The sequence below is a fragment of the Achromobacter sp. RT286_PF genome (assembly GCF_059760425.1).
On sequence record NZ_JCBAMR010000011.1, the window covers coordinates 1 to 114,045 of the forward strand.

96 protein-coding genes and 4 tRNA genes (1 of these 100 only partly in view) are annotated in these 114,045 nt (G+C 65.5%); 54 read left to right on the forward strand and 46 right to left on the reverse strand.

Annotated features, from left to right (window positions below; all coding sequences use genetic code 11):
* Both AC6LJY_RS11315 and AC6LJY_RS11320 read left to right on the forward strand, forming a co-directional pair.
* Window positions 1-253, forward strand: a 253-nt coding sequence (locus AC6LJY_RS11315; protein WP_498135961.1) for a hypothetical protein, incomplete at its 5' end; no start/stop codon positions are given.
* Between the two features lie 27 nt (window positions 254-280).
* Window positions 281-826, forward strand: coding sequence for a MarR family winged helix-turn-helix transcriptional regulator (locus AC6LJY_RS11320; RefSeq protein ID WP_498135962.1), 546 nt, complete (start codon window positions 281-283; stop codon window positions 824-826).
* A 70-nt stretch (window positions 827-896) separates the two neighbouring features.
* Here the strand turns inward: AC6LJY_RS11320 and AC6LJY_RS11325 are convergent, their stop codons facing one another.
* From AC6LJY_RS11325 to AC6LJY_RS11355, 7 genes are all read right to left on the reverse strand, one after another.
* Window positions 897-2,585 (reverse strand): ABC transporter ATP-binding protein, encoded by a 1,689-nt coding sequence (locus AC6LJY_RS11325; protein WP_498135963.1) that lies wholly within the window; start codon window positions 2,583-2,585, stop codon window positions 897-899.
* The gene (locus AC6LJY_RS11330) at window positions 2,582-4,090 is read right to left on the reverse strand and encodes an ABC transporter permease (protein ID WP_498135964.1); all 1,509 of its coding nucleotides are present in this window, start codon (window positions 4,088-4,090) and stop codon (window positions 2,582-2,584) included. Before AC6LJY_RS11330 ends, AC6LJY_RS11325 begins: the two co-directional genes overlap by 4 nt.
* 5 nt (window positions 4,091-4,095) lie before the next feature.
* Window positions 4,096-5,073 carry an ABC transporter permease gene (locus tag AC6LJY_RS11335; protein ID WP_104144273.1) on the reverse strand — a complete coding sequence of 326 codons (978 nt, stop codon included), beginning with the start codon at window positions 5,071-5,073 and terminating at the stop codon, window positions 4,096-4,098.
* On the reverse strand, window positions 5,070-7,304 hold the full coding sequence (locus tag AC6LJY_RS11340) for an ABC transporter substrate-binding protein (RefSeq protein WP_498135965.1): 2,235 nt from the start codon (window positions 7,302-7,304) through the stop codon (window positions 5,070-5,072). The genes AC6LJY_RS11335 and AC6LJY_RS11340 overlap by 4 nt, the downstream gene beginning before the upstream one ends.
* 104 nt (window positions 7,305-7,408) lie before the next feature.
* Window positions 7,409-8,059 (reverse strand): thermonuclease family protein, encoded by a 651-nt coding sequence (locus tag AC6LJY_RS11345; protein WP_498135966.1) that lies wholly within the window; start codon window positions 8,057-8,059, stop codon window positions 7,409-7,411.
* Between the two features lie 170 nt (window positions 8,060-8,229).
* Window positions 8,230-9,318: a magnesium and cobalt transport protein CorA gene (locus tag AC6LJY_RS11350; RefSeq protein WP_120156364.1), complete on the reverse strand. Its 1,089-nt coding sequence runs from the start codon at window positions 9,316-9,318 to the stop codon at window positions 8,230-8,232.
* Between the two features lie 64 nt (window positions 9,319-9,382).
* The gene (locus tag AC6LJY_RS11355; RefSeq protein WP_498135967.1) at window positions 9,383-11,506 is read right to left on the reverse strand and encodes an ATP-dependent helicase; all 2,124 of its coding nucleotides are present in this window, start codon (window positions 11,504-11,506) and stop codon (window positions 9,383-9,385) included.
* A 91-nt stretch (window positions 11,507-11,597) separates the two neighbouring features.
* Between AC6LJY_RS11355 and AC6LJY_RS11360 the strand changes: the two genes are divergently transcribed.
* The gene (locus AC6LJY_RS11360; protein ID WP_498135968.1) at window positions 11,598-12,494 is read left to right on the forward strand and encodes a DUF72 domain-containing protein; all 897 of its coding nucleotides are present in this window, start codon (window positions 11,598-11,600) and stop codon (window positions 12,492-12,494) included.
* Window positions 12,495-12,504: 10 nt separating this feature from the next.
* On the opposite strand, the gene pdxR is transcribed toward AC6LJY_RS11360, so the two are convergent.
* Window positions 12,505-13,998, reverse strand: a complete 1,494-nt coding sequence (pdxR, locus tag AC6LJY_RS11365; protein WP_370512735.1) for a MocR-like pyridoxine biosynthesis transcription factor PdxR — start codon at window positions 13,996-13,998, stop codon at window positions 12,505-12,507.
* 96 nt (window positions 13,999-14,094) lie between these two features.
* Between pdxR and AC6LJY_RS11370 the strand changes: the two genes are divergently transcribed.
* The 3 genes from AC6LJY_RS11370 (at window position 14,095) to AC6LJY_RS11380 (ending at window position 18,027) form a co-directional block, all read left to right on the forward strand.
* The gene (locus AC6LJY_RS11370; protein WP_046804103.1) at window positions 14,095-15,357 is read left to right on the forward strand and encodes a 4-aminobutyrate--2-oxoglutarate transaminase; all 1,263 of its coding nucleotides are present in this window, start codon (window positions 14,095-14,097) and stop codon (window positions 15,355-15,357) included.
* 145 nt (window positions 15,358-15,502) lie between these two features.
* Window positions 15,503-16,972 (forward strand): NAD-dependent succinate-semialdehyde dehydrogenase, encoded by a 1,470-nt coding sequence (locus AC6LJY_RS11375; protein ID WP_498135969.1) that lies wholly within the window; start codon window positions 15,503-15,505, stop codon window positions 16,970-16,972.
* Window positions 16,973-17,169: 197 nt separating this feature from the next.
* The gene (locus AC6LJY_RS11380) at window positions 17,170-18,027 is read left to right on the forward strand and encodes an inositol monophosphatase family protein (RefSeq protein ID WP_498135970.1); all 858 of its coding nucleotides are present in this window, start codon (window positions 17,170-17,172) and stop codon (window positions 18,025-18,027) included.
* Window positions 18,028-18,169: 142 nt separating this feature from the next.
* On the opposite strand, the gene AC6LJY_RS11385 is transcribed toward AC6LJY_RS11380, so the two are convergent.
* The 7 genes from AC6LJY_RS11385 to AC6LJY_RS11415 all read right to left on the reverse strand — a co-directional run bounded on the left by AC6LJY_RS11385 (window position 18,170) and on the right by AC6LJY_RS11415 (window position 27,773).
* Window positions 18,170-18,988: an NAD-dependent protein deacetylase gene (locus AC6LJY_RS11385; protein WP_120156368.1), complete on the reverse strand. Its 819-nt coding sequence runs from the start codon at window positions 18,986-18,988 to the stop codon at window positions 18,170-18,172.
* A 19-nt stretch (window positions 18,989-19,007) separates the two neighbouring features.
* A complete protein-coding gene (gene epsC / locus AC6LJY_RS11390) occupies window positions 19,008-19,955 on the reverse strand; it encodes a serine O-acetyltransferase EpsC (protein ID WP_046804107.1) in 948 nt (315 codons plus the stop codon).
* A 148-nt stretch (window positions 19,956-20,103) separates the two neighbouring features.
* Window positions 20,104-21,177 (reverse strand): UDP-glucose 4-epimerase GalE, encoded by a 1,074-nt coding sequence (gene galE, locus AC6LJY_RS11395; protein WP_498135971.1) that lies wholly within the window; start codon window positions 21,175-21,177, stop codon window positions 20,104-20,106.
* Between the two features lie 11 nt (window positions 21,178-21,188).
* Window positions 21,189-22,856, reverse strand: a complete 1,668-nt coding sequence (pgi, locus tag AC6LJY_RS11400; RefSeq protein WP_046804108.1) for a glucose-6-phosphate isomerase — start codon at window positions 22,854-22,856, stop codon at window positions 21,189-21,191.
* Between the two features lie 13 nt (window positions 22,857-22,869).
* Window positions 22,870-24,273, reverse strand: coding sequence for a phosphomannomutase/phosphoglucomutase (locus tag AC6LJY_RS11405; protein ID WP_046804109.1), 1,404 nt, complete (start codon window positions 24,271-24,273; stop codon window positions 22,870-22,872).
* 20 nt (window positions 24,274-24,293) lie between these two features.
* Window positions 24,294-26,555, reverse strand: coding sequence for a GNVR domain-containing protein (locus tag AC6LJY_RS11410; RefSeq protein WP_120156369.1), 2,262 nt, complete (start codon window positions 26,553-26,555; stop codon window positions 24,294-24,296).
* A gap of 81 nt (window positions 26,556-26,636) precedes the next feature.
* Window positions 26,637-27,773 carry a polysaccharide biosynthesis/export family protein gene (locus AC6LJY_RS11415; protein WP_046804111.1) on the reverse strand — a complete coding sequence of 379 codons (1,137 nt, stop codon included), beginning with the start codon at window positions 27,771-27,773 and terminating at the stop codon, window positions 26,637-26,639.
* A 244-nt stretch (window positions 27,774-28,017) separates the two neighbouring features.
* Between AC6LJY_RS11415 and AC6LJY_RS11420 the strand changes: the two genes are divergently transcribed.
* The 13 genes from AC6LJY_RS11420 (at window position 28,018) to AC6LJY_RS11480 (ending at window position 41,337) form a co-directional block, all read left to right on the forward strand.
* Window positions 28,018-29,427, forward strand: a complete 1,410-nt coding sequence (locus AC6LJY_RS11420; RefSeq protein ID WP_314361658.1) for an undecaprenyl-phosphate glucose phosphotransferase — start codon at window positions 28,018-28,020, stop codon at window positions 29,425-29,427.
* A gap of 70 nt (window positions 29,428-29,497) precedes the next feature.
* Window positions 29,498-29,950, forward strand: coding sequence for a GDP-mannose mannosyl hydrolase (locus tag AC6LJY_RS11425; RefSeq protein ID WP_046804195.1), 453 nt, complete (start codon window positions 29,498-29,500; stop codon window positions 29,948-29,950).
* 5 nt (window positions 29,951-29,955) lie between these two features.
* Complete coding sequence (locus AC6LJY_RS11430) at window positions 29,956-31,386, forward strand: mannose-1-phosphate guanylyltransferase/mannose-6-phosphate isomerase (RefSeq protein ID WP_046804113.1); 1,431 nt, start codon at window positions 29,956-29,958, stop codon at window positions 31,384-31,386.
* Window positions 31,373-31,783 (forward strand): VanZ family protein, encoded by a 411-nt coding sequence (locus AC6LJY_RS11435; RefSeq protein ID WP_314361655.1) that lies wholly within the window; start codon window positions 31,373-31,375, stop codon window positions 31,781-31,783. The genes AC6LJY_RS11430 and AC6LJY_RS11435 overlap by 14 nt, the downstream gene beginning before the upstream one ends.
* 10 nt (window positions 31,784-31,793) lie before the next feature.
* Window positions 31,794-32,903 (forward strand): GDP-mannose 4,6-dehydratase, encoded by a 1,110-nt coding sequence (gene gmd, locus AC6LJY_RS11440; RefSeq protein ID WP_046804114.1) that lies wholly within the window; start codon window positions 31,794-31,796, stop codon window positions 32,901-32,903.
* A 6-nt stretch (window positions 32,904-32,909) separates the two neighbouring features.
* Complete coding sequence (locus AC6LJY_RS11445) at window positions 32,910-33,872, forward strand: NAD-dependent epimerase/dehydratase family protein (RefSeq protein ID WP_314361652.1); 963 nt, start codon at window positions 32,910-32,912, stop codon at window positions 33,870-33,872.
* A gap of 33 nt (window positions 33,873-33,905) precedes the next feature.
* The gene (locus AC6LJY_RS11450) at window positions 33,906-35,222 is read left to right on the forward strand and encodes an oligosaccharide flippase family protein (RefSeq protein WP_120156372.1); all 1,317 of its coding nucleotides are present in this window, start codon (window positions 33,906-33,908) and stop codon (window positions 35,220-35,222) included.
* A 22-nt stretch (window positions 35,223-35,244) separates the two neighbouring features.
* Entirely contained in the window at window positions 35,245-36,147 is a 903-nt protein-coding gene (locus AC6LJY_RS11455; RefSeq protein WP_046804117.1) for a glycosyltransferase family 2 protein, read from the forward strand.
* A 12-nt stretch (window positions 36,148-36,159) separates the two neighbouring features.
* Window positions 36,160-37,464, forward strand: a complete 1,305-nt coding sequence (locus AC6LJY_RS11460) for an O-antigen ligase family protein (protein ID WP_314361648.1) — start codon at window positions 36,160-36,162, stop codon at window positions 37,462-37,464.
* Window positions 37,457-38,584, forward strand: a complete 1,128-nt coding sequence (locus AC6LJY_RS11465) for a glycosyltransferase (protein WP_498135972.1) — start codon at window positions 37,457-37,459, stop codon at window positions 38,582-38,584. The genes AC6LJY_RS11460 and AC6LJY_RS11465 overlap by 8 nt, the downstream gene beginning before the upstream one ends.
* A gap of 13 nt (window positions 38,585-38,597) precedes the next feature.
* A complete protein-coding gene (locus AC6LJY_RS11470; RefSeq protein ID WP_104144263.1) occupies window positions 38,598-39,485 on the forward strand; it encodes a glycosyltransferase family 2 protein in 888 nt (295 codons plus the stop codon).
* Window positions 39,482-40,042: a putative colanic acid biosynthesis acetyltransferase gene (locus AC6LJY_RS11475; RefSeq protein WP_046804121.1), complete on the forward strand. Its 561-nt coding sequence runs from the start codon at window positions 39,482-39,484 to the stop codon at window positions 40,040-40,042. Before AC6LJY_RS11470 ends, AC6LJY_RS11475 begins: the two co-directional genes overlap by 4 nt.
* On the forward strand, window positions 40,039-41,337 hold the full coding sequence (locus AC6LJY_RS11480; protein WP_498136010.1) for a glycosyltransferase WbuB: 1,299 nt from the start codon (window positions 40,039-40,041) through the stop codon (window positions 41,335-41,337). The genes AC6LJY_RS11475 and AC6LJY_RS11480 overlap by 4 nt, the downstream gene beginning before the upstream one ends.
* A gap of 208 nt (window positions 41,338-41,545) precedes the next feature.
* Here AC6LJY_RS11480 and AC6LJY_RS11485 read toward each other — a convergent pair whose 3' ends face one another.
* From AC6LJY_RS11485 to AC6LJY_RS11495, 3 genes are all read right to left on the reverse strand, one after another.
* Window positions 41,546-42,211 carry a response regulator transcription factor gene (locus AC6LJY_RS11485; RefSeq protein WP_046804123.1) on the reverse strand — a complete coding sequence of 222 codons (666 nt, stop codon included), beginning with the start codon at window positions 42,209-42,211 and terminating at the stop codon, window positions 41,546-41,548.
* A gap of 356 nt (window positions 42,212-42,567) precedes the next feature.
* Entirely contained in the window at window positions 42,568-43,317 is a 750-nt protein-coding gene (locus AC6LJY_RS11490) for a response regulator transcription factor (RefSeq protein ID WP_104144260.1), read from the reverse strand.
* A gap of 562 nt (window positions 43,318-43,879) precedes the next feature.
* Window positions 43,880-45,484 (reverse strand): glucosamine inositolphosphorylceramide transferase family protein, encoded by a 1,605-nt coding sequence (locus tag AC6LJY_RS11495; protein ID WP_046804125.1) that lies wholly within the window; start codon window positions 45,482-45,484, stop codon window positions 43,880-43,882.
* Between the two features lie 389 nt (window positions 45,485-45,873).
* Here AC6LJY_RS11495 and AC6LJY_RS11500 point away from each other — a divergent pair, with 389 nt between their 5' ends.
* From AC6LJY_RS11500 to AC6LJY_RS11545, 10 genes are all read left to right on the forward strand, one after another.
* A complete protein-coding gene (locus AC6LJY_RS11500) occupies window positions 45,874-46,545 on the forward strand; it encodes a TetR/AcrR family transcriptional regulator (protein WP_046804126.1) in 672 nt (223 codons plus the stop codon).
* A 76-nt stretch (window positions 46,546-46,621) separates the two neighbouring features.
* Window positions 46,622-48,970 (forward strand): acyl-CoA dehydrogenase, encoded by a 2,349-nt coding sequence (locus tag AC6LJY_RS11505; RefSeq protein ID WP_314361637.1) that lies wholly within the window; start codon window positions 46,622-46,624, stop codon window positions 48,968-48,970.
* Between the two features lie 12 nt (window positions 48,971-48,982).
* Window positions 48,983-50,278 carry an acetyl-CoA C-acetyltransferase gene (locus AC6LJY_RS11510; protein WP_104144258.1) on the forward strand — a complete coding sequence of 432 codons (1,296 nt, stop codon included), beginning with the start codon at window positions 48,983-48,985 and terminating at the stop codon, window positions 50,276-50,278.
* Window positions 50,275-52,266 carry a 3-hydroxyacyl-CoA dehydrogenase NAD-binding domain-containing protein gene (locus AC6LJY_RS11515; protein WP_314361633.1) on the forward strand — a complete coding sequence of 664 codons (1,992 nt, stop codon included), beginning with the start codon at window positions 50,275-50,277 and terminating at the stop codon, window positions 52,264-52,266. The genes AC6LJY_RS11510 and AC6LJY_RS11515 overlap by 4 nt, the downstream gene beginning before the upstream one ends.
* A 65-nt stretch (window positions 52,267-52,331) precedes the next feature.
* Entirely contained in the window at window positions 52,332-53,654 is a 1,323-nt protein-coding gene (locus AC6LJY_RS11520) for an OmpP1/FadL family transporter (protein WP_104144256.1), read from the forward strand.
* 56 nt (window positions 53,655-53,710) lie between these two features.
* On the forward strand, window positions 53,711-56,101 hold the full coding sequence (locus AC6LJY_RS11525) for a 3-hydroxyacyl-CoA dehydrogenase/enoyl-CoA hydratase family protein (RefSeq protein ID WP_046804131.1): 2,391 nt from the start codon (window positions 53,711-53,713) through the stop codon (window positions 56,099-56,101).
* 10 nt (window positions 56,102-56,111) lie between these two features.
* On the forward strand, window positions 56,112-57,311 hold the full coding sequence (locus tag AC6LJY_RS11530; RefSeq protein WP_498135973.1) for an acetyl-CoA C-acyltransferase: 1,200 nt from the start codon (window positions 56,112-56,114) through the stop codon (window positions 57,309-57,311).
* A 31-nt stretch (window positions 57,312-57,342) separates the two neighbouring features.
* Entirely contained in the window at window positions 57,343-57,888 is a 546-nt protein-coding gene (locus AC6LJY_RS11535; RefSeq protein ID WP_046804197.1) for a PaaI family thioesterase, read from the forward strand.
* Window positions 57,852-58,466, forward strand: coding sequence for a chalcone isomerase family protein (locus AC6LJY_RS11540; RefSeq protein WP_052945977.1), 615 nt, complete (start codon window positions 57,852-57,854; stop codon window positions 58,464-58,466). Before AC6LJY_RS11535 ends, AC6LJY_RS11540 begins: the two co-directional genes overlap by 37 nt.
* Before the next feature lie 16 nt (window positions 58,467-58,482).
* Window positions 58,483-60,180, forward strand: a complete 1,698-nt coding sequence (locus AC6LJY_RS11545; RefSeq protein ID WP_498135974.1) for an AMP-binding protein — start codon at window positions 58,483-58,485, stop codon at window positions 60,178-60,180.
* A gap of 125 nt (window positions 60,181-60,305) precedes the next feature.
* On the opposite strand, the gene AC6LJY_RS11550 is transcribed toward AC6LJY_RS11545, so the two are convergent.
* Together AC6LJY_RS11550 and AC6LJY_RS11555 are read right to left on the reverse strand one after the other, a co-directional pair.
* Window positions 60,306-61,874 carry a sulfatase-like hydrolase/transferase gene (locus AC6LJY_RS11550; protein ID WP_104144251.1) on the reverse strand — a complete coding sequence of 523 codons (1,569 nt, stop codon included), beginning with the start codon at window positions 61,872-61,874 and terminating at the stop codon, window positions 60,306-60,308.
* 9 nt (window positions 61,875-61,883) lie between these two features.
* Window positions 61,884-62,846, reverse strand: coding sequence for a Bug family tripartite tricarboxylate transporter substrate binding protein (locus AC6LJY_RS11555; RefSeq protein WP_498136011.1), 963 nt, complete (start codon window positions 62,844-62,846; stop codon window positions 61,884-61,886).
* Between the two features lie 192 nt (window positions 62,847-63,038).
* On the opposite strand from AC6LJY_RS11555, the gene AC6LJY_RS11560 reads away from it, so the two are divergent.
* The 6 genes from AC6LJY_RS11560 to AC6LJY_RS11585 all read left to right on the forward strand — a co-directional run bounded on the left by AC6LJY_RS11560 (window position 63,039) and on the right by AC6LJY_RS11585 (window position 70,431).
* The gene (locus tag AC6LJY_RS11560; RefSeq protein ID WP_485133197.1) at window positions 63,039-63,563 is read left to right on the forward strand and encodes a MarR family winged helix-turn-helix transcriptional regulator; all 525 of its coding nucleotides are present in this window, start codon (window positions 63,039-63,041) and stop codon (window positions 63,561-63,563) included.
* Between the two features lie 257 nt (window positions 63,564-63,820).
* Window positions 63,821-65,947 carry a TonB-dependent siderophore receptor gene (locus AC6LJY_RS11565; protein WP_498135975.1) on the forward strand — a complete coding sequence of 709 codons (2,127 nt, stop codon included), beginning with the start codon at window positions 63,821-63,823 and terminating at the stop codon, window positions 65,945-65,947.
* A 236-nt stretch (window positions 65,948-66,183) separates the two neighbouring features.
* The gene (locus AC6LJY_RS11570) at window positions 66,184-67,173 is read left to right on the forward strand and encodes a 2-keto-3-deoxygluconate permease (protein WP_104144249.1); all 990 of its coding nucleotides are present in this window, start codon (window positions 66,184-66,186) and stop codon (window positions 67,171-67,173) included.
* Window positions 67,170-68,387, forward strand: coding sequence for a D-threonate kinase (dtnK, locus tag AC6LJY_RS11575; protein ID WP_498135976.1), 1,218 nt, complete (start codon window positions 67,170-67,172; stop codon window positions 68,385-68,387). Before AC6LJY_RS11570 ends, dtnK begins: the two co-directional genes overlap by 4 nt.
* Window positions 68,384-69,436, forward strand: coding sequence for a 4-hydroxythreonine-4-phosphate dehydrogenase PdxA (gene pdxA / locus AC6LJY_RS11580; protein ID WP_046804139.1), 1,053 nt, complete (start codon window positions 68,384-68,386; stop codon window positions 69,434-69,436). The genes dtnK and pdxA overlap by 4 nt, the downstream gene beginning before the upstream one ends.
* Window positions 69,437-69,441: 5 nt before the next feature.
* A complete protein-coding gene (locus tag AC6LJY_RS11585) occupies window positions 69,442-70,431 on the forward strand; it encodes a GntR family transcriptional regulator (RefSeq protein ID WP_498135977.1) in 990 nt (329 codons plus the stop codon).
* Between the two features lie 259 nt (window positions 70,432-70,690).
* On the opposite strand, the gene AC6LJY_RS11590 is transcribed toward AC6LJY_RS11585, so the two are convergent.
* Genes AC6LJY_RS11590 through AC6LJY_RS11610 form a run of 5 tightly spaced genes read right to left on the reverse strand, consistent with a single transcriptional unit; the run spans window position 70,691 to window position 75,874 of the window.
* A complete protein-coding gene (locus AC6LJY_RS11590; RefSeq protein WP_498135978.1) occupies window positions 70,691-72,382 on the reverse strand; it encodes a class I adenylate-forming enzyme family protein in 1,692 nt (563 codons plus the stop codon).
* Between the two features lie 10 nt (window positions 72,383-72,392).
* On the reverse strand, window positions 72,393-73,127 hold the full coding sequence (locus AC6LJY_RS11595) for a CoA-transferase subunit beta (protein WP_314361607.1): 735 nt from the start codon (window positions 73,125-73,127) through the stop codon (window positions 72,393-72,395).
* Entirely contained in the window at window positions 73,120-73,953 is an 834-nt protein-coding gene (locus tag AC6LJY_RS11600; protein ID WP_046804146.1) for a CoA transferase subunit A, read from the reverse strand. Before AC6LJY_RS11600 ends, AC6LJY_RS11595 begins: the two co-directional genes overlap by 8 nt.
* 32 nt (window positions 73,954-73,985) lie before the next feature.
* Window positions 73,986-74,708, reverse strand: a complete 723-nt coding sequence (locus AC6LJY_RS11605) for an enoyl-CoA hydratase/isomerase family protein (RefSeq protein ID WP_498135979.1) — start codon at window positions 74,706-74,708, stop codon at window positions 73,986-73,988.
* Window positions 74,705-75,874 carry a CaiB/BaiF CoA transferase family protein gene (locus AC6LJY_RS11610; RefSeq protein WP_485857081.1) on the reverse strand — a complete coding sequence of 390 codons (1,170 nt, stop codon included), beginning with the start codon at window positions 75,872-75,874 and terminating at the stop codon, window positions 74,705-74,707. The genes AC6LJY_RS11605 and AC6LJY_RS11610 overlap by 4 nt, the downstream gene beginning before the upstream one ends.
* Before the next feature lie 312 nt (window positions 75,875-76,186).
* On the opposite strand from AC6LJY_RS11610, the gene AC6LJY_RS11615 reads away from it, so the two are divergent.
* Both AC6LJY_RS11615 and AC6LJY_RS11620 read left to right on the forward strand, forming a co-directional pair.
* Complete coding sequence (locus AC6LJY_RS11615; protein ID WP_046804149.1) at window positions 76,187-77,152, forward strand: tripartite tricarboxylate transporter substrate binding protein; 966 nt, start codon at window positions 76,187-76,189, stop codon at window positions 77,150-77,152.
* Window positions 77,149-78,864 carry an FAD/NAD(P)-binding protein gene (locus tag AC6LJY_RS11620; protein WP_498135980.1) on the forward strand — a complete coding sequence of 572 codons (1,716 nt, stop codon included), beginning with the start codon at window positions 77,149-77,151 and terminating at the stop codon, window positions 78,862-78,864. Before AC6LJY_RS11615 ends, AC6LJY_RS11620 begins: the two co-directional genes overlap by 4 nt.
* Here the strand turns inward: AC6LJY_RS11620 and AC6LJY_RS11625 are convergent.
* Both AC6LJY_RS11625 and AC6LJY_RS11630 read right to left on the reverse strand, forming a co-directional pair.
* Entirely contained in the window at window positions 78,764-79,528 is a 765-nt protein-coding gene (locus AC6LJY_RS11625) for an IclR family transcriptional regulator (protein ID WP_498135981.1), read from the reverse strand. The two genes, AC6LJY_RS11620 and AC6LJY_RS11625, sit on opposite strands and share 101 nt — an antisense overlap.
* Window positions 79,529-79,607: 79 nt before the next feature.
* Window positions 79,608-80,234, reverse strand: coding sequence for a cysteine dioxygenase (locus AC6LJY_RS11630; RefSeq protein WP_314361592.1), 627 nt, complete (start codon window positions 80,232-80,234; stop codon window positions 79,608-79,610).
* 225 nt (window positions 80,235-80,459) lie between these two features.
* On the opposite strand from AC6LJY_RS11630, the gene AC6LJY_RS11635 reads away from it, so the two are divergent.
* The 3 genes from AC6LJY_RS11635 to AC6LJY_RS11645 all read left to right on the forward strand — a co-directional run bounded on the left by AC6LJY_RS11635 (window position 80,460) and on the right by AC6LJY_RS11645 (window position 82,454).
* Complete coding sequence (locus AC6LJY_RS11635; RefSeq protein WP_498135982.1) at window positions 80,460-81,386, forward strand: SIR2 family NAD-dependent protein deacylase; 927 nt, start codon at window positions 80,460-80,462, stop codon at window positions 81,384-81,386.
* Window positions 81,387-81,506: 120 nt separating this feature from the next.
* Window positions 81,507-82,106: a helix-turn-helix domain-containing protein gene (locus tag AC6LJY_RS11640; protein ID WP_219990596.1), complete on the forward strand. Its 600-nt coding sequence runs from the start codon at window positions 81,507-81,509 to the stop codon at window positions 82,104-82,106.
* A 96-nt stretch (window positions 82,107-82,202) separates the two neighbouring features.
* On the forward strand, window positions 82,203-82,454 hold the full coding sequence (locus AC6LJY_RS11645; RefSeq protein ID WP_185975366.1) for a hypothetical protein: 252 nt from the start codon (window positions 82,203-82,205) through the stop codon (window positions 82,452-82,454).
* A gap of 93 nt (window positions 82,455-82,547) precedes the next feature.
* Here the strand turns inward: AC6LJY_RS11645 and AC6LJY_RS11650 are convergent, their stop codons facing one another.
* Window positions 82,548-83,432: a LysR family transcriptional regulator gene (locus tag AC6LJY_RS11650; RefSeq protein ID WP_046804154.1), complete on the reverse strand. Its 885-nt coding sequence runs from the start codon at window positions 83,430-83,432 to the stop codon at window positions 82,548-82,550.
* A 145-nt stretch (window positions 83,433-83,577) separates the two neighbouring features.
* Between AC6LJY_RS11650 and AC6LJY_RS11655 the strand changes: the two genes are divergently transcribed.
* Window positions 83,578-84,174, forward strand: a complete 597-nt coding sequence (locus AC6LJY_RS11655) for a short chain dehydrogenase (protein WP_104144236.1) — start codon at window positions 83,578-83,580, stop codon at window positions 84,172-84,174.
* 211 nt (window positions 84,175-84,385) lie between these two features.
* On the opposite strand, the gene AC6LJY_RS11660 is transcribed toward AC6LJY_RS11655, so the two are convergent.
* Window positions 84,386-84,462: transfer RNA gene (locus AC6LJY_RS11660), tRNA-Arg, on the reverse strand.
* Between the two features lie 319 nt (window positions 84,463-84,781).
* On the opposite strand from AC6LJY_RS11660, the gene AC6LJY_RS11665 reads away from it, so the two are divergent.
* On the forward strand, window positions 84,782-85,003 hold the full coding sequence (locus tag AC6LJY_RS11665) for a DUF3079 domain-containing protein (protein WP_498136012.1): 222 nt from the start codon (window positions 84,782-84,784) through the stop codon (window positions 85,001-85,003).
* 51 nt (window positions 85,004-85,054) lie between these two features.
* On the opposite strand, the gene AC6LJY_RS11670 is transcribed toward AC6LJY_RS11665, so the two are convergent.
* Window positions 85,055-85,131: transfer RNA gene (locus tag AC6LJY_RS11670), tRNA-Arg, on the reverse strand.
* Between the two features lie 181 nt (window positions 85,132-85,312).
* A tRNA-Arg gene (locus AC6LJY_RS11675) sits at window positions 85,313-85,389 on the reverse strand.
* A 185-nt stretch (window positions 85,390-85,574) separates the two neighbouring features.
* Between AC6LJY_RS11675 and mnmH the strand changes: the two genes are divergently transcribed.
* On the forward strand, window positions 85,575-86,633 hold the full coding sequence (gene mnmH / locus AC6LJY_RS11680; RefSeq protein WP_314361582.1) for a tRNA 2-selenouridine(34) synthase MnmH: 1,059 nt from the start codon (window positions 85,575-85,577) through the stop codon (window positions 86,631-86,633).
* A 140-nt stretch (window positions 86,634-86,773) separates the two neighbouring features.
* On the opposite strand, the gene AC6LJY_RS11685 is transcribed toward mnmH, so the two are convergent.
* From AC6LJY_RS11685 to cysS, 6 genes are all read right to left on the reverse strand, one after another.
* Window positions 86,774-86,866: transfer RNA gene (locus AC6LJY_RS11685), tRNA-Ser, on the reverse strand.
* A gap of 89 nt (window positions 86,867-86,955) precedes the next feature.
* The gene (locus tag AC6LJY_RS11690) at window positions 86,956-88,221 is read right to left on the reverse strand and encodes an aspartate kinase (RefSeq protein ID WP_104144234.1); all 1,266 of its coding nucleotides are present in this window, start codon (window positions 88,219-88,221) and stop codon (window positions 86,956-86,958) included.
* Between the two features lie 145 nt (window positions 88,222-88,366).
* Window positions 88,367-89,569, reverse strand: coding sequence for a tRNA lysidine(34) synthetase TilS (gene tilS / locus AC6LJY_RS11695; protein WP_498135983.1), 1,203 nt, complete (start codon window positions 89,567-89,569; stop codon window positions 88,367-88,369).
* A gap of 61 nt (window positions 89,570-89,630) precedes the next feature.
* A complete protein-coding gene (locus AC6LJY_RS11700) occupies window positions 89,631-90,596 on the reverse strand; it encodes an acetyl-CoA carboxylase carboxyltransferase subunit alpha (protein ID WP_046804158.1) in 966 nt (321 codons plus the stop codon).
* Window positions 90,597-90,632: 36 nt separating this feature from the next.
* Window positions 90,633-91,277, reverse strand: coding sequence for a DNA-3-methyladenine glycosylase family protein (locus AC6LJY_RS11705; RefSeq protein ID WP_046804159.1), 645 nt, complete (start codon window positions 91,275-91,277; stop codon window positions 90,633-90,635).
* A 20-nt stretch (window positions 91,278-91,297) separates the two neighbouring features.
* Entirely contained in the window at window positions 91,298-92,752 is a 1,455-nt protein-coding gene (cysS, locus tag AC6LJY_RS11710; RefSeq protein WP_498135984.1) for a cysteine--tRNA ligase, read from the reverse strand.
* A 305-nt stretch (window positions 92,753-93,057) separates the two neighbouring features.
* Here cysS and AC6LJY_RS11715 point away from each other — a divergent pair, with 305 nt between their 5' ends.
* The 3 genes from AC6LJY_RS11715 to AC6LJY_RS11725 all read left to right on the forward strand — a co-directional run bounded on the left by AC6LJY_RS11715 (window position 93,058) and on the right by AC6LJY_RS11725 (window position 95,151).
* Window positions 93,058-93,741 carry a tetratricopeptide repeat protein gene (locus AC6LJY_RS11715; RefSeq protein ID WP_498135985.1) on the forward strand — a complete coding sequence of 228 codons (684 nt, stop codon included), beginning with the start codon at window positions 93,058-93,060 and terminating at the stop codon, window positions 93,739-93,741.
* 134 nt (window positions 93,742-93,875) lie between these two features.
* Complete coding sequence (locus tag AC6LJY_RS11720) at window positions 93,876-94,385, forward strand: peptidylprolyl isomerase (protein WP_006225507.1); 510 nt, start codon at window positions 93,876-93,878, stop codon at window positions 94,383-94,385.
* Window positions 94,378-95,151, forward strand: a complete 774-nt coding sequence (locus AC6LJY_RS11725) for a UDP-2,3-diacylglucosamine diphosphatase (RefSeq protein ID WP_498135986.1) — start codon at window positions 94,378-94,380, stop codon at window positions 95,149-95,151. The genes AC6LJY_RS11720 and AC6LJY_RS11725 overlap by 8 nt, the downstream gene beginning before the upstream one ends.
* Window positions 95,152-95,258: 107 nt before the next feature.
* On the opposite strand, the gene AC6LJY_RS11730 is transcribed toward AC6LJY_RS11725, so the two are convergent.
* The 3 genes from AC6LJY_RS11730 to AC6LJY_RS11740 all read right to left on the reverse strand — a co-directional run bounded on the left by AC6LJY_RS11730 (window position 95,259) and on the right by AC6LJY_RS11740 (window position 98,704).
* Window positions 95,259-96,122: an undecaprenyl-diphosphate phosphatase gene (locus AC6LJY_RS11730; protein WP_046804164.1), complete on the reverse strand. Its 864-nt coding sequence runs from the start codon at window positions 96,120-96,122 to the stop codon at window positions 95,259-95,261.
* An 18-nt stretch (window positions 96,123-96,140) separates the two neighbouring features.
* Window positions 96,141-97,727, reverse strand: coding sequence for a TerC family protein (locus tag AC6LJY_RS11735; RefSeq protein ID WP_046804165.1), 1,587 nt, complete (start codon window positions 97,725-97,727; stop codon window positions 96,141-96,143).
* Window positions 97,728-97,918: 191 nt separating this feature from the next.
* A complete protein-coding gene (locus AC6LJY_RS11740; RefSeq protein WP_498135987.1) occupies window positions 97,919-98,704 on the reverse strand; it encodes an inositol monophosphatase family protein in 786 nt (261 codons plus the stop codon).
* Window positions 98,705-98,836: 132 nt separating this feature from the next.
* On the opposite strand from AC6LJY_RS11740, the gene AC6LJY_RS11745 reads away from it, so the two are divergent.
* Window positions 98,837-99,628, forward strand: coding sequence for an RNA methyltransferase (locus AC6LJY_RS11745; protein WP_120156397.1), 792 nt, complete (start codon window positions 98,837-98,839; stop codon window positions 99,626-99,628).
* A 73-nt stretch (window positions 99,629-99,701) separates the two neighbouring features.
* On the opposite strand, the gene AC6LJY_RS11750 is transcribed toward AC6LJY_RS11745, so the two are convergent.
* On the reverse strand, window positions 99,702-100,691 hold the full coding sequence (locus AC6LJY_RS11750) for a Bug family tripartite tricarboxylate transporter substrate binding protein (protein WP_120156398.1): 990 nt from the start codon (window positions 100,689-100,691) through the stop codon (window positions 99,702-99,704).
* Between the two features lie 160 nt (window positions 100,692-100,851).
* Between AC6LJY_RS11750 and AC6LJY_RS11755 the strand changes: the two genes are divergently transcribed.
* Window positions 100,852-101,613 (forward strand): IclR family transcriptional regulator, encoded by a 762-nt coding sequence (locus tag AC6LJY_RS11755; protein ID WP_046804169.1) that lies wholly within the window; start codon window positions 100,852-100,854, stop codon window positions 101,611-101,613.
* Between the two features lie 114 nt (window positions 101,614-101,727).
* Here AC6LJY_RS11755 and AC6LJY_RS11760 read toward each other — a convergent pair whose 3' ends face one another.
* From AC6LJY_RS11760 to AC6LJY_RS11780, 5 genes are all read right to left on the reverse strand, one after another.
* Entirely contained in the window at window positions 101,728-102,573 is an 846-nt protein-coding gene (locus AC6LJY_RS11760) for a mechanosensitive ion channel family protein (protein ID WP_046804170.1), read from the reverse strand.
* Between the two features lie 108 nt (window positions 102,574-102,681).
* Window positions 102,682-103,794, reverse strand: a complete 1,113-nt coding sequence (locus tag AC6LJY_RS11765; protein ID WP_498135988.1) for a DUF1513 domain-containing protein — start codon at window positions 103,792-103,794, stop codon at window positions 102,682-102,684.
* Window positions 103,784-104,728 (reverse strand): imelysin family protein, encoded by a 945-nt coding sequence (locus AC6LJY_RS11770; RefSeq protein WP_498136013.1) that lies wholly within the window; start codon window positions 104,726-104,728, stop codon window positions 103,784-103,786. Before AC6LJY_RS11770 ends, AC6LJY_RS11765 begins: the two co-directional genes overlap by 11 nt.
* A 335-nt stretch (window positions 104,729-105,063) precedes the next feature.
* A complete protein-coding gene (locus AC6LJY_RS11775) occupies window positions 105,064-106,581 on the reverse strand; it encodes a di-heme oxidoreductase family protein (protein WP_498135989.1) in 1,518 nt (505 codons plus the stop codon).
* A complete protein-coding gene (locus AC6LJY_RS11780) occupies window positions 106,578-107,876 on the reverse strand; it encodes an imelysin family protein (protein ID WP_498135990.1) in 1,299 nt (432 codons plus the stop codon). Before AC6LJY_RS11780 ends, AC6LJY_RS11775 begins: the two co-directional genes overlap by 4 nt.
* A 210-nt stretch (window positions 107,877-108,086) precedes the next feature.
* Here AC6LJY_RS11780 and AC6LJY_RS11785 point away from each other — a divergent pair, with 210 nt between their 5' ends.
* The 6 genes from AC6LJY_RS11785 to AC6LJY_RS11810 form a co-directional block, all read left to right on the forward strand.
* Window positions 108,087-109,013 (forward strand): LysR family transcriptional regulator, encoded by a 927-nt coding sequence (locus AC6LJY_RS11785; protein ID WP_046804208.1) that lies wholly within the window; start codon window positions 108,087-108,089, stop codon window positions 109,011-109,013.
* A 105-nt stretch (window positions 109,014-109,118) separates the two neighbouring features.
* Window positions 109,119-109,919, forward strand: coding sequence for a class II aldolase/adducin family protein (locus tag AC6LJY_RS11790; RefSeq protein ID WP_046804173.1), 801 nt, complete (start codon window positions 109,119-109,121; stop codon window positions 109,917-109,919).
* 130 nt (window positions 109,920-110,049) lie between these two features.
* Window positions 110,050-111,009 (forward strand): Bug family tripartite tricarboxylate transporter substrate binding protein, encoded by a 960-nt coding sequence (locus AC6LJY_RS11795; RefSeq protein ID WP_120156403.1) that lies wholly within the window; start codon window positions 110,050-110,052, stop codon window positions 111,007-111,009.
* Window positions 111,010-111,136: 127 nt separating this feature from the next.
* Window positions 111,137-112,126: an NAD(P)-dependent oxidoreductase gene (locus AC6LJY_RS11800; protein WP_498135991.1), complete on the forward strand. Its 990-nt coding sequence runs from the start codon at window positions 111,137-111,139 to the stop codon at window positions 112,124-112,126.
* A gap of 240 nt (window positions 112,127-112,366) precedes the next feature.
* Window positions 112,367-113,374 (forward strand): ABC transporter substrate-binding protein, encoded by a 1,008-nt coding sequence (locus AC6LJY_RS11805; RefSeq protein ID WP_046804176.1) that lies wholly within the window; start codon window positions 112,367-112,369, stop codon window positions 113,372-113,374.
* An 84-nt stretch (window positions 113,375-113,458) separates the two neighbouring features.
* Window positions 113,459-114,045, forward strand: partial view of an ABC transporter permease gene (locus tag AC6LJY_RS11810; protein ID WP_046804177.1) — the 5' portion only. It continues 208 nt past the right edge of the window; 587 of the gene's 795 nt are visible here — the first part of the coding sequence; its start codon is at window positions 113,459-113,461; the stop codon falls past the right edge of the window.

Consider the following 114,045-nt stretch of genomic DNA (forward strand, 5'->3'; position numbering starts at 1 on the left):
GGCGGGTGGCGTGTCGGTCGGTGCGACGACAGGTACGGGCGCCAGTGCCGGCGTCAGTGCGGGTGGCGCGGCCGGCGCGGCAGCCGGCGGTGCGGCGGGTGCCGGCACGGCAAGTAACGGGGGTCTGCTGGGCGGTTTGCTGGGTGGGGTTACCAGCAGCTTGACCGGCGGTTCAACGGCGGGCGGCACCTCGGGTGGCGCTGCCAACGGCGGGTTGCTGGGCGGTTTGCTCGGCGGCTTGGCCAAGAAGTAAACAACTGATCCGCCTAGGAGCGAAATCATGCTGCAACAAGAAACGATCGCCCACCATGAGCATGTGACTGTTATGCCAGAATCCCGCACGAATGAATTGCGCCCAGGCATGCTCGACGATATCGCCCTGATGTTGGGTCGACAGTTCTCGGTGTACAACGCCGCGTGCCAGTCGGCCCTGGCAGACAAGCTGGGCATCCCCCTGGCGGATCTGAAAGCGCTGGAATTAGTGATGGAATTCGACGCCTTGCCCACCGGGCAACTGGCACAGCTGATGGGAATCAGTTCGGGCGGCGCCACCGCCTTGATCAACCGGCTGGAGGCGGCAGGTTATGTGCAACGTGGCCGCCACCCGCTGGACCGCCGGATGATCGTGATCCGGCCGGTCGAGGAACAGTGCCAGCATCTGGCGCAGGAACGCCAGTGGGTCACTGACGCGGTGATGTTGATGGCGCGACGCTACGACACCACCGAACTGGAAACCGTGCATGCCTTCCTGGCGCAATGCGTGCGCGCCTTGCGGCACGACACGCTGGTCTGGCTGGAAACGCCGACGTCCCATCACGAGCTGTGACGCGGCTGGCGTCCTGCCCGGACGCCAGCCTGCCACGCGCCCTGCATCCTTGCGGATCAGGGCGCGTTTTTTATGAGCCGAACTGCAAGCGCGGCACCGCCGCAAGCAGGCGCTGAGTCAGTGGCTGGCGCGGCGCATGCAGCACGGTATCGGCATCGCCCAGCTCGACGATGCGGCCACCGTCCATAACCGCGATGCGGTCCGCCAGATATTCCACCACGCCGAAGTTATGCGTGATGAACAGGTAGGCGATGCCCAGCTCGTCCTGGAGTTCACGCAGCAGGTCCAGGATCTGCGCCTGCACGGACACGTCCAGCGCGGACGTAGGTTCGTCGCAGATCAGGACCTTGGGCTCGACGGCAAGCGCCCGCGCGATGGCGATGCGTTGGCGCTGCCCGCCCGAAAATTCGTGCGGGTAGCGTGTCAGCGTGTTGGCCGGCAAGCCGACGCGTTCAATCAACTGCGCGGCATGCGCGGCGCGTGCTTGCGGGCTCATTGAGCGCCGTAACGATGCCAGGCCTTCATCCAGGATATCGCCCACGCGCATGCGCGGATCCAGCGACGCATAAGGGTCCTGGAACACGATCTGGATGTCTTGCCGCAGGTTGCGCAGCGTGCGGCGGTCGGCGCTCAGCAAGTCCTTGCCTTGCAGCATGGCGCGGCCCGAAATGCGCGCGCCGTCGATCAGGCGCAATAGCGCCTTGCCGGTGGTTGTCTTGCCGCAACCGGACTCGCCCAGCAAGGCCAGCGTCTCGCCCGCGCGCAGCGTAAAGGTGACGCCGTCCACCGCCTTGACCCAGGACACGACACGCCGCAACGGCCCCTTGCGCACGGGGTAGTGCACCTTCAGGTCTTGTACGTCCAGCACCATGTCGCCCGCGTTACCGGGCGCGCGTGGGCGGGCGCGCACGGCCTTGCCCGCGCTGGCCTCGCGGCCTTGCTGGGACAGCGGCGCGCCGCGCTTGTCGAACGTGGGAATGGCTTCGAACAACTGCCGTGCGTACGGATGCTTGGGTGCGCGGAAGAATTCTTCGGCGCTGGCGCTTTCCACGATTTCACCGCCACGCATCAGGGCGACGTGATGCGCCACGTTCTTGACCACGGCCAGGTCGTGCGTGATCAACATCACGGCCATGCCCATTTCGCGCTGGATATCGGCAAGCAAGTCCAGCACCTGCGCCTGCACGGTGACGTCCAGCGCGGTAGTGGGTTCGTCGGCGATCAACAACAGCGGCTCGGCCGCCAAGGCGATGGCAATCATGACGCGCTGTTTTTGCCCGCCCGAAAATTGAAACGGGTAGTCGTCCACGCGGCGCTCGGGCTCGGGGATGCCCACGCGGCGCAGCCAGTCGATGGCGCGCGCGCGCGCCGCCGCGCCGCGCAGGGGCGTATGCGCCGTCAGCGTTTCGATGATCTGGTCGCCCACGCGCATGACCGGGTTCAGGCTGGTGGACGGCTCCTGGAAAATGATGCCGATGCGGCCGCCGCGCACGCCGCGCATTGCGCTTTCGGGCAGGCGGTTCAGGTCCTGGCCATCCAGGTCGATCTGCCCGCCCACGATGCGGCCCGCGTCGGGCAGCAAGCGTAACAGCGCCAGCGCCGTCATGCTCTTGCCGCAGCCCGATTCGCCCACCAGCGCGAAGGTCTGGCGTTGGGCAATAGCCAGCTCAAGGCGCTTGACCGCATGCGTCATGCCGGATTCCCCGGCAATGTCCACATCCAGGCCGCGCACGTCCAGCAAGATGGAATCCTGGCTCATGGGGCTTCTCCGGACTTCGATGGGCGCGGCTCGGCGGCCAGCGTCTGGCGGCGGCCAAACCAGCCGCCCAGACGCGCCATGCGGCTGGGTTTGTAGCGGCGCGTGCGCGGGTCGAACGCATCCCGCACAGCATCGGCAAACAGGTTGGCCGCCAGCACCAGCGCCAGCATGAACAGGAATGCGGTCATCAGGCTCCACCAGATCATGGGATCGCGGGACATTTCCAGCCGCGCCCCGTCAATCATCGAACCAAAGGAATTCATGCTGGGGTCCACGCCGATGCCCAGGTAGGACAGCACGGCCTCGTACAGAACCAGCCCCGAAAATTCCAGCACCACCGTAATCAGCACCAGGTGCGCCACGTTGGGCAGCAGGTGGCGCGTCATGATGCGCCAGTGCGACACGCCAAAGGCACGCGCCGCCTGCACGTATTCCAGTTCGCGCAGCTTGAGGGTTTCGGCGCGCAGCAGGCGGCACAGGCCCGCCCAGCCGGTCAGCCCAAGAATCATGCACAGCAGGAACAGGCGCAGGTCGGCGCGGGCGACGGAGGTGTCGAAAAGGTCGGCATGGTTGTCGATATACACCTGCATCATCAGCGCGCAGGCGGCCACCAGCAGCACGCCGGGAATCGACGTGATGGTGGTGTACAGGTACTGGATGGCGTCGTCGACCTTGCCCTTGAAATACCCGGCCGCGATGCCGAAGATGATGGCGGGCGGCAGCATGGCGATGGTGGTCAGGCTGCCGATGACTAGCGCCGTGCGAATGCTTTTAAGCGCCTGCCACAACACGTCGTTGCCGATGCGGTCGGTGCCCAGCGCGTGGTAGCCGCTGGACAGGCCGGCCAGCGCCCCGGCCGTCAGGCACAGCAGCGTGAAGGTGATGGCCATGGCGCGCCAGGGCACGTCTGAATCGCCGCCCAGCAGGATATGCGCCGCCTGCCTGGCCGACTGCGCGCGCCGCGCCAGCAAGGCAAACAACACGGCGGCGGACAATAGCGCAACAGCCAAGCCGCCGGCCAGGCCCCAGCCCAGGCGCTTCAACACGTCAGGCACGTGCTGGGTATCCGGATCGCTCACATGCGTGGCGGCGCCGCGCAACCGCGGGAAATCGCGCACCGGCTTGTCGTTGACCAGCATCGTTTCTTTCAAGAACAGCTTCACGGCCAACGGCTGCGAGTAATTTCTTTCGGGCTGCGTCAGCACCGTGCCGGCCAACAAGCCGTCCAGCGCCGACTTGACCACGGGCGCGTAGATGGGCGCGGCGTCGGCGGCGGCACCCGGCGCGGGCGGCAGTTGTGGCCGATAGTGCACGGAATCGAGCAAGCCCACCACGGTGAAGGCGGCAAGAATGACGGCCGAGCACATCGCCGGCGTGTCACGCGCAATGCGCCCCCAGGTGGCGCGCAGGTTGGGGCTGCGGCGCACGTGCCAGACATAGGCCAGCGCACCCAGCACCATGAGCCACAGCGCGATGTCGGTCCAAAGGAAGACGATCTTGGGCATGGCGGCTACTCGAATCGAACGCGGGGGTCAGCCAGCGTGTAGGAAATGTCGGCCAGGATCAGCCCCACGATATAGAGCGCGGCGCCCAGGAACACCATGGCGCGCACCACGGAAAAGTCCTGCGCGTTGATGGCGTCGATGGTGTAGCTGCCCAGGCCCGGGATGCCGAAGAAAGACTCGGCGATCAGGCTGCCCATGAACAGCAGCGGCAAGGCGGCCACCGTGCTGGTCAGGATGGGCAGCATCGCGTTGCGCAGCACGTGGCGAAACAGCACGACGCGTTCGGCCAGGCCCTTGGCGCGCGCGGTGCGCACGTAGTCTTTGCCGATCTCTTCCAGGAACAGCGTGCGGTAGAAGCGCGCCTCGGGGCCCAGCCGCGACACGATGGCGATCAGCACCGGCAGCGCCAGGAACTTGACCACGTCCAGCCCGCCCGAAAACCCCGAGAACGGCACCAGCCGCATCAGCTTGGCGAACACCCATTGCCCCGCGATGATGTAGAACAGGCTGGAAATGGACAGCAGCAGCACGCACACCACGACGCCCCAGAAGTCCAGCCGCGTGGCGCGAAAATACACCAGCGTCAACGAAAACACGATGCTGACGAACAACCCCAGGATGAAGGTAGGCACGGCAAGCGCCAGGCTGGGGCCCATGCGCGTCTGGATCTCGCGGCCGATGTCGCGCCCGCTGTCCGATGCGCCGAATTCCATGGCCAGCAGCGGCACCGAGCGCTGGTAGAAGATGGTGTCGGTCAGTTGCGCCGTGCCTTGCGCGCGCTCGTTGAAGAACAGCGGCTTGTCGTAGCCGCGTTCGACCTTCCATTTTTCCACCGCGTCCTGACTGGCGCGCTGCCCGCCGATAGCCAGGCGCGCCATATCGTCGGGCGTGTTCACGGCAAAGAACAGGATGAAGGTGAACAGGTTGACGCCGATCAGGATCAGCACGCCATACAGCAGCCGGCGAATCACATAGCCGATCATGATTGATGCTCCTTGCGCACCGCCGGGCCGAAGGCGGTCTGGCGTTCGCGGCGCTTGAGCGCCACGTACGAAGGCCAGATCGCCAGCGCCAACAGCAGCACGAACAGGCCGATCGGCCACCATCTTGGGACGTTCCATTCATCGATCTTCTGCTGGCGCAGCGCGGGATCGATCTTCATGTATTGCAGCGTGTTGCGCACCATCTGCGTGGGCTTGGCGTTGCCGACCCACTGCTGATAGGCGCCGCCCGACATCGGAAAATAGCCGAACATCCACGGCGCATCCCGCTGCACCACCGCCACCATCTTGGCGATCAGCTGTTCTTTCTGGGGGCCGTCGTCCAGGAACTTCATCTGTTCGAACAGCTTGTCGAATTCCGGGCTTTGGTAGTTGGCTGCGTTCTCGCCGCCCCCCCGCGCCTTGGCGTTGGGGCCGTACAGCAGGAACAGGAAGTTTTCGGCGTCGGGGTAATCCGCGTTCCAGCCCCACAGGAAGATCTGCGCGGCGCCGCGCGTCATCTTGTCCTGGAAGCGGTTGTAGTCAGTGGAACGCACGTCCAGCTGTACGCCAATCTTGGCCATCTGCCGGCGCATCCAGTCAAAGCGCGGGTTCGACCCGCCGCCCTGCATGGCGTCGTAATACAGCACCAGCGGCGCGCCGGTCTTGGCGTTGCGGCCGTCGGGGTAACCGGCCTCGGCCAAGAGCCGCTTGGCCACGTCGACCGACTTGCGCACGGGTTTGCCGTCAACCAGGTCGTAGACCACCGGGTTCACGCCCTCAGGCGGATCGCGGTAGCCCAGCACCCCGGGCGGCACCGGGCCCTGGGCCACGGACGCCTGATCGTTTTCGAACACGGTAACGAATTCTTCCCAGTCGAACACGATGCTGATGGCTTGGCGCAGCTTGCGGTTCTTTTCCGCCTGCTCGGGCGTGTCGCCCTTGCCCACCACCGGGTCCAGCCAGTTAAAGCCCATGTACCAGTTGGCGGTTTCCACCGTGGTGGGCAGGCGAATGCCGTGTTCGCGGTACTGCTTGGCCTTGTCCTGGCTGTCGCCCGCCGCCACCAGCATGGCCACGCCGTATTCGCCGCGTTCGATTTGCGGCACGTCGTAATAGCCCTGCATGAATTTGCCGATCAGCGGGATGGCTTCTTTTTCCAGGCTGAACACGGCGCGGTCGATAAAGGGCGTGGGCTTGCCGCAGTCGGCCAGCATGCCGGCTTCCTTGTCGCCGGGTGCGCCCTCGCAGGGGTAGGCTTCGCCGTGGAAGTTGGGGTTACGCACCAGCACGTGGCGACGGTTCTGCAACGATTCCGCCATCATGTACGGGCCGGTGCCGACCGGCCAGGTGTTCAACGACAGGTCATGCGCGGCCATGCCCGGCTGGCTGTAGAAGCGGTCGGCCTCCCAGGGGATGGGCGCCGTGAACGTCATGGCCAGCCAGTATTTGAACTGCGGGTACTTGCCTTTGACGCGAATGCGCAGCGTGTGCGGGTCCAGCGCCTGGATGCCGGTAAAGCCGTCGGCATCGCGCAGGTCCAGCCACGAGGCGGCGCCGCCGCCGGACAGATCGCGGCGCAAGTCCCGGTCGCGTTTGCGCAGCCGGTCGCCGTATTCCTGCATGCCTACCACGTGGTCCGCCATCACCGAATAGATGGGCGACACCACGCGCGGGCTGGCCAGACGGCGAAACGCGTAGACGTAGTCGTCCGCCGTGAGTTCGCGCGTGCCGGTGCGAGGAAAGTCGGGGATGTAGTACTTGTCTTTGAGGTCGTCTTCGGAAATCGGGAAGTAGTCGTAGCTGCCGTCGGTCTTGCGGGCGAACGCGGGGTGCGGCTGGTAGCGCACGCCCGGGCGTATCTTGATGTCGTAGATGCTTTCGGCGATTTGTTCGCCCGGCGCATCGGCGGGCAAGGGCTTGCCCTGGGCGTCCAGATACTGAGGCGGATCAATGGATTGCGCGGCGCGGGGCACCAGCTCGTACGGCCGCTTCAGGTAGTGATACCCGTACAACGGCTCGTAGATGTTGTAGGTATAAGGGGTTTCGTCGCCGGAATAAGAGCTTGCCGGGTCCAGGTATTTGGGCGAACGCTGGACAAACGCGGAATAAAGCGTGTTCTGGCTTTCGGCGCCGGACGGATACGGGCTGTTGATGGGGCTTTCTTGAGAGCAGCCCGCCAGCGCCAGCAACATCAGCATGGCTGTCGCCCTGAGCCGCTTCATTGCAAGCATGGAAACCTTCCCTTCAAAACGTTGCGACAGAGGATAGCAAAGGCGGGACGCAGCCAGTACCCAGGCATGCCCTAGCGGGTGCAAGGGGCGGCGACCGCCCCTCATCACCCGCACTGGCGCTGGCGCCAGCAGTCATAGCGCCATTTCCAGGGCTGCATGGCGCCCTCTTTGGCCCATAGGCCGCGCTTGGCGTCCTGGGCTTGGCGTTGCAAGCTCGTCATGGCCTTGTCGCGCAGGTAATCGCCGCGCCTGGCGGTGTAGGCCCAGGCGTAGCCGGACTGCACCTGCAAACGGTTGACCGAGCGGCCGTCATCCAGAATCAGCGCGCAGACGTCGCGGCCGTACTGATCTTGTTCGTAGCATTGGGCGGTCAGGGTCTTGCCGGCGACCAGATCCGCCAGATTCTTGCGGGACGCTTCGGCAAAGGGTTGGCCGGGCTGGTCGGCGCCGTGGCCTTCTTCAGGCGCATCGATGCTGTCCATGCGGATGCGGCGCTGGCCATCGCGAGCGCGCAGCGTGACGGTGTCGCCGTCGGCCACGTTGACGATCGCGCCGGTCAGCGTGTAGCTGCCGGGCGGAATGCCGTCGGCCGCAGGCGGGCGCCCTTCGGCCGAGGGCGGACGCGACGGGCGGGGCGAATCGCCCTGCCCCGACGGCTGTAGCCAATTGACGATGGCGCCCGCCGCCGCAAGAATCAAGGCAACGATCAGGGCGGTCAGCTTGCCGCCGCCGCGAAATGGGGGTTTGCCACGCACCGGCCGGCCTCCAGGTAAGAAACGCGGCAAGTGTGCCACAGGCGGCCCGGTTTTTCGTTAATCGACCGTGCGGAAAATATCCCGGTCGCTTGCCTTGCTGGACGTCGCGCCGCCCCTGCCGCGCCGGCTGGCTTGCCGGCCTGCGTTGCCCGCTGTTCCCCGCCTGCCTTTCATAGCCAGCCGGACTTGCGGAACCGCCAGTACAACACCGAACAGATCGACGCGATGACGCCCAGCGTGATGGGATAGCCCAGGGGCGACTTCAGTTCCGGCATGAATTCGAAGTTCATGCCATAGATGCCGGCAATCGCGGTGGGCACGGCCAGGATGGCGGCCCAGGACGCCAGCTTGCGCGTCGTGTCGTTCTGCGCCGCCTGGCCGATCATGAGGCTGGCTTCGAAGGCGAACGCCAGCGATTCGCGCAACGCGTTGAACAGCTCGTCCACGCGCAGCACGCGGTCGGCGACCTCGCCGAAGTACGGGCGAGCATGCTCGTCCACGGCCGACATCTCGACGCGCGCCAGCCGACGGCATATTTCCGCCATCGGCGACACCACGGTATGAATGCGCAGCAAGTCGCGGCGCTGGCGGTACAGCCTGCGGATATCGGAATCCTTGGCGCCACGGATCAGCAATTTCTGTTCGGCGCCTTCGACCACGCTTTCGATCTTGCCCGCCGCCGCCACGTAGCGGTCGACCAGCCAGTCCAGCACTTCGGAGGCCACGTAGTCGCTGCCGCGCTTGAGCAGGTCGGGCGACGCTTCCAGGCGTTCGCGCAGCGGGCTGTGCGCCGCCGTGGCGCCGCGCCGCACGGTGACCAGAAAGCCGTCGCCGATCAAGAGCTGGGTTTCGCCGAAGACAGGCCGTTCGGCCTCGACCTCGACGGTGATGGTCACGATAAGAACCATGTTGCCGTAATCGATGATCTTGGGCCGCCGATGCGGTTCAAGCATCTCTTCCTGGTTCTTGCCACAAGCGCCCAGTTCACCGGTGACACGGGCCAGCAATTCGGGCGTGGGGTTGCGCAGGCCGATCCACAGCATGCCGGGCGGTTGGCCGGGGCTTAATCCGCCTGATTGGCCGCCTGATTTGCCGTCTGATGGGCCGCCTAGTTGGTCGCTGTTCTGGCTGCTATACCGGCCGATGTGCTGGCCGACTTCATCGATGGGCACTTCGCGGTCGCGGCGGCCGTTCACATAGGCGATGGACGCCACCACCTCGCCCTTGTGGACGTCGGCGAAATTCTCTTCAGCAGACATGGATACCCTTTGGCAATGCGAGCCCTGCGGCACAACTTATGGCATCGGCCGATGATAGCGCAGGCTATGAGAACAGGTTGCGCACCCGCCGGGTCACGTCGATGGCCGGGGCCTGCGCCTCTTTGGGCGGCGCGCCGGCAGGCAGGTCGCCCAGCGCGGGCGGCCGAGGCAGGTGTTCAAACAGCGGCAGCATCGCGTTGGTGATGTAGCGCGTGCGCGAACCGTATACGTGGCGGTCGCCCATGCCCGTCTGCTGATGCACGTAAAAGCGCTGCGGCACGATCAGTTGCAGCCGTTCCTTGGCGCGTGTCATGGCCACATACAACAAGCGCCGCTCTTCTTCGATCTCTTCGGCGGTGCCGGTGCTCATGTCGGACGGGATGCAGCCATCGACCACGTTCAGCACATAGACAGCCTTCCATTCCTGGCCCTTGGCCGAGTGGATGGTGGACAGGATCATGTAGTCCTCGTCGCGCGACGGCGCGCCGGATTCGTCGCTGGTGGCGTCGGGCGGGTCCAGGGTCAGCTCGGTCAAAAAGCGTTCGCGCGACGGGTAGCCCGCCGCCAGCCGCACCAGCTGGTCCAGGTCGGTCTTGCGCACCCGCGCGTCGTCGTACAGGCGTTCAAGCTGGCCGGCGTACCAGCGCAGCGCCAGGTCCACGTCGGCCGGCCAGCGCAGGCCCGGGTCGCACAGCGCCGCATAGGTGTCGGCGAACGCGCCCCATTCCTGTTGGGCCGCCGCGCCGGGCATGAACTCGCGCAGCGCGCGCAGCGGTTCGGCGCTGGCCGCCATGGCGTCCATCAGCTTGCCGGCGGTGGCCGGACCGATGCCGGGCATCAACTGCGCGACGCGAAAACCCGCCATGCGTCCGCGCGGGTTCTCTGCCCAGCGCAACAGCGACAGCAGATCCTTGACGTGCGCGGCTTCCAGAAAGCGCAGGCCGCCAAACTTGACGAAAGGAATGTTGCGCCGGGTCAGTTCCAGTTCCAACGCGGCGCTATGGCTGGCCGTGCGGAATAGAGCCGCTTGCGACTTGAGCGTGGCGCCGCCCTCGCGCTGCGCCAGCACCTGGTCGGCGACCCAGCGCGCCTGTCCGGCCTCGTCGCTGACGGTGACCAGTTCGGGCAGTTGCGACGAGACGCGATCGGTCCAGAGGTCTTTGGCGAAGCGTTCGGTGGCCAGGCCGATCACCGCGTTCGATGCGTTCAGGATGGGCTGGGTCGACCGGTAGTTGCGGTCCAGCGTGATGACGCGGGCGGGTTTGGGAAACTGCGACGGAAAATCCAGGATGTTGCGCACGGTGGCGGCGCGGAACGAATAGATGGATTGCGCGTCGTCGCCCACCACTGTCAGCCCGCGCCCGTCGGGCTTCATGGCCAGCAGAATGGCGGATTGCAGGCGGTTCGTGTCCTGGTATTCATCCACCAGCACGTGGTCAAAGCGCGCGCCGACATCGGCGGCGATGCCCGGGTCCGTCATCATCTCGGACCAATACAGCAGCAGGTCGTCGTAGTCGAGCACCTGCTGGTCCTGCTTGGCGGCCACATAGCCGCGAAACAACGTCTTCAATTCCTCTTCCCACTGCGCGCACCAGGGGAATGACGTTTTCAGCACGTCGGCCACCGGCGTCTGGCTATTGACCACGCGCGAATAAATCGCCAGGCAGGTGCCCTTCAAGGGAAAACGCGATTTGGTGGATGACAAGCCTTGTTCATGCCGGACCATGCCCATCAGGTCTTCGGCGTCGCCGCGATCGTGGATGGTGAAGGCTTCAGACAGGCCGATGCGCAGTGCGCAGTCGCGCAGCAGCCGCGCGCCGATGGCATGGAAGGTGCCTGCCCAAGGCAACGACGGCGCCTGCTGCGAGCCGCGCAGGTTCATCACGCGTTGCAGCACCGAGCCCACGCGCCGGTCCATTTCCTGTGCCGCGCGGCGCGAGAACGTCAGCAGCAGCATGCGCTGGGGGTCGGCGCCGTTCAGGATCAGGTGGGCCACGCGGTGCGCCAGCGTGTTGGTCTTGCCCGATCCCGCCCCCGCAATCACGAGCAGGGGGCCGTCATCGGAGGCCCCGGCCCCGGCCGAACTTGAGCCCGGCCGCACGCCGAATTCGGCGGCTTCGCGCTGGGCAGGGTTCAGATCGGCAAGGGGATCGGGGCGGGTGTTGGCAGTGGGATCGTGATCGGGCATGGCGGCAAGTAGGCCAAATGACTGCCTATTTATCCAGCTATCATAGCAGCGTCGTCGCCCTGCCCCGCGCCCCATCCGCCACCCTTTTGCCATGCGTATCCTGACCGGCACCGCCTCCTGGACCGACCCCACCCTGCTCGCCTGCGGGCGGTTTTACCCGCCCGACGTGCGCGGCGCCGAAGCGCGGCTGCGCTTTTACGCGTCGCGCTTTTCGATGGCGGAAATCGATTCCAGCTACTACGCGCTGCCCTCGTCCAACAACGCCTATCTGTGGGCGCAGCGCACGCCGGACGACTTCGTCTTCAACATCAAGGCGTTCCGCTTGTTCACCGGCCACCAGACGCCGCTGGCCGCCCTGCCCGGGGACATCGCACGCGAACTGGAAGATTGGCCGGACCCGATCATCTACCACCGCCAGATGCCCGAAGACCTGCGCGATGAAATGTGGCGCCGCTATCAGCTCGCGCTGGAACCACTGCGGATGCCGGGCAAGCTGGGCGCGGTGCATTTTCAATTTCCCCCATGGATCCGGCGCGACGCGCGGGGACGCGCGCATGTGGCCGACTGCGCCGCGCGCATGCAAGAGCATTTGATTTCGGTGGAATTTCGCCATCGCAGCTGGTTCGACAGCCCGGGCGCCATCGCCGACACGCTGGCTTTCGAACGCGATCTGGGCGTGGTGCACACGGTGGTGGACGCACCGCAGGGCTTTGAAAATACCGTGCCCGCCATCTGGGAAAGCACGCATCCCGATCTGACGCTGCTGCGGCTGCACGGCCGCAATGCCGATGCATGGAACGCCTCGGGCAGCGCGTCGTCGGGCCGCTTTCAGTATGAATACACCGAGCAGGAGCTTGCCGAACTGGTTGAACGCTTCACGCGGCTGGCCACGCAAAGCAGCCAGGCGCATGCCGTTTTCAACACCAACTTCGAAGACCAGGGCATGCGCAACGCGGCGGCATTCGGCGCGGCGCTGCCGCTTTTTTAGGCGGACCGGGTCAAGCCGCCGCGGGCTTGCGGGCGACGTCGGCCAGGCTTTCCAGCAGCACCTCGAACTTGCGCGCAATATCGTTTTCCGGCACGCAGGCATAGCCCAGCAGCAGGCCGGGCCGCCGCCCTTCGGCATTGACGTAATAGCGCGACAGCGCGCGGGTCAGCACGCCCTTGCTGCGCGCCACATCCACCACGCGCAGGTCGTCCATGTCCAGCGGCAAGGTCAGCACCAGATGCAACCCCGCCATGCTGGCGTCACGGTGCAGCCAGTCCGGGCCCAGCCGGCGTTCAATCAGGTTGACCAGCATCGCGCGCCGTCGCCCGTACAGCATGCGCATGCGACGGATGTGCGCGGCGTAATGGCCTTCGGAAATGAACGTGGCCAGCGCCGCGTGCGTCATCAGATGGCCTTCGCGGTAGAGCTCGGCGTGCGCCGCCTGGAACGCGGCGGTCAGCGGCTTGGGCAAGACCAGATAGCCCACGCGCAGGCCAGGGTACAGCGTCTTGCTGAACGTGCCCATATAGATGACGGGCGCATCGGGCTCCAAGCCCAGCAACGAGGCGATGGGGCGGCCCGAGAAGCGGAATTCGCTGTCGTAATCGTCTTCGATGATCCAGCTGCCGCTTTGCCGCGCCACGGCCAGCAATTGCCGGCGGCGCGCCAGCGACATCACCGGCCCCAAGGGATATTGGTGCGATGGCGTGACGAAGATGAAGCGCGGCGGCGTGCCGCCGGGTTCGGGCAGGCGCATGCCCTCTTCGTCCACCGGCAGGTGCACGGTGTGCAGGCCGTTGGCTTGCAAGATGGTGCGCGCGCCCCAGTAGCCGGGGTCTTCGACCCAGGCGGTTTCGCCGGCTTCGCCCAGGATGCGCGTCGTCAGGTCGATGGCCTGGTGCGAGCCTTCGGTGATGATGATCTGGTCGGGGTCGCAGTCAATGGACCGCGTCAGCGCCAGATGCTGGGCCAGCGCTTCGCGCAGCGCCGGCAGGCCGCCGCCGTAGGCATAGGTCAACAGATCGGGCGACGGGTTGCGCCACAAATTGCTGACGATGCGGCCAAATTTCTTGTGGGGGAATTCGGTCAGGTCGGGCACGCCGGGCATGAACGCGCCCCACTGGTAGGGCGAGGCCGACACGCCTTCGACAATGGCCGCGCCGCGTGGTGACAGCGCGGGCCCCGGTTGCGCTTGCGCGGGCTGGCGCAGGCGCCGGCCGCTGGCCAGGTAAGAGTCGGGCACCGACGCGTTGACGAACGTGCCGTTGCCCTGCCGGCTGCGCGTATAGCCTTCGGCTAGCAACTGGCTGTAGACGTGGACCACGGTGTTGCGGGCAATGCCCAGCTCTGTTGCCAGGTCGCGCGACGCAGGCAAACGCGAGTCGGCGGCGATGGCGCCATCCAGGATCGCTTCGCGTATGCCGCGATACAAGCGCTTGTTCATGGGCTCGCTAGATCCGTCCGCCAGACGCAGCAGCAGCAAGTCACCTACAATGGACCGCAATTGGTTCTACCTGTTTTATCAAAGTGGTTCCCACAAATGGGGCCATCGTAGCATTAAATAAGGCTTTTCCCGCCCACCCTGTTCATCGAGGCTGAGATGAAGAATCAAGACCTGAATACCCGCCGTTCTTTGGCCACGCCGCGCGGCGTTGGCGTCATGTGCGACTTCTACGCAGTGCGCGCCGAGAACGCCACGCTGTGGGACGCCAACGGCAAGGAATACATCGATTTCGCGGGCGGCATCGCGGTGCTCAACACCGGCCACCTGCACCCCAAGGTCAAGGCCGCCGTGGCCGCCCAGCTGGACAACTTCACGCACACGGCCTACCAGATCGTTCCGTACGAAAGCTACATCTCGCTGGCCGAACGCATCAACCGCCTGGCCCCCATCGACGGCCTGAAGAAAACCGCCTTCTTCACCACCGGCGTCGAAGCCGTTGAAAACGCCATCAAGATCGCGCGTTCGGCCACGGGCCGTTCGGGCGTCATCGCGTTCTCGGGTTCGTTCCATGGCCGCACCATGCTGGGCATGGCGCTGACCGGCAAGGTTGCGCCGTACAAGCTGTCGTTCGGCCCGATGCCCGGCGACATCTATCACGTGCCGTTCCCCAACGCCACGCAGTCGATCTCCGTTGCCGATTCGCTCAAGGCGCTGGACCTGCTGTTCAAGTGCGATATCGACCCCAAGCGCGTCGCCGCGATCATCATTGAACCGGTGCAAGGCGAAGGCGGCTTCAACATCACCCCGCCCGAACTGATGAGCGCGCTGCGCAAGCTCTGCGACGAGCACGGCATCCTGCTGATCGCCGACGAAGTGCAAACGGGCTTTGGCCGCACCGGCAAGCTCTACGCCATGGAACACCACTCGGTGCAAGCCGACCTGATCACCATGGCCAAGAGCCTGGGCGGCGGCTTCCCGATCTCGGGCGTGGTCGGCCGTGCCGACGTCATGGACGGCCCGGCAGCGGGCGGCCTGGGCGGCACCTACGCCGGCAACCCGCTGGCGGTGGCTGCGGCCCACGCCGTGCTGGACGTGATTGCCGAAGAAAAGCTGTGCGATCGCGCCAATGTACTGGGCGAAAAGCTGCGCGCCCACCTGGAAGGCCTGCGCGCCAAGGTGCCGGCTATTGCCGACGTGCGTGGCCTGGGTTCGATGGTGGCGCTGGAACTGAACGACGCCAACGGCAAGCCGGACGCTGAAGCCGTCAAGCGCGTGCAGGCCCGCGCGCTGGAACAAGGGCTTATCCTGTTGAGCTGCGGCGTTTACGGCAACGTGCTGCGTTTCCTGTACCCGCTGACCATCCCTGACGCGCAGTTCGACCGCGCGCTGGCGATTTTGTCCGACGCACTGGCAGCGTGACGTTCACGGCCTGAACCCTGTTCTTGGGCCACAGGCACGGTGATTGCGGGCGTTGCGGATCTTTCCGCCGCGCCCGCTGCGCTTTACTGTTGCGCTTTTTTCGCTGCCTTGGCCCCGTTGAATCCCAATCAAGGAGACTTCAATAATGACCGCATTGACCCATCCCCTGTCGCGCCCCGATCTGCTGCGCGACGCCTGCTACATCGACGGCAAGTGGGTTGGCGCCGGCAACGGCGCATCGATCCCGGTTGACAACCCGTCCACCGGCAAGACCATCGTGTCCGTGCCCAAGCTGGGCCGCAAGGAAACCGAACAGGCCATCGCCAGCGCGCAGGCCGCCCTGCCCGCCTGGAGCGCCAAGACCGGCAAGGAACGCGCCGCGATCCTGCTGAAGTGGTCGCAGCTGATGATGCAGAACCAGCAGGACCTGGCTGCCATCATGACGTCCGAGCAAGGCAAGCCGGTGACCGAGGCCGCGGGCGAAATCGCCTACGCCGCATCGTTCCTGGAATGGTTTGCCGAAGAAGCCAAGCGCATCGACGGCGACGTGCTGCAAAGCCCGAAGGCGGGCCAACGCCTGTTGGCGCTGAAGCAGCCCATTGGCGTCACCGCCGCCATTACGCCGTGGAACTTCCCGGCCGCCATGATCACGCGCAAGGTCGGTCCGGCACTGGCCGCCGGCTGCACGATGGTGGTCAAGCCCGCCCAGCAGACGCCGCTGACGGCGCTGGCGCTGGCCGTGCTGGCCGAAGAAGCGGGCGTTCCGGCAGGCGTGTTCCACGTCATCACCGGCAGCTCGCGCGATATCGGCGCAGCGCTGTGCGAAAGCGATGTGGTGCGCAAGCTGAGCTTCACCGGTTCCACCGAAGTGGGCCGCACGCTGATGGAGCAATGCGCGCCCACCATCAAGAAGCTGTCGCTGGAACTGGGCGGCAACGCGCCGTTCATCGTGTTCGACGACGCCGACCTGGACCGCGCGGTTGACGGCATCCTGGCCTCGAAGTACCGCAATGCCGGCCAGACCTGCGTGTGCGCCAACCGCATCTACGTGCAAGCCGGCGTGTACGAGGAAATCGCCACGCGCCTGGTCGCCAAGGTCAACGCCATGAAGGTCGGCGACGGCTTTGAAGACGGCGTGACGCAAGGCCCGCTGATCGACACGAACGCCATCGAAAAGGTGCAAGAGCACATCGCCGACGCCACCTCGCACGGCGCCAAGGTCATTGCCGGCGGCAAGCCGCATGCGCTGGGCGGCACGTTCTTCGAACCGACCGTGGTGCGCGACGTGACGCAAGCGATGCGCTTTGCCACCGAAGAAACCTTCGGCCCGGTGGCCCCGCTGTTCCGCTTCGACACCGAAGAAGAAGTCATCGGCATGGCCAACGACACCATCTTCGGCTTGGCCGCGTACTTCTTCACGCGCGACTACGCCCGCATCTGGCGCGTGTCCGAAGCGCTGGAATACGGCATCGTCGGCATCAACACCGGCCTGATCTCCAACGAAGTCGGCCCGTTCGGCGGCGTCAAGCAGTCGGGTCTGGGACGCGAAGGTTCCAAGTACGGCATCGAGGAATACCTCGAAATCAAGTACCTGTGCGTGGACCTGGGCGCCTGAGGCCCCGGCCGGTGCGCGGCACTCGCCGCGCACCGGGGATGAGCGGCTATCCCCGCCGCTTATCCCCAACAACTGTGGACAACCCGGCAGATAAGTCCTGCACAGCCCGGAAAAGTCCTTTCAATCCAGTCACTTGCGAAACGCGATCAAATGCCGCCCAGGCATGATAGATTTGCGCGTTCCCTGAATGGATCCGTATGAGCAGAACCTTTACCCTTGAGGACACCCGCAAGCTTGCCGCCGTGCTAGCCGAAACGGCCCTGGTGGAAGTCATGCCGCGCTTTCGCAACCTGCCCGAAGGCGCCGTGCGGGGCAAGAGTTCACCGCGCGACTTGGTCACGGATGCGGACGAGGCCGCCGAACGCATGATCGGCGCGCGCCTGTCCAAGCTGTACCCGGGCGCCGTGCTCATCGGCGAAGAGGCGTCCGCGCGCAACCCTTCGCTGCTGAACATGCTGGTCGACGCCGACCTGGCCTTTTTGATCGACCCCATCGACGGCACCCGCAACTACGTGGCGGGCCTGCCCCTGTTCGGCATGATGATCGCCGCCTGCCATCGCGGCGACGTGATCGCGGGCGTGATCTACGACCCGGTCAACCGCGACAGCGCGCTGGCCGTGCGGGGTGAAGGGGCGTGGATGGAATACGAAAATGGGCGCCGGGCGCCGTTGACCGTCGCCGGCCCCGCGCCGCTGGAAGACATGGACGGCCTGATCTCGACGGACGCCCTGCCCGAGCCGCTGCGCACCACCGTGAACAGCCACCTGTCGCGCCTGGGCAGTACCGCGTCGCTGCGCTGCGCGGCCCACGAATACCGCATGTTGGCGGCCGGCCATTGCCACGTTGCGCTGTACAACCAACTGACGGCCTGGGACCACGCCGCGGGCTGGCTGCTGCACCGCGAGGCGGGCGGCTACGCCGCGCGCTTTGACGGATCGCCCTACAAGCCCACGCACCGCACCGGCGGCCTGCTGTATGCCCCGGATGCCGGCAGCTGGCACGCCGCCCGCCGCGCGTTGCTGGGCGAAGCGGTGGACATCGCGGACGGGGGATGATCGAAAGACCAGGGGTATTCCCTAGGAATTATCCACAGTTCCTGTGGACAACCCTATGGAAAGGTCTGTAACGGCGTCAAAAAACGCTTACAGGACAAGCACTTGCTTAAACCGGTCAAAAACCGGCCGCCGAAAACCCGTGTTACAAGGCTTCCAGCGCGACCGCGCAAGGTTGTTCCACCTTCAGGGTCAAGAGGCTGTCGGCACGCGTGCGGCCCAGGTTGATGGCGGCGATCGGCATGCCGTTGCGTGACGCGGCAGTCACGAAGCGGTAGCCCGAATACACCATCAAGGACGAGCCCACGACCAGCACCGCATCGGCGCTCATCAGGCCGGCATTGGCGCGGTCGACCCGGTCGCGCGGCACCGTTTCGCCAAAGAACACCACGTCGGGCTTGACGATGCCACCGCAGCGCGGGCACGGCGGCACGGTGAATTGCGAGAAGTCTTCGCCTTCCAGGTCCGCGTCGCCGTCCGGCGCGTCGGTGGCATCCAGCGACGTCCAGGCGGGGTTGCCGTTTTGCAGGCGGTCTTGCCAGTCGGCACGCCCACCGCGCCAGTCGCAATTCATGCAGCGCACTTCGTCCAAACGGCCGTGCAGGTCCACCACGTCCCGGCTGCCGGCCGCTTCGTGCAGGCCGTCCACATTCTGCGTGACCAGCACCGTGATCAAGCCGCGCGCTTGCAGCCGCGCCAGGGCACGATGCGACTCGTTCGGCTGAACATGGCCAAAGCGACGCCAGCCCACCATGCTGCGCGCCCAGTAGCGGGCGCGCGCCAGGTCGTCGCCCATGAACGTTTGCAGCGTCATGGGCGGCTTGCGCTTCCATTCGCCTTCGGTATCGCGGTAGTCGGGAATGCCGGAATCGGTGCTGACGCCCGCCCCCGTCAGCACGAACAGCCGCGGGTGGCGGTCGACAAAGCCGCGCAACGCGGCCAGATCCGAGACTTGGGTGTCCATCCTGATTCCTAAGCTGCGTTCAGCCGCCCAGCCCACAATCGGGCATGTCGCTGACCAGGCTGGCCTGCGTGACGTTGCTGCCCGGCGGCACGCTGCGCGTCAGCCAGACGTTGCCGCCGATGGTCGAGCCCTTGCCGATGGTGACGCGGCCCAGAATGGTTGCGCCCGCGTAGATGACGACGTCGTCCTCGATCAACGGGTGGCGCGGCAGGCCCTTTTTAAGCTCGCCGTTTTCGCCGGGCGGAAAGCGCTTGGCGCCCAGCGTCACCATCTGATAGAGCCGCACGCGGTCGCCGATGATGGCCGTTTCGCCGATGACCACCCCCGTGCCGTGATCGATGAAAAAGCTGCGGCCGATGGTGGCGCCCGGGTGGATGTCGATGCCGGTATCCGCGTGCGCGATTTCCGCCACGATGCGGGCCAGCATCGGCACGTTCAGCCGGTACAGCACGTTGGCCAGGCGGTGATGGATCATTGCCGCCACGCCGGGATAGCACAGCAGCACTTCGTCCACGCTGTGCGCGGCCGGGTCGCCCTGGTAGGCGGCAGTCACGTCCAGGTCCAGCGCGGCGCGCACGCGCGGGAGCTCGGCGCCGAACTGGCGCACGATTTCGATGGCACGCCGCTGCGTCTCGGCCGGGTCGACGTGTTCGTGCCGGCCGACGTATTGCAGTTCAAGACAGACCTGATGCAGCAGCGCGTCCAGCGCGGCGCCAATGGTGTGGCCCACGTAGAAGTCTTCGACTTCTTCACGCAGATCGATCGGGCCAAGCCGCATGGGGAACAAGGCGCCGCAGAGGTCCTTGATGATCTGGCGCAGGCTTTCCTGCGACGGGAATTCGCGCAGGCCGGAATCTTCGCGCAGGCGGCCGCGCGGGCCGCGCCAGGCGACGCGCGCTTCGCGCAAGCCGGACACGATGCTGTCCAGATTCCAGTGGGCGGGGGGAATGTAGGTGGGCCCGTTCATCGTGACTGCCCCTGGGCGGGGCGGGTGGACCCGGGCTGAGAATGGATGTCAAACATGGGAATGCCTCATTGACGGTGCTACGCAATAGTCCCGTCAACTGTAACCGCTGGCGCCCCTTTTTCAACAGGCCTCCGATATGGCATAGGGGTTATGCCACGGCGGCCTGCACGCCCTGGCTGGCGTCGTCCGCCTCGTAGCCTTGTGGATTGCCCTGCTGCCAGCGCCAGCCGTCGGCGCACATCGCCGCCACGTCGTACGTGCTGCGCCAGCCCAGCAGCGACTCGGCCAGCGACGGGTCCGCCCAGGTGCGCGCCACGTCGCCCGGCCGGCGCGGCATGATCTGCACGGGTATGCGCAGACCGCTGGCGGCTTCAAAGGCGCGCACCAGTTCCAGCACGCTGGTGCCGTGCCCGGTTCCCAGGTTCACGGCGACAAAGCCGCTCTGGCCGGCACCGTACGTCAGGGCCTGCACGTGCCCTTGCGCCAGGTCCATGACGTGCAGGTAGTCGCGCACGCCGGTGCCATCGACGGTGTCGTAGTCGTTGCCGAAGACGCGCAGGAACGGCTGGCGGCCTACCGCTACCTGGGTCAGATACGGGAACAGGTTGTTGGGCAGGTCACGCGGGCTTTCGCCGATCTGCCCGCTGGAATGCGCGCCGATCGGGTTGAAGTAGCGCAGCGTGACCGCGCTGAACGACGGGTCGGCCGTGCAGACATCGCGCAGCATCTCCTCGACCATCAGCTTGGTGCGCCCATACGGATTGGCCGGGGCCAACGGATGCGCTTCGGTAAACGGCAGGAATTGCGGTTCACCGTAGACGGTGGCCGACGAGCTGAACACCAGGCGGGACACGCCCGCCTCGCGCATGGCCCGCAGCAACACCATCGAACCCGTGACGTTGTTGTCGTAGTACTTGAGCGGGTCGGCCACCGATTCGCCCACGGCCTTGCAACCGGCCAGGTGCAACACCGCCTGCACCGGTTGCCCGCGCGCGGCGGCGTCCGACAGCACGCGCTCGATCAGGCCGGGGGTGCGGATATCGCCTTCTATCAGCGCTATCGGCTGGCCGCAAAGCCGTTCGACGCGGCGCACGGCCTCGCGGCTGCCGTTGCTGAAGTTATCCAGCACCAGCGGCCGCTGGCCCGCCGCCAGCATCGCAATCAGCGTGTGCGTGCCGATGTAGCCGGCCCCGCCCGTCACCAGTACGTGCATGCCTGACATGGCGGCGCTCGTCACAGATGCGCCGCCACGCCCGGCACCCACGCATGGCGCGGACGCGGCGCCTGCGTGTGGCTGCGATAGCGATCGATCCAGTACGAGGTGGACGCGTCATGGCCCCAGTCGACCACCCCGGCCGACACCGGCACGGCCAGTTCGCGGTCGATGCCCGTGGCCAGGCGCTTGCCCAACTCCACGCCGAACTGGTCGAACGGGTTGATGCCCCACACCACGCTTTGCACGAACACCTTGTGTTCGTACAAGGCCAGCAAGGCGCCCAGGCCACGCGGGTCCAGCTGGCGCAGCACGATCAGCGTGGACGGCCGTCCGCCAGGGTGCACCATGTGCTGGGCAAGGCTCAACGCCTTTTCCTGATCGTCGATGTGCGCGACGTCCTGCAACGCCTGCTCCAGGTTCTTGCCGCGCAGCAACGCCTGGCGCTGCGCCAGGCAGTTGGCCAGCAGATGGCGATGGGCGTCGGGGCTGTCGGCGTGGCCTTGCAGGCTGGCGATGAAGTCCACCGGCGCACCGTCTTCGCTTTGATGCAACCACTGGAAGAACGTGTGCTGGCCGTCGGTGCCCGGCATGCCCCAGATGATCGGAGCCGTGGGCACGCCCACCGCCGTGCCATCACCCGCGACACGCTTGCCCAGCGATTCCATTTCCAGCTGCTGCAAATAGGTCACCAGGTGCAGCAGACGCGCGCTGTACGCGGCAATGTTCAGCGAGTTGTAGCCCAGCACGCTGCAATTGACCAAGCCGGCCAAGGCCAGTTGGATCGGTGCGTTCGCGGCGAACGGGGCGTTCTGGAAATGCTGGTCCATCGCCTCGGCGCCCGCGCGCATGCCGATCAGCACGTCGGCGCCCACGGTCAGCGCAATCGACAGGCCGGCCACCGACCACACGGAATAACGGCCGCCTACCCAGTCGCACATCTTGAACGTGTGGCTGGCGGGCACGCCGAGCGCGCGCGCGGCCGACACGTTGGCGGTAACGGCCGCCAGGTGCTCGGACACGTCCGCCACCCCACCCTGCTTGAGCCACGCAATCGCGGCGCGGGCGTTGTGCATGGTTTCGGACGTGGTGAACGACTTGGACGAAATCACCACCAGGCAACGGCGCGGGTCCAGGCCCGCCACCGCGTCATGGAAGGCGTGGCCGTCGATGTTGGACACGAAGCGGATCTGGCGGCGCTGCGAGGGTCCGCCAAACGCCTGGACCGCCAGGCGCGGGCCCCAGTCGCTGCCGCCGATGCCAATATGGAGCACGGTTGAAAAATCTGCCGTCTGGTCCACCCGGCGCACGAAGTCGCTCATGCGCGAATATTCGCAGACGGAATCGGCGTCCAGCCCGTCCGGTTGCTCGGGCGTGCGCCCGGCGCGAACGGCCGTGTGCCAGGCGGGTCGGCCTTCGGTCCAGTTGACGGGTTCACCCGTGAACAGCGCATGGCGGGCGTCCGCCAGCCCGCGCGCTTGCAGCAGGTTCAGTGCGGCCGCTTCCAGCGCGGGCGATTGCCGTTGCATGGTCAGGTCCACGCACAAACCGGCAGCTTCAATGACTTTAAGCGTGTTGGCGTCAAGTTCGGCGGCCTCGGCAGCCTGCGCGAACGCCTGCCACTCAGGGCTCTGCGCCAGGCCGGAATCCGCCCTTAACGCCTCAATCGCAAAATTGGCCTTTCCCATCGCGTGATGCTCCTTAGAACGGTAAACGAACGAGAGGTGCAATGCGCCGGAACGCGTTGCGGAAATCCTCCTCGATCCGGGCCAGTGCGGCCACGGTGTCTCCTTCAAAACGCAAAACCACCGTCGGCGTGGTGTTCGATGGACGCGCCAGGCCGAAGCCATCGACGTAGTCCACCCGAACGCCGTCCAGATCGTTGATGGAGACCGCGCTGGGGAATTCCCCTTGCTCGCGCAGCAACTTCACCAGTTCGAACTGTTCGCCTTCGGCGGTGTCCAGCTTGATTTCGGGGGTCGCGCAGGACTGCGGCAAGCCTTCAAGAAGGGCAGACGGGTCCGGCGCAGCGGACAGGATTTCCAGCAGCCGGGCGGCGGCGTAGATCCCATCGTCAAAGCCGTACCAGCGCTCCTTGAAAAACATGTGACCGCTCATCTCTCCAGCAAGTAGCGCTCCCGACTCGCGCATCTTGGCTTTGATGAGGGAATGCCCGGTCTTGCACATGGTGGGTTTGCCCCCGGCCTCGAAGATGGCGCGGGCCACGTGGCGGCTGCATTTCACGTCGTAGAGGACCTCCGCGCCGGGGTTGCGGGACAGCACGTCGCGGGCGAACAAAATCAACTGCCGGTCCGGCCAGATGATCTGTCCCGATTTTGTCACCACGCCCAGCCGGTCGCCGTCGCCGTCGAACGCCAGCCCAACCTCGCAATCGGAATAGCGCAGGCAATAAATCAGGTCTTGCAGGTTTTGCGGGTCGGCCGGGTCCGGGTGGTGGCCGGGAAACGAGCCGTCTACCTCACAAAACAGTTCGGTGACCTCGCAACCCAGCGCGCGAAACAGCGCCGGCGCCACCGCGCCCGCCACGCCGCTGCCGCAGTCGATGGCGATTTTCATCGGACGCGCCATGCGGATGTCGCCCACCAGGCGCGCCGCGTAGCAGGGCTGGATCTGCATCTGCGTGCGTCCGCCGGACACGCTGGCCGATTCGATCGGCAGGCGCATCGCATCGCGCAAGGCGGTGATGCCGTCGCCGTACAGCGACGCGCCGTCCAGCACGATCTTGAAGCCGTTGTGGGCCGGCGGGTTGTGGCTGCCCGTGACGGCGATGCCCGCGCCCGTGTCCATCAGGCGCGTGGCGAAATACACCATCGGCGTGGTGGCCATGCCGATGTCAATGACGTGCATGCCGGCCGAACGCAGCCCGGCCTGCAACGCGGCCGCCAGTTCGACGCTGCTCAAGCGGCCATCGCGCCCCACCACCATCGACCGCGCCCCCAGCTCGCGCGCCTTGGTGCCGGCCGCCATGCCCAGGCTGTGCGCAAAGCGCGCGTCAATTTCGTCCGGCACCGTGCCGCGTATGTCGTAAGCCTTGAAAACCGCATCCAGAATTTGCGGGGTATCCCAGCCAAAAGTTCCGTGCATGCCAGTTTCTCCGGGTGGCGTTACTTGGGACCGTTCTGTTTGAAATCGCCGTAATACGCCGCACGGGAGTATCGATAATTCCCATACTTGGACCGGAAGCCAAAGCGCTCCGGCATCAGTTTCAAGCCGTTGAACAGCACGCCGTCCACCGGCGCGCCGGCCTGGATCAGGCGCTTGGCCGTTTCACGGATTTCGCCCACGGTGTTCATGCCCGAGCGCACCACCACCATCACCGCGGCGGCATGCGTGCCGACCACCGCCGCATCGGGCGAGGACAACACTGGCGCCGTGTCCAGGATCACCATGTCGTACTGCGAGGACAGCTCGCGCAAGGTGGCGCCGAACACGGGCGAGGCCAGCAGCTCGGACGGATCGAAAGTGACCGCGCCGGTGGCAATGAAGTCCACGCCTTCGGACACGCTGTGCTTTCTGACGCGCGCCAGCGGAATCGTGCCGGACAGCACTTCGAACAAGCCGTCTTCCTTGGGCACGCCGAAATAGCGGTTCAGCTGGCCCTTGCGGAAGTCGGCGTCGATCAGCAGCACGCGCTTGCCCACGCCGCCCTGGATGAAGGCAAAGTTGGCCGACAGGAACGACTTGCCCACGCCCGCCACCGGGCCGGTGAACATGACCATGTTGTTGGCGGACTGGCGCAGCGACGCTTGCAGCACGTTGCGAAACGATCGCAGGCTTTCGATAGGTGGCGCGTTGCCCTGGCTTTGCGCCAGCAGCGCGGGCACCGTCGCGTTCTTGCGGCGGCTGCGGCGCCACAGCTTGTCCTGCATGTCGCTGTACGGAATGGCGGCCAGCACCGGCAGGCCCGTGTAGCGTTCAACGTCGTCGGGTTCCGACAGGCCGCCGAACAGCGCGTTGCGCACAAAGGCGCACAGCATGCCGAAGATCAAACCGATGACCGTGGCCACGCCGATGATGATCGCGGCCTTGGGGCGCACGGGGCGGTCCGGTTGCACAGCGGCATCCAGGATGCGCACGTTGCCGACCTTGCCGGCGCGGATCAACCGCAGTTGCTGCGCGTTGTTCAGCAGACCCGTGTACAGCTCGGTATTGACGCGCACATCACGCACCAGGCGCACCACGTCCTGCTCCAGGTCGGGCAGCGCCTTGATGTTGTTGCCGATGCGGCTGACATCACCCGACAGCGACGCGATCTGGCGATCGATGGCGACGATGCTGGGGTGCGTGGGGGCAAAGCGCGTGATCAGTTCCTGACGCTTGGAGCGCAGCTCCATCACCTTGGTCTGCGCGTCCACCGACTGCGCCAGGATCAGCTTGGCTTCTTCGGACAGGTCGATGGTGCCGCGCTTGTTGCGCAAGGCGTTGTACTTGGTTTCGGCCGCGTCCAGCTCGCCCTTCAGGATGGGCAGCTGCTGTTCCAGAAAGCCCAGCGATTTCTCGGCCTGCGCCGCTTTGCGGTTGACGTTCTGCTGCACGTATTCCTGGCCGATCTGGTTCAGCACGGCCGTGGTCAGTGCCGGGTCGTTGCCTTCCAGCGTGACGCCGATCACGCCCGATGCGCGGCCTCGTTCAAAGATGCCCAGATGCGATTGCACGTTTTCGATCGCCGCCAGGCGCGAGCTGCGCGAGATCGTGAACTCGGTGCCGGGCCGGCCCGTCAACGCGTCGATATGCACGTCCATCGCGCCCCCGCCGGGCAACAGGAAGTGTTCCGGCTTGCCCACCGCGCCGCTGAACGTGGCGCCCGTGAACTTGTCCGTCAACGTGTAGCGGCCCTCGCCTTGCGTGGTCACGCGAAACGGCTTGCCCAGCCATTCGTTGGGCACATCCAGCTGCGAGATCGCAATCTGTTCGCCGCCCCACGCATAGCCGCCGCGCGGCAGGCTGGACGGATATGGCAACGCTTCATAGCGCTGCGCAAGCCATTCGCCCACCACGGGGAAATAACGCGGCTTGGCATGGATGTACAACAGGAACTTGTCGACGGCCGGCCCCACCACCATGCGCGAACGCAGCACTTCCATTTCGCCCGAGGTCTCTGCCTTGGTGTCGAACATGGCGGACACGTCGCCCAGCAGGCTGCGCGCCTGGCCATTAGGCATTTCCTCTTCGACTTGCACGATGATGTCGGCCGAGTACACGGATGGGGTCACCATCACGTAGGCCAGCGCGCCCAGGAAGGCGAGCAACGTGATCCCAAGGATCATCCAACGATTCGAAATAATGGCGTCCACGTGCGAGGACAACGGGGTTTCCTGCTGGCGAGCCGGGACGTTCGGCTCGAATGCTTCGATGGGCAACGACATGCAGCTCTCCAGACGTGGGCGCCGCGGCGGATGCGGCGCCCCCAAAGGCGTTGTTTTGGGCCCGAAGGCCCGAAAGGCGGACTAGTTGATCGACTTGACGGTCTGTACCGTTTGCGCGCTCGGGAACAGATTGCTGATGAAGCGGTTCCACCGCACCAGCGCGGCCGTATCCACGAACACGACGTCTTTGGGTTCCAACTCAAACTTCGCACCAACAGCCAGGGCCTGCGGCGACTTGGCGTTCAGGTGGAACACCTGCGGCGTCGCTTGCTCGGTACTGCGCACCACAAACACTTGCGACGCGTCGGCCGTCAACTGGTTCGGGCCACCCGCCATGCCCAGCGCCTCGGTCAACGACATGCGTCCATCGCGCATCACGACCGTGGTGGGCAGGAACACTTCACCCATCACGAAAATCTTGCTGTCGTCGCGCGGCGTAACGCGCACGATGTCGCCCGACTTCAGCATGACCTGATTCAAGTCCTGGCCACGTTCGATCAGCGCGGGCAGGTTCACACGGGTACGGCGGCCATCGCGAATGACATAGACGGCGCTGCGGTCAGCGGTGGGCAGCAAGCCACCCGCGCGGTTGACCGCTTCGAGCAGAGTCATCGGAATGTCGTTGATGGCAACCGTGCCCGGCAACTTGACTTCGCCTTCGACGTAGACACGCTTGCTTCGATAGCCCAGCACGCGTACCGTGATCTGCGGATCCTGGATGTACTTGCCGGAACTATTGACTATGAGATTGCGCGCCTGAAGTTCCGTCAACCCCGCCACTTTCAGCAGTCCCGTATACGGAAATTGGATATATCCAGTGGATGAGACGGTATACCCCGGTATGCCCGAGGCGGTATCCCCCATGACTAGTTCGGTCACCCCAGTCCCGATGGCATAGGTTTGCGTCGGAAGGACGAGTTCGGGGTGGTCCCACACCACGATGGAAAGGATGTCGCCCGGCCCGATGCGGTAGGGCTCGACGCTGCCGACCAGCTTTTCGACGCCGTCGTTATCGATCAACGCCTGGCGGTTGCGCAGGTCGTCGACAACCAGGCTGGGGGTGATTTCCTTGATCGGCGCCACGGAGTTCGGGTCCATGGGATCAACAAGGTGGCCGGAATTAAAGGTCATACCGGGAGACAGGGCGCAAGCGCCCAGCGAGGACACGAGCGCGATAGCGGCGATGGCTCGGCTCAACGTTCCGAAAAATGTCGTCATGGCAAATCCACTGTGAATGACTTCGTTGCTTGGAATGGAGCCCGATGCGTAACGGGTTGCGACATTCCACTCTCTTTTCGAAGCCCCGCACATTCGACGGATGTCCTAAGCCTTCTCCTACATCGTTTGGAGGTTTCGGGTACGCCACGCACTCAATAAGATTTCGTCGGTAGCCACATGTTTTGCGGCAGTGCATCGTTTTTTTCTTCGCCGCAAGAAGACTCCCCACGAACAGGAGTGCGCGATGGACCCGTCCCACTCGGACACATCGGCAAGATTCAGCGGAGCAAGCTATCTGTACCGCCTGCTCGATGCCGCGATCGTAATCACCTGCGGCCTGACTGCCACCGGTTTGAAGTTCTCGGAAGATGCAATGGCGGACCCTCCGCAAATTCATCTATTCCTGATCTATCTGTGCGGCTTGGGCGTGATCGCCCTGTTCCCCGCATTCCGCCTGTATGTGTCATGGCGCGGGCGGCTATTGACCGATCTGGTCGTGCGCAGCCTGGCTGCGTGGGCCACGGTGTTTGCCCTGGGCATCCTTGTCAGTTTTCTCATGCATCAGACCGCCGCGATATCGCGCATGTGGGCGGCTACCTGGTTCGGCATGGCGGCGCTGACGCTGGCCGGCGTACGTATCGCGGTCTACGCCGCGCTGGGCGCCGCGCGCGATCGCGGGCTGAACAAGAAGAACGTGTTGCTGGTGGGCTTCGGCGCGCTGGGCCATGACCTGTGGCGCCGCGTTGAACGCTACCGGGGCGCGGGCTATGAAGTCGCGGGCATCTACGCCGAGCCGCACGAAAGCCTGCCGCCGCAAGTGCGCCGCTTGCACGATCTGGACAACCTGCATTCCTTCGTGCACGAAAACAATGTGCGCGAGATCTGGATCGTTCTTCCGATGGAGGCGGGCCAGGAATTGCGCGAAGTGCTGTATCACCTGCGCAACGACTTGGTGGATATCCGCTGGATTCCGGATGTGATGTCGATCCAGTTGCTGGGTCATCGCATCGGCGAATTCCTGGGCCTGCCCGCCATCCAGCTGAACAGCCTGCCCGCCGCCGGCGTGCGCGGTTGGGCGAAAGAAGTATTCGACCGCAGCTTTGCGTTCTGCGCGCTGATCGGCCTGTCGCCGCTGATGCTGTCGATTGCGCTGGCCATCAAGCTGACCTCGCGCGGGCCTGTGTTCTTTACGCAACCTCGCCTGGGGGTGGACGGCAAGGTGTTCCACGTCTACAAGTTCCGCACGATGACGGTGCACCAGGAACACGGCACCGTCACGCAGGCCACGCGCAACGATTCCCGCATTACGCGCATCGGCGGCTTCCTGCGGCGTACCAGCCTGGACGAGCTGCCGCAGTTCCTGAATGTGCTGATGGGCGATATGTCGGTGGTCGGCCCGCGTCCGCACGCGCTGGAGCACAACGAAATGTACAAGGACCTGGTGCAGCGCTACATGATGCGCCACCGCGTCAAGCCCGGCATCACGGGGTGGGCGCAGGTCAATGGCTTTCGTGGGCAGACGGACACGCTGCGCAAGATGAGCGACCGCGTCGAGCACGACATCTATTACATCCAGCACTGGACGTTCCGGATGGACCTGCTGATCATCGCCCGCACGGCCGTGTCGGGATGGACGGGCCGAAATGTCTACTAGTCCATTGGGATGGCCCGGCGCGCCCGTGCCCGTGCCGACGGCCGTGACGGCACATGCGGCATCCAGCGGCGTGCTGCCGCGCGCCGACTTCCGCCAGGCGGTGGAGATGCTGCCGCTGGTGTCCATCGACCTGTTGTTGCGCGACGGCGCAGGACGCTACTTGACGGGGCTGCGCACCAACCCGCCGGCGCGTGGCGCCTGGTTCGTGCCGGGCGGACGCATCCGCAAGAACGAACCGCTGCGCGCCGCGCTGGACCGTATCGCGCGTGAAGAACTGGGGCTGGCCATTGCCCCCGAATCGTGGACGCCGCGCGGCGTGTACGAGCACTTCTATGGCACCAATTTCGCGGGTGAAGCGGGACGCTCCACCCACTATGTCGTCCTCGCGTATGAGGCCGAGCTTTCGTTGGATACCGCAACCCTTCCGCGCGGCCAGCACCATGGCTACCGCTGGCTGCAAGCGGAAGAGATCGCCGCCGATCCCGGCGTGCATCCGTACACCCAGGCCTACTTCAAGGAGTGAGCGCCATGACGAATCCCCCTCCCGCCTACCGGGCTGTCATCCTTTGCGGCGGTTCCGGCTCGCGCCTGTGGCCGCTGTCGCGCGAACTGCTGCCCAAGCAGTTCATCCGTTTGACCGATTCGCGCAGCCTGTTGCAGAACACGCTGCTGCGGCTTGGGTCCGCCGGCGCGCAGGCCAAGCCGATGCTGGTCTGCAACGACGCGCACCAGTACATTGCCGCCGAGCAAGCGCAGGAGCTGGGCATCAAGGACGCGGAAGTGATCCTGGAGCCCTTTGCACGCAACACCGCGCCGGCCATTGCCGCCGCCACGCTGCGCGCCATGCGCGACGGCGAAGACCCGATCATGCTGATCATGCCGTCCGACCATGTGCTGGAAGATGGCGACGTGCTCCGGCAAGCCTTTGCGCAGGCCTACGAGGCGGCACGCCAGGGCGCGCTGGTCACGTTCGGCATCACGCCCACCGCGCCGCTTAGCGGCTATGGCTACATCCAGTCGGACGAACCCGGCGTGATGGCGCCGGCGCGCCGCGTGCGCCGCTTTGTGGAAAAGCCGTCGCCTGAAGTCGCGCAGCGGCTGATCGATGACGGCGGGTATTACTGGAACAGCGGCATGTTCGCGTTCCAGGCGTCGGTGTTCCTGTCCGAGATGGCGCGGCTGGCGCCCAAGATGCTGGAACAGGTGCAGGCGGCGGTGGCCACGGGGCATGGCGAAGCGGGCTTGTTTCATCTGGATGGGCCGTCGTTCGAGGCCTGCCCCAGCGATTCGATGGACTACGCCATCATGGAACGCACCGACAGCGCGGTGGTGATTCCGCTGGCGGCGTCCTGGAGCGACGTGGGCGCGTGGGACGCAGTCTGGGGCATCGCCCAGAAGACGGTCGAAGGCAATTCCACCACGGGCGACGTCATGGTGGAGGATTCGCGCAATTGCCTGATCCACTCGACCAGCCGGTTGGTGGCGTCCGTGGGGCTGGATGACATTGTGGTGATCGAAACCGCCGACGCGGTGCTGGTCGCGCACAAGTCGCGCTCGCAAGACGTCAAGCGCCTGGTCGAGATCTTCAAGACGCAGCACCGGTCGGAGCTGAACCATCACCGCGAGGTGCAGCGCCCGTGGGGGTCGTATGACTCGGTGGGCCACGGGCCGCGTTACCAGGTCAAGCGGATCACCGTGAAACCGGGCGCCAGGCTGTCGTCGCAGATGCATCACCACCGGGCGGAACACTGGATCGTGGTGTCGGGCACGGCGCGGATCTACAACGGCGACAAGCAGTACCTGCTGACGGAAAACCAGTCGACGTACATCCCGCTGGGCGAAACCCACAGCCTGGAAAACCCGGGAAAGATCCCCCTGGAAATCATCGAAGTGCAGTCAGGCGCGTATCTGGGCGAGGACGACATCGTGCGTTTCCAGGACATGTATGGCCGAGTCTGAACGGGGATCATCCGTCCCCTTCTGGCGACCCGGCGTAGCCCGGCTTTGCCTGCCGGTCGCGGGGCTGTTCTTCCTGGTGCTGATCACCGTGGGGAACCTGCCCGGGCTGGCGGCGGAAATGTCGGATGCGTTTGGGGACAAGCGGCTGCATCTTCTGGCTTACGCCGTATTGACGGGATTGATCTACCTGTCGGTCAACCGGCGCCCTGCCCTGGTGGCCATGCTTGCCGTCACCGCGCTGGGTGCGCTGGATGAATCAATCCAATCCTTTTTTCCCTATCGACAGGCTGAACTCTTAGACCTTTTGGCCGATATCTTGGCGGCGGGTGCAACAGTAATCTCATTGCACATTGGTTCCGCAGCCTTCGGCTCCTTTCGTGCAGTCACTAAGTCTTAAGGATACAACCATGCCAAAACGGGCACTCATTACCGGCGTTACCGGACAAGACGGGGCCTATCTGGCCGAGTTTCTGTTGGCCAAGGGCTATGAAGTCCATGGCATCAAGCGGCGCGCTTCGCTGTTCAACACCGCCCGCATCGACCATCTGTACCAAGATCCGCATGACAAGCCGCGCAACTTCGTGCTGCATCACGGCGACATGACCGACTCTTGCAGCCTGATCCGCATCGTGCAATCGGTGCAGCCGGACGAAATCTATAACCTGGCCGCACAAAGCCATGTGGGCGTCTCGTTCGAAGAGCCGGAGTACACCGCCAACGCCGACGGCCTGGGTACCCTGCGCCTTTTGGAAGCCATCCGCATCCTGAAGCTGGAGAACAAGGCGCGCTTCTACCAGGCGTCCACCTCCGAGCTGTATGGCCTGGTGCAGGAAACGCCGCAGAAGGAAACCACCCCCTTCTACCCGCGCAGCCCGTACGCCGCCGCCAAGCTCTACGCCTATTGGATCAGCGTGAACTACCGCGAAGCCTATGGGATGTACGCCTGCAACGGCATCCTGTTCAACCACGAATCGCCCAAGCGCGGCGAAACGTTCGTAACGCGCAAGATCACGCGCGGCCTGGCTCGCATCGTGCTGGGTTTGCAGGAATGCCTGTACCTGGGCAACCTGTCCGCGCTGCGCGACTGGGGCCATGCGCGTGACTACGTCGAAATGCAATGGCTGATGCTGCAACAGGACACGCCCGAGGACTACGTCATCGCCACCGGCTTGCAATACAGCGTGCGCGAATTCATCAATACGGCGGCGCGCGAGCTGGGCATCCTCTTGGCATGGGAAGGCGAAGGCCTGGAAGAAACGGCCACCGTGCTGTTCTCGCCGGTGCATGACGTCAAGCCCGGCCAGGTCATCGTGCGGGTCGACCCGCGCTACTTCCGCCCGACCGAAGTGGAAACCCTGCTGGGCGACCCCACCAAGGCGCGCGAAAAGCTGGGCTGGTCGCCGCGCACCACGTTCGCGGAGCTTGTCAAGGAAATGGTGGAAGCCGACCTGAAGGACGCGCGCCGCGATGCGCTGGTCGAGCAGAACGGCTACGAAATCTACGCCTACAAGGAGTAGCGCGCCATGACGAACCTGGACCAACGCGTGTTCGTGGCGGGCCATCGCGGCATGGTGGGCGCGGCGATCACCCGCGAACTGCAACGCCGCGGCTACCCCAACGTGCTGACCCGCAGCCGGGCCGAGCTGGACCTGGAAAACCAGAACCAGGTGCACCGCTTTTTCTCGACCACGCCGGTCGATGTGGTGTACCTGGCCGCCGCCAAGGTCGGCGGCATCCTGGCCAACCAGAATCATCCGGTCGACTTTCTGTACAAGAACCTGATGATCCAGTGCAACGTCATCCGCGCCGCGTATGCGGCCGGCGTGCGCAAGTTGCTGTTCCTGGGTTCGTCCTGCATCTACCCGCGCGAGGCGCCCCAGCCGATCCGCGAAGACGCCTTGCTGACTGGCCCGCTGGAAGCCACCAACGAGCCCTACGCCATCGCCAAGATCGCGGGGCTTAAGTTGTGCGAAGCCTACCAACGGGAATATGGCGCGCGCTTTATCTGCGCCATGCCAACCAACCTGTATGGCCCGCACGACAACTACGACCTGCACAGCAGCCATGTGCTGCCCGCGCTGATCCGCAAGTTCCATGAAGGCCGCGAAGCCGGTCAGGACAGCGTGACGATCTGGGGCACGGGCACGCCGCTGCGCGAGTTCCTGTACGTGGACGATCTGGCCAAAGCCAGCGTGATGCTGATGGAACACCCCGACGCCGAGGGCATCTACAACATCGGCGCGGGCAAGGACATCAGCATCGCGGACCTGGCAGCACTGGTGGCGCGTGTGGTCGGCTATCAAGGCCGCATCGTCTACGACACCAGCAAGCCCGACGGCACGCCACGCAAGCTGATGGATTCGTCGCGCGTGACGGCGCTGGGCTGGCAACCCGCCGTGTCGTTGACCGAAGGCATCGCGCTGGCCTACCAGCACTTCCTGCGTGAACGCGCGGATCAATCCCAATCGGCGCTGCCCGTGGCCTGACGGCCACGCCAGCACTCACCACAGGCATCCCCGATGTTTGGATTCGTCAGGAAACACATCGCCGGCAACGCCTCCTTCTGGGGGCTGGTGGAATACGGTATCGGCCCGGTCGCGGCGCTGATCGCCCTGCCCATCCTGTTTCGGCAGTTGGGCACGGTGGGCTTCGGCCAGTACTCGATGATCATCGCGCTGGCCGGCTTCGGCAACGCCGCCAACCTGGGCGCGGCCGTGACCGCCACCAAGCTGGTGTCCGAGCGGATGCACGAGCCCGGCGGCGCGTATCGCGCGGCGGGGGTCAGCATGTCGCTGATCGGCTGCGCGCTGGGCGTGGTGACGCTGGCGGCCGTGTTGCTCTGGGCCGTGGTGGGGCTGGCCTGGCCCGCCGCCACGTTCGGCGGCGTGGCGGTCACGCTGCTGGCCTTGCCGGCGCTGGCCATCTACCTGACGCAGCAATACGACCAATTGTTTTCGGGCTGCCTGAAAGGCCGAGAGGACTTTCGCGCCACCGCGCTGTGCGAGGTTTTCAGCCGCAGCGGCACCATGGCGCTGGCCTGCGCCACCGCCTGGATGACCGCGTCGCCCACCTACACCGGCCTGGCGCAGGCGCTGGGGCTGCTGGTAGCGGGCAGCGTGAAGATGCGCGTGTTCTCGCGCACCTACGGCCATGTGCTGGTGCGGCCGGTGCGCGATCGGGGCGCCATGATGGACGCCTTCAAGTTTTCACGCTGGTCATGGCTGAACAGCCTTAGCGCGCTGGCCTTCGGCTCGGTCGACCGCGTGCTGGTGGGCAGCATGATGGGCCCGGCCGCGCTGGCCATCTACACGGTGGGCGTGCAGGTGGGGCAGATCATCCACACCGCGTCGGTGGCCATCTTCCAGAAGGCCATGCCGCGCGTGACGCGCCTGTCGGTGTCGCCGCCTTACGCGGGCGCCGTCGAACGCGAAATCCGCCGCATGATGGGATGGAACCTGGTGCTATCCGCCACCGCCACGCTGGCCGTGCTGGCCGTGAGCCATCCCTTGTTGAACCTGCTGCTAGGCGACAACGTGGCGGCCGGTCATCTGGGGACTTTCCAATTGTTGATCGTGGCCTCCGGGCTGCTGTCGTTGAACGCCGCGGCCCACTTTTCTTTGCTGGGGCTGGGCAATTCCCGCGCCGTCGCCATCCTGAACGGGTTGGGCGGACTGGCGATGCTGTGTGTCATGGCGGGCCTGGTGCACGCGGCGGGCGAACACGCCGCGGCGTGGGGCCGCATGGCGTATGCGGCGATCACGCTGGCCGGCGTGGCCCTCGCCATCCGTCAATCCCGCCCCGAATTTCCGGGCGCGTTGCCAGCGGCCACCCGATAACACCTACATGCTGAGGTCTTACATGCGCAAGCGTCATAACGAGTATTCACGTCAGCTCATCGACTTCGTCCGCGAGCTGCGCCCGCCCGCGCCGATCGCCGGCGGCCTGTTGCCCAAGGTGACCATCGTGACCCCCTCGTACAACCAGGCCAAGTTCCTGGAGCGCACCATCCTGTCGGTGCTGAACCAGGGCTATCCGCGTCTGGAATACATCATCATCGACGGCGGCTCGACCGATGGCAGCGTGGACATCATCCGCAAGTACGAGCGGTACCTGACGTACTGGGAAAGCACCCCGGACCGCGGCCAGTCCCATGCCATCAACAAGGGCTTTGAACGCGCCACGGGCGACTATGTCGGCTGGCAGAATTCCGATGACCTGTATTTCCCCGGCGCCTTGCGCAAGCTGGGCGCAGCGGCCGCGCGGGGCCGCGCGCCGATCGTCAGCGGCAACCTGTTCGTGGCCGACGCCAACAACCACATCTTCCGCAAGATCCACTACACGCCCGTCAATCGCGGCACGCTGACGGTGGTCAAGGCGTCCATACCCAACCAGTCGGCCATCTTCCGCCGCGACCTGCTGCGCAAGTACGGGCTGTTGCAGGAAAGCATGCGCTACTGCATGGACCTGGAGCTGTGGAGCCGGCTGCTGCGCGAAGGCAAGAACCTGATCGTGCCCGATGCGCTGGGCGTCTACACCGCGCATGACGAAACCAAGACCGCGCTGATGCAGGACGTGCTGCTGGAAGAACGCGAACAGATCGTCACGCGCATCCGGCGCACCGAACCGGGCCTTGGCAAGCTGTTCGAACTGTCGTGCCGCGCCTCCAAGGTGGCCGCGCACGCGCGCCAGGGCGACTTGTCGTACCTGTTCGAAAAGCTGACCACCAAGATTTTCGGACGCGACGACTGGGCCGCGCACTAGGACGACGCCGACATGAGCCCGCACCGCCGCTTATCCACTTTGCACCTGCTGGGCCTGTTCGCCTTCACCGCGCTGGCCCTGAACGACGACCGCTTCATCCTGGGCGTGGGCAGCTTCAAGCTGTCGCCCTTCGATGTGCTGTTCGTGGCCATGCTGGCCGTCAAGGCGCTGCGGCTGGCCGAGCCCAGCGCGTACGCCCTGCCGCGCGGCCTGCTTGGCGCGCTGCTGGGCTTGCAGGCCATGTCGGTGATCTATCTGCTGCTGGTGTCGATGCACCACCCCGGCATTGAAACCGGCGACGTGGCGCGCGACCTGCGCATCGTCTTCTACTTCTTGTGCACGCCGTTCCTTTGCTACAAGGACATCGACAGCCCGGCCGCCTACGCGGTGTTGCAGAAGTACATCGTGGCGGCCTGCCTGGCGGTGGCCACGCTGATGCTGCTAGAACAATTGCAGGGGTTCAGCGTGTCGAACCCGCTGCGCAACGTGCGGCTGGGCGTGTGGGCCATTCCGTTTGGCGTGGTGTCGCTGCTGACGTTCCGGCGCACCTTGAACGTGTCCGGACCCAAGGCCTACGCGTTGACGCTGTACATGCTGCTGGCGCTGGTGTTTTCGCTGAACCGCAGCCAGTACCTGCAACTGGCGATATCGGTGGTGATTGCCGTGCTGCTGGGCACCGGCCCCGAGCTGCGCCGGCGCGCGGTGCTGATCTTTGCCCCCGCCGCCGTCGCGGGCGTGCTGGTGTTTGCCAGCATCGGCTACCTGGACGTGCTGACCAACCGCATCTTCAGCGTGGAAAAGCTGGACGAAGATTCCAGCTACGGCGCGCGCATCCAGGAAATGCAGGGGCAGATGGACTACTTTGCCGAAAGCCCCGTGTTTGGCAAGGGCGCGGGCTTTCGCAGTTGGGTCATGGGCGAAAACGGCTTTGAACTGAGCACGTTCGCGCATAACTCCTGGGCCTTTTACCTGATGAAGTTCGGCGTGGTCGGCACCATCATGATCATGCTTCCGCCCTTGCTGATATTGCTGCTGACGCTGTTGCGGCGATACGCGCACCCCGGCCTGGAAATGCACCGGCGCTACCTGCTGGCCACGGCGCCCATCTACATCTTCATCGATTCACTGTCCGGTGGGCTGGCCTACGCGCCCAAGACCGCGTTCACCGGCTTCCTGTTGTGCTATTGCCTGTCGTTGATGCGCAATGCGCAGATCATGCCCGTGCCCCGCGCGGACGCGCCCCGTGCGCCGCTATCCCCCAGCCACCGTCCGGATGCCGTGCGCCGGACGCCACCTCGAGTGATTCCTCATGCCTGATGTCTTGTTTGTCGCGCCAGACTTGCACGGCGGCGTCGGTAGATGCGTTGCCTTCATCGTGGATGCCCTGCCGGAACAGGGCGTTGATTCGGGCCTGTTCCTGCTGCGTTCGCGCAACCGCGAATACCCCGTCGCCAACCCGAAGGTGACGCGCGCCCTGCCCATCATTGAATCGCCCACCAAGCTGCGGCTGATGCTGCCCGTGGCCTTTATGCGCCTGTTGGCGCAGATCCGCCGCGACAAGCCGGCCATCGTGTGTTCGCACGGGCTGCTGTGCAACATGCTGGTGGTGCTGGCCCGCAAGATACTGGGCGGCACGTTTCGCACCGTGGCATTCGAGCACAGCAGCCCGGCCATCCACTACGGCGCCTCGCGCATGCGGCGGCTGAAATGCTGGCTGGTCAGCCAGACGTATCGGCGCCACGACGCGGTGGTGGGCGTGTCGCGCGGCGTCAAGGAAGATTTGGTCAGCATGTTTCCGCCGCTGCGCGGCAAGGTCCACACCATCTACAACGGCGTGCCGCTGGACAACGTGCGCCGCCAAGGCGCGCAGCGCACGCAAGGCGATGCTGCCACGCCCTATCACGTGGTGGCGGTGGGCCGGCTGGAAGCCGTGAAGGACTACGCCACGCTGGTGGACGCGGCCGCCTTGCTGGACGACCCGGGCATCGCCTTCACCATCCTGGGCGAAGGGTCCGAACACGACGCGCTGCAAAAGCGGATCGACGAGCGCCCGTCCCGCAGCCCGGTCACGCTGGCCGGCCACATCGACAATCCGTTTCCCGTCATTGCCAGCGCCGGCGCCTTTGTGCTGACGTCCATCCGCGAGAGCTTCGGCAACGTGCTGGTGGAAGCCTTGTGCCTGGGCGTGCCGGTGATTTCCACCGACTGTCCGCACGGCCCCGCCGAGATTCTGGACGCCGGGCGCTACGGGCTGCTGGTGCCGGTGGGCGACGCGGCAGCCTTGGCCGACGCCGTGCGCCGGCTGGCCTACGACGCCAAGATGCGCGAGCAACTGGCCGCGCGAGGCCCCGAACGCGCCGACGCCTTTTCCCTAGAGCGGCACTGCCGCAACGTCATCGCGCTATTCCAGCCGCTGATGCAACGCGGCACGCCCTGAACAGGACAGCATCATGCAGAAAATACCGGTATCCGTGGTTGTCATGACGAAGAACGAAGAGCGCAACATCGCCAAGTGCCTGAAGGCGCTGGTGGAGTTTGATGAAGTGTTCGTGGTGGACTCAAACAGCACCGACGCCACCTGCGCGATGGCCACCGCCCTGGGCGCCCGCGTGTCCAATTTCCAGTGGAACGGCAAGTACCCGAAGAAAAAGCAGTGGTGCCTGGAGCAACTGCCCTTCTCGCATCCGGTGGTGTTGTACGTGGACGCGGACGAAGAAATGACGCCGCAGCTTGCCGCCGAAATTCGCGAGGTGCTGCCGCGCTTCGCGGCGGGCGCGGGCGGCGCGTTCGTGCCTTTTGATTACGTGTTCTGCGGCAAGAAGCTGGTGCACGGCCACCGCGTCTACAAGCTGGCGCTGCTGGCGCGCGACCAATCGCGCTTTCTGGACTACGACGACCTGGACGTGGCGCATATGTGGGAAGTGGAAGGCCACTACCAGCCGCAGGTCAAGGGCGAGACCTTTGCGCTGCGCCAGCGCATGGTGCATAACGACCACGATTCCCTGTTCCACTATTTCGACAAGCACAACCGCTATTCGGATTGGGAAGCCAACCTGCGCACCAAGGGGCTGATGAACGATCCGCGCGAGGCCAACGTGGGCGCGCGCGCGTTGCTCAAGCGCATTTTCCAGGCCATGCCGTTCAAGGCGCCCATCTCGTTCCTGCATTCGTACGTGTTCCGCCTGGGTTTTCTGGACGGCAAGGCGGGCTATGACTACGCGGTGGCGCGTGCCATGTACTACTGGCAGATCCGCATCAAGACCGAAGAGTTGCAAAAGGCCCGTCTGGCGCGCGCCAACGGAACCCAGGCGGACGCCGTGCCGGGGGCCGCCAAATGAGCGCGCTTCAGCAATTGGACCGTTTTGCGCTGGCCCCCGGCCAGCGCGGCCGCTCGGCGCTGACGGTGCAACTGTGGTGGACGGTGCAGGCCACGCTGTTTCGATGGTCGCCCCAGGTGGCGTATGGCTTTCGGCGCTGGCTGCTGCGCTGCTTTGGCGCGCAGGTGGGCAAGAAGGTTTTGATTCGGCCGTCCGCCACGGTGACCTACCCGTGGAAGGTGCAGATTGGCGATTACGCCTGGATCGGCGATGACGCGGTGCTGTACAGCCTGGGCCCTATCCACATCGGCGCCCACGCCGTGGTGTCGCAGCGCAGCTACCTGTGCGCCGCGGACCACGACGCCGGCCAGCCCGACTTTCCCTTGCGCGAACGCGCGGTGCGCGTGGAAGACGGCGCCTGGGTCGCCACCGATGTCTTCGTGGGGCCGGGCGTGACCATCGGCCGTGAAGCGGTGGTGGGCGCGCGCAGCTCCGTGTTTCGCAATATGCCGGCGGCGATGGTGTGCCATGGCAACCCCTGCCGCCCGGTGCGCCCACGCATGGCGACGGCGCCATGAAGATCCTGATCTACGGGATCAACTACGCGCCCGAACTGACCGGCATCGGCAAGTACAGCGCCGAGCTGGCCGAGTGGCTGGCCGCGCACGGGCACCAGGTCAGCGTGGTGACCGCCCCGCCCTACTATCCGCAATGGCAGGTGCACGACGGCTACCGCGCCGGCCGCTATCGCAAAGAAGAGCGGCGCGGCGTGACCGTGCGGCGCGCGCCGCTGTGGGTGCCCGCGCGCCCCGGTGGCCTGAAGCGGTTGATCCATCTGGCCAGCTTCGCGGTGTCCAGCCTGCCCTCGCTGCTACGCGCGGCAGCCGGCCGGCCGGACCTGATCCTGGTGGTGGAACCGGCGCTGTTCTGCGCGCCCGCGGCATGGATCACGGCGCGGCTGTGCGGCGCGCGCGCGTGGCTGCATATTCAGGACTACGAGGTCGACGCGGCCTTTGAACTGGGCCTGCTCAAGGGAGCGGGCCTGCGCGCGTTGGTCAAGCGGGGCGAGCGCTGGCTGATGCGGCGCTTTGACCGCGTATCGACCATTTCGAATCGCATGCTGGACCTGGCCATCGCCAAGGGTGTCGAGCCCGACCGCGCCGTGCTGCTGCCCAACTGGATCGACGTCAACGCCATCACGCCGCGCACGGAGGGTGGCGATTACCGTGCCCAGCTGGGCATACCCGCCAATGCGATCGTGGCGCTGTATTCGGGCAACATGGGCGGCAAGCAAGGCTTGCAGACGCTGGCCGACGTGGCGCGGCGCCTGGGCCGCGAAAGCCGCCTGTGGTTCATCTTTTGCGGTCAGGGACCGGAGCGCGCGCCATTGGAAGCAGCGTGCCAGGGTTTGCCCCGCGTACGCTTCCTGGACTTGCAGCCGGCCGATCGGCTGGGCGCGTTGCTGAACACGGCCGACATCCATCTGCTGCCGCAACGCGCGGGCGCGGCCGACCTGGTGATGCCGTCCAAGCTGACCGGCATGCTGGCCAGCGGCCGCCCGGTGGTGTGCGGCGCGGCGCCGGGCACCGAGCTTGCCGGCGTGGTGGCGCGCTGCGGGCTGCTGACGCCGCCCGAAGACGCCGAGGCCATGGCCGAGGCGGTGCGCAAGCTGAGCTACAACGCGCAGATCCGCGAAACGCTGGGCGCCGCCGCGCGCCAGTATGCGTTGAACCACCTGCACGTGGATGCCGTGCTGGCGGCGGCGGAACGCGAATTCGCCAAGGTGGTGGGCAAGCGCGCAACGCCGGGGGCAGCAGCAGCGGCAACGGCAACGGCAGCGGTGGATGCCGTCCCGCGCGAGGGCGAACGGTAGCGGCTGGCTGGGCGGGAGATTCAAGCGTTGAAGGAACGGTAGAGATCGATGGATCTCTACCGTTTTTTATTTGGTTTTGGTCTTGGCCTTTTGCCTTTGCCTTCGGGCTCCTGGCTTGCTTTGCGCTTGCCGGCCGCAGTCAAAAGCAATCGGCCGGGCGCAACCCCGGCCGACAGGCGTGGTGAGTAAGAGACCGCCCCCCTTCCCCTTAGCCCAGCACATCCTTCTTCGGGGTGGGCGGCGGGCCGCCGCTACGCACCAGGCCCATCTGCACCGCGATGTAGGCGGCCTCGGCCTGGTTGCGCGCGTTCAACTTCCAGTACAACGTGCGCGCGTGGCTCTTGACCGTCGCCACGGATATGCCGACATGCTGGCCGATCTCGCGCATGGTCTTGCCTTGCACCAACAGCTGAAGAATCTCTTCCTGGCGTTGTGTCAGTTCACGCAGTTCCTGCATGGGCGCCTGGGCGACGCCTTGGGGCCGCCCGGCCGGTTGCGGATAGCATTCGCCGCCCGCCACGACCAGGCTCACGGCAGCGGCCAGCGCGTCGGGGCTGGAAGCCTTGGGCAGATAGCCCGCCACGCCTGCCCGCGCACACGCCCCCATCACGGCGGGGTCCAGCACGGAATACAGCACCAGCACCAGCCTGGGCATGAAGAAGGCCATGGCCTGCGAGATAAGCCCCATGTCCTGTTCGGCAATGCCGCTGCAACCGATCACCAGCAACTCGACCGGGCGGTTGATCGAACTGGACATGTTAAGTAAATGAGCTGGCGATATAGCCAGGATGTCGTCGGCGTTCCGTACACGCTCCAGCACATGCTGGATCGCGACGCGAAGCAGAGCGTAGTCTTCGATCAGTACGGTTGTCATCCCGGGGAGAACCTTGTGACACATGGCCCATGCACGGTTCCCATGACGTCGGCGCATCACACTGCGATGGCAGGTTCTGTGCGGCGCCAACCCCAAGGGAATCTTGTCCGCGCTATTGGATCGCGATGGCGAGGCGTGGTGGTTCGCGCTCTCGACCCATGCTTGCGGACACAACCCATGCTATCAGCGGCACCGTTCGCTGAATCTCGTTCAGGAGGATGAATGGTGGAGGAAAGCCGCATCCGAAAGGGCCGCGGCAACTGCGATGTATGACTTAGGCGGGATGGTGGGGCGACCCCGGCAGCAACAGAACAGACCTGTTCCTGGCTGCCGGGCAGGCGGCGCGCCCGTTCTTGCTAGCCGAGCTTGCGCCCATAGATCTGCCCGGCGTCCGATTCCCTGCCATTGGGTTCATGCCATTCCAAGGTTGCGCCGCGTTGCAGCGCTGCGTAGACAGCTTCGCCCTTGTTCTTGACATGCAGACGCTGATAAAGCGTGCAAGCATGCGTCTTTGCGGTAGCGACCGAGATATTCAGCATGCGGCTGACCGTCTTGATCGGATACCCCCGAGCCAGCAACACCAGCACTTCGTACTGACGCGGCGTGATCTGAAGCAGCTGCGCACCGGCGCTGACCGGCATGGAGCCCTTGCTGGAAGCGTCGTCGCCATCACGGGCCGGCAACGCGCAGACCGTCGCGGCAGGCGCTTGCAATGCCTGCTCGCTGGGGAAGCACTGACCGCCGGCCATGACCAGGCGAATCGCGGCTTCCAGGATTTCGACCGAAGCCGTCTTCATCAAGCAGCCATACACGCTGGCGCCAGGCAAACCTTGCACCGGCATCGGCAACGGCATCACATCGGTCAGCAGCAGAATCCGCTTGGGCGTCAGAACGCGCTGAATTTCGTGCAGCGCGCTCCAGGCTTCATCGGTATCCACCGGCAACCCATAGATCAAGAGATCGGCGCCAGCGTGCGCGCCATCGGCCTTGGACAAGTCCGCCAAGCCCATACCCTCGATTTCCCACACATCGTCCAACTTGCTAAGTATCTGCCACAACCCCAACCGCAGTAGCGGATGGGCTTCAATCAGGACCATCTTGGCCATGGTGTCCTCCCGGTTTTTCGACGGGCCTAGAAGGGATCTTCGCTGTGCTGAAGACTATTTTTTTTCCAGCCCCGCGGGGGTGGTCCGCAATATCCCGGAATATCTAATGAAGCTGGACCGGGGCATTTGGGCTGGGCAACTTTGGTAGCCAACATAACGGATGGCATGAACCCATCTTATGGTTCGAAACCTTCAAAATCAAGACGTTTCAGGGCGATATAATCCGATAAAAACAGAAATCATTCGTTAGCCTTAATCACTCTCGTAAATACGGATGAGAGCGCCCTCTCCGCCTTTTTGCCGCTAGGGTTTTCACTGACTCCCCTGGGGCAATGACGGCTTTCCCCCTATGGGGACCCGCCTCAAGAGGCTTGATTCGTAACGCTGTCGGCCAAATTGGGGCCGTAAAAAGGCCGCGACCGGGCGCAAGCCCGTCGCGGCCGATATGCCGAAATTTGGACCGAATAACTTTCGATATGTTTCCGCAGACACACCCCTGCCCGCTGCGGATCGCCGAATCGCAATATAGGTAACATTTTTATTTTGGAACGCTACGCTCCATTTACTCCATATAGGCGAAGTCAAATACGGTATGACCCCCCTGATGGTGCCAATGGTGCATTGAAGCATGACGCTTGCGCAAAAAGCTGGCGTAGTGGATTTCGCCATCCGTTTCCACATACGTGGACGGCGTCAGCTCTTCGATGCGGTTCAGGGACACGCCCTTGCCGTAGTGGCAAAAGCCCTGGTACTGGGCGCAGCGGATCACCTCTCCGCTAGGCGACACAACGATTCCGGCGTTGCGGGCGCGCATGGGGTTGCGCACGATGGGGTTGCAGGCGTGCGGCGTCCACTCGGTCGAGCGCGGCGAATCCGAGAAAAACGCAAACAGCTCGTCGCAATGGCTTTGCCCGTCCGTTCGGTCGATATTTGTTAATAGCCACCAATATTCTCCGTGTTTAAAAATAATGGTATCCACGGCGGATATATTGGTCATCAACGTGACATCAAGCTCCCATTTCAACGGAAATTCAGTGCATTTCCATAACTCAATACTGCGATTTCCGCACGTTTCCGGAACCATATACGTCACACCTTCGTGTTCAAAAATATACGGAAACGACAGGTGATAAGGCAGATTCAAGGCAGTGCCCAACAGCCGGAAAGCCCCGTCGGAGTAGGTCGCGACCGAAATCGTACCCTTCCGGGAAGTGAAGTCGTAATCTTCAAAAAATATATATGGTTTTTTATCGTGCGTATAAACAAACGGATCTGCGAAGAACCTACCTTTGGGAGGTTGCAGCACCATGGCTTCCGATACCACCGCCTGTTGCCGGGATGACGGAAACATACCAATCCGCCAGCGCACATTGCGCTTCATGATGCGCCGCACAATCAAATCAGACATTAACCACGCCTGGCGCGCAATATACGCCGCGCTATCCCACTCCGCCGGGTCGGCCCGGCGCGGGCCGCTCATGATCTGCATGTCCGGCGCCGGCTCGCTCTGGCGGGCGCGCGCCAGGGCCTGCAAGGCGTCGTAGAGCATGAAATTTCCCAGGCTGAACGCGCGCGCCTGGTTCTTCAACCAGAACACTTCAGTATTGAAACTGCGCTGGTCCAGCAGCTCGTCCTGTTCGGACTTGGCCCCCATGCGCCAGAGTTTTACGGTTGTGTGATCCTCGCGATGAAACACCTCCCAGAATCCGGCGTAGCGGCTGGTCGACACGGCGATATCGGAGTAGCTCAATTGCCATACCCCCATCCTCGCCCAGTCGGCCATTTGCGCGCGGGTGGCGCACGACGCGCCCAGCGTGATGACCAGATCCAGGCCCAGTGCAGTGACCGCGTCCTGCGCGCCGGGCGTGGTCACGCCCGCTTCCAGGGGCAGCACCGGCACTGAGGGCGACGGCATGCTTTTGCGCAGGTCCGCGCAAGACAGCATCTGGCGTTGCTTGGCCGGCAGCATCCGGGCCTCGAAGCGCGACAACGTGCCGAACAGCGCCTTGACCGCCAGGCGCGGCGCCTTCTCGGCCCCCTCGCCGCTCATCACCAATAAGGCCGAGATGTCGAAATCCTGACTATGGACCAGCCAATCCACCATCTCATGCATCCAGCCGGGTTGCTCATACCCGTCAACCAACAGTCCCACTCGGTAGGTTTTCATATGTCCCGCTCCTGTGTCAGGGCGTCTAGGGCGAGCGCACCGGCCTGGTGCGCGGGCTAGCCCCTTGCATCGCCGGTACAACGCAATTGAGTCCTCGCGCTGATACTGCGGCGTTTTTCCCCCGCCTTCCAGACCACATTCATCCTAGGCCGGCCGTCCGAGGACGAACGGCTCAAGCTCGTGCCGGCGGCCGATCCGGGCTCATGCAAGCGCGCCTGCCGGCTCATCCTTCTGGTCTAGCTGACCCGGTATGAAAAGCCCCTTGCCTAGTGCGCAAAGGATGCTGCGTCCGTACGTTAGGGGTAAACCCTATTGGGGATAGCCGAGGCTCGCTTCTCGTTCTTCCCTGCCGCATAATGATTTTTAAACGAACGTTTGAATTCAACCTTATGCAAGAAATCAGAACTCCCACTACCCGCGAATCCATCCTGGACACCGCCGAAGCGCTCTTTGCGCAGCAAGGCCACGAGGGCACCTCGATGCGCCAGATCACCGGCGCGGCCGGCGTGAATCTGGCTTCGGTGAACTATCACTTCGGCTCTAAAGAGTCACTCGTGCAAGCGGTGCTGAAACGGCGGCTGGAAGTGCTGAACCGCGAGCGCCTGCGCCTGTTGGACGAACTTGAGGCGCAATCCGAAGGCAAGCCGCTCAAGCCGTCGCAGATCGTCGACGCCTTTTTCGGCACGCTGCTGCGCCTGGCCGCCGACCCTGCCCAGGCCGGCAGCACCTTTCTGCCGCTGCTTGAACGCACCATGACCGAGCCGTCCGATTTCATCCGCGCGCTGTTCGCAGAGGAATACGCCGACGTGCTGGAGCGCTATCGCAATGCCCTGTTCGCCGCGCTGCCCGATGTGCCCAAGGCTGAAATCGTGTGGCGCTTCCAGTTCATGCTGGGCGCCACGTCGTACGCCATCATCGGCACCGACCTGCTGCGTTCCGTCACGGGCTGGCAGCTGGACGAAGCCGAACAACCCGACAACCCCGAACTGCTGCTGCCCCGCCTGATGAGCTTCCTGCTGGGCGGCCTGCGCGCCCCGCTGCCACCGGTGGCCGGCGCCTAGCCGACATCGGCATCAGTATCGGCATCCCCAGAACCAGAACCAGACCGACCAGAACACCCTTTACGGAGACAAAGACATGTCCGCAGTCATCCTCACGCTAGTCGTCATCGCGGTGCTTGCCGCCATCGTGCTGGGCGTGCGGCCACTGCGGCGGGCGCTGTTGTCGGCGCCCATCTTCAACCTGTATCGCAAGGTGCTGCCGCAGATGTCCGACACCGAGCGCGACGCGCTGGAAGCCGGCACCGTATGGTGGGAAGGCGAACTGTTTCGGGGCCGCCCGGACTGGAGCCGACTGCTGGCCTACCCGCGCCCGCGTCTGACCGACGCCGAACAGCAGTTCCTGGACAACCAGGCCGAGCAGGCCTGCCGCATGGTCAATGACTGGAGCGTCACGCAGGAACGCTACGACCTGCCGGCGGACGTGTGGACTTATCTGAAGACCCAGGGTTTCCTGGGCATGATCATCCCGAAGGAATACGGCGGGTTGGGCTTCTCGGCCTATGCGCATTCCGAAATCGTGACCAAGCTGTCCACACGCTCGTCCGCGCTGGCCGTGTCGGTGATGGTGCCGAACTCGCTGGGCCCGGCCGAACTGCTGCTGCACTACGGCACCGACGAACAGAAGAACCACTACCTGCCGCGCCTGGCGCGTGGCGACGAGGTGCCGGCCTTTGCGTTGACCAGCCCGTGGGCCGGTTCCGACGCCGCGGCCATTCCCGACAGCGGCATCGTCTGCAAGGGCGAATGGCAAGGCCGCGAAGTGATCGGCATGCGCGTCACCTGGGACAAGCGCTACATCACGCTGGCCCCGGTCTGCACGCTGCTGGGGCTGGCGTTCCGTCTGTACGACCCCGATGGCCTGCTGGGCGGCAAGAAAGACCTGGGCATCACCTGCGCGCTGGTGCCGCACGACCACCCCGGCGTGGACACCGGCCGCCGCCACTTCCCGCTGAACGCCATGTTCATGAACGGCCCGACGCGCGGTACCGACGTCTTCATGCCGCTGGACTTCATCATCGGCGGCCCGGCCATGGCGGGCCAAGGCTGGCGCATGCTGATGGAATGCCTGGCCGCCGGCCGGTCCATATCGCTGCCCTCGTCCAACACCGGCATGTCCAAGCTGACGGCGCGCGCCGTGGGCGGCTATGCCCGCGTGCGCAGCCAGTTCCGCATGCCCGTGGGCAAGTTCGAAGGCGTGGAAGAAGCGCTGGCCCGCATCGGCGGCCACACCTACATGATGGATGCCGCGCGCAGCATGACGGCGGGCGCCGTCGACCTGGGCGAGAAGCCGTCCGTCGTGTCCGCCATCGTCAAATACCATGTGACCGAACGCGCCCGCCAGGTCGTCAACGACGGCATGGACGTGATCGGCGGCAAGGGCATCTGCCTGGGTCCCAACAACTTCCTGGGCCGCGCGTATCAGCAGATTCCCATCGGCATCACCGTCGAAGGCGCCAACATCCTGACGCGCAGCCTGATCATTTTTGGACAAGGCGCGATTCGCTGCCATCCCTACGTGCTGGCGGAAATGCAGGCGGCGCAATCGCCCAACGCCAAACAAGGGCTGGACGATTTTGATCGCGCGTTCTGGGGTCACGTGGGCTTTGTGGCCAAGAACACGTTGCGCACCCTGGGCACAGCGCTGACCGGCGCGCGCTTTGTTGCCGTGAACGCCGACGTGGCGCCCGACATGAAGGGCTACTACCAACTGCTTAGCCGGTATTCCGCCGCCTTCGCGCTGCTGGCCGACTCGATGATGCTGGTGCTGGGCGGCAGCCTGAAACGCCGCGAACGCCTGTCGGCGCGCTTGGGCGACGTGCTGTCGCAGATGTACCTGATCAGCGCCACGCTCAAGCGCTTTGAAGACGAAGGCCGCCAGGCCGCCGATGCGCCGCTGGCGCACTGGTCCATCCAGGACGCGCTGTTCAAGTTGCAGGAAGCCTTTGACGGCGTGCTGGCAAACACGCCCAACCGTTTCGTGGCCTGGACCTTGGCGCGTCTGATCTTCCCGTGGGGCCGCACGCAGACGCCACCGTCCGACGCGCTGGGCCAGGACGTGGCGCGGCTGTTGATCAACCCCAGCGCCACGCGCGACCGCCTGACCTCGGGCTGCCACCTGCCCGCCACCGCTGATGAGCCCGTGGGCGCCATCGAACTGGCGCTGGCGGCCACGCTTGCCGCCGAGCCCATCGAAGCCAAGATCCGCGAACTTGAAAAGCGCGGCGCCCTGCAAGGCAACCCGCAAGCCAACGTGCGCGATATCGCCGACGCCGCCTACGCGGCCGGTGGCATCACCGCCGAAGAGTACGCCGTGGTCAAGCACCGCAACAGCTTGCGCGATACCGTGGTGCACGTGGATGATTTCCCCTTTGACCTGGGCAAGGCGCAGGCCGACCGGCCCGCCGCCGAACGCAAGGTCGCCTGACGGAGGAAACCGATGGCATTCAAACCGGTTTACGTCATTGACGGGACTCGCACGCCCTTCCTGAAAGCGCGCACCGGCCCCGGCCCGTTCTCGGCCGGGGACCTGGCCGTACAAGCCGGCCGCGCCCTGCTGCTGCGCCAACCCTATGCCCCCACGGATCTGGACGAAGTCATCATCGGCTGCGCCGCGCCGTCGCCGGATGAAGTCAACATCGGCCGCGTGATTGCGCTGCGCCTGGGTTGCGGCAACCACGTGCCCGGATGGACCGTGATGCGCAATTGCGCGTCCGGCATGCAGGCCCTGGATTCCGGCATCGCCAATATTCAAACCGGCCGGTCGCAGCTGGTGCTGGCGGGCGGCACCGACGCCTTGTCCCGCGCCCCGCTGCTGTTTTCCGACGACATGGTGCGCTGGCTGTCCGGCTGGTACGCGGCGCGCGGCATCGGCGCCAAGCTGGCGGCGCTGCGCGGCTTCAGGCTGAAGAACCTGGCGCCCGTCATCGGGCTGCTAAAGGGGTTGACCGACCCGGTGGTGGGCTTGTCGATGGGCCAGACGGCGGAAAACGTAGCCACCCGTTTCGGCATCGACCGCGCCGCCATGGACGCCTATGCGGCCGGCAGCCACCAGCGCGTCCTGGCCGCGCGCGCGGCCGGTGCGCTCAATGAAATCACGCCGCTGATCGACAACAAAGGCAAGCTCTACCCCGACGATGACGGCGTGCGCGAGGATTCCACGCCCGAAAAACTGGCCAAGCTGCGACCGGTGTTCGACAAACCCTGGGGCAACATCACGGCGGGCAATAGTTCGCAGGTGACCGACGGCGCCGCCATGCTGGTGCTGGCGTCCGAAGAAGCGGTGGCCAAGTGGAACCTGCGCCCCCTTGGCCGCATTGTGGACAGCCAGTGGGCCGGCCTGGACCCCGCGCAAATGGGCCTGGGGCCGGTGCATGCGGCCACGCCCATCCTGCAACGCCATGGCCTGGGCTTGAATGACCTGGACTTGTGGGAGATCAACGAAGCCTTCGCCGCGCAGGTGCTAGGGTGCCTGGCGGCATGGCGCGACGATGCCTATTGCCAAGCGCATTTCGGTACGCCAGCATGGGGGCCGCTGGACCCGGCCAAGCTGAATGTGGACGGCGGCGCCATCGCCATCGGCCACCCCGTGGGTGCGTCCGGCGCGCGCATCGTGCTGCATCTGCTTGAAGCGTTGAAGCGCCGTGGCGCCAAGCGCGGCATGGCCGCCATCTGCATCGGCGGCGGCCAAGGCGGCGCGATGCTGGTTGAAACCCTGGACGAGGACCGCCCATGACGACCATGGACACGCTTTCCCACTGGCGCCTGGACCGCGACCCCGACGGCCTGGCTCGCCTGACGTTCGACCGCGCAGGCAGCGCCGTGAATGCGCTGTCGGCCGACACCATGGCCGAACTGGCCGTGGTGCTGGACGCGTTGGACGCCGCGCCGCCGGCGGGCCTGATCATTCAGTCGGGCAAGGCCACCGGTTTCATCGTGGGCGCCGACGTCAACGAATTCGCCAGCCTGGACACGCCCGAACAGGCGCGCGGCCTGATCGCACGTGGTTGGAACCTGTTCAACCGCCTGGCCGCCGTGCGCTACCCCACCCTTGCCCTGATCCAGGGCCACTGCCTGGGCGGCGGGCTTGAATTGGCGCTGGCGTGCCGCTACCGCCTGGTCGCCGATCAGCCCGGCACGTCGTTGGCGCTGCCCGAAGTCATGCTGGGCATCTTCCCGGGCTGGGGCGGCATGCTGCGCTTGCCGCAGGTGATCGGCGCGCCCGCCGCGCTGGACATGATGCTGACCGGCCGGGGCGCGGATGCGCGACGCGCCGCCGCGCTGGGCCTGGCCGACGCGCGCGTGCCGCCGCGTTTGCTACAGGCTGCGGCGCGCCAGTTGGTGCTGTCGAAAAAGCCGCCGCGCCGCGCGCGTGGTATCGGCGCCTGGGCCAACCGCTGGCCCTTCAAGGCCCTGGTCGCCAACCGCGCACGCAAGCAGATTGCCGCCAAGGACCCGCTGGGCCACTACCCCGCCGCGCCCGCCATCGTCACGCTATGGGAAAAGCATGGCGGCAACGCCTTGCAGGCGCCTGACCTGATCGACGCGATCATTTCGTCCGACACCGCGCGCAATCTGTTGCGCGTGTTCCGCCTGCAAGAGCGCCTGAAGGCCAACGGCAAGCAGACCGGCGTCACGCCGGCCCGCCATGTGCACGTGGTGGGCGCCGGCACCATGGGCGGCGACATCGCGGCCTGGTGCGCGTACAAGGGCTTGACGGTGACGCTGCAAGACCAGGACATGGCGCGCATCGCACCGGCCATCGAACGCGCCGCCACGCTGTATGCGCGCCGCCTGAAAGACCCGCGCCTGGTTCGCGCCGCGCTGGACCGCCTGATACCCGATCCCACCGGCGGCGGCGTGCCGCGCGCCGACATCATCATCGAAGCCATCAGCGAACAACCCGAGGCCAAGCGCGCGTTGTACGCGTCGCTGGAACCGCGCATGCAGGCCGACGCGCTGCTGGCCACCAATACGTCCAGCCTGTCGCTGGAAACGCTGCGCAGCGGCCTGGCTCGCCCCGAGCGTCTGGTGGGCATCCACTTCTTCAACCCCGTGGCCAAGATGCCGCTGGTGGAAGTGGTGCATGCCGAGGGCGATTCGGGCGAGGCCACGGCACGCGCCTGCGCTTTCGTGGGCCAGATCGACAAACTGGCGCTTCCCGTCAAGAGCGCGCCGGGATTCCTCGTCAACGCCGTGCTGGCGCCCTATATGCTGCAAGCCATGCGCAGCGTGGACGACGGCATGGCGCCGGAAACGGTGGATGCCGCCATGGTCGAATTCGGCATGCCGATGGGGCCGCTGGAACTGGCCGACACCGTTGGCCTGGACATTGCGCGCGCGGCAGGCGAGCAACTGGCCGGTGGCGCCGAGCCGCCGCGCTGCCTGGCCGAACGCCTGGCGCGCGGTGACCTGGGCAAGAAAAGCGGCAAGGGCTTCTATACGTGGCGCGACGGCAAGCCGGTCAAGCAAGGCAAAGGCGCCGCCGGACACGGCAGCAGCAGCACCACCACTACGGCCGCCCCCGCCGGGCTGGCACAGCGCCTGATCCAGCCCTTGGTGGACGCCACCCTGGAGCGCGTGCAGTCCGGCGTGGTCGCCGATGCCGACTCGGCCGACGCCGGGGTAATTTTTGGAACGGGGTTCGCGCCTTTCACGGGCGGACCTCTGCATTACCAGGCGAGCCATGCCTGGCGCAGCAGCAAACCGGCTCACGCCGAATAGACCGGGGTCACAACCAGACCGGCAGTGCAAGTAGAGACATACATCCAACTTGAGGAGGCAGTACCATGCGCAGACGTTCATTGTCCCTGAGCACCTTGTCGGCCCTGGTGGTCGGCCTGGGCGCGTCCGCAACGTCCTACGCCGCCGGCTTTCAGCTTTTAGAGCAGAACGCCAGTGGCCTGGGCAACGCTTACGCAGGCTCGGCGGCAAATCCCGAAAACGCCAGCATCATTTACTTCAACCCGGCCGGCATGACGTACCTGCCCGGCGTGAACTTTTCGGGCGGGGTCAATCTGATCAAGCCCTCGTTCAAGTTCAAGGACAACGGCAACAGCCGTAATCCCAGCGTTCCCGGCCTGCCCGGCTCGGGCCTGAACGGGTCGGCCCCCACCGGCGGCAACGGCGGCGATGCGGGCAACCTGGGCGTGGTGCCCAACCTCTACGCCTCCTGGCAATTGAACGAGCAGTGGTACATCGGCCTGGGCGTCGGCGCGCCGTTCGGCCTGATGACCGAATACGACGACGGCTGGGTCGGCCAATACCATTCGAACAAATTCGAGATCAAGACAATCAACGTGAACCCGTCGATTGCCTACAAGGTCAACGAAAAGTTCTCGATGGGCTTCGGGCTGAACTGGCAACACATCGACGCCAACTACAAGAAGAAAACGGTGGTGCCGATTGCGGGCCTGCCGGTCGCCACCAACGGCGACGCCGACCTGAACCTGAAGGGCGACGCGTGGGGCTGGAACGTGGGCTTCATGCTGCAACCCACCGAGGACACGCGCATCGGCCTGTCGTACCGCTCGAAGATCAAGCACACCGCCAAGGGCGACACCGACATCACCAGCATCGGCCCCACCAAGCAATCGGTGTCGTTTGACGCCAAGGCCTCGGTGGACCTGCCCGACACGTTGATCCTGAGCGCCGCGCATCAGTTGAACGAGCGCTGGGAACTGCTGGGCGACGTGTCCTGGACGGGCTGGAGCAGCATCCCCGAACTGAAGATCCGCAACTCCGGCCCCGGCGCGCGCGATGACGAACTGCCGCTGAACTTCCGCGACACCTGGCGAGTCGCACTGGGCGCGAACTACAAGTTCGCCCCCGACTGGAAGTGGAAGTTCGGCCTGGCGTACGACCAGTCGCCGGTGCATGACAAGGCCGACCGCCCCACCTCCCTGCCCGATAACGACCGCTACTGGTTCTCGACCGGCGTGCAGTGGGCGGCCACCAAGAACACCACGCTGGATCTGGGCTACACCTATCTGTACCTGCGCAAGACGGACATCGACACGACGTCCGGCAGCCAGGCGACCAAGGGCCGCGTGGCGGGCACCTATGACAGCAGTGGCCACATCGTGGGCCTGCAACTGTCGTCCCGCTTCTAGCCTTGCGCGGGTGGGCGGCCGCGCGCCGCCCACCCGCTTTACACAGGAGAATCCCCTTGAGCAAGTTCGTCGTCAAACACGTTGCCGTCCTGGGCGCCGGCGTCATGGGCGCGCAGATCGCCGCCCACCTGGCCAATGCCGGCGTGCCCGTCACGCTGTTCGATCTGGCCGCCCGTGAAGGCGATCGCAACGGCATCGTCAACAAGGCGCTGGCCGGATTGAAGAAACTGGAACCCGCACCGCTGGCCGGCGCGGCCCGCCTTGCCCTGATCACCCCCGCGAACTACGACGACCACCTGGATGCGCTGCGCGGCTGCGACCTGGTCATCGAGGCCATCGCCGAACGCATGGACTGGAAGACGGCGCTCTACGAGCGGATCGCTCCGCATGTGTCGCCCGACGCCATCATCGCGTCCAACACGTCCGGCCTGTCGATCGACGCGCTGGCCAACGCCCTGCCCGCAAGCCTGCGCGAGCGCTTCTGCGGCATCCATTTTTTCAACCCGCCCCGCTACATGCGGCTGGTGGAGATCATTGCCACGTCGCATACACAGCCGGCCGTGCTGGACCAGTTGGAAACCTGGCTGACGTCAACGCTGGGCAAGGGCGTGATCCGCGCACTGGACACGCCCAACTTCGTGGCCAACCGCATCGGCGTGTTCTCCATCCTGGCCGCCATGCACCACACCGCGCGGCTGGGCCTGGGCTTTGACGAAGTCGACGCGTTGACCGGCCCGAAGATCGGCCGGCCCAAAAGCGCCACCTACCGCACGGCGGACGTGGTGGGCCTGGACACGCTGGCCCACGTGGTCGGCACCATGGAAAAGAACCTGCCCGATGACCCCTGGCACCGCTACTTCGCGTTGCCCGACTGGCTGTCGGCGCTGATCCAAAAGGGCGCGCTGGGCCAGAAAACCGGCGCCGGCGTCTACCGCAAGCAGGGCCGCGACATCCTGGTGCTGGACCTGAACGCGCAAGACTATGTGCCCAGCGCCGGCAAGCTGGCCGACGAAGTGGCCGCGCTGTTGAAAGAACGCGACCCGGCCAAGCGCTTTGCCGCCCTGCGCGCCAGCACCCACCCGCAGGCGCAGTTCCTGTGGAGCCTGTTCCGCGACATCTTCCACTACAGCGCCGTGCAGCTTGAACACGTGGCCGACAACGCGCGCGACCTGGACCTGGCCATGCGCTGGGGGTTCGGCTGGTCGCAAGGCCCGTTTGAAACCTGGCAGGCGGCCGGCTGGCAGGCCATTGCCGCCGCCGTGGCGGACGACATCGCCGCCGGCCGCGCCATGAGCAATGCGCCCCTGCCCGCCTGGGTGCAGGAAGCCGACCGCCAGGGCGTGCACGCGCCGCAGGGTTCGTATTCCGCGCGCACGGGCAAGCTGCATCCACGTTCGTCCCTGCCGGTGTATCGCCGCCAGCTGTTCCCCGAACGCGTATTTGGCGAAGGCCCCGACGACCGTGGCGTTACCGTCTGGGACAACGAAGGCGTGCGCCTGTGGAACCTGCCGGACGTGGACCCCGGCATCGCCATCCTGTCCGTCACGTCCAAGAACCACACGCTGGGCGGTGAAGTGCTGGAAGGCGTGCTGCAAGCCGTCGCCCGCGCCGAACGCGATTTCGACGGCCTGGTGATCTGGCACGAACCGCCCTTTGCCGTAGGCGCCAACTTGCAGCAGGTAGTGCAGGCTTGCGCCGAGGGCAAGTTCGACATGCTGGAAGCAATGGTTGAAAAATTCCAACGCGCCTCGCAGTCGTTCAAGTACGCCCGCATTCCCACGGTGGCCGCCGTGCAGGGCATGGCGCTGGGCGGGGGCTGCGAATTCCTGATGCATGCCTCGCACCGCGTGTTGGCGCTGGAAAGCTATATCGGCCTGGTGGAAGCCGGTGTCGGGCTGATTCCGGCTGGCGGCGGCAGCAAGGAATTTGCCGGCCGTGCGGCGGCGCTTGCCGCCAAGACCGCCACGCCCGGTGAAGTCTTCCCGTACCTGCAACCCGTCTTCCAGACCATCGCCATGGCGCAGGTGGCGAAAAGCGCGCTGGAAGCCATCGACGCCGGGTTCGCCCGCGAGCACGACGTGGTGCTGTTCCATCCCGACGAGCTGCTGTTCGTGGCCATCGGCCAGGCCCGCGCCGCCGCCGAAGCGGGCTACACGCCGCCGCCACGCCTGTCGAACATCCCCGTCGCGGGACGCAATGGCATCGCCAACTTCGAGATGGTGCTGGTCAACATGCGCGAAGGCGGCATGATCAGCGCGCACGATTACCGCGTGGCGCGCAGCGCCGCCGTGGCCCTGTGCGGAGGCGAGGTCGAGACCGGCACGAAGGTGGACGAAGAATGGCTGCTGGCGGTCGAGCGCCGCGAGTTCGTGGCTCTGTTGCGCACGCCTGAAACCCAGGCCCGCATCCGCCACACACTCGAAACCGGCAAGCCGTTGCGCAACTGAGGAAACGATCATGACCAAGCAGATTCAAGACGCTTACATCGTCGCCGCCACGCGCCTGCCGGTAGGCAAGCGCAACGGCGCCTACATCACCACGCGGCCCGATGACATGCTGGCCGCCGCGCTGAACGGCGCGCTGGCGCAGGTGCCGTCGCTGGACCCCGCGCGCATCGAAGACGTCATTGCCGGCTGCGCCATGCCCGAGGCCGAACAAGGCATGAACGTGGCGCGCATCGGCTTGCTGCTGGCGGGCCTGCCGCAAAGCGTCGCGGGCGTCACCGTGAACCGCTTCTGCGCGTCCGGCTTGCAGGCGGTGGCCGACGCCGCCGCGCGCATCCGCATGGGCGAAGCCGACATCATGATCGGCGCGGGCACCGAATCCATGAGCGCAATGCCGCAGATCATGGGCAACAAGGTGTCGATGAACCCCGAGATCTTTGCCCATGACGAGAACATCGGCATGGCGTTCGGCATGGGGCTGACGGGCGAAAAGGTCGCGGAACGCTGGAAGGTGTCGCGCGAAGACCAGGACGCCTTCGCGCTGGCCTCGCACCAGAAAGCGTGCGCGGCGATTGCGTCCGGCCATTTCCGCGCCGAGACCACGCCTTATGAAGTGGTATCGCATCTGCCCGACGGCGCCAGCGGCGCGGTGCGGATGGTGCGCAGGCTGGTCGAGGTGGACGAAGGCCCGCGCCCGGACAGCAGCGCCGAAGCCTTGGCGCGGTTGCGCCCGGTGTTCTCGACGCGCGGCAGCGTCACGGCGGGCAATAGCTCGCAGATGTCCGACGGTGCGGCTGCCGTGGTGCTGGTGTCCGACCGCATCCTGCGCGAATTCAACCTGAGCCCGCTGGCGCGCTTCGTCAGCTTCTCGGTCGCCGGCGTGCCGCCCGAAGTGATGGGCATCGGCCCCGTTGCCGCCATCCCCAAGGTGCTGCAACGCGCCGGCATCACGCAGGACGCGCTGGACTGGATCGAGCTGAACGAGGCCTTCGCCGCGCAATCACTGGCCGTGATCCGCGAACTGAAGCTGGACCCGGCCAAGGTCAACCCGCTGGGCGGCGCCATCGCGCTGGGCCACCCGCTGGGCGCCACCGGCGCGATCCGCACGGCAACCATCACGCACGGGCTGCGCCGCACGGGCGGCAAGTACGGGTTGGTCACCATGTGCATCGGCACCGGCATGGGCGCGGCCGGGCTGTTTGAAGCGATGTAGGCCCATTGCGGAATCGACCGGCATGCCCAGCCTGAAGCCCTATTGGCTTAAAAGCCTGTCGCCGCAATGGCGCGCGCGCCTGATGCGGGTGGGCTTCAACCTGCATCCGGCGTTTCGCGCCACCGGCGGCCGCGTGATGTTTGTGTCGCCGGATTTCCTGCACATCCGTATCAAGCTGCCGCTGCTTCGCCGCACGCGCAACATCGTGGGGTCCATGTACGGCGGGTCGCTGTTTGCGGTAACGGACGGCGCCCACCCGACGATGTTGATGTCGGCATTGGGACCGGATCACATCGTGTGGGACAAGGCCGCCTCGATCCGCTTTCGCAAGCCCGCCTACACGACCCTGTATGTCGACTTCCGGCTGCCGCCCGGGGAAATCGCGGACATCCGCGCCGACCTTGCGCGCGACCACGAAACCACCCGCACGTACACGGTGGAATTGAAGGACAAGGACGGCGTGGTGTACGCCGTCGTGGAACGCACGATCTATATCGCCGACAAGAAGTTCTACAAGCGAAAGACCACAGGAGGAGACACATGCAACGTATCCCTGGAGGGCGATCCACCGCCCTGAGCCGACTTCAGGCAGGCGTTCTGGCCGGCACGCTGGCGGCTGGCCTGGTGGGTGCGCCGGCCTTTGCCGCCGACCTCGACGTGGCGGGCAGGCGCGTGCCGGAACAGCTGTCCGCGGGCAGCCATGCACTGGTGCTCAACGGCGCCGGCGTGCGCACGAAAATCGTGGTGAAGGTGTACGTAGCGTCGCTGTACGTCACCACGAAAAGCCACGACGCGGCGGCGTTGATCAACAGCACCGAGCCGCGCCGCATCCGTCTGCAATTGCTGCGCGACGTAGACAGCAAAAGCCTGGACGAGGCCTTGCAGGAAGGCCTGCGCGACAATACGCCCAAGGCAGAGCTGGCCGCCATGAAAGCGCCGGCCGACCAGTTGGCCGGCATGATGGCCGACATCGGCGCCCTCAAGGAAGGCGATGTGGTCGACCTGGATTTCGATGCCCGTGGCGTGACCGGGTCACATAACGGCAAGCAACGCGGCCGCATCGACAGCCCCGACTTCGCGCGCGCGCTGCTGCGCGTGTGGCTGGGCGAGAAGCCGGCGCAGGCCTCCCTGAAAAAAGCCCTGTTGGGCAACTAGGCGGAAATCCTCAAAGATGGAACCTATCTGGCACAAGAGCTACCCCGCCGGCGTCCCCGCACGAATCGACATGGACGGCGTCACCACGCTGGTCTCGATCGTGCGAGACAGCTGCCGCCGCTACGCGGATAAAACCGCGTACATCAGCATGGGAAAATCCATCAGCTACGCCCAGCTGGACGCACTGACGCGCGACTTCGCCGCGTGGCTGCACGCGCAAGGCCTGGGCCGTGGCGACCGTGTCGCGCTCATGATGCCCAACCTGCTGCAATACCCCGTGTGCCTGTTCGGCGCCTTGCGCGCGGGCTGCGTCGTGGTCAATTGCAACCCGCTCTACACCCCGCATGAGCTGGAACACCAGCTGGTGGATTCTGGCGCGCGCGCCATCGTGGTGGCCGACAACTTCGCTGCCACGGTGCAAAAGGCGTTACCCAACAGCGCGGTGGAACACGTGCTGGTCACCTCCATCGGCCAGATGCTGGGGCCGGTCAAAGGGCGCTTGGTGGACCTCGCGATCCGCCACGTCAAGCGCATGGTGCCGGCGTGGTCCCTGCCCGGGCATGTGCGCCTGGCCGACGCGCTGCTTGCCGGCCGCGCCCAGCCGTTTACCGAAGTGCAGCTGGACCAGCGCGACCTGGCCTGCCTGCAATACACGGGCGGCACGACGGGCGTAGCCAAGGCGGCAATGCTGTCGCACGGCAATCTGGTGGCCAACGTCAGCCAGGCCCACGCCTGGATCAAGCCGCTGGTGAACGATGGCGAGGAATGCGTCGTGACGGCCTTGCCGCTGTATCACATCTTTGCGCTGACGGCGAACTGCCTGACGTTCATGAAAATCGGCGCCAGCAACCTGCTGATCATCAACCCGCGCGACATCCCCGGCCTGATCAAAGAGATGGGCAAGGTGCCGTTTTCGGCGTTTACTGGCGTCAATACCTTGTTCAACGCGCTGCTGAATCATCCCGATTTCGCCAAGCTGGATTTTTCTCGCCTGCGCCTGACGATGGGCGGCGGCATGGCGGTGCAACGCGCCGTGGCGGACCGCTGGCGCGCCGTCACAGGCAAGTCGCTGGCGCAGGCCTATGGGCTGACCGAGACGTCGCCCGCCGTCACGGTCAACCCGCTGGACGTCACGACGTTCACCGGGTCCATCGGCCTGCCCGTGCCGTCCACCGAGATTTCGATCCGCAATGACGACGGCGAAGAACTGGGCGTGGGCGAACCCGGCGAAATCTGCGTGCGCGGGCCACAGGTCACGCAGGGCTATTGGAATCGCCCCGACGAAACGGCGCTGGTGATGTACCCGGACGGCTTTCTGCGCACCGGCGACATCGGCTACGTCGATGACGACGGCTACGTGTTCCTGATCGACCGCAAGAAAGACATGATCCTGGTGTCGGGCTTTAACGTGTACCCGAACGAAGTCGAGGACGCCGCCGCGTTGCATCCGGGCGTGCGCGAGGTGGCGGCCGTGGGCGTGCCGGATGAACGGTCGGGCGAAGCGGTCAAGCTGTTCGTGATCCGCAAGGATCCGGGCCTGGACGCCGACACGCTGATTGCGCATTGCCGCACGCAGCTGACCGGCTACAAGGTGCCGCGCTATGTGGAATTTCGCGATGACCTGCCGCGCTCGAATGTGGGCAAGATCCTGCGGCGGGAACTGAAACCCGAGACCGCCGCGCCGACGCAAACGCAAAGCGCGGGGCACGCCTGAGGGGGCACGCCCGATCGCGGCGACCGGGCGGCGCGAGACGGCGCCCCGCCCCTTAGTGCGCGACGCCACCACGCCCCTTAGTGCGCGACGCCTTCCCCCCGCTTACCGCGCAACGGCGCCGCCTCTTACCACTGCCCGAAAAACACGCCCGCCCGTTTGTGCGCGTTGGTAGCCTTTTCCACGGCCTCGTCGCTCAGGGTGGTGCGGCGCTTGCCGCGCAGCATCCAGTCCAACAGGCGCTGGCGCAGTTCCAGGCGGACGGCGGCGTGCTCGCTGCTTGTGCCCAGGTCCTGGAATTCGCCCGGGTCGGCATGCAGGTCGTACAGTTGCTCGGGCTCGTCCAGCCAGTACACATAGCGCCAGCGGTCCGTGCGCACCGACCACGCGCGGGCGTTCTGCGGCGTCTTGCCACGCAGGATGCGCGCGTGGCGAAAGCTGTAGTCCAGCTCGGAAAACACGCAGTCGCGCCACGGCGTGGCGGCGTCGCGCCCATGCAGCAGCGTTTGTAGTTCGCGGCCTTCCAGCCGGTGCGCGGGGCCTGGCGTGCCCAGCGCGCGCAGCACGGTCGGCACAAGATCCACGCTTTCCACCATGTCATCCAGCGCCTGCCCGCGCGTGGCGTCGGCCGCCGCCGATGGGTCCATCACGATGAACGGCACGCGTTGCACGGTGTCGTAGAACAATTCCTTTTCGCCCAGCCAGTGGTCGCCCAGGAAGTCGCCATGATCGGCGGTGAACACGATCAGCGTGTTCTTCATCAGGCCCGCGCCTTCCATGTAGTCGAACAGTCGGCCCAGGTGGTCGTCCAGCTGCTGGATCAACCCCTGGTACGCGGGCCGCACCACGCGCACGCATTCGTCGGTGGAAAAACTGATGCTTTCTTCTTGCTGGCGATACGCCGCAACGACGGGGTGCGCGTCGCGCAGTTCTTCGCGGTTGCGTTGCACCGGCAGGCACTGGTCGGCGGTATAGCGCCGGTGGTACGGCGCGGGCGCCATGTAGGGCCAGTGCGGCTTGACGTAGCTTAAGTGCAGCACCCAGGGCTGGCTGCCGCGCCGCTGCATGAAGTCCAGCGCCTGGTCCGTCATGTAGGCGGTTTCGGAATGCGGTTCGGCCACGCGCGCGGGCAGATGCACGTTGCGCATGTGCCAGCCGCTGGCGATCTGGCCGTTGGCATCCACGCCTGAAATGACGAAGTCCGTCCAGGGGTCGGCGCTGTCGTAGCCGTGGCGCCGCAGGTAGGCCGGGTAGCCGCTTTCGTCGCCGGGCGGATGGTGGCCGTCGTAGCGGTCCAGTTCGGTGAAGCCGCCGCGCGCCAGCAGCACCCCCAGCTCGGAGGCGCCATCGATGCTTAGCCGTTCCATGCCGGCCTTGTCGGGAATGATGTGCGTCTTGCCCGCCAGCGCCAGGTCGCGGCCCTGCCCGGCCAGGTATTCACCCAGCGTGATCTCGTTGACGGACAAGGGCACGCGGTTCCACGTCGCGCCATGCCGCGACGGATAGCGGCCCGTGTAGTAGCTCATGCGCGACGGGCCACACACGCCGGAATTGACGAAGGCGCGATCAAAGCGCACGCCGCGCCTGGCCAGAGCGTCCAGGTTCGACGTTTGCAGATAGGGATGGCCGTAGCAGCCCAGGTGGTCGGCGCGCAGCTGATCCGCCATGATGAACAACACGTTTTGCACGGTACGCATCGCCGCCCCTTATTGCGTGGCCGTGAAGCCGGAGTCGCGCACGACCGGCTCCCATTGCTGGCGGTAGGCGGCCAACGCTTTGGCGGTGTCGGATGCGTCCCGCGACACCGGTTCCAGGAACACGGCGCGCACCGCTTGCTGCATGGCGGGCTCGCGCAGGATGGCGGCGATGTCGGCGCCCAGCCGCTTGACCTTCGCCTCGGGCATCGCGGCCGGCGCGAAGAACGCGTTCCAGCCGTCGGCCGCCAGGTTCACACCGCCTTCGCGAAAGGTGGGCACCTCTTTCAGATCGGCGTCACGCGTTTCACCGGAGGTCGCCAGGATGCGGATCTTGCCGGCGCGATGCTGCGGCAACAAGGTGTCCAGCGTGTCGATGCCTTGCGGCAGGATGCCGCCGATCAGTTCCGAGATCAGCGGCGCCGACCCCCGATAGCCAACCACCTCGGGCTCCTGGCCGATTTCACGGCCCAGCATCAATGCAAAGAAATGCGGCAAGCTGCCGGTGGCGGGCACGCCCACGGTGAATTGCTTGGGATTGGCGCGCAGCCACAGACGTAGCGCGGCCACGTCCTGGATGGGCGAGGACGCGGGCACGGCCAGCGCGAACTTATATTCGCTGACCAGGGACACGGGCTTGAAATCGCGCTGGGCGTCGTAGCCGGGCTGGGCGTAGACCAGCGGCGCCACCACCATCACGGCCGGGTTGGCCAGCATCAACACGTTCTGCGTGGCAGGCGCGGCATGCAGGCCTTGGGCCGCGATGCGCCCCCCGGCGCCCGTCTTGTTTTCCACGACGACGGGCACGCCCACGCGGTCTTTCAGGCGGTCGGCCACCAGCCGCGCAATGCGGTCGGAACTTCCGCCGGGCGGGTAGCCCACTACGATGGTCAACGCGCCATCCAGCGGCGCCTGCTGCGCACAGGCCAGCGACGCGCCCCCCGCCAACGCGGCAGCCAAGGCCGCGCCCGTCATCCATTTACGCATGGTGTTCTCCTGTCGACAGTGGCCCGCCGTCGGTTATGTTTCTTTCTGCCTGGCCGTATACCGAAATAAGCAGATTGACTGTAGCAACGGGTCCATTGCTTGATCTAATCCAGGACTTTCCATAACGATATGCAGCGCAACGCGCCGACGCGGCACGCGCTGCGGCAAGGAGGAGACGCCATGCCAACCCGCCCCATCCCCGCACCGCCGCAATTGGCCGACATGCTGATGTACCGGCTGTATCAAGCATGGTCGCAATCGAACCCCGTCTTCGTGCGCCTGTGCGAAGGGCGCTTTGGCATCACGCGACGCGAATGGCGCATCCTGGCCTGCGCCATTGAAGGCGGCATCATGAATTCCGCCGAGCTTGCCGCCGCCGCCAAGCTGGACCTGGCGCGCACGTCGCGCACCTTGGGCGCGCTGTGTGAAAAAGGTTGGTTGCGGCGTTTGCACGACAGCGCCGACCGCCGTGTCGTGCGGGTCGAGGCCACGGCCGAGGGGCTGGCGCGATACCAGGCGCTGCTGCCCGAAGTGTCGCGGCTGAATGCACTGCTGGTGCAAGACCTGAGCGATAGCGAGGTAGCGCTGCTGCGCGACTTTCTGGGCCGCATCGAACAGCGCGGCCGGCAGATGGGCCAAGACAATATCGTGGCCGACAAGGCCAGCCGCCGCGAAGGTGGCACGCGGCGCGCGCAGTACGCATGAGGCGTCCGGTGTCGTGTGGGGCCAACAGGACGGCGCCTTCTTCTCTTCAATGGCGGGGCCTGCCCGGCGTCCCGCCAAGCCTCTGAAACGCAAGGTATTTATTGCCGGCAACCAGCCGCCGCCGCCCAACCGTGCAGGTTTTTTTTACATCTGGGATCGCCCATGCGTCTTGGCGCGTGGCCGCAACGCAATTAATAATAGTTATCGTTGCTATTCCTGTATGTAATCAGCGGCCGCAGCGCCGTAGGGGACGACTCTTGAAACGCCATACACCTTGTGCCGCCCGCCTGCCGCGGCCGCAGACGCTATTGCCCGCCGCCGCGCTGGCCGCCTGCCTGGGCGCCACCGCGCAGGCGCAAACCACCAATCCGGCCACCGAAGCCACCACCGTCCTGCCTGCCGTGCAGGTCACCGGCATGGGCGAAACCGCGACCGGCCCCGTGGACGGCTACGTCGCCACGCGCAGCGCCACGGGCACCAAGACCGACACGCCACTGTCCGAAACGCCGCAAGCCATCACCGTGATTCCGCGCGACCAGATCGTGGACCAGGGCGCGCTGAACGTTCAGGACACCATGAACTACGCCGCGGGCGTGCGGCCCAATGCGTACGGCGTGGACAACCGCGGCGACTATGTGCGCATACGCGGCACCGAGCCCGCGCAATACCTGGACGGGCTGCGCCAGTTCTTCAACTCCAACAACCCGCGCACCGAGGTCTACGGCCTGGAGCGCGTGGAAGTGCTGCGCGGCCCGTCGTCCATGCTGTACGGACAAGGCAGCACCGGGGGCCTGGTCAACCTGGTCAGCAAGCGCCCGCAAGCCGACGCCCAGCGCGAAATCGGCGTGGTGGTGGGCAATCACGGCCGCCGCGAAATCCAGGCCGACCTGACCGGCCCGGTCACGGAAGACGGCCAATGGCTGTATCGCGTGGTGGGCGTGGGGCGCGACAGCGACACCCAGGTGCAACATGCGCCCGATGACCGCCTGATGCTGGCGCCGTCGCTGACCTGGCGGCCCAGCGCCGCCACGTCGTTGACCTTGCAGGCGTTGTGGCAGAAGGACAAGGCGGGCACGACGCAATCGTTCCTGCCCTGGAGCGGGTCGGTGCAAGAAAACCCCAATGGCCGTATCCCGACGCGCCGCTTCGTCAGCGAGCCCGGCTTTGACGCCTACGACACCGAGCAATTCAGCGTGGGCTGGCTGTTTGAACACCAGTTCAACGACACGTGGAAATTCCGCCAGAATTTCCGCAACACCGTCAGCCGCGTTGATTACCAATCGCTGTACCCGAACGTGTACGGCGCGCGCCGTGGCGATTCCTATATCGACGCGGAACAGACCACCACCGACCGTTACTTCTACGTCAACAAGCCGCGCATGCGCACGCTGCTGGCCGACCAGAATATCGAGGGCAAGCTGAACTGGGGCCGCACCGAGCACACCGTTATCTTCGGCATGGACTATTCGCACTACCGCGAGACCAGCCAGACGGCCTCCGGCCTGGGCGCGCCGCTGAACCTGTATCACCCCGTCTACGGCAACCGGCCGGAATATGAACTGTCCGACACGCCCAAGCAAAAGCAGCAGCAGCTGGGCTTTTACGCGCAGGATCAGATCAAGTTCGACCAGAACTGGATCTTCCTGGCGGGCATTCGCCGCGACCGCGCCGACAATCGCATCGAAGGCCAGGACAAGGAAACCGACTACGCCACCACCAAGCGCTTCGGCCTGATGTACGCGGCCGACAACGGCTGGTCGCCCTACCTGAGCTACAGCGAATCGTTCACGCCCATTGCCGGGTCCAACTTCTACAACGAACGCTACAAGCCGCTGCGCGGCAAGCAGGTCGAGGCCGGCATCAAATACATGCCCAAGGACGCCGACATCGAGTTCACCGCCGCGGCCTATGACCTGCGCGAAAAGAACCGTCAAACCAATGACCCCGACAACCCCAACAACCAGCTCCAGGCCGGCAAGACGCGCACGCGCGGCGTGGAATTGGAATTGCGAGGCCGCGTCACCAAGAACGTCGACGTGATCGCCAACTACCTCTACACCGATGTCGACCCGCAACTGGAAGCCCTGCCCAAGCACATGGCGTCTTTGTGGGGCAAGTACCGCTTTGCGCTGGCCGGCCAGCCCGGCTTCGCGGTGGGCGCGGGCGTGCGCTACCTGACGGCCTTCCGCGATGGCGGCGCGCCCGAAACGCCCGCCGTCACCTTGTTCGACGCGATGGTCAGCTACGACAACGGCCCGTGGCGCTATGCCTTGAACGTCAACAACATTGCCGACCGCACCTATGAAGTGGTTTGCCTGGACCGTGGCGACTGCTTCTACGGCGCACGCCGCACGGTAATGTTGAGCGGGGCGTACCGCTTCTGATGCAAGGCTCGTCGCAACGCCGGCATTTGCGCTGAACCCTCCAGGACGGGAATCCTGAAAAACCCGAGCCAGCTGCAAAACCTGTACGTACAGGCAGTACGTACAGGTGTACACTAGCGGTTTTTCAACCCCCACTGACAGACGCGTCAACGAACGTCTGCAATCCACCAGAACCGTCCTGGAGACTTACGCAAGTGTCGACCGCTGCCTCTTCCCGTTCGCCTTTTTTTGGCACCATGCAGAAAATCCCTGGTGGATTGATGCTTGTGCCGCTGATCCTGGGTTCCCTGATCGGCACCTTTGCCCCTGATGCGCTGGCCATCGGCGGCTTCACCACCGCCCTCTTCAAGAACAGCGCCCTGCCGCTGATCGCCCTGCTGATCTTCGCGACCGGCACGCAGGTCAACGCCCGCACCGGCGGCCCCATCCTGGCCACGGCCGGCACCATCCTGCTGATGAAGACGCTGGTGCCCGCCACGCTCATCATCATCCTGGGCAGCTACGTCGGCCTGGACGGCGTGCTGGGCGTGTCGATCCTGGCCTTGCTGGCCGCGTTCGACAACAGCAACGGCGGCCTGTGGCTGGCCTACACCGGCCAGTACGGCGATGCGCGCGACCGTGGCGCCTACGTTGCCAGCGCCGTCAATGACGGCCCCTTCTTCAGCCTGCTGTTCCTGGGCGCCTCGGGCCTGGCCGACATTCCCATGATTGCCCTGGTGGCGGCGCTGGTGCCGTTCCTGCTGGGTGTCGTGGTCGGCAACCTGGACCCGAAGTGGCGCGACGTGCTCAAGCCCGTGCCCAACATCGTCATCCCGTTCTTCGCCTTCGCGCTGGGCACCGGCATCAACCTGGGCGCGGTCGTCAGCGGCGGCATCAGCGGCCTGATCCTGGGCCTGATCATCAGCCCGATCACCGGCGGCCTGGTCTACCTGGGCTATCGCTTGATCCTGCGCCGTGGCGGCAAGAGCGGCCTGGGCTTTGCCGCCGGCACCACCGCCGGCAACGCCATCGCCACGCCCGCCGTGGTGGCCGCCGCCGATCCCAACTTCCAGCAATACGTGTCCACTGCCACCGCGCAAGTGGCCGCCTGCGTGTTGATCAGTTCCATCCTGGCTCCGATCCTGGCGTCGTACTTCCTGAAGCGCGCCGGTGAACTGAAGTCCGAGGACGCGGACGCAAGCCGCGCCACGCCGACGTTGGGCGAGGCGCGCGGAGAGGCGCTTTGACCCCCACCATCGCCATCGTTGCCGATGACCTGACCGGCTCGGGCGACACCGCCGTGCAGTTCGTGCGCGCCGGCTGGAGCACGCACCTGTCCATCGGCGGCGCCGAGGAAGCGCTGTCCGGCCCGGCCACGGCCGGCGTCGAAGTGCTGGCGGTCACGACCAACAGCCGCGCCCTGCCCGCCGCCGAGGCCGCCCGCGTCATCGACCAGAACGTGCGCCAGCTGCGCGCGGCCGGCGTGTCGCGCCTGTACAAGAAGGTGGACTCCACCTTGCGCGGCGCTTTCAAGGCCGAGATCGACGCGGCCCGCCTGGCCTGGGGCCCGGACACGGTGGCGGTGATCTGCCCCGCCTTTCCCGCCACCGGCCGCACCGTTGAACAAGGCGTGCTGAGGGTGAACGGCAAGCCCGTCACCGAAACGTCCGCCGCGACGGACCCGGTCACGCCCGTCACCGAAAGCCATATCCCCACGTTGCTGGGCTGCGCCCACGTCGCGGTGCAAGACGGCGACACGCCGGAAGCGCTGGCCGCGCGTATCCGCGAAGCGGGCCACACCGTGGTGGTGGACGCCGCCACGGACGCCGACCTGGAGCGCCTGGCGCGCGCCATCGGCTTGCTGGGCGAACACGCCCTGCCCGTGGGCGCGGGCGGCCTGGCCGTGCCGCTGGCTCGCGTGTGGGCCGGTGCGGACCAGACGGCGCCCGTCGTCGTCGTGGTCACGTCGCAGCACAGCGCGGCACGCGCGCAAGCCGCTGCACTGAAGGCGTCGGGCGCCGACACCTGGACGCCTTCGCTGCAACAACTGGCCGACGACGCCGCCTGGCAGGCCTGGACGCAGCCGCTGTTGCAAGCCCACGCCAAGGCGCCGGCCGAAGCCGGCACCGTGCTGCTGCTGGCGCCCGAAGGGCAGCTGGACGGCCTGGATTCCGAGAAAGTCGCCGAACGGCTGGGCAGCCTGGCGGCGCAGTTGATCACGGCATCCCGCGCGGCGGGCGTGGTCGCCACGGGTGGCGACGGCGCGCGCAGCGTGCTGGTGGCGCTGGCCGCGCGCGGCATCGCGCTGGTGGATGAAGTCATGGGCGGCGTGCCTCTTGGCACGCTGACCGGGGGCATGGCCGCGGGCCTGCCCGTGGTGACCAAGGCCGGCGGCTTTGGCACCGAAGACGTACTGGTTCGCGCCGTGCGCGCGATCCGCGACAGGAGATTCAAGCGATGACACAACCTCAATCGAACAAGCTGCCGCTGTTGGCCGTCACCCTGGGCGACGTGGCCGGCATCGGGCCGGAAATCACGGCCAAGATGCTGATGGGCCATGACGAACTGCGCCAAAAGGCCCGCCTGCTGGTGGTGGGCGATGTGGACGTGATGGTCAACGCGGTGCGCGGCCTGGGCGGCGACCCCGCCATCGTGCGCAAGCTGGACCGCGCGGCCGACTGTACCAATGCCCCCGGCACCATCGAAGTGCTGCAAGCCGGCCCGTCGCTGGCCCACGTCAAGCTGGGCGAAATCAGCGCCGACGCGGGCGACGGTTCGGTGCGTTTCGTGACCACGGCCTGCGCCCTGGCGCGCGCCGGCGAAGTCGACGGCATCGTCACCGCGCCGCTGAACAAGGCCGCGATGCACGCCGCCGGCCACAAGTGGCCCGGCCACACCGAACTGCTGGCGCACGAGTTCGGCGTCAAGACGTTCTCGCTGGTGCTGTCGGCCGGCGACCTCTACATTTTCCACGCCACCACGCACGTATCGCTGCGCCAGGCCATCGACGATCTGACGCCCACGCGCATGCGCGCCGTGCTGCGTCTGGCGGGCTCGTTCGCCAAGGCGCTGGGCCGCGGCGACCAGCCGGTGGCCGTGTCGGGCCTGAACCCGCACGCCGGTGAAAACGGCATCTTCGGCAGCGAAGACGCCGACATCCTGGCCCCGGCCGTGGCCGAAGCCAACGCGGCCGGCATCCTGGCCGCCGGCCCGATCCCCGCCGACGCCCTGTTCCCGCAAGCCGTTCGCGGCAAGTGGCAGTTCGTGATTGCCTGCTATCACGACCAAGGGCACGCGCCGTTCAAGGCCGTGTATGGCGATGATGGCGTCAACATCACCGTCGGCCTGCCCGTCGTGCGCGTGTCCGTGGACCACGGCACCGCGTTCGACATCGCGGGCAAGGGCATCGCGCGCGAAGACAGCCTGATCCTGGCCGCCGAGCGCGCCGCGCATCTGGCCCCGGGCTGGACGCATGTATGGGAAACTGCGCGGGCACAAACCGGAGGTTGATTTCCATGGCGCCCGCCACGCACGACGCACTGCCCATTCTTGATCGCTCTGGCGATACCCCGCTGCACGCCCAGGTGGCGGCCTTGCTGCGGGGCTTTATCCGGACGAACAAGCTGGCGGCGGGCGCCGTGCTGCCCAGCGAAGCCGCGCTGTGCGTACGCTTTGGCGTGGCGCGCAGCGTGGTCCGCCAGGCGCTGGCAGCGCTGGCCACCGAAGGCTTGATCCAACGCGAAAGCGGGCGCCCGGCAACGGTTGCCGCGCCGCAGGAACATCGCCGGCTGGTGCAGCGGTCCACCGGGCTGTACGAACAATTCGCGCAGTCCGGCGTGGCCTTGCAGACGCGCGTGCTGGCGTTCGCGCGGGCCGAACCGCCCGCCGACGTGGCGGCGTTTTTTGGCACCACGCAATTACTGATGCTGGAACGCTTGCGTCATGTGGCCGACGCGCCGCTGGCGTATGTGCGTACGTGGCTGCCGGCCGACGCCGTGCCCGGGCTGCGCGCCGACGATCTGGCCGACGCTTCCTTGCATGGCGTGTTGACGCGGCGCTTCGGCCTGCGACCCGGCGCGGGCCGCAACCAGATCCGCGCCGTGGCCGCCGACGCCAAGCTCGCCAAACTGCTGCACACCCAGACCGGCACGCCGCTGCTGATGTTGCAGGGCCAGGGCATGGATCAGCATGACCGTCCCCTGGAGTGGTTCACCACCTGGCATCGCGCCGAGCAGCTGGTGTTCGACGTGGACGTCAGCATGGGCCACGAAAGCGTGCATCCGCGTTTGCAGGATGCGCCGGCGGAAGGGGCTGAACCGGCCGAAATGGCCAAGCCGACCAACTCGGTCAACGCGGTCAGCTCGGCCAAGCTGGCCCACCCGGCCTTCACGGCCCTGCCCCCGACACCGGAAGACACGACGTCGTCCCACGATTCCCTGGCGCGTGCGCAGGCGCTGGTTGCCGAGCTCTCGGCCGAGCTGGCCCGGTTGCGCGGCCAGGCCTGACCGCAGCCCTACAGCAAGCCGCACATCAGCGCCGCGCCAGATGCGGTACGCGCGCACTTTCGGCAGCAGTTGCCGCATGGTGACGATCATTGCCGGGTTGGCGAGGCTGGCGTAAAGGTGATCGCGGGCTAAGCCTGGTCTGGCGACCCTTTCTGGCGTGGCCGCTGATCGGCAGTGTGTTGTTCACCTTGCCGTTGAAGCGCTTTCGCAAGACTCCCAGCCAGATGGCGTGAGGCCCTGCGCCCGGGGAACTGATGAATCACGCGTGCTCGGGCTTGCGTGACACCATGCCGGCCAGCGCCTTGCGGTCGACCTTGCCCACGGCGTTTTCCGGCAGCCGCTCGACCCAGAACACGTCGCGCGGCACGTAGATCCGCCCCAGCCGGGACTGCACTTCCGCTTGCAGCGCGGCGGCTTCCTGCGCGCCCGCCGTGGCATCCGCCTGGGGTTGCGCGAAGATCACCGGCACTTCGCCCAGGTCATCGTCCGGCGCGCCCACGACGCAGCACGCGGCAACAAAGGGCAGCCCCGTCACCACGCCTTCAATCAGGGCGGGCGAAATGTTTTCGCCGCCACGAATGATGACGTCTTTGATGCGGCCCGTGATGCTGAGGTAGCCGGCGTCGTCGAAGCGCCCCAGGTCGCCCGTGCGCAACAGCGCCGGCGCGCCATCGTTGCCGTTGTCCACGCCCAGGTAGCCCAGCATCAGGCTGTCGCCCGCGATGCAGATTTCGCCTTCGCCGCCGGGCGCGGCTTCGGCGCCGTCCGGCAATCGCAGCGTGACGCTTTGACCGGCCAGCACGGTGCCGACCGAGCCCACGCGGCGGGCGTCGGGCGGGTTCATCGTGGACGTGCAGGTGGCCTCTGACAGCCCGTAGGACACCACCAGCGGGCAACCCAGGAATGCTTCGATGCGCCGATGCAGCGCTTCGGTGATCGGCGCCGATCCGCAGCGCGCAAAGCGCAGGCCGGCCAGGCTGGCGGCATCGAACTCCAGTTCCAGCATGCGCGCGTACATCGTGGGCACGCCCGTGATGATCGTGGGCCGGAACGTACGCAGCAAGCCCGGCATGTCGTCGGCGCGAAAGCGGCCGGCCAACGCCACGCTGGCGCCCGCCAGCAACGGCGCGAAGATCTGGTTGTTCAAGGCGTTGGTGTGATGCAGCGGCATCACGTGCAGCAAGCGGTCGTCCGGCGTCAGGCCGGTATGCGCCAACACGCCGCGCGCATTGTTGGCCAAGCCCCGATGGCTGAGCAACACGCCCTTGGGGTTGCCGGTGCTGCCGGAGGTGAACAGCAACAGGCCGGGCGCATCGGGCGAGATCTGGTCGGCGCAACCGAGCGCCGGCGCGTAGTCCGGACGTGCGGGATGTGAAGGTCGCGCCAGGTCGGCCACAGTTGCCGGGTCCGCCACGTCCGTCACAGTTGCCCCGCCCGCCACGTTCGCCATGTTCGCCACGTTCGCCACGTCGGCCGCGCTCGCCACGTTCGCCACGTCGGCCACGTTCGCCACGTTCGCCACGTCGGCCGCGCTCGCCGCGCTTGCCACGCTTGCCGCCTCCAGCACCCGCGCCGGAGCCAGGCCGCTGGCCGCCGCCGTCGCGGCATTGGGCTTGTCGTGCAGCAGCCAGGTCAGGCCCACCGCCGCGACGCGGCGCGCCGTTTCCTCGGCCGACAAGCGGGGTTCCAACGGGCAGGGGCATGCCCCCGCCGCCATCACGCCCAGTAGGGTCAACACCTGTTCCAGCGACCGCTCCATGGCGATGGCGACATAGCTGCCCGGCGCCACGCCCGCCGCGCGGATGCCATCCGCGATGCGCGCCACGCGCTGGTGCAGGTCGGCATACGTCACCGTCGTGTCGGCCGTGACGATGGCGGTGCGCGATGCCCACTCCGGCTGGCGCCAGGCACGCGCAAACGCCGCGACCAGCGTCGGTTCGGCAAGAGTCATGGCGGCCTCCCTAGCGCAGCGCAACGGCGGCGTCGCGTTCAAACTGGCCGTCGGCGTCCAGTTCGCGCAGCGCGCGAGCCTCTTGCTCGGTCGGCGGTTCAGTCGGCGCCGCGCCGGTCGCATCGAACTCAAAGCCGGTGCGCTCGCGCACTTCCGACAGGCTGGATTCCGGATGCCAGGATTGCAGCGCCAGGCGCCCGTCGCGCTTGATGAACACCGCGATGGGCGTCACCACCCCATGAAAGCCGCCCCACGATGTCATGAAGTCCAGCTTGGGCACGAAGGTGCGCCGGGAATGCTCCGTGCGCCAGGTGCAGGCGCGCTTGGCCGTGGGCAGCATCACCGCGCCCCCGCCGCCGCCCGGCAAGCGCACCTTGGGCGCGTGCCAGTCGCCGATGCAGGAGTTATTGGCGCAGCCCGCGCCGTCGATCTGGGCCGCGCCCAGGAAGGTCAGGTCCATGCGGCCGCGCGTGCACAGGTCGTAGAAATCTTCGTTCGAGAAGATCGACGCGGTGTGTTCGGCCAACACCGGGTCGGAACTGGAAATGGGAATGTGCGAGGGACGCGGGTTCACGCCGCCCGCCACGTTGATGTAGACGAAGTCCCAGTCATAGGCGCGCTTGGCCAGCAGGCACGCCAGCATCGGCATGGTGGAATTGACGCCGCTGAAGGTGATTTCATCTGGCCGGATGAAGCGCGCCAGGTTCGTCACGATGTAGGAAAAGCCCGACCACTGTTCAGCCATGATTGCCCCCTTGTGCTTCGGGCGCGGCGGCCAGATGCGCTTGTAGATCGCTGTTCTTGTCCATGTAGGCTTCCACCGCCGGATAGTCGATGGCGTAGTCGGGCCAGCACGACCCGGGCCACGCACTGCCCGGCGCCACGGCGTAGGCCTGCACCATGAAGTACGGCACCAGCGTGGATTCGGGTTGCGCTTCGAACACGGCGCTGTCGACCCGCTTTTCCGCCACCACCAGCACGCTGCCCGCCGCGCGCGACATGATGCGGTCCCAATGCGCGGTGCCGTGCACGCGCACATTGCCCAGCGCGTCCACCTCGGACGCCTGGATCACCGCGAAGTCGGGGCGAATCGCCGGCACCACATACGTTTTCTGATCGCTGCCATAAGGGTCGTCCAGGCAGGCCCAGCCGTTCAATTCCGGCAGGCCGCTGCCATGCAGGCCGCCGCAGGGTTGAAACGGCACGCCGAACGCCGCCGCCCGCAAGCCCGCCGTGAGGCTGGCGCAAGCGTGTTCCTCCAGTTCGATCTGGCGCTGTTCCACCGCGCGCCGATACCAGGGCGCCAGGCCGAAATTGCCTTCCATGGCGACGATGCCCGCGCGCACGCGGCGCAGCACGCCGGCGCGGCACAAAATGTCCACGTCATACCCGGGCGATTGCTTGACCAGTTCCAGGTCGCGCTTGCCTTGCCGGATCAGTTCGCGCACGAACGCGAACGGGCCGCGATGCAGAAAGCTGCCGCCCAGCGCGATCGACGCGCCATCGGGCACCAGCGCGGCCAGCTCGGCCACCGTGCACTGCTTGTTCTTTTGGTTGAATCCCGAAGCCATAGTCTTCCTCTCCCTTGCAGGTTCCTGTGCCCTTAGCGCGCTTGCAGGTAAGCCGCCACGCGGTCCTTCAAGCCGGGCGCCGCCGCCGAACGCACCAGGCGCGCCAGGTCGGCGTCGGGCGTTTCCTGGGACAGCGCGGCATACAGCTGAATGCGACTGGCGTCGGTCAGCGCGACCGCCGTTTCCGCCGCGTGCTGTTCAATGTCGGCCCATTCCTGGGCAACGGCCAGGCGCGTCGCAAAGCCATCGCGCAGCGCTTCTTCGGCGTTGAACGTGGCCGCCTGTTCCAACACGGTGCGGGCGCGTTCGGCGCCCACCAGCGCGGCAAAGCGGCGCGTGCCCAGCACCAGTCCGAACTTCAGGCCCGGCATACGGAAGGTAGCGTCGGGCGCGCTGATGCGCCACTTGCACGCGCCGAACAGGTCCACGCCCGCGCCAAAGTTGCGGCCGTGCGCCAGCGCCACCGTCAGGCACGGTGACGCGGCCAGGCGTTGCAGCAAGGTCTCGATGCGCACGAAGCGCAGCAGCAGGTCGCCTTCGCTTTGCGTCTGCCAGTCGCCAAAGTCAAAGCCGGCGCTGAAGTTCTTGCCTTCGCCCTTGATCACGATCAGCTTGGCGCCCTGCGCCTCGGCCTCGTCCAGCGCGGCGATCAGCGCGTCCACCAGCTCGGCGGACAACGCATTCATTTTTTCAGCGCGCGTCAGCGTCAGCACATGGCGCGCGCCCTGCTTGTCGATACGCAACACGCCGCTCATGCCGGCACCCCTTTCCCGGCCGCACGCAACGCGCCCAGCACTTCGTCGTTGTGCTCGCCCAGCGCGGGCGGACGCAGGCGCAGCGCCGTGGTCTGGCCATCAAAGCGCACGGGCAGGCCGAAGGTTCGCGTCTGCACGCCGTTGGGCAACTCCACGGGCTGCACCCAGCCCATGTGTTCCACCTGCGGGTCGGCCAGCACTTCGGAATAGGTGTTGATGGGCGCGCACGGCACGCCCGCCGCGCGAAAACGCGTCAACCAGGTCTGTGCGTCTTCGGTGGCGAAGATGGCTTCCAGGATTTCGCGCAGGTCCGTCTGGTGGCGGGCGCGCGCGCTGGTGTCGGTAAAGCGCGGGTCGGCCAGCAGGTCGTCGCGGCCCACGGTGGCGCATACGCTCTTCCACAAGGCCTGGTTGCCGGCCGCCATGCCGAAATAACCGCCCTTGCAACGAAACGCCTGATACGGCGCATTGCGCGGATGGGCCGAGCCCAGCTTCACGGGGTCTTTACCGCTGCCGAAAAATTCCGACGTCTGCAACGCGGCGATGCCCAACGTGGCGCCCAGCATCGGCACATCGATGTGCGTGCCCTGCCCGCTGGCTTGCGCCGCGCGCAACGCCGACGCAATCGCAAACGCGCCGTACAGCCCGGCCGAAAAGTCGGCCACCGGCACGCCGCATTTCACGGGTTCGCCGCCGGCTTCGCCCGTCACGCTCATGATGCCGCTCATGGCCTGGATGGTCAGGTCGAACCCCCCTTCTTGCGAGCGCGGCCCCGATTGGCCGTAGGCCGAGATCGAGCAATACACCAGCTTGGGATTGGCCTCGCGCAACTGCGCATAACCCAGCCCCAGGCGGTCCATCACGCCGGGCCGGTTGTTTTCGATCAGCACGTCAACGGTCTGCGCCAGTTCGCGCGCCAGTGCCAGGTCGGCGGGGTCTTTCAGGTTCAGCGTCACCGACTTTTTATTGCGGTTCAGCGACGCGAAGTTCTCGCTATAGCCGTTGGAAATGGGCGGCCAGCTGCGCAGCGTGTCGCCGCCCTGCGGGTTTTCAACCTTGATGACGTCGGCGCCCATATCCGCCAACAACATGCCGCAGAAGGGTCCCGCCGCGACGTTGCAAATTTCAAGCACGGTGATGCCGGCCAGTGCCGAACTGGGTGTCATGTCTGACCTCTCATTATGAAAATTCAATATTTGGGATGCAAAAAATAATATAAGAGCGCGGCTTTCGTCGATGGCATCATGCCTGTCGCCCGATACCAAGCGCCAGGTTTCCGCATGTTTCCTAGTGCAATCCCTAGGTGCTGCGCTTAATTGTTGACCAGCATATCACCGTGTGGAATTCTACGTAAACCATCTTTTGGAATACGAGTCCTATATTTTAGGATTTATAAAAACGAGTCGCAGCGGTGCCGGGCACGGTCGACACGGGCCGGTACACGTCTGACGGTTTGATCACACCAAGGAGAGACATTCATGAAGCAGACATGGCGCATTGCCCTGGCGGGCGCGGTACTTGCCCTGGCGGCCGCCCCGGCCCCAGCCCAGACCTGGCCGGCCAAACCGGTACGCATGGTCGTGCCCTTTCCGCCGGGCGGCGCCACCGATGCCGCGGCCCGCATCTATGCCCAGCACCTGGGAGACTTCCTGGGACAAGGCGTGGTGGTCGAAAACAAGGCGGGCGCGGGCGGTGAGATCGGCGCGGAATACGTCGCCAAGTCCGCCCCCGACGGCTACACGCTGCTGATGGGCGCGGTGGGCAGCCACGCCATCCACGCGGCCATGCCCGACAAGCCGGGCTACGACTTCGCCACCGCCTTCGTCGGCGTTTCCATGGCCACCAGCATGCCGATGGCCGTTGCCGTCAACAGCAAGGTGCCCGCCAACAACGTGCAGGAGCTGATCGCGCTGGCCAAGAGCAAGCCGGGCACCATCACGTTTGGCTCGGCCGGCCCCGGCACCTCGCAGCACATGGCCGGCGAGCTGTTCCAGGTGGTGACGGGCACGCGCTTGATGCATGTGCCGTATCGCGGCAGCGGCCCTGCCATTACCGACTTGCTGGGCGGCCAGATCGACATGGTTATCGAAACCCTGCCCGCCCTGCTGCCCCAGGTGGCCAGCGGCAAGATCCGCCTGCTGGGCGTGACCACCGCCAAGCGCGCCACCGCGCTGCCCGACTTGCCCACGTTGATGGAACAAGGCGTGAAGGATTATTCCGTGGCTACCGCCTACGCCTTGCTGGCGCCCGCCGGCACGCCGCCCGACGTGGTGGACAAGCTGTCGGCCGGCATGCAGAAAGCCGCCGCGATGCCTTCGGTGCAGCAGGCCGCGTTGAAGCTGGGCGCCGATGCGGTGGCCACATCGCCCGCCGACACCAGCCGTGTGCTGAAGCAGGAAGTGGCGCGCTGGGGCGACGTGGTGCGCATGTCGGCCGCCAAATGAGCGACGGTCACGTGAAGCCGGGCGCGGCCCAGATGGGCCTGGGCGGTGATACGCGGCTGCTGGTCGACGTCGCCATCGTGGGCGGCGGCTCGGTCGCCGTCAGCTTCCTGTATCAGTTGCTGTTGTCATGGCAAGCGCAAGGCGTGCCGTGCCCGCTGGCGGCGTCGCGATCCGTATCGCTGACCGTGTCGCTATTCGAACCGCAAGCGGAGCCCGGCCCCGGCGGCGCCTATCAGGAAGACCTGCGCAGCAATCTGTTGAACATCCCCGCAGGCAATATGTCGGCGCGGGCGGATCATCGCCTGGACTTTGTCGAGTGGCTGCGCGCGCAGGACCCCGCCTGGCTGCGTGGATATGGCGTGGCCGATATTCAGCCCTCCGACTTTCTTCCCCGCCCGCTGTTCGGCGCCTATCTGCGCGCGGTCTACGCGCGCTGTCGGGACCTTGCGCACGCACTGGGCATCGCGCTGGCTCATGTACCCTGCCGCGTGCGGCGCGTGTCGCCGCTGCCAGACGGCACGGTGTACGTCGAGCCCGCCGGCGCGCCCGCGTGCGTGGCCCGTTATGCCGTCCTGTGCAATGGCAACTTGCCGTCGCAAGCCTTCCCCGCGCTGCACGACGCGCCGGGCTATTTCAACAGCCCCTACCCCGTCGCTGATCTGGCGGCCCGGATCGCACCCGATGCGTCCGTCTGCATCGTCGGCACCAGCCTCAGCGCGGTGGACGCGGTGGCGGCCTTGCAGCAAGCAGGCCATCGCGGCCCGCTGTTGTGCGTGTCGCGCAATGGCCGGTTGCCATCGGTGCGCAGCCCGCACAACCAGCCCCCGGCGGCGCTGCGCCACCTTAGCCGTGAAGGCGCCGTGGCGCTTGCCATGCGGCACGGCGGCGCCTTATCGCTAGAGGTCATTGCGCAGGCTTTGCAAGATGAAGTGCGGGCCATGGGCGGCGCGTTGGACGCCGACGAGATCTTCGGCCTGGCCACCGACGCGGTGCGCGCCCTGGACGACGAGATACGCCGGTCGACGCAAGCCGCGCGCCCCTGGCAGGCCGTGGCCGCCGCCACCAATGCAGCGGTGGACGAAATATGGCGCCTGCTGCCCGACACGGAACGCCACCGCTTTCAATCGCGCTGGCGTGCGCTGTGGATGGCACGCCGCGCCACCTTCCCCATGCGCAACGCCTTGAAGCTGCAAGCGCTGTTCAAGACGGGTCAGTTGCAAGTGCGCGCGGGCTTCGTGGACAGCCGCCATGACGCAGGCACCGGTCAGTTCCATACCCGGCTAAGCATGCCAGACGGCAACGCCGAGCATCGCAGCGACGCCCTCATCAACGCCACCAGTTTTTCGGTGGACGTGGCGCGCACCGACGATGCGCTGGTGGCCGGCTTGCTACGCGACGGCCACGCGGTGTCGGACCCGTTTGGCGGACTGGCGCTGGACTTCGACACAGGCTGCGTCAGGAACGCGCAGGGTGCGGTGTGGGAACAGGTGTCGGTATTGGGCAGCCTTGCCGGCGGCACGTATTTCTGGACCACGTCCATGGATGTGAATGCGCGGCTGGCGTGCGACCAGGCCGTGCGCATCGCCACGGCGCTGTCGCCGCGCACGGATGCTACTGATCCAGATACCCTCGCCGGTAGCCCATCCCTTGCGAAATGGACTGCGCACAGGCCGACACATCCGGCGCCAGCTGCTTCATCCTGGCCGCGCTAAGGCGGTCAAGCGGGCCGGAGATGCCCACCGCCGCCACTGCCTGGTCCAGGCTGTTGAACAGGGTCACGGCCAGGCCGCCCACGCCCTCGCGCCATTCGCCGCGATTCACGGCATAGCCGGCGCGCGCGATCTTGCGCAGTTCGTCTTTCAGCAGGGGCATGGAAACAATGGTCGACGGCGTGTGGCGCACCAGTTGTTCGGCAAAGCGCTCGACATAGCCTTCGGGCTGATAGGCCAGCAGCGCCTTGCCGGTGGCCACCGCATAGGCGGGCGCGCGGCCGCCCACCATGGAATATGCGCGTATCGGTTGCGGGCTGTCGATCTTGTCCACGTAGACCACATCGAATCCGTCCAGCACCGACAGATGCACCGTCTCGCCCGTCTGGTCCGCCAGCGTGCGCATGAACGGCGCGGCCAGCTTGCGTACATCCAGCTGGGCAAGCTGGCGCGCGGCCAATTCAAACAGGCGCACCGCGCCACGGTAGCCACCGCCGTCATCGTCCTTGATGACGTAGCCGGCGTGGATCAACGTTTGCAGCGTGCGATGCGTGTTGCTGCGCGTGAGCCCGACCCGCGCGGCCAGGGCATCGATGGTGCGCGGCGGATTGTCCACGTCGGTCACCGCTTCCAATACCATCAGGCCCTTGAGCAGCGTCTTGTCCATCTTTGTATTTCCTAATATTTAGGACGCGAACATAGCACGGGCAGCGGCCGCCGGACAACGTGCGTCACACCCGCCGCGCTCAGGCTTTCAACCCCGGGATGGTGGCGCGCACGGCGGCAGACCGGTCCCAAAGGTTCGGCAGGTTGGCCGAGGAATAGCCGGACACGAAAGGCTTGGGCTGCCCCGTCTGAGGATCGTAGACATGGCGCGACACCGCGCCGATGTTGCCGCCGTACAAGTGCACGCTGATCGACACCTGGTCCGCGAAGGCGTTCGACACGCGGTGGATGTCGCCCTGGGCGGGGTCCAGCCGTTCGATGTCGCCGGGCCGCAGGGTGGTGGGTTCGCCGGCGGTTTCGATGCTGCCGTCTGCGTGGCGCACGTAGCGTTGGTTGATTTCAGCGCCACGCAGCATGCCCACATAGCCCCACACTTCATGGTCGTGCACGGGCGTGGACTGGCCCGGGCCCCACACGAAGCTGACCAGCGAAAAACGTTCCAAGGGGTCGCAGTGCAGCAGATATTGCTGGTAATACTGCGGATGCGGGGCGGTACAGGCTTCGGGCAGCCAGTCATCGTGGCGCACCAGATCGGCAAACGCCTCTTGCAGGGCGGGCGTTTGCGACAGGGAGTCTGCGCCGGCCAGGCGGGTGGCAGTGGCGATAAAGTGGCGAAGCCGGTCCAGACCGGCGGCGGATTCGGGCATTGCGGGTCTCCAGTGCGGGAGGGGAAATCCCAGATGAGAAAAGCAGTATCCATCATTCGGGATGCTTGCGCACGCGCACATTACGGGTACACATTACGGGTGCACATTGCGGGGGCACATCGCGGGTGCTCATCACGGGTGCTCATCACGGGTGCAAATCACAGCGCGAGCTTGACAGGCTGGCGCCCCCGCGCGCAGCGTATCGAACTGTCCTGAAGGTTTGAAATGAAAAATACGCATCACGATATTCCGCCTGCCCTGATCGAGGCATTGCGCAACGCGCAGCGCGTCGTTGTATTCACGGGGGCCGGCGTGTCGGCGGAAAGCGGCATCGCGACGTTTCGCGATGCGTTGACCGGATTGTGGTCGCGCTTTGACGCGCAGGCGCTTGCCACGCCGCAAGCGTTTCGCGAGCATCCCGACATCGTGTGGGGCTGGTACGAGTGGCGCCGGGCGCAAGTGCTGCGCGCCGCGCCAAACGCCGCGCACTACGCCATCGCCGCGCTGCAACGCCACGTGCCCGCGCTGACGATCATCACCCAGAACGTGGACGATCTGCACGAGCGCGCGGGGGCCACCAAAGTGGTGCATCTGCACGGCAGCCTGCACGCCCCACGCTGCTCGGCATGCGGCGCCCCACACGTTGTCGACGACGGCCCGGCAACGGTTAGCTCGGAAATCGAAACGCACGCCGAGGCCCATGCTGAGACCCATGCTGAGACCCGCGCTGGCAGCAATGCCGACACCTACGCCGACACCCAAGCCGACACCCACGCCGCCAGCAACGCCGACGAAGGCCGCCGCATTCCGCCGCCCGCCTGCACACAGTGCGGCGCCCCCGTGCGGCCCGGCGTGGTGTGGTTTGGCGAGAGCTTGCCGTCGGACGCCTGGAGCACGGCGTTGCACGCCGCGCAGCAATGCGACCTGCTGTTCAGTATCGGCACGTCGGCGCTGGTGTATCCCGCCGCCGAACTGCCGCAGCGCGCACTGGCCGCCGGCGCCACGGTCGTGCAGGTCAATCCCAACGCCACACCGCTGGACGCGCATGCGCACTGCAATCTGCATGGCGCCGCCGCCGACATCATGCCGCGCGTGCTGGCGGCCGCCTTCGATCAACGCGATGAAGGGTTAAAGGGCGATCAGGCACCGTGAACATTTGTGAAGATCTTTACGTTGAAGATCGAGTAGAAACGAACTAGCCACAACAGCCGAGGGGAAACCCCAAATCTCACCGTTTTGCCACCGGGCTACAGTGGCAAAGTGGCTTTGACCGTGGAGATCATCATCCCATTTTCCTGGAGACTTCCCGACGTATTCGTGCGTTCATCCGACGGCGCATTGCATCGTGTGGTGCGCCACGCCACGACCACGGAAACCATTGCCAAACTTGAGAGCGTTCCCAGCAATTACCACCTGGATTGCGAGTGCATGCTCGATAACGGCGAGGCAATCTCCTGGATCGGCAATGATCAGTATCGGCAAATCAACGGCGGCGCTATATTCACCGCAGAACCCGATGTCACAACGCCTCGTGGCGAACCCCGCAAAAGCGGCGCCGCCAAACGCAATGTGCTCGACCCCAGCCCGGCAGGCCCGCACCACAGACTGGCCGTCGGACACAACCCCCTACCACTAGCTGTCGTCAACTTAAAAACCGGCAACGATTGGAGTCTGATACGCGCGTGGCGCGAGCACCTCAATATCACTACCGCTGATATGGCTGCCCGCCTTGGCGTTGATCATTCCATATACATTGAACTGGAACGGCCACGGCCACGCCCACGGCAGATAGTGCTGGACCGCATCTCCGAGGCGCTGGGCGTGTCACCCGACCAGCTTGATGATTCTTTGTTTGGAGGCCGCCTTCGGTAGTGCCGCAAACGCGCCACACGCGCACGCGTCGCTACACGCAGAAGCGTCCACAAGGCTTTGCCGCCGCAACACCGACGGCCCCTGGAGGTACTGAGTATGCTCGGCACCGCAAGACGATTGACCGATGTGCTTGTCACATCTCCCGACGGCACCCTGTATCGCATCGAACGCTTCGTTGCGGACCTGGAGGCATATTCCGCGCTGGGTACCTCGCGCTTCGATCCCAAGACGCACTGCATCTGCCGCACAAGTTCCGGCGAGCAGGTCACGTGGCTGGGGGGCCAGGCGTATCGGATGATCAAGAACGGGATTTCGTTGACCGCGGTGGACCGGCGACGAGGCCGGTAAGCGGCCGGTAAGAGGCCGGTAAGAGGCCGGTAAGCGGCCAGTAAGAGGCCGGCAAAACGCTGACAACAGGCGCCTTGCCTTGGGCGCCGGCCACTATCGTGTGTAGCGTTCGACCAGAAAGTCCACAAAGGTGGTCAGCTTGGGCAACGCCTGCCTGTCCTTCTGGTACAGCAGCGTAATGGGCCGCGCGGCGGGCCAATACGGTTGCAGGATCGGCACTAGCCGGCCGGCGTGCATATCCTCACGCAACAACAGCTCGGGCTGCAATACCACGCCAAAGCCCGCCAGCGCGGCCTGACGCAGCGCCTGCCCGTTGTTCGACACGAAGCGGCCGGTGGGGTAGCCGGCCTGGCTGCCGTCGTCTCCCGACAGCTGCCAGCCCGTGCGGCGGCTCCAGTACGAAAAATCCAGGCATTGATGCTGCATCAGATCGTCTGGCGTGGCGGGCGTGCCATAGCGTTCAAGGTACGCGGGCGCGGCGCAGATCACCATTTGGTAGCGGCCGATTGTGCGCGCGATCAATCCAGAATCGGCCGGCTCGCCGATACGTACCGCCACGTCGTAGCGGGCGGCCACAATGTCTTCCACCATGTCGCTGAGCACCAGCTCGACGCTCACGTCGGGATAGACGGACAGATAGTCGGCAATGGCCGGCGTCAACGCCAGCGAACCGAAGGTCACCGTGGACGTAATGCGCAGATGCCCACGCGGCGTCAGCCGCAAGGCCTCGGCGCCCTGCTCCGCGTCGCGGATGTCTTCCAGAATGGTCTTGCTGCGCGCGTAATAGGCTTGGCCCGCTTCGGTCAGGCTTTGTCGGCGCGTGGTGCGGTTCAACAGGCGCAGGCCCAATCGCGATTCCAGCGCCTTGACGTGCTTGGCCGCCATGGCCGCCGACATCTCGTGCCGCGCCGCCGCCGCGGTCAGGCTGCCCAACTCAACGACCGCCACGAAGACTTCCATGCTGAGCAAGCGATCCATGAATTACGCACCCGGAGTGTGAAGTGTTTGCACCATGTGCGGATTTTTCCACGGATAGCGAAAAGCGAGAATGCCTCTATGCACTGGCGCGGCGCCAGCGCTTCGCAAATGCTAACCAAACAACGGGCACGGCCCGGAGGCTTCCATGAAAATAATCCTGATCGGCGCAACCGGCACCATCGGCCGCGCGGTTGCCGAAGAACTCGGCCAACGCCACGACATCATCGCCGTGGGCAACACCAGCGGCCAGTACCAAGTGGACATCACGCGCAGCGACAGCATCCGCAACCTGTTCGAACGCGTGGGCAAGGTCGACGCCATTGTCTCGACCACCGGCGCGATGCACTTCGGCCCGCTGGCCGAGATGACGGCCGAACAGTTCAAGATCGGGCTGCACAACAAGCTGCTGGGCCAGGTGGACGTGGCGCTGATCGGGCAACACTACTTGAACGCGGGCGGGTCCATCACGCTGACCAGCGGGATCGTCAGTGACGAACCGATCCGGTATGGCGCGAACGCATCGGCGGTGAACTCGGCCATCGACGGCTTCGTGCGCGGCGCGGCGGTAGAGCTGCAAGGGTTGCGGATCAACGCGGTCAGCCCGACGGTGTTGCAGGAATCCATGCAGGCCTACGGGCCGTATTTTCCGGGCTTTGAAGCGGCGCCCGCATCGCGGGTGGCCCTGGCCTATCGCCGCAGCGTGGAAGGCGCGCAGACGGGCCGGGTGATACGGGTATGGTGATGCGGCTCTGGTGATGCGGGTCTGACGATACGGGTCTGACGATACGGGTCTGACGATACGGGTCTGACGGTCCGCCCCGGACAAAACAAAAGCGGCTTGATGGATGACCATCAAGCCGCTTCGTTTTCTTGCAAGGCCTACGCGCTGTTGCGCTTTGGCGGAACCGCGATTGCGTTGCTTATCGCATTGCCATCACGTGTTCGATATAAGTTGGTGCGCCCGGCAGGATTCGAACCTACGACCCCCTGGTTCGTAGCCAGGTACTCTATCCAGCTGAGCTACGGGCGCCCCGAAAGAGGCGTGTTTATAACATGGAAAAACCACATCGTGCAAATCGGTGCGGGAAAATGCACTGGGTAGCGGGCACGGCTGCGCCCTTGTCGGCTTCATCACCTTTGCTTCATCACCTTTGCTTCATCCCCTTTGCTTCATCACGTTTGCTTCATCCCCTTTGCTTCATCACGTTTGCTTCATGCCCTGGGCTTCATCATCGTTTGCTTCAAGTCAAGGAACGCGGTGCGGGCCGCGCAGTACGCTGAAATTTCAGCCGCCTGCCGTGGCAGGCCGCGAGCATCTGCGCGACAGCGATTCCCTGATGAGGCACAGCATGGCCAAGAAATTTCCGATGCATCCCAAGCGCCCCGAACGTGTCTGCTGGGGCTGCGATCAATACTGCGCATCCGACGCCATGAAATGCGGCAACGGTTCCGACCGCACGATGCACCCGGCCGAACTGCTGGGCGACGATTGGGCAAGCGTTGGGGACTGGGGCTTTGAAGACGAAAACAAAGAAGCGTCCGCGCAAAACAAAAAGGCCTTCGATCAATGATCAAAGGCCTTTCCATTTTCTTTGTTCGGCGTTTCAGTGTGACGTGAAACTTGGTGCGCCCGGCAGGATTCGAACCTACGACCCCCTGGTTCGTAGCCAGGTACTCTATCCAGCTGAGCTACGGGCGCTCCGACAAAGAGGCAAAATTATATCAGAACAATTTCACCATTTTTACTGCTTTTGCTTTTTTTCCTAAGTTTTTTTGAGTTTTTTTTGAAGTTTTTTTCGCAAGTTCTTTTGCCGAATTTCGCGAAACGAATCCGCTACGTTCTACAAACCACCCTACAAAAAAAACCACTCTAGAAAACTTGGTGCGCCCGGCAGGATTCGAACCTACGACCCCCTGGTTCGTAGCCAGGTACTCTATCCAGCTGAGCTACGGGCGCGTCAAAAAGCAAGCCTTGAATAATAGCGTTGTTTCAGAAAACGTGCAAGTCGGGGGCGTTGAAATATCGCATGGCGGCGCGCGTTGGATACGGCAGCCATTGCCATCGCAATCGTGAACCCACGCTGCCAGAAAGCACTATCCTAGTGGCCGCTTCCATTGCCCCCTTATCTCTTGGCCGTCATCGTGAAACACCTGCTGGTAAGTCTGGACAAGCTGCACGACTTCGATGAAATCATCGACGTACGCTCGCCGCTTGAATACGCCGACGATCACATCCCGGGCGCTATCAACGCGCCCGTGCTCAGTAATGAAGAACGCGTACAGGTCGGCACGCTGTACCGCCAGGCGTCGCCGTTCGAAGCGTCTCGACTGGGCGCCGCGCTGGTCGCCCGCAACATCGCCCAGCATCTGGAAACGCGCTTCGCCGACCGGCCGCAAGGCTGGCGCCCGCTGATCTATTGCTGGCGGGGCGGCAAGCGGTCCGGCTCCATGACGCTGATGTTCAACATGATCGGCTGGCGCGCGCGGCAGCTGGACGGCGGCTATAAAAGCTATCGCAGCGCCACGCTGCAAGCGCTGGCGACCTTGCCGGCGGCCTTGCAGTGCGTGGTGCTGGTCGGCCCCACCGGCAGCGGCAAGACGCGCTTGCTGAACGCACTGGCGCAAGCCGGCGCGCAGACGCTGGACCTGGAACAACTGGCCTCGCACCGGGGCTCGTTGCTGGGCGCCCTGCCCGGCGTGGCGCAGCCTTCGCAAAAGCACTTCGACACGCTGCTTGCCGCACGCCTTCGCGCGCTGGACGCATCACAACCCGTGTTCGTTGAAGCCGAGAGCCGCAAGATAGGCGCCGTCGAGTTGCCGCCCGCCTTGCTGCAAGCCATGCATGAAGGCGTATGCGTCAACGTGGCGTCCACGCGCGAAGACCGCGCCGCGTTCCTTCAACAGGACTACGCGCAGCTATTCGAAAACCCGGAATGGTTGAAAGCCCAGCTGCAACGCATGCTGGGCCTGCATAGCCGCGAAGTGATCCAGGGCTGGCAGCAGATGGTGGACGACGGCCGCCGCATCGATCTGGCGCGCGAGCTCATCGACCGCCATTACGACCCCGCCTACGCCCGCAGCAGCCACGCGCAATACCAGCGCCTGTCGCAAGCGTTGCCGATGCCGTTCAGGCCGAACGATGCGGATGTCGTGGAGCAGGCGCACGGTTTGCTATCCGCGCTGGAATGCAAAACGCGCTGATGAAAAAACGCTGATGAAAAAAGCGCCGACGACCAATACCCCCACGAACGACACGCGCCAATGAAAAAAACCCGCAATCGATTTCGCGATTGCGGGTTTTTTAATTCAGCGCTGGTTGTTTAGGACCAGCGCCGAAGATCTGGCGGAGACGGTGGGATTCGAACCCACGATGCAGTTTTTAGCCACATACTCCCTTAGCAGGGGAGCCCCTTCAGCCTCTCGGGCACGTCTCCGAAAAGAGAACGAGATTCTAGCACGAATTTTTTGATGCTTGCCCGCAAACGGGGCCATCAATCAAAAAAAACGTGCCGATCCGCTGCCTTTATTCCTTGGCGGCGGGCGCCTGGTCCAGGCCAAAGGCCTTGTGCAGCGCGCGCACGCCCAATTCCATGTACTTGTCGTCGATGATGACCGACGTCTTGATTTCGCTGGTGCTGATCATCTGGATGTTGATGCCTTCTTGCGAAAGCGTCTGGAACATCAGGCTGGCCACGCCCACGTGCGAACGCATGCCGATGCCGACGATGGAGACCTTGGCGACCTTCTCGTCGGTGGACAGTTCACGCGCACCCACGGCGGGGATGACTTCGCGCTTGAGCAGGTCGACGGCACGCGCGAATTCGTTGCGATTCACGGTGAACGAGAAGTCGGTCGTGCCAGCCACGGACTGGTTCTGCACGATCATGTCGACATCGATGTTGGCGGCAGCGACAGGGCCCAGGATGGAGAAAGCGATACCCGGTTTGTCGGGCACCGCCAGCAAGGTGATTTTGGCTTCGTCGCGGCTGAAGGCGATGCCGGAGACAACGGCGGCTTCCATTTTTTCGTCTTCCTCAAAAGTAATCAGCGTGCCCGAGACCATTTCTTCGTCGAGCGGAATGAGCGGGTCGGTCAGCGAGGACAGGACCCGGACCGGAACACGGTATTTGCCGGCGAATTCCACCGAGCGGATTTGCAGCACCTTGGAGCCCAGCGAGGCCATTTCCAGCATTTCCTCGAAGGAAACGACGGCCATGCGGCGCGCTTCGGGCACCACGCGCGGATCGGTCGTGTAGACGCCGTCCACGTCGGTGTAGATCAGGCATTCATCGGCTTTGATGGCGGCAGCCACGGCCACGGCCGAGGTATCCGAACCACCACGGCCCAGCGTCGTGATGTGGCCTTCGGGATCGATGCCCTGGAAGCCGGTCACGATCACCACGCGGCCTGCGTCGAGGTCGCCGCGGATGCGGGCGTCGTCGATCGAGCTGATGCGCGCCTTGGTGAAGGACGAATCCGTGCGCACGGGCACTTGCCAACCCGCATAGCTGCGCGCCGGCACGCCTTCGGCCTGCAACGCAATGGCCAGCAAACCGCTGCTGGCCTGCTCGCCGGTAGCGGCGATCATATCGAGTTCGCGGCTATCGGGCTGGGGCGAAATTTCGCGCGCCAGACCCAGCAGGCGATTCGTTTCGCCCGCCATTGCCGACGGCACTACAACAACCTGGTGGCCGGCGGCGTGCCACTTCGCGACGCGACGCGCCACGTTCCGAATGCGCTCAACCGAGCCCATCGAAGTACCGCCATATTTATGAACGATCAGGGACATCTCGTACTCTGGCTGGAAACCCGCCGCAAAGTGGTGACGGGCAAAACCATATATTCTAGCGCGGCGGTAAAAATTTGCTCAGTTTGAGGAAATTTATGTTCATTGCGCGGCTATTTTTTCGTGGATTCTTTCCAGAAACCGGGATTTATTCCTGCGCTTCGATCCACACGCGCCCGCGATGGCAGCGCACGACGTGGCCGGGTTGCCGCACCCGCAGTTGCCGGTCGTGCCCCAGGCTGTGCAGTTCACGTAGCTGGCGCAGCAGGTCGCGCAGGCGCGCGTCCGTGGGCATGCGCGCACCGTTTTGTTGCAACCAGAAGCGCAGCACCTGCGACTGGCGCGGCGGGGACAATTCGCGCCACGCCTTCAGTGAAAAGCTGGCGCCGTCGGGGCCGGGGTCCAGACGGGCAAAATCTTCGCGCGCGACTTCATCCAGGATCTGCGCCGCTTCGGCCATGTGCGCGGCATGCCGCGCCACGATGGCACGCCAGCCGGGCCAGCGCCTGTCCAGCACGGGCGCCAGCAGTTCGCGCACGGCGGCGCGGGTGTAGCGGGGATCGGCGTTGGTGGGGTCTTGTACGGGTTGCCAGCCGCACGCTTGCCGCACGGCGTCGGCGGCCAGCAGGATCGTCGCGCGGTCCTGCGCAAGCCAGGGGCGCACATAGGTGATGCCGTCGCGTTGCGAGACCGGCGACATCGCGGCCATGCCCAGCAGGCCAGTGCCGCGCAGCAGCCGCAGCAAAACGGTTTCCGCCTGATCGTTGCGGTGATGCGCCAGCAATACGTGAGTCGCGCCTTCTGCCTGTGCCAGCCGCGCCAGCGCGGCATAGCGGGCATCGCGCGCGGCGGCCTCGATGCCCTTGCCCGCCGCTTGCTCGACCTGCACGCGCGCTTCCTGCACCGGCAGGCCCAGCAATGCGCCCAGCGCATGGACTTGCCTGCCCCATTCATCGGCCGCGTCCTGCAAGCCGTGATGCACGTGCAATAGCGACAGGCCGATGCCAAGATCATGCGCAACGGCCGCCGCATGCACGGCGAGCATGGCCGAGTCGGCGCCCCCGCTCAACGCGACAGCAAGCCGTGCGGGACGGGCGGGCAGCGCGTGCAAGGCGTCTCGCAACGCCACGGTCAGCGCGGGCGATGTCGGCAGCACAACCGTTGACGCCGGTCGCCCTGCGGCCGACACCGACGCCGTGGCCGGCAACACCGTCTGCCCGGCTGTCGACACCGAAGACGCAGCGGATGGCACCGCCCCCTTTTCCGTCGACGCCGACGGCGCTGCGGACGCGCAATGCGACACGCCCGACTCAGCCTGGTCGGGCGTGTCGGGCGTGGGGTGCGCATTCATGATTTGGAGCGCGGGCAGCGCGGCCGTGGCGCCAGCGTACCAGCCGGCGCCTTTGCCGGGGCTACGCGCGCACTTCCGTATAAGCGCCGTAGGACAGCAGGCGTTGCACACGCTGCTCTACGAGCTGTTCGGGCGTCATGCCTTGCAGTTGGCGCAGGGCGTCGGCCAGTGCGCGGCGCAGCAAGCGCGCCATGACGCGCGGGTCGCGATGGGCGCCGCCCACGGGTTCGTTGACGACGCGGTCAACCAGACCCAGGTCTTTCAGGCGCGGCGCGATGATGGCCAGCGCTTCGGCGGCATCGGGCGCCTTGTCGGCGCTGCGCCACAGGATCGACGCGCAACCTTCGGGCGAAATCACGGCGTAGGTGGCGTATTGCAGCATCAGCACGGCATTGCCCACGGCAATGGCCAGCGCGCCGCCGGAACCGCCTTCGCCGATGATCGTGCAGATCACGGGCACTTTCAGTTCGGCCATGGCGTACAGGTTGTGGCCGATGGCTTCGGACTGGCCGCGTTCTTCGGCGCCGATGCCCGGGTATGCGCCGGGGGTGTCCACGAAGGTGAAGACGGGAACGCCGAACTTTTCAGCCAGGCGCATCAGGCGCAGGGCCTTGCGATAGCCTTCCGGACGCGGCATGCCGAAGTTGCGGGCGGCGCGTTCTTTGGTGTCGCGGCCCTTTTGATGGCCGATGACCATGCAGGGCGTGCCATTGAACCGCGCCAGGCCGCCGATGATGGACTGGTCGTCGGCGTACATGCGGTCGCCGTGCAGTTCATGGAAGTCGGTGAACATTTCGCGCACGTAGTCCAGCGTGTAGGGACGCTGGGGGTGGCGGGCGACAAGCGCCGTCTGCCACGGCGTGAGCTTGGCGTAGATCTCCTTGGCCAAGGTCTGGCTTTTTTGCTGAAGACGCCCGATCTCGTCGGAGATGTCTACCGCAGAATCGGCCTGCACATAGCGCAGCTGCTCGATCTTGTTTTCAAGTTCGGCCAGCGGCTGTTCAAATTCCAGAAATGTATTGCGCATGTAGTGTGGTTCCGTAGATGGGCTGCCTGGTGTGCATCAGTATTGAACCGGTGTCGGTTCCAGACTGCGCCATAGATACCAGGTCGCCACGGTACGCCAGGGCTGCCACGCCAGCGAGACTTCGCGAGCCTCGAAGCGCGAGACAGGCTCGCCACTGAAATAGTGAAGCGAGATTGCCTTGAGCAACCCTGGATCATCCAGCGGCAGGACGTCAGGCCGCTGTAGATTGAAAATCAAAAACATCTCCGCCGTCCAGCGCCCAATGCCCCGGATGGCGACCAATTCAGAAATAACCGCTTCGTCGTCCATGGCCGCCCACTTTTCAGGGTGGACGCGGCGTTCGCCGAAGTGCACGGCAAGGTCCAGCACGTACTCGGCCTTGCGCTGGGACAAGCCGGCGCGGCGCAAGCCATCGACGCCTACGCGCAGTACGGCCACGGGCGTGGGGCGCTTGCCGACGGCTTCGATGAATTTAGTCCAGGCGGCGTCGGCCGCCTTGGTGGACACCTGCTGCCCGATGATGGCGCGCGCCAGCGTCACGAACGGCGTGCCGCGCGACGTGAGCCACACTTCGGGATGCTGCGGGATGACTTTTTTCAGGATGCGGTCGCGCCGCATCAGATGGGCGACGGCCGCTTCCCAATAGTCAGGCTTGGGAATGTCGAGATCGGCGGCGGACATATCAGGCGTATCCACTGGGCTCAGGCCCGCCGCCATTGCGTCAAGCCACCCGGCTTGTCGTCAAGTTCGATACCGGCCTCGCGCAGTTCGGCGCGGATGCGGTCGGCCTCGGCGAAGTCACGGGCGACCTTGGCGGCGGCGCGCGCATCGATCAGCGACTGGATGGCGGCCGCGTCCAGCGTGGCGCGCGGGCCCTGCTCGATAGCGGCGGCCGAATAGCGCGTGGGCGACTGGAAGTACGTTGCCGGGTCCTGCTGCAACAAACCCAACAACGACGCCAGCGCCTTCAGCTGGCCGGCGCTGCGCGCGTTTTTGTCGCGGTTGGCCTCGGTGGCCAGTTCAAACAGGGCCGCCACGGCGCCCGAGCTGTTGAAGTCGTCGTCCATGGCCGCCTTGAAGGCCTGGGCCTGCGGCTCGTTCCAGTCGATGCCCTGGTCGTCGGCCGGCACGTTCTGCAAGGCCTGGTACAGGCGGTCCAGTGCGTTTTGCGCGTCGATCAGGTTGTCGGGGGTGTAGTTCTGTGAGCTGCGATAGTGGTTGCGCACAATGAAGAAGCGCACCATTTCGGCTTCGCGCGGGTTGACGCGGTAGTCGGCGTCGTCCGCCGCCGGGTCGCCCAACGCCACGGTCTGGCGGATGGTGCGGAAGTTGCCCAACGATTTGGACATCTTGTCAGAATCCACCATCAGCGGGCCGCAGTGCATCCAGATGTTGGCCAGCGTGCCGCCGAACGCGCCTTCGGTCTGCGCGATTTCGTTTTCGTGGTGCGGGAATTTCAGGTCGGGACCGCCGCCGTGGATATCCAGCGGCAGGCCCAGCAAGGATTGGCTCATGGCCGAGCATTCGATGTGCCAGCCGGGGCGGCCCATGCCGTAGGGCGATTCCCATTTGGTGTCGGCGGGTTCGTCGGCCTTGGCCGACTTCCACAGCACGAAGTCCAGGGGGTCGCGCTTGGCCGAGCCCACCGCCACGCGTTCGCCGGCGCGCAGGTCGTCCAGTGTCTTGCCGGACAGCTTGCCGTAACCGGCAAAGCCACGCACGGCGTAGTTCACGTCGCCGTCGTCGGCCTGGTAGGCCAGGCCGTTCTGCTCCAGCTTGCCGATGATGTCCAGCATGTCGCCCACGTATTGCGTGGCGCGCGGCTCGCGGTCGGGCGATTGAACACCCAGCGCGCGCTCGTCGGCATGCATGGCGGCAATATAGAACTCGGTCACCTCGCCGATACGGCGGCCGGTTTCCACGGCGCGACGGATGATCTTGTCATCGATGTCGGTGATATTGCGCACGTAGTTCACGGCCAGACCGCTGGCGCGCAGCCAACGCTGCACGACGTCAAACGACACCAGCATGCGGGCATGGCCCAGATGGCAGAAGTCGTACACGGTCATGCCACACACGTACATGCGCACCTGACCAGCCTGGGCCGGTTTGAACGGTTCTTTGGTACGCGATAACGTGTTGTAGATTTGCAGCATGGCGCTTATGTATTGGTCTGATTGCTTTCCGCGGCGAAATCGGAAAAAGTTGCTGGGGCGGAACGATACCGCCGGTATCACCGATACCCCCGGTACCGCCGATACCCTCGATACCCCCCGGTACCGCTGATACCCCCGGTACCGTGCGTCCTGCCGGGGGGCTCCAGCTCGACATCTCTGTTCCAGCTCAAGCTCTTGCCGAAACAAAAACGCAACCGGGGCTAAAATGGCGGTCGTCAAGTATAGCAAGCGGCCCGGTCGCACGCGTAAGTGCTGCCCGGCCACGACTTTTAACGGATACCCACGTGACTATCAAGCCGCGTTTTTGTGTCGCCCTGCTCGCGCTGGCCTTTGCCGGCGCGCCGGCCGGTAGCGCCCTTGCCCAGTCGATGGCCGGCGGCGGTGGGGCCAGCCCCAACGCCACGCGCACCACCCTGGACCCCATCCCCCCCGAAGGCGGCTGGGACAGTCTGGCCAACCTGCTGGAAGCAGCCAAGCCCGGTGTCGACACGCGCTTGACGCCGTCGCCCTCACAGATCACCAACCGCATCGAAATGCTGCTGAACCGCGGCGATAACGAAGAAGCGTTGGCGATGATCGAAAAGCGCGAGGCCGAAATCAAGGACCAACGCGGCACCGATGTGCAGTTGATGTTCCAGCACGCGCGCGCACTGGCCGCCCTGAACCGCACGGGCGAAGCCATCGACATCTACACCGACATGACCACGCGTTTCCCCGAGTTGCCGGAACCTTGGAACAACCTGGCCGCTCTATATGCCAGCCGCGGTGAACTTGAAAAAGCGCAAGACGCCCTCCAAATGGCACTACGCGCTGACCCCGGCTACGCCGCCGCCCGAGCCAACCTGGGCGATCTGCAACTTCTACAGGCCCTGCGCACTTACAAGAAGGCCGCCAGCGATGGCGTGCCCGGCATGCAGGAGAAGGCCCGTGAAGTCGAAACCATGCTGAAGGATAAACAAGGCAAATGATGTCCCGTTACTCACCCTTCCACCTGCTGCGCCTGACGGCGTGCTCGTTCGCGCTGGCCGCATTTGCCCCAGCGCTTGTCAGCGCCGCCCCAGCGGCCTCCTCCACCACCACTACTTCTGAAGGCACAAAAGCCATGAGCACCAACCCGCGCGTCAAGCTTGTTACGAACCAAGGCGATATGGTCATCACCCTGGATGCCGCCAAGGCGCCCAAGACCGTCGAGAATTTCCTGACCTACGTCAAGGAAGGCTTCTACAACGGCACGGTGTTTCACCGCGTGATCGACGGTTTCATGATCCAGGGCGGCGGCTTCGAACCCGGCATGAAGCAAAAGCAAACGCATGCCCCGATCGAAAACGAAGCCAACAACGGCTTGAAGAACGACAAGTACACCCTGGCGATGGCCCGCACCAGCGACCCGCACTCGGCCACCGCGCAGTTCTTCATCAACGTGTCCAACAATGATTTCCTGAACTTCACGTCGCCCACGCCGAACGGCTGGGGCTACGCTGTGTTCGGCACCATCACCGAAGGCACCGACGTGGTCGAAAAGATCAAGGGCGTGAAGACCGGCAACAAGGGCTTCCACCAGAACGTGCCCAACGAAGACGTGATCATCGAGAAGGCCGAGATTCTTGAATAAGATTGCCCTGCCCGGCCCGATCTGGCTGGCGTCCGACCTGCACTTGGGGCCGGCCACGCCGGCCACCTCCGAGGCATTCCTGGCGTTTCTGGAGGCCGCGCGGCAGGAAGCTGCCGCGTTGCTGCTGCCGGGCGACATCTTTGACGCCTGGATCGGCGATGACGTGATCCGCGCCGCACCGCCGTGGCTTGCCACGGTGCTGACGGCGCTGCGCGACACCAGCGCACGCATTCCGGTATGGCTGGGGCGCGGCAACCGCGACTTCCTCATCGGGGAAGAATTGGCTATGGCGGTGGGCGCCAAGCTCTTGCCCGAGCCCGCCCTGCTGCAAACGGATGCCGGCCCGGTGCTGCTGACGCACGGCGACGAGTTCTGTACGGACGACGCCGCGTATCAGCAGTTCCGCAAGATGGTCCGCAATCCGCAGTGGCAGGCCGAGTTCCTGGCCAAGACCATCCCCGAGCGCCTGGCGATGGCGCAGCAGGCTCGCGGCGAAAGCCAGGCAGCCAACCAGACGAAGTCCATGGAAATCATGGACGTCAATGGCGCCGCCATCGAAGCGATCTTCCGCGACAGCGGCGTGCCCGTACTGGTCCATGGCCACACGCATCGCCCGGCGCGTCACGTGCTGGACGTGGACGGCAAGAAGCGTGAACGCTGGGTGCTGCCCGACTGGGATTGCGACCACGTGTCGCCCCCGCGCGGTGGCTGGCTGATCATCGATAGCGATGGGCTGACGTTCTACGACCTGGAAACGGAATCGTAAGAGTAAGACTCAGGACAAAGCCGAACGCTGTGCAATGCCGGCAACGGCCGCACAATGAAAATGGCCTCGCAACCGCGAGGCCATTTTTTATGCGCGACTGAAAGGGACTAGCGCGTGAAGATCCACGCGGCGACCACCGCGCCGAACACGATGCGATACCAGGCAAACACGCGGTACGTATGGTTGGCCACAAAGCGCAGCACCGCGCGCACCACCACCATCGCGCTCAGGAACGCCGCGATGAAGCCCACGGCGATGCCGGACAGGTCGTGCTGGGTCAGCAGGCCGAAGTTCTTGTACATATCGAAAACGGCCGCGCCCAGCATCGTGGGCATGGCCAGGAAGAACGAGAACTCCGTGGCCGTCTTGCGCTGGATGCCGGCGATCATGCCGCCGATGATGGTGGCGCCCGACCGCGACGTGCCCGGGATCATGGCAAAGCACTGCGCCACGCCCACGCCCAGCGCCTGCTTCCAGGTGATCTGTTCCAGCGTGTGCGCCGATGCCCGTTCGTCGGACGCCGTGTCGTCGGCGGCGCCCGGCGCGTCGCCCGGCGTGTGATGCGTTCGGCGTTCCACGTACAGCATGATCAGGCCGCCCACCACCAGCGTCACCACCACCACGCCGGGGTGATAGAACACCGACTTGATGGTCTTGATGAAGATGGCGCCGATGACCGCGGCGGGCAGAAACGCGATGATCAGGTTGCGGGTGAAGGCCACCTCGCTGGCCACGCCGGTCAAGGTGCCCCGGATCAGCTGCATCAGCCGCGCGCGGAACACCCACATCACCGCCAGGATCGAGCCCAGCTGGATGACCACTTCGAACACCTTGCCATCGCCGGACTGAAAGTTGATCCAGTCGCCCACCAGGATCAGGTGGCCGGTGCTGGACACGGGGATGAACTCGGTCAGGCCTTCAAGAATGCCAAGAATGAAGGCCTTGATCAGATAGAGCGCGTTGTCAGTCACGATAGGTAGGGGTTCCGGTTAATCGTTGGCCAGCGGGGCTTCGTCCGACAGCATTTCCTGTGGCCGCTTTTCAACGCGCACCAGCGCGATCCGGCGGCCGTCCATTTCCAGCACCTCGAAGCGGAAGCGCTGGTGATGGGCTTCGTGTTCGCAGACATCGCCGGGCTTGGGCAGGTGGCCAAAGCGTGACAGCAGGTAGCCTGCAAGGGTGGAAAAGTCTTGGGCCTCGTCGACCAGCCCTTCGGTTTCCAGCACCTGTTCGACGTGGTGCAGGTCGGCCGCGCCGTCGATCTTCCAGGTGTTGTCGCCGTCGGCCACGATGTCGGGCAGTTCGTCTTCGTCGGGGAATTCACCGGCGATGGCCTCGAACACGTCGATGGGGGTAACCAGCCCTTCGATGGCGCCGAATTCATCAGCCACCAGCACCAGCTGCCCGCGCGAACGCTTCAGCGTGTCCATCAACCGCAGGATGCCGATCGACTCGTGCACGATGATGGGATCGCGCAGCCGGTTGCGGCGCACGCGGCCTTCGGTGATCAGGTCGGCGACCAGGTCCTTGGCCCGCGCGATGCCCAGCACTTCGTCCAGCGACCCCCGGCACACCGGGAAAAAGCTGTGCGGCGCCTCGGTCAACTGGCGGCGGATCAGTTCCGGGTCGTCGTCGATATTGACCCAGGACACATCCGTGCGCGGCGTCATGATCGACCGGATGGAACGTTCGGCCAGCGTCAGCACGCCGCTGACCATGTTGCGTTCTTCCACGCCGAACGCCGGGATGGCCGGGCCGTCGGCATTGGGCAGGTCGGCTTCGTCGCTCGTGGGCGGGCGCTTGCCCAGCATGCGCAGCACGGCCGACGCGGTACGTTCGCGCATCGGGCGGCGGGCGTCCAGCTTGAGCAGGTTGCGGCGCGCCACCTGGTTCAGCGCTTCGATGGCTACCGAGAAACCAATGGCCGCGTACAGGTAGCCCTTGGGCACCTTGAAGCCAAAGGCTTCGGCCAGCAGCGAAAAGCCGATCATCAGCAAGAAGCCCAGGCACAGGACCACCACGGTCGGGTGCGCGTTGACGAAGCGCGTCAGCGGCTTGGAGGCCAGCAGCATGATGCCGATGGCAATGACCACGGCGATCATCATGATGGCAAGGTGATCCACCATGCCCACGGCCGTGATGACCGAGTCCAGCGAGAACACCGCGTCCAGCACGACGATCTGCGTAACGATCACCCAGAAGCTGGCGTACACGCGCGGCCCGGAGGACCCCGCGTGCTGGCCGCCTTCCAGGCGCTCGTGCAGTTCCATCGTGCCTTTGAATAGCAGGAACAGGCCGCCCACCATCAGGATCAGGTCGCGCCCCGAAGGCGACACCGGACCGACTGTGAACAAGGGGGTGGTCAAGGTGACCAGCCACGACATGACGGACAGCAGGCCAAGCCGCATGATCAGGGCCAGGCTCAACCCCATGATGCGCGCGCGGTCGCGTTGCGCAGGGGGCAGCTTGTCCGCCAGGATGGCGATGAAAATCAGGTTATCAATGCCCAGGACGATCTCAAGGACGACCAGGGTAAGCAAGCCGACCCACGCTGCGGGGTCTAGCAGCCACTCCATCAGGAGCTCCAGAAGTTACACGACCGGTAATCGTACATGGAAAATTCGTGACATGCCGGTGACACGCGGCCCTCCGTTTGCCTGATGGCCAATGGTTTTCAGCCATGTGCATGGCTTGTGTTCGCCGTGCGAGGGCCATAAAAAAACCGGCCCGAAGGCCGGTCTGTTGCAGGCCGCATCGGCCCGCGCGATCAGGCGGCGGACGGCGGTTTCAGCGACGTCAGCAACTGCGTGAAGATCTTGGGAGTGGCAGCCAGGACGTTGCCGCTGTCCATCCAGCCTTGTTCGCCGTCGAAATCGGCGATCAGGCCACCGGCTTCCAGCACCATCAGGCTGCCGGCGGCCAGATCCCAGGGCTTCAGGCCCACGCCGCAGAAGCCGTCCAGGCGGCCGCTGGCCACGTAGGCCAGATCCAGCACGGTGGAACCCATGCGGCGCACGCCCGTAACGCTTTCGGCCATATGGCGGAAACGCTGCGAACCCTGTTCGGGATCGCCGGCGTTGGGCCAGTGCGCGCCCAACAGCGCTTCGTGGTAGCGGGTGCGGCCCGAGACGCGCACGCGGCGGTCGTTCAGGAAGGTGCCGCTGCCACGGCTGGCCGTGAACAGTTCGTTGCGCGAGGGGTCATAGATGACCGCTTGCGTGACCTGGCCGCGCTGGGTCAGCGCGATCGACACGGCGTAGTTGGGCAGGCCGTGGATGAAGTTGGTGGTGCCGTCCAGGGGATCGATGATCCATTGGAATTCAGCCTGGTCGGGACCTTGCAGCCCGAATTCCTCGCCCAGCACGGCATGGTCCGGGTAAGCGGCATGCAGTGTCTCGACGATGGACTCCTCGGCGGCGCGATCGACTTCCGTGACATAATCGCGCGGCCCCTTGCGAGCCACGCTGAGTCGTTCCAAATCCATGCTGGCACGGTTGATAATGGTGCCGGCACGCCGGGCCGCCTTGATGGCGATGTTGAGCATCGGGTGCATAAAATTCCGTACGTATGCGGTGGGTTCGCGTGATGATAGGCCACTTGCCGCCCCCCCCCGAATCGTCGTCGCCCCAACGGGGAAATCGACCCAAAAAACCAGGAAGGCGTGAAGCCAAACGCGCCATTTTAAATGACTCAAGCATTTTCACGTGTTCGCTTCATTATGGTGAACCCCAGCCACCCCGGAAACGTGGGTTCGGCGGCCCGCGCCATCAAGACAATGGGCTTCTCCGAATTGGTCTTGGTAGAGCCTAAATTTCCAGATGTAACCAGCCAGCCCGAAGCCGTGGCTCTGGCCAGCGGCGCGCTGGATGTGCTGGAAAACGCGCGCATCTATCCGTCGCTGGAAGAAGCGCTGGCGCCCGTGACCATGGCTTTTGCCCTGACCGCGCGCGTGCGCGACCTGGGGCCCCCGCCCTGCGACATCCGTCAGGCGGCCGACCTGGCCCGCGCGCATCTGGCCGGTACCGCTGAAGGCGTGGCCGCCGTGGTGCTGGGCACCGAACGCGCCGGGCTGACCAACGCGCAAATCGCGCTGTGCCATCGCATTTGCCACATTCCCGCCAACCCGGAATACAGCTCGCTGAACGTGGCTCAGGCCTTGCAGCTGGCCGCCTGGGAGCTGCGCTACGCCCTGCTGGTGGAACAGGGCGCGGCGCTGTTGCCGGCGTCGACCGCGCAAGAGCCGTCGCGCGGCGCCGAGCCCGCTTCGGGCGAGGCCGTGCAGGCGTTCCTGGCGCATTGGGAAGAAGCGCTGATCGGCGTCCAGTTCCTGGACCCGGCGCACCCGAAGAAGTTGATGCCGCGCATGCGCCACCTGTTTTCGCGGCCGGCGTTGACGCGCGACGAAGTGGACATGATGCGCGGCGTCTGCACCGCCATGCTGGCCACCGCTCGGCGCAACGGCGGCGCAAAAAAATAGGGACGGGCGCAAGGCCCGTCCCTTTGGGATCACAGCCCCGCCAGCAACTGGTGCTGGCCGGGGTGTCCCGCGATCAGTCCACCTTGGCGCCCGAGGCCTTGACCACCGGGGCCCAGCCATCGACTTCCGACTTGATGAACGCGCCGAATTCAGCCGGCGTGGTCTTCACGCCCACGGCGCCCAGCTTTTCATAGCTGGTCTGCACGGAAGGCTTGTCCAGCGCTTTCTGCATGGCGGCGTTCAGCGTGTTGATCACTTCCGGCGGCGTGCCGGCCGGGGCCAGCAGGCCGAACCAGGACGACACGTCAAAATCGGTAAAGCCCGATTCCTTCATGGTGGGCAGGTCCGGCGCGCTCTTGGAGCGGTCGCTGGTGGTGACGGCCAGGGCGCGCAGCTTGCCCGATTGGGCGTGCGGCCATGCCGACGGCATGTTGTCGAACATGAATTGCACCTGGCCGCCGATCAGGTCGGTCATGGCCGGCGCGCTGCCCTTGTAGGGCACGTGCAGCACGTCAATGCCCGCCTTCATCTTGAACAGCTCGCCCGCCATGTGGATGGAGGTGCCGCTGCCCGACGAGGCAAAAGCCAGCTTGCCCGGGTTCTTCTTGGCGTAATCGACCAGTTCCTTGACCGACTTGACCGGCACTTCCGGGTTCACGACCAGGATATTGGGCACTTTGGCGCCCAGGGCGACCGGGGCGAAGTCCTTGGTCAGATCGAACGTGACGTTCTTGTACAGCGTCTGGTTGATGGCGCTGGTGACGGCCACGAACAGCAGCGTGTAGCCATCCGGGGCGGCGCGCTGCACCTGGTCGGTGGCGATGTTGCTGCCGGCGCCCGGCTTGTTTTCAACCACGAACGACTGGCCCAGGGCCTCGGTCAGTTCCTTGGCCATGATGCGGGCGATCACGTCGGTGGTACCACCGGCGGAAAATCCGACCACGATGCGGACGGGTTTGTCAGGGTATGCGGCATGGGCGGAACCCATTGCGAAGGCGCTTGCGGCGGTAGCCAGAAGGGTGGCGGCAAAACGCCGCAGGCCAGGCTTTTGACCTGTAGTCATAGTGTCTCCGTGCAGGTACTGTCCATTAGATGGACGATTCGAATTATTTGATGACGCATTTTGAGCTATACACGACGGTTGCATCAAGGTAGAGTCCACGCTACGGACAATGGTTTTCCCTTGACCGTTCCGCAATAACCCTAAGTTTTCAGAGATTTGCATGCAAGACAGTGATGCCGCGGCCGCAGGCCCACGTACGTTGCGGCGCGGACTTGCCGTGCTGGCCGCCCTGCGCGACCAAGGGCCCGACGGCCTCAGCGTGACCGATATCGCCCGCTTGACGGGCATACAGCGCCCCACCATCTACCGCCTGTTGGCCGCCCTGTTGGACGCCGGCTTGGTTCTGCCCGTGACGGGCACCAAGAAATATCGCGCGCAGCTGGCCGTGGACCCCGACACCCGCTCGCGCGATCCGCGCGTGCGTCAGCTGCTGCCCGTGCTGCGCCGCCTGGCGGACCGCACGGGCGACGCCGTGTTCCTGGTGGTGCGCGACGATGATGATTCCATCAGCCTGCATCGCGAGATCGGCAGCTATCCGGTGCAGATCCTGGCTACCTACGCCGGCAAGCGCCAGCCGCTGGGCGTGGGCTCAGGCGGCATGGCGCTGCTGGCCGCGCTGCCGGACGACATTGCACGCGGCATCGTCGACCGCAATTCGGGTCGGCTGGACGAATACGGCGGCATGACGCCGCAGGAAATGTACCGGCTGATCGACAACACCCGCGCGCGCGGCTATTCCGTGGTGGGCAACCATGCGGTGCGTGGCGCGCTGGGCGTGGGCTGCGCGCTGCTGGATTCGCACGGCTCGCCGCTGCTGGCCGTCAGTGTCACGGCCATCATCGACCGCATGCCGGCCCAGCGTCAGCGCGAGATCGCGGGCTGGATCAAATCGGAACTGGCGCGGCTGGCGATGCAGGCTTGATGGCGACCCAGAGGGTGGACCAGATAGCGGACCAGATGGCGGACGCCTTCTTGGCCGCATGAAACAACGGGCGCCCGAAGGCGCCCGTTTGCATGCTCGACAAGCCGGCGACCATCAGGTGGCCGCGTCAGCCTTGCCGGCAGTCTTGGGGTTCTGGATTTCGCGCAGCGGAATCGGCGGCTGAAAACCGGCCGCTTCCAGCGAGGTGCGGATTTCCTGGTACAGGCCCCAGCGCAGATCCCAATACTTGCTGGATTCCGCCCACACGCGCACGTTCACGATGACGCCGCTTTCCTTGTACTCAAACACCTTGATCTGCGGCTCCGGATCCATCAGCGCATCCGGGCGCGCGGCGACGATTTCCTTGAGCTTGTTCATCACCTGATCCAGGTCGTCGCCATAGCGCACCGGCACCGGGATATCGAGGCGGCGCGTTTTGTTGCGGCTGTAGTTGGTGATGGTGGCGTTCCAGACGGTGCTGTTGGGCAGCGTCAGGTGGATGCCGTCGCCTTGCACCAGCCGCGTCAGGAACAAGCCCACTTCGGCCACCGTGCCGTCAGCGCCGGAGCTCAGGGCGATGTATTCGCCCGCGCGGATGGGGCGCAAGATCAGCAGCATGATGCCGGCCGCGATGTTTTGCAGCGTACCTTGCAGCGCCAGGCCCACAGCCAGACCGGCGGCGCCCAACACGGCGATCAAGCTGGCCGTCTGCACGCCAAACCGCGCCAGCACGGCGATGACGGTAAAGATGCGCACGGCCCACACGACCGTGCTGTAGAACATCGGCACGATGGTCGGGTCGATCTTGCTGGATCGCGTTGCCGCGCGTCGCACCCAACTGCCCAGCAGCGACGACACCCACCAGCCGATGATCAGGATCAGCAGGGCCACCGACAGATTGATGCCCATATCAACCAGCCTGGGGGCCCAGGCGTGGAATTCGTTCAAGGCGTCTTCCATGGAATTTTCCACAAAAAATAACAACCGAAAACTGTATCAGATGACGCCGACACAAAGGGGCGCGGCGCGGGCTTGCTATGTCAAGCTTTGTAAGTGCCGTGCGCAGTGTCAGGCTTTGACGGCGCGGAAGTGGTTGTCCCAGGACAGCTCGCGCGAAGGCAGCAGCACCGGTGCCTGGTAACCCGTGGCATCGGCACGCAGCATGGCGCCCAGGCCGCTGCTGATCAGAAACCCGGTTGCGGGCGCGGGCGCCACGCCGCACCCGTCGGCCAATGGCGTCGTGCCCAGGCAGCGGCCGCTGGCCGCGTCCCAATACATCACCTGCCCGCCCACCGGGCTGGACGTGGCGATGACGCCGCCCGCCGCATCCACCGTGACCGACCCGACGTAGTTGCGCATATTGCGCAGCGTCTCGGCCGGCCCTTCGAACAGTTCCAGCTGCGCGCCGCGCCGATGCCGCCCGACCAGCGCGGGCCGATCCGATGCCGGTCCCATGTACTGGCAGCCGAACCACACGCAGCCGTCGGCCGCCAGCGCCAGATGCCGGATCGACAAGCGATGCAGCGTGGGCGGCAACTCCACCTTTTCAAGCAACCGGCCACTGGCCGCGTCGATATAGGCCAGCGATGGCCGCATCGTGTCCAGGTTCAGTTCCAGCTTGCCGTAATCGGGATGCGTCAGGATGCCGCCGTTGGCGACGCACAGCGTCTTGCCGTCCGGCATCAATACGACTTCGTGCGGGCCGATACCGGCCGAATCGAATTCGCCGATTCGGCGCCACGCGCCGCCCGGCGAGGCATCGTAGATGCCCAGCACACCGCGCCCGCCTTCGAAGTCGTTTTCCGTGGCGGCCAACAGGCGCCCGCCATCAATAAACGCGCCATGTCCGAAAAAATGGCGTTCGTCCGGCACTGGCAAGGCCTGCGGCTGGCCCTTGTCACGCAACGAAAACGCCACGGCAAAAAAGCCCGGCTGGCGGCCGAACACCACCGCGCGCTGGCGCGCGGCGTCGATGGCAAAGCTATGGCCGCGCGCGGGCATCGGCACCACCAGACGGTCCTGCCCGGCCTCGTCCAGCAACACGGCTTCGTCGCGGCCGCCGCGCTTGCGCGCGCTGAGATACAACGCGCCGCCATCGGCGGGCAGCACCGCCCGCGCGGCGTTGGGCGACAAGCCCAGCGCCGTGGCCAGCATCAGGAAGCGGCGGCGGTCAATCACCATCAAGCGCATTGAACCCGATGGTGACACCCAGCGCCGGGGCCAGATCCTGGTCGACGATGGCCTTGGCGTTCTGGATAGTCAGCGAGGCCAACAGCAACAAGCGGCGCCCTTCTTCGTCTTGCAGCGCGGCGTCCAGCGGGGCCAGCACGGCTTGCAAGGTCTGGGCGGCGGACTGCAATTCGCCGCGCACGGACACATCCATCCAGTCGCTGCCGGCGGGCAAGGCATAGGCGCCCGCCTGATAGAACGCCCTCAAGCCATCCAGATTCGCCGCCAGCAAGCGCGTGGACATGCCGCTGCGCCAGAACGCGGCGCGCTTGGGCCGCGCGGCGTCGGGAGACTCGCCCAACACCGGCAGGATCTTCACATCGCGGGCAAACTGCAAACCGGTCGACAAGGCCTTCATGGCCTCGGCGGCAATTTCCTGGGGGTCGCGGTACAGGTCGTTGCCGGCTTGCGGCTTGGCGAACTGGCGGCCGAACTCGCCTTGCGGGCTCCAGGCCTGGGCCACATCGCGCGATATCGTCGTAACGTTGGCGGCCACCGCGCGGGCATAGCCGCAGGCGTAGGCAAAGGTCGGCGCGCCGGTCTGCTTGAGCAGCGCGGGGTCGCCGTACAGCACGTATTCCAGCGCGGGCAGGCCCTGCACCGCCACGCTGCGGCCCGCCAGCGCGCCGGGCGCGAGCAAGGCGGCGTCTTGCGCGGCGATCAACTGCTGCACCTGGCGCGGCATGACGCCGCGCGTGTCGGGCCAGAACGCCAGCCGTTCAAAGCGGTTGGCTTGCACCAGCGGGCCAAAACGCAGAATCTCGACGCCGGACCACGCCAGCGCCAACTGTGTATAGGCGTCGGCCACGCGCGTGGCACCGGCGGCATCCGGCCTGGCGCACCAGCCGCCCAGCGCGCCATCCAGCGCGGCGGCGGCATCCACCATCTTGCTGACGGCCGGGCGGGCGTAGTCGCGTGCCAGCCGCTCGCCCAGGTCCGGGGAAAGTTGCGCCTGCACGGCCAGCGGCACGGCCAGCAGCGCGGCCGCCAGGGTGGCCTTCGATGCCAAGGATTTCAATGCAAAGGCGTTCAGCGCGGTGGACTTCAATGCGGGGGCCTTCAAAGCGGTGACCTTCACTGCGAGAGTGTTCAGCGCCGTGACCTTAAGCGCGGTGGGCTTCAATGCGGTGGACTTCAATGCGGCGCTCTTCGTCACCAGGGCATTCCACGCAATCGCCCTGCCCCGCGCAGCCTTAACCCCCGCTTGCGTCATAGATGCCATCACAACGACTCCAGGAAACGAATCAGATCAGCGCGTTCGTCAGGCGTCATCGCCACGACGCGATCGCGCGCGGGTTTGCCCGCGCCGCCATGCCACAGCACCGCTTCCAGCAGCGTACGGGCGCGCCCGTCGTGCAGCCACGTCGCCGTGGGATTCACGGTCTTGGTCAGGCCGATGCCCCACAGCGGCGGCGTGCGCCACTCGCGGCCGGTGGCCTGGCCGTCGGACACGCCATCGGCCAGGTCATCGCCCATGTCGTGCACCAGCATGTCGGTGTACGGCCAGATCAGCTGAAACCGGTGTTCCGGCTGCTTGGCGTTGCGGCTGGTCACGTACTTGGGCACGTGACACGCCACGCAGTTGGCTTCGTAGAACAGCTTCTTGCCGGCCAGCACGCGCGCGTCGTCGGCGTCGCGGCGCTGCGGCACCGCCAGGTTGGTGGAATAGATGGTCACGAAGTCCATCAGTTTGGCCGGCACCTCTTCCGGACCAAAGCGCGGCTGCGCGCCGTGCGGCATATCCAGGCACTGCTTTTGCGCGGGCGTGCAATCGCCCGAATGCTTGGGGAACAGCGGCGTGGACAGGCCCATGTCGTTGGAGAACGCGGCGGCGCTCTGCTGTTCAACGGTGGGCTGGCCCGCCTTCAGATTGAAGCGGCCCAGCACGCGCTTGCCGCTGCGCGCGTCGGTCACCCAATTCGGCTTGCCCACGATGCCGTCGCGCTTGTCCGCGCCCACGTTGGCCAGGATGTCGGCTTCGTGTATGGATTCCAGCAGGCCCAACCCGATCATGGGCGGCGCCAGGCGCGGCGAAATCTGCGTATCCGCGCGCAGGGGGCCATAACCCGGGTTTTCGATGCGATACGTGGGCTTCATCAACGTGGCCGTCTCGCCGCCGTTCAATGCCACCGCGATGGGCGCGTATTCGATTTCCATGCGGCCTTCGGCCGGCAGCCCCGCCACCGCGAAGTTCTGCAATTGCACGCCGTAGACGGGTTCGGGCAACTCGGCCAATTCGCCGGGCGCCAGCGTCAGATGACCGCGGTCCGGGCCGCGCGGCACCGCAAGGCGCAACAGCAGCGCCACGGCGTCGGTGCGTTCCAGGGGGTCGAAGCCCGGCACGGTGCCACGCCCGTCCTTGGTGTGACAGGCCTGGCACGAACGCGCGTTGAACAGCGGCCCCAGGCCGTCGGAGGCCTGCGTCGATGCCGGCGCCGACACCCAGTCCTTGCGGAACAGGCCGTTGCCCACCTGAAATTCCTGGCGGCCCTCGAAGCTCATGTTGGCCGAGGGCTGGGAAAAGATATCGGCGTTGATCAGTTTATTGGTGGTCGCCGCCCCGGCCTGCATGGTCTCGAAGGTTTCAACCTTGGAGAAATCGCGCGTGGGCGCGGTGATGGCGGTGACGCGTTTTTGGTCTTCGGGCGTTAAGTCGTCACGCCCGGCAGTAACTTCGGTGGCAGCGGCGGCGCCGGCGCAGGCCGACGCCGCCAGTACGGCGGCTAGAACGAGTTTCACTTGAATACGGCGTCAGGTTTATCCAGGCTGTCGGAACCTTCGATGGCTACCTTGCCAAGCTCAAGCAACGTGATCACGCGTTCCAGGCTGCGGGTCTGGTCCACCAGGCCGTCGATGGCGGCCTGCACCACGGCGTTGCCTTCCTTATTGCCGTCCGCAATCATCTGGTCATAGGTTTCCACCGTTTCGGCGCGCGTCTTCATGGCCTGCATGGCCGCCACGGTGGCGTCCAGCTTGGCGCGCACTTCGGCGTCCAGCTTGGGATCGCGCGCCTTGACCAGTTCAGACAGGCTGGCGCCCGTGACCTGCTTGCCGTCGATGCGGGTGTAGGTGCCCAGGTAGACGTTACGGATGCCGATCTGGTCGTAGTAGTGCGAATTGTGGGTGTTGTCCGAGAAGCAATCGTGCTCTTCTTCGGGGTCGTGCAGCATCAGGCCCAGCTTCATGCGTTCGCCGGCCAATTCGCCGTACGACAAGCTGCCCAGGCCCGTCAGCATGGCGATCAGGCCCGCCTTGGGATCTTCTTCCACGGCCTTGCGCGCCGCGCCGTCCTTCTTCCAGTTGCCGACCATTTCTTCCAGGTCGGTTACCAGCAGGTCCGTCACGGCCTTCAGGAATTGCACGCGGCGTTCGCAGTGGCCGCCCGTGCATTGCTTGGTGTCGAAGTCGGTATGCGGGCGGTCGCCCGAATGGCGTTCTTGCGGCGTGCCCTTGCGGTCCGCCGGCGCCGGGCCGGTGCCGTTCAGGTCCTGGCCCCACAGCAGGAATTCGATGGCGTGATAGCCGGTGGCCACGTTGGCTTCGTTGCCGTCGGCTTCGTGCAGCACTTCGGACAACAGCTGCGGCGTGATCTTGCTGACGTCCACCGTCTTGCCGCCGACCGAAATCTTTGAATTGGCGATGACGTTGACGGCGTAGTAGGCGTTTTCGTCGTTGTCGGTGCCGTACGAGGCATCCACATAGTCGATCAGGCCTTCGTCCAGCGGCCAGGCATTCACGCGGCCTTCCCAGTCATCGACGATGGGGTTGCCGAAGCGATACGCCTCGGTCTGCTGGTAGGGCACGCGCGCGGCCAGCCAGGCTTCGCGGGCGGCCTTTAGCGTGTCGGCGCTGGGCTTGGCGATCAGCGCGTTGATGGCAGAGCGCAGCGTCTTGGCGGCGGCCAGCGAATCTTCATAGCCCGCCAGCGCCAGATCCGAATAGGTGGCGACGACAGCACGGGGTTCCGCCGCCGCGTGGGCCGTTCCCCCGAATACCGCTGCGGCCAACACCGCACCCAACAACAACTTGCGCATCGACTTTCTCCCGTGACTCGAACGGTGTCCGCCCCCGCGGCGGGCCGTTCCGACTTCAATTTTGTGGATGCGAGTGTAAACAATTTTCGTTTGATGTTCAGCGCCAAGTCAGATACCTGACATTTTTTTGAACGACATCCGCGCAAAAAAATGCGCGCCACCAAAGCGTGCCGCTACTATCCCGCTATTACCGTCCCCGTTTTGAAGACCATGGAACTGCGTCAACTCCGCTACTTCGTGCGCGTGGCAGAACTTGGCAGCATCGGCCGGGCAGCGCGCGATCTGGGCGTGGTGGCCTCGGCGCTAAGCCAGCAGATCAGCCGCCTGGAAAGCGAATTGGCGACGCGCTTGCTGATGCGCACGCACACCGGCGTGGTGCCCACCGCCGCCGGCACCGCGTTCCTGCGCCAGGCCCGGCTGACACTGCGGCACGCGGAACACGCCGTGGCCGCCGCGCGCGAGGCCCGGCTGTCGGGCATGGTCAGCGTGGGCTTTGCGCCCACCACAGCATCCATGTTGGCCCGGCCGTTCTACGCGGCCATGGCCGAACGCTATCCCAACGTGCGGCTGCATCTGGTCGAAGGCTTGTCCGGCAACCTGGGCGACCAGCTGAACAACCGGCGTCTGGACCTGGCGGTGCTGTTCCAGAATGACAGCAGCCAGGGCCGCAGCGCCATCCCGGTGCTGGACGAAAAATTGTTCCTGCTGGCCCAGCGCGGCGTGTTCGCCTTGCCCGACGGCGAACCCGCCACCATCGACCAGTTGGCGGGCCTGCCCCTGGCCGTGACCAGCAAGGCCCATGGCCTGCGCGCCTGGGTAGAAGCCGCCTTCGAACGCGTCGGCATCGAGCCCTGGGTGGCGGTGGAAGTGGACGGGCTGACGACCTTGATGGACCTGGTGCAGGCCAACCCCATCGCCACCATCCAGCCGGGCGCCGCCGTGGCGCGGGCCGAGGCCGGACTGTTGAACATGCACCCCATCGACGACCCCTTCCTGTACCGCCGCAACGCCGTCTACTGCATCAACGACGAAGAACTGTCACCCGCCGCGCTGGCCGCGCGCGTGGTGCTGGTGGACGTGATGCGTGCGCAAGTGCGCCACGGCGGCTGGCCCGGCGCCACCCTTCTGGATTCGTGATGCCCCCATGCCGGGCGCAGGGCTAGGCCGCGCCAGGTCCCACGCATACATTGCATTGGTGAACGCCGTGGCATGGTGCCGCGGCAACGGACCTCTGCAAAGCTGATGACCACTGACTCCCGACGCCCGGGCACGCTTCCCATTGCTTCCATGCGGCCGCACTGTTCCGACCAGGAATGGCAGGCCCGTGTCGATCTGGCCGCCTGCTACCGGCTGGTCGAGCTTTACGGCATGGCCGACATGATGGCCAACCACATCTCGGCCCGCGTGCCGGGCGAAGACAACGCGTTCCTCATCAACCCCTACGGGATGATGTACGAAGAGATCACGGCGTCCAGCCTGATCAAGGTGGACCTGGACGGCACCATCCTGGCCAAGCCGGACTTTGGCGACATGCACTACGGCATCAACAAGGCCGGCTACGTGATCCACAGCGCGGTGCACGCCGCGCGCCATGACGTGGACTGCGTGATCCACACGCACAGCTGGGCGTCGATGGCTGTGGCCTCGCTGGACTGCGGGCTGCTGCCGTTGACGCAGACGGCCATGCGCTTTTTGAAGATTGGCTATCACGACTACCAGGGCGTGGTGCTGGACCTGCAAGAGCAGCAATCCCTGTTGCAGGACCTGGGTCAGGGCGAAGCGCTGATCCTGCGCAACCATGGCGCGCTGACGGTGGGCCGCACGGTGGGCGAGGCCTTTAACTGGATGCATCGGCTGGAGCTGGCCTGCCGCTCCCAATTGGCGGCCATGGCCACGGGCTCGCCGCTGCGCCAGGTCAGCCCCGCCGTGCTGGAAGAAACCTGGAACAACTATCAGCCCGGCACGCGTCGCCCTTACGGCGTCATGGAATGGCCGGCCCTGCTGCGCAAGCTGGACCGCATCGACCCCGGCTTTCGGGATTGACCCCGGCGTCCTGAGCGACGACGGATTCCTGCATTGGAGTCCTGCATTCGATCTTGCATTTCAATGGCGCCGGCCGACGTGGCGGCACGGCGCCGACCTATCCAAACGACAACCACGGACGGAGACAACGATGAATACTGCCCGAGCCCTGCTCGCCGCCGCAGCGGCGGCCTGCGCCTGTACCGCGCCGCCCGCCATGGCCGCCGACTACCCCGACAAGCCTGTGAAAGTGATCGTGGCGTTCACCGCCGGCGGCACCACCGACACGCTGACGCGCAGCATGTCCAACGCGCTGTCCAAGAAGCTGGAGCAACCGTTCGTGGTGGAAAACAAACCGGGCGCGGGCGGCAACATCGGTACCGAGTTCGTGGTGCGCGCCGCGCCCGACGGGCACACGCTGATCGTCAATTCCGTGGGCCCCATCGCGGTGAATGCGTCGCTGGCCAAACTATCGTTCGACCCCTTGACCGACCTGGTGCCGATGGTGCAGATCGCCACCGTGCCCAACGTGCTGGTCGTGCCGCCGTCCTCGCCCGCCAAGGACATCAAGAGCTTTCTGGCTTACGTCAAAAAGGCGCAGCACTTGAACTACAGCTCTACCGGCGTGGGCACGTCGTCGCACTTGTCCAGCTATATGTTGATGGACCAACTGGGGGTGCAGGCCACGCACGTGCCGTACAAGGGGGCCGACGCAGTCAACGACCTGCTGGCCGGACGCATCGACTTCATGTTCGCCACCATTCCGTCGGTGATCGGGCAGATACGCGCGGGCAAGCTGCGCCCGCTGGCCGTCAGCACGCTGCAACGGTCGGCGACCCTGCCCGAGTTGCCCACCATTGCCGAGTCCGGCTATCCGGGCTTTGATGCCGGGTCATGGTTTGGCTTCTTCGGCCCGAAAGGCACGCCGCCCGAGGTGGTCACCGTGATCAACCGCGAAGTCAACGCCGCCCTGCCCTCGCTGAAGGCGCAGATGCTGCATGAAGGCGCCGAGCCCGTGGGTGGCACGCCCGCGCAGTTCTCCACGTTCATCCGCGCGGAACACGACAAGTGGGCCGCGCTGGTGCGCAAGTTCCAACCGGCCGCCAACTAAGCAGCATGCCTAAGCAGCACGCCTAAGCAGCTACATCTCCAAGCAGCCGCCCTTAGCATTCGCCCTTAAGCATTCGCCCTTAACTAGCCCCCCAGCAGCCGCCCACTGCGTCACCACCAAGCCATCCATGCCGCACGACGAGATCCGCATCCTTTGTTCGCCCGCCGAGGCGGGCGCGCTGCGCCAGGCGCTTGCCAGCGTTGATGCACCGCGCATCGCGCTCTGCCACCCGCAGCCCGGCGAGCCGTGCCCCGCGCACGTCGCGTTTATTTCGCGCGACATCACCGGCGCGTCCACCAAGTTCCAGATCACGCCCGACACGGCGCGTTACTACGACGCGCTGCTGTCCGCCCCTGAGCTGCAATGGGTCCATGTGCACTCGGCCGGCGCGGACCGCGACATCTATCAGCAACTGCACGCGCGCGGCGTCGCCATCACCACGTCACAAGGCGCGACCGACGCCGTGGTTGCGCAAACCGCCATCGCCGGCGTGCTGGCCTTGGCGCGCCGCCTGCCCCTGCTAGCCGCCGATCAGCGCGAACGCGCGTGGCGGCCTCTGTTGGGCGATCGCACGCCACGCGATCTGGCTGGGCAACACGCCGTGGTGGTGGGCTGGGGCGGCATCGGCCAACGCATTGGCGCGCTGCTGGGCGCGCTGGGGCTGACGCTGTCGGTGGTGCGCCATTCCGCCACGCCCGTGCCACAAGCGCGCCACAGCGTCACCTATGCCGATCTGCGCAGCCTGCTGCCACAGGCCGACTGGCTGGTGCTGGCCTGCCCGTTGACGCCGGCCACGCGCGGGCTGATTGACCACCAGGCCCTGGCCGCCCTGCCCGCGCACGCGTCGGTCGTCAACGTGGCGCGCGGCCACGTCATTGATGAAGCGGCCTTGATCGACGCCTTGTCGGCGCGCCGACTGGGCGGCGCGTTCCTGGACGTGTTCCAGCAAGAACCGCTGCCGCCGGAGTCCCCGCTATGGGGTTTGGACAACGTCATCGTGACGCCGCACAGCGCCGGTTTCTCGGACGGCAATCGCGCGCGCGTGCTCGGCCTGTTCGTGGACAACTTGCGCCGTTGGGCGCGCGCAGAACCGCTGGCCAACCGCCTGGTGAGCTGACGCCGCCGCATCCGCCAGCCTGCCGACGCCCCGCCCGGCGTTCGAACTGTCCCCTTCAGTGGTGCGTCATGCACCAAAATGGTTCACGCGTGGCACCAGCGCGAGGCCGCCGCGCGCGCCGCCCAGGGCTAACCCCACCCCGGCAAACCTGGCACGGGTTTTGCTTGATGACTGGTATGCAAGCTTGTCTACAAGGCAAGCGTCGCAACACCTTTCACAGCAAGCCCTCCAGGAGCCTTCATGATCAACCGCAATGCGCCTTTCGCCTTCAACGCCACCCGCCGCCGCCTGATCCAGGGCGCTGCCCTGGGCGCCGCGACGCTGGCCGCGCCCGCGCTGGTGCGCGCCCAGTCGGGCCCGGTGATCCGCATCGGCTTCTGGCCGGTGGCCGCCGGCCTGCCGTTCTACGCGGCCGTGGAAAAAGGCTACTTCAAGGAAGCGGGCCTGAATGTCGAGCCGCTGAAGTTCGCGGGCGCGCAGCAGGTCATGGAAGCCATGCTGGCCGGTCGCGCGGACGGTAGCGCCAACGGCACCGGCTCGGCCAACCTGGCCATCGGCGAAATCGCCTCGCCCGGCTTGTTCAAGATTTTTGCGTCCAACCCCAGCAACGCCAAGAACGTGCTGGATGAGTTCATCGTCGCGAAAGATAGTCCCATCAAATCCATAGCAGACCTCAAGGGGAAAAAGGTCGGATCTGGACCCGGCATCCAGAACGCCACGCTGGCCAAAGCAGTACTGGAGCGCGCCGGCGCAACCGGAGCAACCGTGGTCGAGTTGGCAATCAGCCAGCACGTGGCCGCGGTTGCCGCCGGCCAGTTGGATGCGTGCTACACGCTGGAACCCACGGGCACGGTGGGCCGCTTGAACGGCACCACGCGCGTGCTGGAAACGGGCGTGATCGCCAAGTACGTGTTGGGCGATCCGATGGCGCCGTGGTTTGGCGGGTCGGCCTCGCTGACCACCGCGTTCCTGAAAAAGCATCCGGAAGAAAGCAAGAAATTCATCGCGGCCTACGCGCGCGGCATCGAACTGATCCGCACCAAGCCGGCCGAGGCGCGCCCCTTCATGAAGGGCTACACCGCCATCGAAGGCCCCATGACCGAAGAAGTGCCGCTGGCCGCCTACACGCTCTACAACGAGTTCACGCCCAGCGACATCCAGTACTTCCAGAAGTTCTTCGACCTGTTCACCGAGAAGGGCATCTTCGCGCAAAAGGTCGACGTGTCGACCATGCTTTACAAGGGCTGACCCATGACAGCCACGACCGCGACTTCCGCAACCTCAACCGTGCCCGCAAGCGCGACCGCGACCGCGACAAAGGCACCGACCTCCATGACCGCCCCCTCCGCCCCCACCAGGCAGCCGCCGCGCAAGTTCAACGGCGCACGCTTTCTGCCGCTGATCGGCCCCCTGGCGCTTTTCGTGATCTGGGACCTGGTGGTGCGACTGCAACTGGTCAGCCCCGTGCTGCTGCCCACGCCCAGCGCCACCATCGTGGCCTTGGTCAAGGGGCTGGCCGGCGGGCCGCTGCTGTGGGACTTCCTGTCGTCGCTGAACCGCACGCTGCAAGCCTTCGTGATCGCCGGCGTCATCGGCGTGCCGCTGGGCGTGCTGCTGGGCAGCAATGAAAAGGCGTATCGCAGCGTGGAGTTCCTGGTGGACTTCTTTCGGTCGACGCCGTCGTCCGCGCTGATCCCGCTGTTCCTGATGATCTTTGGCGTCACCGACATGAACAAGATCGCCATCGCCGCGTTCGCCGCCGTGCTGGTGATTCTGTTCAACAGTGCCTATGGCGTCATCAACGCACGCAAGCAGCGCGTGATGGCGGCCCGCGTGATGGGCGCATCGCGCTGGCAGATCTTCAAGGACGTGCTGATCTGGGAAAGCCTGCAACCCACGTTCGTCGGCCTGCGCAGCGG

What these genes read in the sequence shown, in the direction of transcription:
- AC6LJY_RS11320 (WP_498135962.1), top strand. Translation starts at nt 281, where the DNA reads ATGCTGCAACAAGAAACGATCGCCCACCATGAGCATGTGACTGTTATG.
- AC6LJY_RS11325 (WP_498135963.1), bottom strand. Translation starts at nt 2,585, where the DNA reads ATGAGCCAGGATTCCATCTTGCTGGACGTGCGCGGCCTGGATGTGGAC.
- AC6LJY_RS11330 (WP_498135964.1), bottom strand. Translation starts at nt 4,090, where the DNA reads ATGCCCAAGATCGTCTTCCTTTGGACCGACATCGCGCTGTGGCTCATG.
- AC6LJY_RS11335 (WP_104144273.1), bottom strand. Translation starts at nt 5,073, where the DNA reads ATGATCGGCTATGTGATTCGCCGGCTGCTGTATGGCGTGCTGATCCTG.
- AC6LJY_RS11340 (WP_498135965.1), bottom strand. Translation starts at nt 7,304, where the DNA reads ATGCTTGCAATGAAGCGGCTCAGGGCGACAGCCATGCTGATGTTGCTG.
- AC6LJY_RS11350 (WP_120156364.1), bottom strand. Translation starts at nt 9,318, where the DNA reads ATGTCTGCTGAAGAGAATTTCGCCGACGTCCACAAGGGCGAGGTGGTG.
- AC6LJY_RS11355 (WP_498135967.1), bottom strand. Translation starts at nt 11,506, where the DNA reads ATGCCCGATCACGATCCCACTGCCAACACCCGCCCCGATCCCCTTGCC.
- AC6LJY_RS11360 (WP_498135968.1), top strand. Translation starts at nt 11,598, where the DNA reads ATGCGTATCCTGACCGGCACCGCCTCCTGGACCGACCCCACCCTGCTC.
- AC6LJY_RS11370 (WP_046804103.1), top strand. Translation starts at nt 14,095, where the DNA reads ATGAAGAATCAAGACCTGAATACCCGCCGTTCTTTGGCCACGCCGCGC.
- AC6LJY_RS11375 (WP_498135969.1), top strand. Translation starts at nt 15,503, where the DNA reads ATGACCGCATTGACCCATCCCCTGTCGCGCCCCGATCTGCTGCGCGAC.
- AC6LJY_RS11380 (WP_498135970.1), top strand. Translation starts at nt 17,170, where the DNA reads ATGAGCAGAACCTTTACCCTTGAGGACACCCGCAAGCTTGCCGCCGTG.
- AC6LJY_RS11385 (WP_120156368.1), bottom strand. Translation starts at nt 18,988, where the DNA reads ATGGACACCCAAGTCTCGGATCTGGCCGCGTTGCGCGGCTTTGTCGAC.
- epsC (WP_046804107.1), bottom strand. Translation starts at nt 19,955, where the DNA reads ATGAACGGGCCCACCTACATTCCCCCCGCCCACTGGAATCTGGACAGC.
- galE (WP_498135971.1), bottom strand. Translation starts at nt 21,177, where the DNA reads ATGTCAGGCATGCACGTACTGGTGACGGGCGGGGCCGGCTACATCGGC.
- pgi (WP_046804108.1), bottom strand. Translation starts at nt 22,856, where the DNA reads ATGGGAAAGGCCAATTTTGCGATTGAGGCGTTAAGGGCGGATTCCGGC.
- AC6LJY_RS11405 (WP_046804109.1), bottom strand. Translation starts at nt 24,273, where the DNA reads ATGCACGGAACTTTTGGCTGGGATACCCCGCAAATTCTGGATGCGGTT.
- AC6LJY_RS11410 (WP_120156369.1), bottom strand. Translation starts at nt 26,555, where the DNA reads ATGTCGTTGCCCATCGAAGCATTCGAGCCGAACGTCCCGGCTCGCCAG.
- AC6LJY_RS11415 (WP_046804111.1), bottom strand. Translation starts at nt 27,773, where the DNA reads ATGACGACATTTTTCGGAACGTTGAGCCGAGCCATCGCCGCTATCGCG.
- AC6LJY_RS11420 (WP_314361658.1), top strand. Translation starts at nt 28,018, where the DNA reads ATGGACCCGTCCCACTCGGACACATCGGCAAGATTCAGCGGAGCAAGC.
- AC6LJY_RS11430 (WP_046804113.1), top strand. Translation starts at nt 29,956, where the DNA reads ATGACGAATCCCCCTCCCGCCTACCGGGCTGTCATCCTTTGCGGCGGT.
- AC6LJY_RS11435 (WP_314361655.1), top strand. Translation starts at nt 31,373, where the DNA reads ATGGCCGAGTCTGAACGGGGATCATCCGTCCCCTTCTGGCGACCCGGC.
- gmd (WP_046804114.1), top strand. Translation starts at nt 31,794, where the DNA reads ATGCCAAAACGGGCACTCATTACCGGCGTTACCGGACAAGACGGGGCC.
- AC6LJY_RS11445 (WP_314361652.1), top strand. Translation starts at nt 32,910, where the DNA reads ATGACGAACCTGGACCAACGCGTGTTCGTGGCGGGCCATCGCGGCATG.
- AC6LJY_RS11450 (WP_120156372.1), top strand. Translation starts at nt 33,906, where the DNA reads ATGTTTGGATTCGTCAGGAAACACATCGCCGGCAACGCCTCCTTCTGG.
- AC6LJY_RS11455 (WP_046804117.1), top strand. Translation starts at nt 35,245, where the DNA reads ATGCGCAAGCGTCATAACGAGTATTCACGTCAGCTCATCGACTTCGTC.
- AC6LJY_RS11460 (WP_314361648.1), top strand. Translation starts at nt 36,160, where the DNA reads ATGAGCCCGCACCGCCGCTTATCCACTTTGCACCTGCTGGGCCTGTTC.
- AC6LJY_RS11465 (WP_498135972.1), top strand. Translation starts at nt 37,457, where the DNA reads ATGCCTGATGTCTTGTTTGTCGCGCCAGACTTGCACGGCGGCGTCGGT.
- AC6LJY_RS11470 (WP_104144263.1), top strand. Translation starts at nt 38,598, where the DNA reads ATGCAGAAAATACCGGTATCCGTGGTTGTCATGACGAAGAACGAAGAG.
- AC6LJY_RS11475 (WP_046804121.1), top strand. Translation starts at nt 39,482, where the DNA reads ATGAGCGCGCTTCAGCAATTGGACCGTTTTGCGCTGGCCCCCGGCCAG.
- AC6LJY_RS11480 (WP_498136010.1), top strand. Translation starts at nt 40,039, where the DNA reads ATGAAGATCCTGATCTACGGGATCAACTACGCGCCCGAACTGACCGGC.
- AC6LJY_RS11485 (WP_046804123.1), bottom strand. Translation starts at nt 42,211, where the DNA reads ATGACAACCGTACTGATCGAAGACTACGCTCTGCTTCGCGTCGCGATC.
- AC6LJY_RS11490 (WP_104144260.1), bottom strand. Translation starts at nt 43,317, where the DNA reads ATGGCCAAGATGGTCCTGATTGAAGCCCATCCGCTACTGCGGTTGGGG.
- AC6LJY_RS11495 (WP_046804125.1), bottom strand. Translation starts at nt 45,484, where the DNA reads ATGAAAACCTACCGAGTGGGACTGTTGGTTGACGGGTATGAGCAACCC.
- AC6LJY_RS11500 (WP_046804126.1), top strand. Translation starts at nt 45,874, where the DNA reads ATGCAAGAAATCAGAACTCCCACTACCCGCGAATCCATCCTGGACACC.
- AC6LJY_RS11505 (WP_314361637.1), top strand. Translation starts at nt 46,622, where the DNA reads ATGTCCGCAGTCATCCTCACGCTAGTCGTCATCGCGGTGCTTGCCGCC.
- AC6LJY_RS11510 (WP_104144258.1), top strand. Translation starts at nt 48,983, where the DNA reads ATGGCATTCAAACCGGTTTACGTCATTGACGGGACTCGCACGCCCTTC.
- AC6LJY_RS11515 (WP_314361633.1), top strand. Translation starts at nt 50,275, where the DNA reads ATGACGACCATGGACACGCTTTCCCACTGGCGCCTGGACCGCGACCCC.
- AC6LJY_RS11520 (WP_104144256.1), top strand. Translation starts at nt 52,332, where the DNA reads ATGCGCAGACGTTCATTGTCCCTGAGCACCTTGTCGGCCCTGGTGGTC.
- AC6LJY_RS11530 (WP_498135973.1), top strand. Translation starts at nt 56,112, where the DNA reads ATGACCAAGCAGATTCAAGACGCTTACATCGTCGCCGCCACGCGCCTG.
- AC6LJY_RS11540 (WP_052945977.1), top strand. Translation starts at nt 57,852, where the DNA reads ATGCAACGTATCCCTGGAGGGCGATCCACCGCCCTGAGCCGACTTCAG.
- AC6LJY_RS11545 (WP_498135974.1), top strand. Translation starts at nt 58,483, where the DNA reads ATGGAACCTATCTGGCACAAGAGCTACCCCGCCGGCGTCCCCGCACGA.
- AC6LJY_RS11550 (WP_104144251.1), bottom strand. Translation starts at nt 61,874, where the DNA reads ATGCGTACCGTGCAAAACGTGTTGTTCATCATGGCGGATCAGCTGCGC.
- AC6LJY_RS11555 (WP_498136011.1), bottom strand. Translation starts at nt 62,846, where the DNA reads ATGACGGGCGCGGCCTTGGCTGCCGCGTTGGCGGGGGGCGCGTCGCTG.
- AC6LJY_RS11560 (WP_485133197.1), top strand. Translation starts at nt 63,039, where the DNA reads ATGCCAACCCGCCCCATCCCCGCACCGCCGCAATTGGCCGACATGCTG.
- AC6LJY_RS11570 (WP_104144249.1), top strand. Translation starts at nt 66,184, where the DNA reads ATGCAGAAAATCCCTGGTGGATTGATGCTTGTGCCGCTGATCCTGGGT.
- pdxA (WP_046804139.1), top strand. Translation starts at nt 68,384, where the DNA reads ATGACACAACCTCAATCGAACAAGCTGCCGCTGTTGGCCGTCACCCTG.
- AC6LJY_RS11585 (WP_498135977.1), top strand. Translation starts at nt 69,442, where the DNA reads ATGGCGCCCGCCACGCACGACGCACTGCCCATTCTTGATCGCTCTGGC.
- AC6LJY_RS11590 (WP_498135978.1), bottom strand. Translation starts at nt 72,382, where the DNA reads ATGACTCTTGCCGAACCGACGCTGGTCGCGGCGTTTGCGCGTGCCTGG.
- AC6LJY_RS11595 (WP_314361607.1), bottom strand. Translation starts at nt 73,127, where the DNA reads ATGGCTGAACAGTGGTCGGGCTTTTCCTACATCGTGACGAACCTGGCG.
- AC6LJY_RS11600 (WP_046804146.1), bottom strand. Translation starts at nt 73,953, where the DNA reads ATGGCTTCGGGATTCAACCAAAAGAACAAGCAGTGCACGGTGGCCGAG.
- AC6LJY_RS11605 (WP_498135979.1), bottom strand. Translation starts at nt 74,708, where the DNA reads ATGAGCGGCGTGTTGCGTATCGACAAGCAGGGCGCGCGCCATGTGCTG.
- AC6LJY_RS11610 (WP_485857081.1), bottom strand. Translation starts at nt 75,874, where the DNA reads ATGACACCCAGTTCGGCACTGGCCGGCATCACCGTGCTTGAAATTTGC.
- AC6LJY_RS11615 (WP_046804149.1), top strand. Translation starts at nt 76,187, where the DNA reads ATGAAGCAGACATGGCGCATTGCCCTGGCGGGCGCGGTACTTGCCCTG.
- AC6LJY_RS11620 (WP_498135980.1), top strand. Translation starts at nt 77,149, where the DNA reads ATGAGCGACGGTCACGTGAAGCCGGGCGCGGCCCAGATGGGCCTGGGC.
- AC6LJY_RS11625 (WP_498135981.1), bottom strand. Translation starts at nt 79,528, where the DNA reads ATGGACAAGACGCTGCTCAAGGGCCTGATGGTATTGGAAGCGGTGACC.
- AC6LJY_RS11630 (WP_314361592.1), bottom strand. Translation starts at nt 80,234, where the DNA reads ATGCCCGAATCCGCCGCCGGTCTGGACCGGCTTCGCCACTTTATCGCC.
- AC6LJY_RS11635 (WP_498135982.1), top strand. Translation starts at nt 80,460, where the DNA reads ATGAAAAATACGCATCACGATATTCCGCCTGCCCTGATCGAGGCATTG.
- AC6LJY_RS11645 (WP_185975366.1), top strand. Translation starts at nt 82,203, where the DNA reads ATGCTCGGCACCGCAAGACGATTGACCGATGTGCTTGTCACATCTCCC.
- AC6LJY_RS11650 (WP_046804154.1), bottom strand. Translation starts at nt 83,432, where the DNA reads ATGGATCGCTTGCTCAGCATGGAAGTCTTCGTGGCGGTCGTTGAGTTG.
- AC6LJY_RS11655 (WP_104144236.1), top strand. Translation starts at nt 83,578, where the DNA reads ATGAAAATAATCCTGATCGGCGCAACCGGCACCATCGGCCGCGCGGTT.
- AC6LJY_RS11665 (WP_498136012.1), top strand. Translation starts at nt 84,782, where the DNA reads ATGGCCAAGAAATTTCCGATGCATCCCAAGCGCCCCGAACGTGTCTGC.
- AC6LJY_RS11690 (WP_104144234.1), bottom strand. Translation starts at nt 88,221, where the DNA reads ATGTCCCTGATCGTTCATAAATATGGCGGTACTTCGATGGGCTCGGTT.
- tilS (WP_498135983.1), bottom strand. Translation starts at nt 89,569, where the DNA reads ATGAATGCGCACCCCACGCCCGACACGCCCGACCAGGCTGAGTCGGGC.
- AC6LJY_RS11700 (WP_046804158.1), bottom strand. Translation starts at nt 90,596, where the DNA reads ATGCGCAATACATTTCTGGAATTTGAACAGCCGCTGGCCGAACTTGAA.
- AC6LJY_RS11705 (WP_046804159.1), bottom strand. Translation starts at nt 91,277, where the DNA reads ATGTCCGCCGCCGATCTCGACATTCCCAAGCCTGACTATTGGGAAGCG.
- cysS (WP_498135984.1), bottom strand. Translation starts at nt 92,752, where the DNA reads ATGCTGCAAATCTACAACACGTTATCGCGTACCAAAGAACCGTTCAAA.
- AC6LJY_RS11720 (WP_006225507.1), top strand. Translation starts at nt 93,876, where the DNA reads ATGAGCACCAACCCGCGCGTCAAGCTTGTTACGAACCAAGGCGATATG.
- AC6LJY_RS11735 (WP_046804165.1), bottom strand. Translation starts at nt 97,727, where the DNA reads ATGGAGTGGCTGCTAGACCCCGCAGCGTGGGTCGGCTTGCTTACCCTG.
- AC6LJY_RS11740 (WP_498135987.1), bottom strand. Translation starts at nt 98,704, where the DNA reads ATGCACCCGATGCTCAACATCGCCATCAAGGCGGCCCGGCGTGCCGGC.
- AC6LJY_RS11745 (WP_120156397.1), top strand. Translation starts at nt 98,837, where the DNA reads ATGACTCAAGCATTTTCACGTGTTCGCTTCATTATGGTGAACCCCAGC.
- AC6LJY_RS11750 (WP_120156398.1), bottom strand. Translation starts at nt 100,691, where the DNA reads ATGACTACAGGTCAAAAGCCTGGCCTGCGGCGTTTTGCCGCCACCCTT.
- AC6LJY_RS11755 (WP_046804169.1), top strand. Translation starts at nt 100,852, where the DNA reads ATGCAAGACAGTGATGCCGCGGCCGCAGGCCCACGTACGTTGCGGCGC.
- AC6LJY_RS11760 (WP_046804170.1), bottom strand. Translation starts at nt 102,573, where the DNA reads ATGGAAGACGCCTTGAACGAATTCCACGCCTGGGCCCCCAGGCTGGTT.
- AC6LJY_RS11765 (WP_498135988.1), bottom strand. Translation starts at nt 103,794, where the DNA reads ATGGTGATTGACCGCCGCCGCTTCCTGATGCTGGCCACGGCGCTGGGC.
- AC6LJY_RS11770 (WP_498136013.1), bottom strand. Translation starts at nt 104,728, where the DNA reads ATGGTGGATGCCGCCGCCGCGCTGGATGGCGCGCTGGGCGGCTGGTGC.
- AC6LJY_RS11780 (WP_498135990.1), bottom strand. Translation starts at nt 107,876, where the DNA reads ATGCGCAAGTTGTTGTTGGGTGCGGTGTTGGCCGCAGCGGTATTCGGG.
- AC6LJY_RS11785 (WP_046804208.1), top strand. Translation starts at nt 108,087, where the DNA reads ATGGAACTGCGTCAACTCCGCTACTTCGTGCGCGTGGCAGAACTTGGC.
- AC6LJY_RS11790 (WP_046804173.1), top strand. Translation starts at nt 109,119, where the DNA reads ATGACCACTGACTCCCGACGCCCGGGCACGCTTCCCATTGCTTCCATG.
- AC6LJY_RS11795 (WP_120156403.1), top strand. Translation starts at nt 110,050, where the DNA reads ATGAATACTGCCCGAGCCCTGCTCGCCGCCGCAGCGGCGGCCTGCGCC.
- AC6LJY_RS11800 (WP_498135991.1), top strand. Translation starts at nt 111,137, where the DNA reads ATGCCGCACGACGAGATCCGCATCCTTTGTTCGCCCGCCGAGGCGGGC.
- AC6LJY_RS11805 (WP_046804176.1), top strand. Translation starts at nt 112,367, where the DNA reads ATGATCAACCGCAATGCGCCTTTCGCCTTCAACGCCACCCGCCGCCGC.